Origin of the sequence: Roseovarius sp. (assembly GCF_040219995.1) — a bacterium.
In the GTDB taxonomy this organism is placed as follows: Bacteria; Pseudomonadota; Alphaproteobacteria; order Rhodobacterales; family Rhodobacteraceae; genus Roseovarius.
Genome location: NZ_JAVJUC010000006.1, coordinates 1 through 85,693 on the forward strand (window position 1 = coordinate 1; position 85,693 = coordinate 85,693).

An 85,693-nucleotide genomic window follows, 5' to 3' on the forward strand; every position below is an offset into this window, starting at 1 on the left:
GGCTCGTCGAGCAGCAGCGCGTCCGGCTCGCCCGCGAGCGCCATGGCAATCGCCACCCGCTGTTGCTGCCCGCCCGACAACTCGTGCGGGTAGCGGCGCAGGATCGCCTCGGGGTCCGGCAGGCGCACCTGCGCCAGCAGATCGCGCGCGCGGGTTGCATGCTCGGCCTCGGGCAGGGCGCAATCCAGGTGCAGCGCTTCGCGGATCTGCGTGCCGACCCGCATCGTAGGGGTCAGCGCCTGCCCGGAATTCTGCGGGATCAGCCCCAACTGGCCGCCCCTGATCCGCGCCAGATCCGCCGGGCTGCGCCCGAACATCTCGGCCCCGTCATAGATCACCTCGCCCGATATCTTTTGCAGCCCATGCTTGAGATAGCCCATGGCCGCGAGCGCCAGCGTGCTCTTGCCCGATCCGCTCTCGCCGACAATGCCGATGCTCTCGCCCCGGCAGACCGTCAGATCGACCTCGTGCAGGACCGGCAGCATCGCGCCCGCGCGCCCGCGAAACCCCACGCAGAGCTTGCGGATGTCGATCAGGGCTGTCGTATCTGCCATTTCAGATCACCGCCTTGCGGCTGTGGTCGAGACCGAGGCTCTTGGCCAGCGCATCGGCGCTGAGATTTATCCCGATGATCAGCGTCGACAGGGCGACGACCGGCGCGATCACCCCCAGAGGGGCCAGCGACATGTAGACCCGCGCGTCCGAGATCATCAGCCCCCAGTCGGGTTTCGGCGGCGAGACGCCAAAGCCGAGGAAGGACAGCGCCGAGAACCCAAGGAGCATCCACGACCACCGCATCGCGCCCTCGACCAGCAAGGTGTCGGTCACGTTGGGCAACAGCTCGCGCCGCACGATGTCGAGCGGGCGGTGCCCGCGTGCCCTTGCCGCCGAGACAAAATCGCGCGCGACCACCTCATGCGCCGCGGCCCGCGCCACGCGGATCACCGGGATGCCGAAGAAAAACGCCAGCGTCGGCATCAGCACCTCGCCGCCGCTGCCGAAGACGGTGATCAGCACCAAGAGCGGCAGAATGCCCGGCAGTGCCAGAAACGCATCCACCAGACGCATCGCAACCTCGTCGCGCCAGCCGCCCTTGAGGCCGAGGTAAACCCCCAACAGCCCGCCCCAGATCAGCGCGACAGGTGTCGCCGTGCCGGTGACCAGCAGCGCCTCGCGCCCGCCCAGCATCACCCGCGTCAGCACGTCTCGCCCCAGATGATCGGTGCCCAGCCAATGCGCGGGCGACGGGCCCGCCAGGGTGAGCGTTGCATCCATCGCCTTGTAGTCGAACGGTACGATCCACGGGCTAAGGACCGCCATCAGAAGGTGAAACGCCACCAGCGTCAGCCCGATCGCGCCCGAGGGCCGCGCCATCATGGCGCGCAGCACCTCGACGCTGCGCAGGCCGCGCGCGGCAGGGCTTGTGGAACTCATGCGCCCCTCTCCTGATGGCTGCGCAGACGCGGGTTGAGCGCAAGGCTGAGGATGTCGGCCACAAGGTTCACCCCCACATAGGTGATCGCCACGATCATCGTGATCGCCTGCACCACTGGCAGATCGCGGTCGGAAATGGCATCGACCAACAGCCGCCCGAGGCCGGGATAGTTGAACACCACCTCCACCACCACCACGCCGCCCAGGAGCCACGCGACGGTGAGTGCTATCACGTTGATCGCGGGCAGCAGGGCATTGGGCAGCGCATGGCGAAAGACGATGCGCCAGTAGGGCACGCCCTTGAGCGTGGCCATCTGAACGTAATCGCCCGCCATAACCTCGATCATCGAGGCGCGTACCATGCGCATGACATGTGCGATCATCAGCATGGTCAGCACGGTCGAAGCGAGGATGAACTCGGGAAAGAAATCCAGTGGTGGGGCATCGGCAGGGGTCAGCACAATGGCGGGCACCCAGCCGAGCCAGATGGCGAAGATCAGGATCAGGATCGTGGCGGCGACGAATTCGGGGATGGTCATGGCAAAGATTGCCCCGGTCGAGAACAGGATGTCCGGCCAGCGGTCCCGCCACAGACCGGCGATCACCCCCAGGAAGATGGCAAGCGGTATGCCCACGCCGAGGGCCCCCGCCGCCAGCAGCAGCGAGTTTCGCAGCCGGTAGCCTACCAGTTCGGCGATCCGTTCCTGGCCATTTGCCGACAGTCCGAAATCGCCGGTGAGAATGCCGCCCGACCAGTCCAGATAGCGGGTGAGTGCGGGCGTGTTCAGCCCCATAACCTCGCGGCATTTTGCAAGCGCTTCGCCATGTGCGTCGCGCTCCAGAATGGCGGTGCAGGCATCCCCCGGCAGCGCCTCGACGCCCAGAAAGATGATCACGGAGACAAGCCAGACCGTGACCAGCCCAAGGGCCAGGCGCCTGATGATCAAGGCCAGCATTTATACGTGTCTCCCCAGGAACGCGCCGCGAGTGTCTGCGCAAGCCTAGACCAGCCCGCGCGCCTGCGTCGAGAGTTTCCTGCATGGGGCGCGGGGACGTGAACAGGCGTGTGCGCACGGGTTCGGCATGTTTGGGCGAAATGGACGAAACCTGGTTCGGCGCATCGATTGTCCATGACCATGCATTGAGCCAGTGGGCGTGCTGGCCTGGCGCTGCCGTTGGATCAAAGCACCCTGCGCGATACGCGGTCGAAGACCGCTGCGCATCGTCATGCCAGAGGCATGCCTTCGGCATGACGCCGCCCCGACGGCACGGCGATTTGGCTGCAAACTGCGCATCGCTGGATGTTTTCCCGACTTGGCAGAGATAAAATTCTTCCGAACAAGCGTAGCATCGCCGTACCGCGGCCCGTCGATGCGCGGCTCACGGCAACGGAAGCTTCAGGACATCCCAACCCTCAAGTTTATTCAGACAATCGGTTGCAAGGCCGGGATCACGGGCCGACAAACCCTGGTCGAGGCGATCAACGGGCGGGATGCCGATCGGGCTCTTGGCCCAGGTGGCGAAGACTAGGCGCGCATGCGCCACGCGCGCCATGCCAGACCCGGCAGGATCAGCGCGCAGCGTGTATAGCGCAGGAGCAGGCGGCGCGGATCGCTCAGCATGCGCCAGAGCCATTCCATCGCGATGCGCTGCATCCGCATCGGCGCCCGCCGCTGTTGCCCGGCGATGAAATCGAGCCCGGCACCGATGCTGGCAAAGCCCATATGTGGCAGGGCCGCATGGGCGCGGGCGGCGAAGATTTCCTGTTTCGGTGCGCCAAGGGCGACAAGGCACAGCCCCGCGCCCGACGTCGCAAGCGCCTTGATCACTTCCGCGCCCTGATCGCCAAGCGGCGCGAATCCCATAGGCGGCGCGATCCGCACGGCGATCTCCAGACCCGGTACGCGCGCACGCAGACTGTCCTCCGCCCCCTGCAGGGCGGTCTCGGTACTGCCGACGAGGGCCAGCGGCGTGCCGGTCTCGGCGGCGATGCGGGCCAGCGGTTCGATCAGGTCGGAGCCGGTCACAAGTTCCACCGGGGTTCTGGCCAGCCGCGACAGCCAGACCACGGGATTGCCATCGGCCACCACGAGATCATGCCGGGCATAGGCGTCGAGAAATTCCCGATCCCGGGGCAGTTTTACCAGATGATCGAGATTGATCGTCGCGAGTGCGAAACCGCGCCCGGCGCGCAGCCGGTCGGACAGGTCGGCCAGCAGCCCCGCGCGGGTGAGTGGTGCGACGCAGAGCGTGCGGTCGTGAATGCGAAAGTTCAAATCCGGCGTCCCGATAGCTGTCTGACCCATATGCTATAGCAGGGCTGGGTTCAGACTGCGGCGAAATCGCGGGATTTTCAGGGTTTTCCCGAGCGTGCCTGTGCCCTTGCTGCATCATCGCTACTTAAAGGCTTGTTATTGGAAGGCAAAGGTCTGAATCTTGTCACGATCTTATGGTTAGCGGGGGCGCATGAACGAGCGGAACGGTGCAGATCGGGCGGCCCATAAGGCAAAAGGCGGGCGCGTGGCGCTCGTGGGTTGCGGATTCGTGGCCGATCTCTACCTGCGCTCCCTTGCCGTGCATCCCGAGGTGACCGTCGTTGCGGTGCATGACCGTGATTCGGCCCGGCAGTCGGCGTTCGCGGCGCATTGGGGGGTGGAGACCGAAGACAGCCTCGCGGCCCTTTTGGCGCGGCTTGCCCCTAATGATGTGGTTCTGAACCTCACCAATCCGGATGCGCATTACGAGATCAACCGCGCCTGTCTGGAGGCTGGCCATCACGTCTATTGCGAAAAGCCGCTGGCGATGGAGATGGCGCAGGCGCAGGCGCTGCATGATCTGGCGGACGTGCGGGGTCTGATGCTGGTCTCGGCCCCCTGTTCGGTTTTGGGCGAGGCGGCGCAGGTTTTGCTTGCGGCGGTGCGGCGCGGCGTGGCGGGGGTGCCGCGCCTTGTCTATGCAGAGCTTGACGACGGGTTCATCCCGCAAGCGCCCTTTGCCAAATGGCAGAGCGAGAGCGGTGCGCCCTGGCCGCACGCGGACGAATTCGCCGTCGGCTGCACGCTGGAGCATGCGGGCTATTACCTCAGCTGGCTCATCGCCATGTTCGGCCCGGTGGAGCGGGTGGTTGCCGCCTCGGCCGAGGTGCTGCCCGACAAGCCCGGCGCGTCAGGCACGCCGGATTTCTCGGTGGCGACGCTGTTTTTTGCGCAGGGCCCGGTGGCGCGGTTGACCTGTTCCATCACGGCACCGCATGATCACCGCATTCGGGTGATCGGCGATGCGGGCGTCTTGCAGGTGAAAGAGGCGTGGAACAATGCCGCGCCGGTGCGGTTTCATAGGCGGTTCGTCCTTCGGCGGCGGCTTTTGGAGCACCCGTTGGGCCGTCGCTTGCGCGCGCGCGGGTCGTCGCATCCCAAGGTCGGCCGTTGGGGGGCCGCGTCGATGAATTTCGCGCTTGGCCCGGTGGAGATGCTGGAGGCGCTCGCCGAATGTCGGGCCTGTCGGCTGACGAATGCCATGGCGCTGCATCTGACCGAGGTGACACTGGCCATTCAGAACGCAGGCTGCGATGCAGGCGCGCACGTCATGCAAAGCACATGCGAACCGATGGAGGCAGCATCATGGGCCTGACACTGATGATCACCGGGGCGGGCGGCTTTCTGGGCCGCGCTGTCGTGGACGAGGCGCAAGCGCGCGAGCACGAGGTACGCGCGCTGACCCGGGACGATCTCGACCTTGCATCGGGGGAATTGCCCACGCTCGACGGCGTGGATTGCGTGATCCATCTGGCTGCGTCGCTCTCGGGCGACGAGGCGGTGCAGGCGCGCGACACCGTTGAGGCGACGCGCGGGGTGATCGAGGCGATGCAGGCGCAGCCCCTGCCGCCGCGACTGGTGCTGGCAAGTTCCATCGCGGTCTATAGCGCGGATGCCAAGGGTGTCGTGACCGAGGCCACCCCGCTGGAAGATCGCCCCAATCGCCGCGACGCCTATGCGCGCGCCAAGCTTGCACAGGAGGACATGCTGCGCGAGAGTGGGTTGCGTCACACCATCCTGCGCCCCGGTGCGATCCTTGGCCCCGATCGGGTGACGACCGCGCATCTTGGCCCCGCAGCGGGTGGCACGCTGATCCTGATGGAGCGTGGCGGCGAAGTGCCGGTCGTCTCTTTGGCGGATTGTGCGCGGGCCTTCGTGCTGGCCGCCGAGATGCCGGGCGAGGGCCGGGCGCTCAATATCCTCGGGCCGGACCGGCCCACGCGGGCGCGCTATCTGGCGGCGCTGCGGCGCACCGGCTGGCCGCGCCGAGTGCTGCCGCTCAACTGGCGGCTGGTGATGCCGCTGGCTTGGCTGCTCTCGCCGCTTGGCGGTCGCCTGCCCGGGCTGTTGCGCCCCGCCATCCTGCGCGCCCGGATGCGGCCCCTGCGCTATGACATCGCGGCGGCGGAGGCGGCGCTGGACTGGACACCGCAGGACGATTTCGAGACGGCCTTTTCCCGTGCTGTGGAGGGCGGGGGATGAGCCTGCGGATCGCCTATCTGACGGGCGAATATCCGCGCGCGACCGATACGTTCATCCAACGCGAGGTGGCGGCGTTGCGGGCGCGCGGGCTGACGGTCGAGTCCTGTTCAATGCGCCGCACCGGGGCGGAGCATCACACCGGCCCCGAGCAACGCGAGGAGGCGGCAGGCACGTTTCATGTGCTGGAGGCGACCCTCTCGCCGCGCTGCCTGATCGCCGCGCATCTGGCAGCCTGGCGCAGGCCGGGGGCGTGGCTGCGGACGCTGCGGCTCGCGTGGCGGACAAGCCCCGGCGGGGTGGCCGCGACGCTCTATCAGTTCATCTATCTGGCCGAGGCCGCCGTGCTGGCGCAGCACTTGCGCGCGCGGGGCCTCACGCATCTGCACAACCATATCGCCAAGTCGAGTTGCACCGTGGCGATGCTCGCCTCGGAAATGTCGGGCATCCCCTACAGTTTCACCCTGCACGGGCCGGATATCTTCTATGAGCCGTACCGCTGGCGGCTGGATGAAAAGATTGCGCGGGCGCGGTTCGTGGCCTGTATCAGCCATTTTGCCCGTTCGCAGGCGATGGCGTTTTCAAGTCCTGAGCATTGGAGCAAGCTGCATATCGTGCATTGCGGGGTTGACCCTGCGCGCTATGACGGGCCCGCACCTGACGCGCCCGCGCATCTGCTGTTCGTCGGACGACTGGCGGCGGTCAAGGGGGTGCCGGTGCTGCTGGAGGTCCTGCAGGGGCTGATTGCGGATCATCCCGATCTGCGTCTGACGCTGGTCGGTGAAGGGCCGGAGCGTGAAGACTTGGAGAGGCTGGCAGCGCCCCTTGGGGATCATGTGGATTTCGTCGGTTACAAGTCGCAAGACGAGGTGGCGGCACTGCTGCGCGAGGCGACGGCGCTGGTCCTGCCAAGCTTTGCCGAAGGATTGCCCGTGGTGCTGATGGAGGCATTGGCTGCCCGCGTGCCGGTGGTGACGACGCGCATTGCGGGCGTGGCGGAACTGGTCGAGGACGGGGCAAGCGGACTCTTGGTGCCGCCCGGTGACGTGGTGGCGCTGCGCGCGGCGCTGGCGCGGGTGCTGGCAGACCCGGAGGCGCGCCGTCGTATGGGCGAGGCCGGGCGCGTGCGAGTGGTGGAGGAGTTTGCCTCGGAGAGCGAGGCGGCATGGCTCGCCGCACTGTTCGAGGGCTATGCGACCGACACCCCGCCTAAAACTCTAAGACCGGAGAGCTGCGCATGAGCCTCGCCGTAGTGCTGATCGGGCGCAATGAGGGCGCGCGGCTCGTGGCGGCGCTCGCCTCGCTGGAGGGGCGGCGCGTCGTCTATGTCGATAGCGGCTCCACCGATGGCAGCGTTTCGGCTGCGCGGGCGGCGGGCGCGGAGGTGGTGGAACTCGACCCCGCCACGCCCTTTACCGCCGCGCGGGCGCGGCATGCAGGGTTCGGTGCGCTTGGGGAGGTGCCGCCGGACATCGTGCAATTCATCGACGGCGATTGCACGGTGGTGCCGGGCTGGATCGAGGCGGGGCTGGCTGCCTTGGAGGATGACTCAACCCTCGGGCTCGTCACCGGATGGCGGGCGGAAATCGCCCCCGAAGCTTCGGTCTACAATGCGCTTTGCGATCACGAATGGCACCGTCCCGCGGGCGAGATCACGGCCTGTGGCGGTGATATGATGGTGCGCGCCCGCGCCTATATCGAGGCCGGGGGCTTTGACGCGCAGGTGATCGCCGCCGAGGATGACGAGTTTTGCCAAAGGCTGCGCAAGGCGGGGTGGGGGCTGCGCCGCTTGCCCCTGCCGATGACCCGGCACGATGCCGCGATGACGCGGTTTGGCCAGTGGTGGCGGCGCGCGGTGCGCTCGGGCCACGGCTTTGCGCAGGTGGGCGATCTGCATCCGGGCTATTTCGCGCGCGAGCGGGCGCGGGTCTGGGTCTATGGCCTCGGGCTGCCGGTGCTGGCGCTTGCGGGGCTGGTCTTGTGGTGGCCGCTGCTGGTGCTCGTCCTCTCGGCCTATCTGCTCTCTTACCTCAAGACGGTGCAGGGGCTGCGCGGCGAGGGTATGGCCACTGGCACCGCGCTGCATCACGGGGTCTTTCTGACCCTGTCGAAATTTCCCAACCTGATCGGTATGCTGACCTACGCCTTGCGCAAGCGGCGCGGGGCGGCGATGCGGATCATCGAATACAAGTGAGCGGTGTGCATGACGGATAGGACGATCAATGTGGGGCTTGTCGGCGCGGGCTATATCGCGGGCTGGCATGCGGCGGCACTTAAGCTGACACCGGGGGCGCGGTTGGCGGCGGTCTGTGATCTGTCGGCCTCGGCGGCTGAGGGGCTTGCCTCGGCGTATGGAGCGCGGGCCTTCACCGATCTGGACGAGATGATCGCAAGCGGCGAGGTCGAGGCGGTGCATATCCTGACGCCGCCCGACAGCCACGCAGCCCTGGCGCGCAAATGCCTGGCCGCCGGATTGCATGTGCTGGTGGAAAAGCCGGTGGCGCTGTCGGGCGAGGAGGTGGCAAGCGTGGCCGAGACGGCGCGCGCTGCCGGGTGCCACTTTGCCGCCGGGCATAATTTCCTCGGGCTGCCCGCCTATCAGCGTCTCAAGGGGTTGGTCGCGGCGGGGGAATTGGGCCGGGTTTCAAGCGCCGAGATCACCTGGGCCTTTCCGCTGGGACCGCTGCGCTCTGGGCCCTTTGGCCTTTGGATGCTTCGTGAGCCTGGCAACCTTCTGCGTGAGCTTGGCCCGCATCTTTTCGCCTTCGCGCACGATCTGTTCGGCCCGGTCACTGTGACGGGGCTGCATCTGTCGAAACCCGTGCAACTGCCCGGCGCAGGGGAGCGCCCGCAAAGCTGGCGGATCACGGCAGAGGCGGGAGAGGTCGATCTGGCGATCAACCTGCAACTGGTCGAGAGCATTGACGACCGCTCGCTGACATTGCGCGGCTCATCGGGGCTGGCGCGGCTGGATTATGCCGCCGATGTGCTGACCGTGACCCGCGAGAATACCGCTGATCTGGTTCTCAACCCGTTCCTGCGAGAGATGGGCGGGGTTTGGGAGCACCTGCGCGAAGGCGTGGGCAATGCCGCGAAGCAGATCGGGTCGCTGAACCGCAAGTCACCCTATGCGCTTGGGTTTTTTGGTATGTTTGACGCGTTTTACGGCACTATCCGTGACGGAAAGCCGCTTGATCCGCGTTTTGACGGCGCGGCGGCCGAAGGCGTGATGCGCGCGATAGACGCGACGATTGCGCTGATGCCGGATCAGGGGCGCGAGACCGTACGCCGCCCCAAACCCCGCCGCACACCGAAACCGACGGCGCTGGTGATCGGCGGCACTGGGTTTCTGGGCCGCGACCTGACGCGCGCGCTGGTGGCGCAGGGCCATGACGTGCGGGTGCTGTCGCGGGGCGCGCATGGGCCGTTCGACGATCTGCCCGAGACTGTCGAGACCTGCGCCGTCAGCCTGCGCGACGAGGCGGGGCTCACGCGCGCGATGGAGGGGATCGACGTTGTGTATAACCTCGCGCGCGCGCTTGGCACCTCGTGGGAGGACTGTCTTGAGAACGATATCGGCGTCTCGGACCGGATCGCGCTGGCGGCGCTGGCGGCTGGCGTCAAACGCTTTGTCTATACCGGCACGATAGCCTCTTATGACATGTCGAACCCCCAAACGGTGATCACCGAATCCACGCCCTTTGCGCAGGATATGAGTGACCGCAATCTCTATGCCCGGTCCAAGGCGGAATGCGAGCGGCGGCTGTGGGAGATGCAGCGCGAGCATGGCCTGCCCCTGACCATCGCGCGACCCGGGATCGTGGTGGGGCATGGCGGCCCGCTGCAGCACTGGGGGATCGGGCGCTGGCACGGCGCGGGGGCGGTGCGGCTCTGGGGTGAGGGGGACAATCCACTGCCCTTCGTGCTGATCGGCGATGTCTCGGATGCGCTGATACGGATGGGCACACAGGAGGCGGCGCTCGGGCAGTCGTTCAACCTCGTGGGTGATGTGCAGCCCTCGGCGCGCAGTTATTTCAACGCCATCCACATGCGGCTTGGCGCGCGTCTGCGGGTGAGTTCGGGAAACCTGACGATGCTATGGGCCTCGGATGCGGTGAAATCCGTGCTCAAGACCTATGCGCTGCGCCGGCCCGGCGTGATCCGCGCGTCGCTGCGTGACTGGCAATCGCGGGCGCATTACGCGCGCTTCGACAATGCCAAGCCCAAGGCTTTGCTGGGATGGACCCCGGTCGCAGATCGCGAGGCGTTCTTGCAGGCGGCGGTGGACCGGGCCAACCTCATCGGGTTCTGAGGCTCGGGGCATATAATCAGTGATTTTCCGTCGCATTGTTGCCGGATTTGCCCGGCATACCGGGCGCAACAGGCAGGAGTTCCCGGATATGGCAGCATCGGCTCGCCTCTTCATGACGCACGGCACGCGCCCCGGCGCGTCGCGGGTTGTGGAACTGTGCCAATGAACCTCCCGCGCCACGAGGCCTATATGCGCCGCCGAGAGGCACGCCGCGCCACTGAGCAAGCCGAAGACACGCATGATCCGGTGATCGAGGAGAGCGAAGACTCGGCTGTCTTTTCGCTCGACCAAGGGATGCGCGCCGAGCCGGAGGAAGCGTTTGCCGTAACTCCCGAATCGCTGGACAGTCCTGAGCCTGAGCCTGAGCCTGAGCCTGTCGCGTCGACACAGCATCTGCTTTGGGATGCTCTGCGGGCCGTGCCGCTCGATACCCGTCACCTGATCCGAAATCGCATGATTTCTGCCACCCGCGAGGATCCGGCGCATGTGGCCTTTGACGTGCTGCGCACCAAGCTGGTGGCGACGCTGAGGGCGCGCGGCTGGCACCGGGTGGCGATCACCTCGGCGACGCCGGATTGCGGTAAGTCCTTTGTCGCGGCCAATCTGGCGATCAGCCTGTCGCGGCAATCGGGCCTGCACACCGTCCTGATGGACATGGACCTCCGCCGCCCGTCGCTGGCAAAGATGCTTGGCATCTCGGAGCCGGGCAGCATGTCCCGTTTCCTGACTGGCGAGTTGACCGCCGACCGGCATTTCCTGCGGCCCGACAAGAATGCGATGCATATCGGGCCACAGCTTGCGCTAGGTCTCAATGATCGGGCGGAAGCCTATGCCGCGGAGCTCCTGCAGGCGCCGGGCACAGCGGCGGTGCTGGCCGATGTTTGTGCGCGGCTGGCGCCGGATGTGGTGATCTTCGACATGCCGCCCGCGCTCTACTATGATGATGTGCTGGGGTTCAGGCCGCAATTCGATGGCGTTCTGCTGGTCGTCGGCGGCGGGCGCAGCACCGCAAAAGAGGTGCGCGACCTCAAGGCCCGCTTTGGCGACGAGGTGCCGCTACTGGGCGTGGTGATGAACCGGGCCGAGGGCGAGAACATCACCAAATACGGCTATTGACCCGGCTCAGTTGCCGCCAAGTGCGCGTAACGGCAAGAGCCTTTCCTGTATCACCCGAAACAGGATCGGCAAAACCAACAGCGCGAGGGTCAACGTGCCGAGGCGTTTGAACAGGCGCGCACGCCGCTCGCCGCGCAGGCGCACAACCGGGATCGAGACCACCGGGGTGATGCCCAACTCGTCCTCAAGCTGGGACGGGGTGCGCAGCACCGGGTTCAGGATCTCCAGCACGAGGGCGAGGGCCAGCCCGAGTGCAAGGCTGGCCAGCCCGCCCGCGAGCGCCAGCTTCTTGCGGCTGGTCGAGACCGGATACTGCGGCGGGATCGAGGTTTCGAGGATTTCGAACCGCTCCTGCTGTTGCCGGGTTTCCAGCACGCTGGCCATTTCCGCCTCGACCCGGTTGCGGGTGATTGTGGTCAGCTGTTCCTGAAGCTGGGTCAGGTCGCGATTGAGCGCGCCGAGTTCGCGCTCCACCCGTGGTGCGGCGGCAAGTGCGGCCTCGATGGCGGCGATGCGGCTGGATACGAGCGCGCGCTGATCGTTCAATTGTCCGACCTGACGGGCGAACACCTCTTCGCGCTGACGCGAGCTTTCGGTCTCCAGCGCGATGATCTGCTGATCGATCTCCAGGAGTGTTTCCTGCAAGGTCCCAAGCTGATCGCGCATCGACCCGATGCTGGTCGGCAAGGCGTCGGCATTGGCGCGCTTGAAGTCGGCGATCTGTTCTTCGAGCGTCACGATGCGCGCATCCACGCGGGCCTCTTCGTCGCTGTAGAAATCGAGCGTTTCCCGCACCGACTCCATGCGGCGCTGACGGTTCTGACTGATCACCGCATCAACGAAATCATTGGCGACCTCGGCGGCCTTGTCCGGGTTGCCAAGGCTCACCGTGACGCTCAGCCCCGAGGGCGTGGTTGCCGGTCCCGCGCCGGGCATGCCGACGGTGATCTGCTCGATCCGGGCTGAAATCCGCAGTTGATAGATCTTTTGCGACAGCGGCATGTCGTGGGCATCGGCAAAGAGCCCGTGCTTGTCGATCATCTTGATCAGATGATCGCGCGCCATCAGCCGCTGTTCGATGAGTTGCAGACGGTGGCGCGCATCGCTGCCGATGATCTGCCCACGGCTGTCGCGCTCGACCTGCGGCGTCTCGATCTGGATGACCGCCGTCGCCTGATAGACCTTGGGCTGGTTGAGCGCGACCATGACCGACACGACCGATCCGATCAGTGCAACAAGCACGATCACCCACAGTCTGCGTCGCAGCATCCGCATCACGTCGGGCAAGGATTTGATCGAACTCATGGTCTACCTATCAGCGTCGTATCGCAGTGCATCGACGAAATGACGATCAGGGGCCAAACCATGCCGACAGGTCAGGCGGGAGACCCCGCGCGCCCCGCCGACCGAATGCCCCCAAACGGTCCTGACAGAATTACGTCTTGATTTCGCCCCAATTTAACGATCCGGCCATATTTGCGCCACAGTTTATTGCCCGCGATCCGGAAACACTGTGTTGCTCTAGCCGGGCAGGGTGACAAGCGCGGCGATGATCCCGTCCGCAATGACGAGATGCCCGGAAAATGTCGTGCCCTCGGCAAACGGTGGGCAGGGGCGCATTAGCGTGGCGGTGAACCCGGTCGCGTGGGCGGTGAACGTGACCGCCAGATCGTGAAATTCGAGCAAAGTACCGCTCCGGGCATATTGTGCCTTGTAGGTGGCTTCCTTGGCGCAGAAGATCAGCCGGGCGGCGAGGGGCGAGGCATGGCGCGCGTGTTCCTGCGGGGTGCAGACCGTGTCTGTCAGATTCTCGGGCAATGGGGTGGCCGGTTCGAGATCGAGGCCGACCCCGGCAAGATCGCCCGTGCGCGTGACGACGGCAAGACATACGCCCGCGCCGTGGCTGATCGTGCCGGTTAGGCCCAGGGGCCAGAGCGGGGCGCGGTCGACACCCTGCGGGATCGGGGCAGGGGGCAGGTCAAGCGAGGTCATGGCCGCGCGCGCGGCGCGGCGTCCGGCGGCGAATTCGCGCATCCGGGCTGGGATGGCGCGCGTCATCGCCGCCGCTTCTTCGGGCATGAGGCCGGTCTCGGGGGCGGTCGGGTCGGCCTGCCCAAGCGCCACTCCCGGCGGCAGGAGCGCGCGCAGGGCGGCAGTAAGCGCTTTGGTCATCCCCGGCGCGCGGCGCGCATCGCGCGGCGCTTGGCCATCGCATCGGTGCGTGCAGAGGCGCGGGTTTCGGCGGCCGCGGCCGGGGCCGCTCCGGGATCGTTGGCCGGTTTGGGCCCGTCACCGCGCAACTCGGCCACCCGCGCGGCAAGCGTGGCCAGTTTCGGGCAGCGGAAGATGTCGGTGATGCCGAGGCGCTCGACGCCCAGTTCGGTCCGTATCTCGCGATGCGCCTGTACCGCCAGCAGGGAATGCCCGCCAAGATCGAAGAAGCTGTCCTGGGCGCCGATTTCCGCCACGCCGAGGATGCGCGCCCAGATCGCCGCGATCTCGCGTTCTAGGCTGTTCGCGGGTGTGACGGGCGCCGTGGCCTTGACTGGGCGTGGCGCGGTGATTTGCGCAGGCGCGGGCAGCGCCTTGCGGTCCACCTTGCGGTTGGGGGTGAGCGGAAAGGCGTCGAGCGGGACGATATGGGCGGGCATCATGTGGGCAGGCAGGTGCTGCGCCAGATGCGCCTTGACCATGGCCTCGGGGGCCGTGCCGCGCAGATAGGCCACGAGACGCGGATCATTGGGGGTGTCCTCGCGCAGGATCACCACGGCCTCATCGACGCCCGCGCAGGTCTCCAACGCCGCCTCGATCTCGCCCAGCTCGATCCGGTAGCCGCGCAGCTTGACCTGTGTATCAGCCCGCCCGATGAAGTCGAGCCGCCCATCGGCGCGCCAGCGCACCAGATCGCCGGTGCCGTAGATGCGCCCGCCCGCGCGGAACGGATCGAGGCGGAAGCGGTCGGCGGTGAGATCCTCGCGCCCCAGATAGCCGCGCGTGACGCCATCGCCGCCGATCCACAATTCGCCCGGCTGGCCGACCGGCACGGGCTGCATGTCGGTATCCAGAACATACGTTTGCGTATTGGCGATTGGCGTGCCGATGGGGCAGGGGCCTGGGGTCTCCTCGGCCGGGCCGGTGGTGGACCAGATCGTGGTCTCGGTCGGCCCGTACATGTTGGTGATCAGCGCGTCGGTGAGGCCGCGAAGCTCCTGCACCAGACTGCCGGGCAGCGCCTCACCGCCGAGCATCAGGTGCCTGATCCGCCCGAGGGCATGCCGCGCCTCGTCATTCATCGCGATCATCCGCGCCATCGACGGGGTGCATTGCAGATGCGTGACCTTGTGGCGCAGGATTTGCGCGGCAATGGAGAAATCATCCTCGGGGATGCCGCCCACCTTATTCGACCGCTCCAGCACGCGCGCCAGGGGCCGCAGCCCGTCGAGCACCTGCCGCACCGGGATGCCGTAGTCGATCAGGCAGGCGACCTCGTCGACACCGATGCGCTTGAGCTCTTCCACCCGGGCGACGCAATCCTCGACCGTGCCGAAGAGCCCCGAGTCGTTGAAATACCGCTCGAAGGCGAAATCGAGGATGCCTTCGAGTTCCTCGTCCTCCAGCGATCCGAGATCGAGTTGAAAGGCGTTGTCCACGCCTTTCGGTTTTTTGAAGGCCGGAAAGGCCCAGGCATATTGCTTGATGAGCCCGGCGGCGGAGCGCAGGTAATCCTTCATCGGCTCGCGCGCGACGCGGGCGGCCTCTTCGCGGGTCTCGGCCACATAGGTGTGCAGCATCAGCGTGACGGTGAAATCGGCCGGATCATGCCCCGCCTCGCGCAGGGCGGCGTGGTAGAGGGTGATCTTGTCGCCCACTTCGGCGATGGATTGGCCGAGCAGGTGGGTCAGCACATTGGCCCCGTTGGCCCCGGCCTCGCGCCATGTCTCGGGGTTGCCCGCCGTCGTCACCCAGACCGGCAGGTCGGATGACACCGGGCGCGGTTGTGTGACCACCTCGTGCAGCGTGCCGTCGGCGCGGGGGAAGCCCACCGACTCACCCTTCCACAGCTTGCGCAGATCGCGGATCGCTTGATACATCGCGGGCTTGTTGTTGGGCGGCGCGTTCTCTGGGCGCAGGACAAAATCGTCGGGCTGCCAGCCCGATGCGATGGCAAGGCCCGCGCGACCATTGGTGAGGTTGTCGATCACCGCCCATTCCTCGGCAATGCGGGCGGTGTGATGCAGGGGCGCGACGCAACTGCCCGCGCGGACCGCGAGGTTCTGCGTCACGGCGGCCACGGCGGCACCGGTGACGGAAGGGTTGGGATAGGGGCCGCCGAAGGCGTGGAAATGCCGTTCGGGCGTCCAGACGGCGCAGAAGCCATGCGTGTCGGCGAATTGTGCGCCTTCGAGCAGGGATTTGTACTTGTCGCGCCCGGTGCCGTCATCGTTGCCCCAGTAATAGAGGCTGAATTCCATGCCGCGATCCGAGGTGGCGATCTGCCCCGAGGAGACCAGCGCGCGGCTTTCCTCGCCGCTGAGCACGAGGGTATAGCCGCGCGCAAGGCTGTAGAAGAGTTCCAGCACCGAGATGTCGAAACTGAGGCTGGTGACGGCGAGCCAGACGGCATTTGGCGCGGTCGGGATACGGTCGTCCATCCCGGCGAAGAAATTGGCGAGGTTGCGATGCGTGACCATCACGCCTTTGGGCTGTCCGGTGGAGCCGGAGGTGTAGATCACATAGGCCAGATCGTCAGGCCGCGCGCCACCGTCGGGTGCCGTGTCGGGCGCAGTGGCAAGGCGTGGGTCACTGTCGATGAGCAATCGTTGCGCGGTGCCCTGCGGCAGGGTGTCGGCTACGTCAGAGCGGGTAATCACCACCCGCGCGCCGCTGTCGGTCAGGTAATGCGCCAGCCGGTCGGCGGGATAGGCCGGGTCCATCGGCACATAGGCCCCGCCTGCCTTCCAGATCGCCAGCGCGGCCACGACCATATCCGCCGAGCGCGGCAGGCAGAGCCCGACCAGCACGCCGGGGCCCACCCCCATCTGCCGCAGCACATGGGCAAGGCGGTTGGCACGCCCATCTAGCGCGGCATGGCTCAGGGTCTGGGCCTCGAAGACCAGCGCACGGGCCTCTGGGGCCTCGTGCGCTTGCGCTTCGATCAGCCGGTGAATGGGGCGGGCGTCATAGGGGGTATCGGTGCGGTTCCATGCCTCGATGACCAGTTGGCGTTCGGCCTCGGGCATCGCGGCGCTCTCCCCGCGCCCGAGCGCCTCGAGCCGTTTGGCCAGCAGATCGGCCATCGCGGGCGAGAGGCGGGCGGGATCGTAAAGGAGCGTCGGCGCATCGGTCAGATCGACAGTCAGCGCGGTGCCGGGAATGAGGCCCACGCCCGCCTGGCGCAGCCCCAGATGCGGGCGATGTGTGGCATCGAGTGCTGGGTCGCGGGCAAAGAGATCGAGCGCAAAGGGGCCGCGCGCATCGGCTTGCTCCAGATCGTGGGCCAAGCGATCCGCCTCGACCGGCACCCATGTGCAGGCGAGATCCAGGGCCTCGGCCTGCGCGGGGCCGGTATAGGCCAGATGCCCACCCTCGGTGCCGCCAATCCGCGTGGCCCATGTTGCGACGGCAGCAAGGGCCGTCTCGGGCGCAAGATCAAGCGCTCGGCGCTCGGGGGGTGCGGTTTCGCCTGCGGCAAAGGGAAGGGTGATCGGACGCATGCCGGTCACGATCCTGCGCCAATAGCCGTCTTGCGGGGCGAGATCGGCGAGCGCCTGCCGGTCTGCGTCAGAGGCGGGCGTAACCACGCAATCCACCGGCGCGCAGGCGGCGAGATCGACCCCCGCGCCCTCGGGGCCTGTGATCCTGCTCAGGCGCAGTGCGCCCTCGCCGGTGGCGACGGTCAGCCGGGTGCCGTCATTCTCCAGCACCGTGCCAGGCGCGCTGTCTCCGGCCACGGGTTCTGCCCGCCCGGCGAGCAACAAAAGGTCGCCGATGCGCAGCCGTGCCATGCAGAGCGGGTTGAAATAGCCGCCATGATCAAGCGCGCGCGCCACCCGCGCAAGATCGGCGGCGGGACGATTGAAATCGAGCCAGGCGCTCCCGGGGCGATCGTCGCGCGCGTGATAGCTGCGCGGCACGCTCTGCTGTGCGACCAGCCCCGGCACGCCGTGTTCCAGCGCGCGGATCACCTCGTCAAAGCTGTCGAGCGCCGCCGCATAGCACTTGGCGTTGAGGGTAAAGGCGGTCTCATCCGGTGCGATGTCAAACAGACGCTGCACCACGATGCGGCCTTCATCAATGCCGCCCTCGATCAGGTGCCAGGTGATGCCATGCTGCGCGTCACCCTCCAGAATGGCCCAGACCGGTGCGTTCAGCCCGGCATGACGGGGCAGGGGGCCATCGTGGAAATTGACCGCGCCGCGCGTGGCGCGGGCAAGAACGTCTTGTGGCAGAAGGTCGAGATTGGCGATGGAAAGCAGCCAGTCGCAGCTCAGATCGCCCAGGCGTTCGGCCAGCCCCGCGCCGGGGGTCTCGACGCGCAGGCCCTTTTCGCCTGCCCATGCGGCAACATCGGCACGGCGTGTCACCACAGCCGCGATGCCATGCCCGCGCGCCAGCCACGCCTCGCCGCATTGCAGGGCGAGGGATTCGTTGCCGATGAGTAGCGCCTGCATCATGCGTCCGCCTTTCGTTTGTTCGTGCCCCGCAGGGCCGAGCCCAGATCGCCCAGCACCAGATCGCGCAGGAAATGCGGCGGGCGCGGCGCGCCCTTGCGCCGGATCAGCCGCCACAGGCTGCCGAGGGTCGCAGCGGTCAGATGTGCCAGCGTGACCAGCGCGAGATAGCCGCGCCCGTGGTTCTTGATGAAATAATGCCGCCGAGAGGCGAACCAGTAGTCCGGCACCCGCCCCCAGCCCTTCATGCCCGTCGAGACCGAACCGAGATGTTCAACGCGGGAGGTGGCCACGTAATGCGTCTGCCAGCCCGCCCGCGCGGCCCTCAGGCAGAGGTCGGTTTCCTCGAAATAGAGAAAGAATGTCTCGTCAAAGCTGCCAATGGTATCGAGCACCTCTTGCCGGATCATCAGGCTTGCCCCGGCCAGCCAGTCAACGGGCTTTGTGGTCTCGGGCAGGGGAAGGGGCACGGCGTGATGGCGCAACAGGCGGCTGACGGGGCCAATGCGCGCGGCCCCTTCGAACTCGCCAAGGATGGACGGGAAGCGAAAGCAGGTCACATGCGGCGTGCCGTCGGGGCCGTGGATTTGGCTGCCCGCCAGACCGGCCTTGGGCGTTGCTTCCAGATGGGCCAGCAGGGCCGCGATGGCACCCTCAGCGGGGAAAGCATCGGAGTTGAGGATATAAACGTAATCCGGACGCGTGCCGTCCGACAGCCCGGCGCGCATGCCCGCGTTATTGCCCGCGCCAAAGCCGCCGTTATGGCCGGATTGGATGACGCGCACCCGCTTCCAATCCGCTGTTTCGGTCTGCATCTTCTCGAACGAGCCGTCGCCCGATGCGTTGTCCACGATCACGATCTCACCTGCGATCCCTGCCATCGCGCGCTGTGCGGCAGTGGCAGCCTTGAGGCTCATCTCGGGCGTGCGCCAGTTGAGCACGATGGTGAGGACACGGGGGGCGGTCATTCCGCGGCCTCCCGGTGGTTTGGTGGGGCATCCCGCGTGTCCTCTGCCGCCTCGAGGACGCGGCGCATGCGGGCGGCGAGGACGCGAACATTGGGCTCCAGCACCATGGAATCGTGATCGCCCGGCACCTCGGTCACCGAGAGGTTGGGGGCGTGCCCGGACCAGTCATTGTCGGGCAGCACATAGGCGCGCTCGGAACTCACCCATTGGCCGTTCGAGACCTGCCACTTGCCCGATTGCGGTGGGCGGAAGAGGTGCAGCGCGCCGTCCCAGGGCCGGACATTATAGCGGGCGATGGCGCGGTAGAAGGCGGCCTCGATCTCATGATCGTGGAAATGGTGTTCGGAGGTTTCCGCGTGATCCTGCGGGCGGCGTTTGGCGATCTCCCATGCGACGCGCCGCGCGGCCCATTTGAGCGGGTAGAACGGGCCATTCGATTTGATTTCCTGCCATTGAATCACGGCCCTGTCGCGACCTGACAGCGGGCGGCGTTGCGGCAGCGGCGTGTCGAGCAGGATCACCACCGCCACCGTTTCGCCCGCCGCCTCAAGCTGTTGCGCCATCTCGTATGCGGTGATGCCGCCGCCCGAGAACCCGCCCAGCAGGTAGGGGCCATGCGGCTGCACCTGACGGATCTCGGCGATCATGTCGCGGGCGGCCTCGGTCAGGTCGTCATGCGGCGCGTCATCGCCGTAGAGGCCCCGCGCCTGAAGTCCGAAGAACGGCCGGTCATCGCCCAGAAGATGCGCCAGATGGCGCAGGTTCAACACGTTGCCGAACATGCCCGCGACGAGGAAGAAGGGCGTTTTGGGCCCGCCCTCGCCGCGATGCATGGGCACCAGATGGGTGAAGCGGCGGGCGGGTTCCGTCCTGGCCGGTGCGCTCTCGCTTGCCTCCTGCGGGCCGATGCGCGCCTCAATCAGGCGCGCGCAGGCGCGGATGGTGGGGGCCTCGAACAGGATCGAGATCGGGAAATCGACGCGGTAGGCCTTGCGGATCATGCCGAAGAGCCGCACGGCAATGAGCGAATGCCCGCCAAGATCGAAGAAGCTGTCCTCGACGCCGACCGGGTCTAGGCCGAGAAGGTCCGACCAGAAGCCCGCGAGTCGGGTCTCGATCTCGCCCTCGGGGGCGACGTAATCGCCGTCGAGATCGGGCCGCTCGAACCGTTGGCCGGTCTCGTCGGGGGTTTGCGCGCCCGCCTCAGCCTGACGGATGAGGGCGGGCAGGTCGAGCGAGGAGACCAGCACTTGTGGCTGACCGAGGGCGAGCGCGCGTCGGAAGGCCTCGGCCCCTTCGGCGGTCCGGATGCCTTCGCGCAGGTTGTGGCGCAGGCGGTCCTCGGCGGGGCTTGATGGTGTGCTTTCAGCGCCAGCGTCAAAGCGGATCTCACCGGCGCGGGGCGGGGTGATCGCCAGCCCGTCCGCCTGTTTGCGGATGGCGAAATCCTCGATCTCGACCAGCACGCGGCCATCAGGATCGGTGAGCGTGATGTCAAAGCGGGCGACGCCGGTTTCCTGCGCCTGATCGGTCGTGAGGCGGGCGATGCTCCAGACCTCCGGCCCGAGCGGCGCATGCACCCGCAGCGCGCCATAGGACATCGGCACCCAGAGATCGCTGCCGTCATAGCCGTCGATCAGCCCCATGGCCCAGCCGGTGGCGATATCCATCAGCGCGGGGTGCAAGAGGTGGCCATTGGCCAGATCGCCCTGCGCCTCGGCGGGCAGGCGCAGATGGGCGAGGCCCTCGCCCGAACCGAGGCCACGCGCATGGAGCACGCGCCAGCGGGGGCCAAAATCGAGATGCGCCTCTTGGGGGGAGGGGAGTGGATCGCCTGTCGCCTTCTGCCAATTCTCCATACGCTCGCGCATGGTGTCGATATCGCGCGGGGCGGGGGGCGTGAGCGGCAGCAGGCGCAGATCGGCCTCGGCCAGCGTGACCCAACCTTGACGGCCCGCCTGTTGGTGGGCGGCCTCGATCCGGGCAGCGTAACCCTGATCGCTGCGGGTGAGAGTGAGGCGCATGTCGCGCGTGGACCCTTGGGCCAGGTCGAAGGGGCGAAGGAACATCAGATCGCGGATTTCGAACGCGCCCTCCTCGCCCTGCGCGCGCAGCGCCTGCGCCAGCAGGTCGAGATAGCCAGTGCCGGGCAGAAGCGCCTGACCGTCACGCGTGCGGTGCTGATCGAAAACCCAATGGGTGGCGGCACTGTAGCTTGCGTGAAAGACCCGGTTGCCCTCGGCGTCAAAGCTTGCCTCGTTGATGAGCGGGTGATCGACCGGCAGGCGCGGGGCGGCAGGAGCGGTGCCGCTTGCCTGAGCCACGGCCTCGGCGGCCATGCCGACCTCGGCCCAGATGCCCCAGTCGAGCGCAAGGACGCGGGTGCGCCCGCCCGCCCGCGACCGGGCGTAGGCGTTGAGATATTCGTTGGCGGCGACGTAATCGACCTGTCCGGCGGGGGCGGTCGCGGTGGAGCTTGACGAGAACAGCACCAGCCAGTCGAGCGTGCCGTCGGGAAAGACCTGTTCCAGCACCTGCGTGCCATGGATCTTGGGGGTGAAGACATCCTCGATCGTGTCCGGCCCCTTGGCCAGCAGCGGCGCGTCGGCGATCACACCGGCGGCGTGGATCACGCCGTTGAGATGGCCAAAGCGCGTCTCGATCTGCGTTTGCGCGGCCTGCATGTCCTCGATATTGCTGACATCGCCCGCGATCACCATGACCTCGCCGCCAAGCGCCTCTAGGCGGCTAACAGCGGCGATGCGGCGGGCGAGCGGATCGGCTGCGCCGCGTGTCGCGGTGATCCGGGGCCAGTCGGCGCGGGGCGGCAGGGCGTGACGCGCCATGAGCATGATATTGGCGTTGTTTTGCGTGATGAGATCTTCGGCCAGCGTAAGGCCAATGCCGCCGAAACCGCCGGTGATGAGCACGGTGTCGCCCTTGGCAATCGGGGCGGTGCCGGGGGCTAGTTCTGTGGCGCGCCATTCCATCTCGTAGCGGCGGGTGCCGCGCAGGGCGGCCTCGTGGCAGCGGGGGTCTTGCAGCAGGTCTTCGAGCACGCAAGCGACAAGGCCCGCATCGGGCGCGCCGCGTGCAGGCAGGGTCAGATCGAGGCTGGCGGTGGTCACATGCGGCATCTCGCGCGGGATCACGCGGAGCGGGCCTGCGAGCGTGGATTTGGCGGGGTAGGGCAGTGCCTCGTCGCGGAGTTGTGCCGCGCCGGTGGTGAGGGCGGTGATGTGCAAGGGCGCGCTCAGTCCCCCGTCGCCCATGGCCTGCGCCAGAAAGAGCAGGCTGTAAAAGCCCTGTTCCTGCACACGGTGAAAGAAGCTGGAGCCGGGGCGGTGGTGTTCGTCGCGGGTGACCAGCCAGAAATGCGCGATGCGGCTGGGCGCGCGGCTGTCTGTGACAAGCGCACGTATCAGCTGGTCACAGCCCTCGCGCCCGCGTTCTGGCGAGAGGGTGTAGCGCCTTTTATCCAATCGCGCGAAGCTGTCGCCGGGGGTGACGGTGGTGACGATATGGCCCGCGGCGCTGAGGCGCTCGGCCACGGCGTAGGCCAGGCCGGTGTCGTCCTCGAAAATCAGCCATGTTTCCTTTGGGAGCAGAGCAAGATCTGCGTCGGACGTGATCTCGACCTCCGCCAGCCGGGGCCGCCAATGCGGGGTGTAGCCCCAGTCGGTAAGGTCGTCGCGATGGGTGGGCCAATCGTCCTCTGCCGCCGCGCGGGGCGCGCCGGGGGCGATGAAATAGGGTTTGTGCTGAAAGGCATAGCTGGGCAGCGGCACGCGGCTGCGCTGTGCCTCGCCCCAGATCTGTGGCCAATCGATCTCGATCCCCACGGCCCAGAGACGGGCCAGCATGGCCATGAAATATTCGTCATCGGCGATGCTGTCTTCGGGGTGGCGCAGGGTGCCGATGACCTGATTGGCGCTGATCGCGCCATGTGCCTGTGCGAGCGACGAGAGCGCCTTGCCGGGGCCCACCTCGAGGAAGACGCGGGCAGGGGTTTCCGCAAGCCGGGTGAGGCCGTCGGCGAACTGCACGGTGTGGCGCAGGTGGGCGACCCAATAGGCGGGGTCGGTGGCCTCTTCTGCCGTGAGATAATCGCCGGTGCGGTTGGACAGGATGGGGATTTGTGGTGCGCTCAATTGGATGGAGCGCAGATACTCCTCAAAGCGGTCGAGGATCGGCTCAAGCATCCGGCTATGCGCTGCGATGTCGATGGCTATGCGCTGCGGTTCGATCCCGTCGGCGCGCAGGCGGGTGTCGAGATCAATGAGGGCGGCTTGCGGCCCCGAGACGGCGGTGAGGTCGGGGGCGTTGAGCGCGGCGATGTCGAGTGTATCGCCGAGATAGGGTTTCACGGCTTCGGCAGAGAGCGGCACGCTGAGCATCCCGCCCTTCTCGACGGTATCGAAGAGTTGCCCGCGCAGGTGGACGAGGCCGATGCAATCCTCAAGGCTCAGGATGCCGGCCAGACATGCGGCGGTGTTCTCGCCCATGGAATGGCCGATCAGGGCGGCGGGGGTGACGCCCCAGCTTTGCCAGAGTTGGGCCAGCGCATATTCGGTGATCATGATCAGCGGCAGTTGCACAGAGGGGCGTTTCAGCCGCTCCTCCGCCGCCGCCACTTGATCGCGCTCCGGCAGCCAGAGGGCGCGGATGTCGTAATCGAGCTTGGGCGCGAGGATATCGAGGCCGCGATCCATCCATTCGGCAAAGACCGGCTCGGTCTCGTAGAGGTCGCGCGCCATGCCCGCATATTGCGCGCCGCCGCCGGGAAACATGAAGACAACATCGGGATCGTCGAGCGCCTGATGGGTGAAAACGCGGCGGGTGTCGCCCTTGTCCAGCCGGTCGGCACCCTCGGCATGGCTGCGGGCGACGGTGACGCGGCGATGCTCAAACGCACGGCGGCCCTCTTTGAGCGTGTAGGCGACATCGGCCAGCGGCTGTTCGGGGTGCTCGCGCAGATGCGCGGCGAGGCGGGTGGTGGCGTCGTCCAGCGCGGATTTCGAGCGCGCGGAGATCACCAGCGGCTGAAACGGCCAGTCGCTCGCCTCAGGCGCGGCACGGGCGGGCGGCTCTTCCAGAACCACATGCGCGTTGGTGCCGCCGACGCCCAATGAGTTCACCCCGGCGCGGCGCGGGTGGTCGCGCTTGGGCCAGGGGGTGAGGCGGTCATTGACCGAGAACGGGCTGCCGTCGAAGGCGATGGCGGGATTGGGGGCCTCATAACCCAGAGAGGGCGGCATTTCCCCGTGATAGAGCGCCAGCGTGGCCTTGATCAGGCTCGCCACGCCCGCCGCCGTGTCGAGATGGCCGATATTGGTTTTCACGCTGCCGATGCGGCAGAAATCAGCGGCTTGGGTGGTTTCGCGGAACGCTTGGCTGAGCGCCGCGACCTCAATGGGATCGCCGAGATAGGTGCCGGTGCCGTGGCATTCGACATAGTCTACGCTATCCGCCGTAACGCCTGCCACCGCCTGCGCCTCGGCCACCGCCGCCGCCTGACCGTCGACCGAAGGTGCGAGATAGCCCGCCTTGGCCGCGCCGTCGTTATTGACCGCAGAGCCCTTGATCACGCCCCAGATATGATCGCTGTCGGCCAGCGCATCCTCCAGCCGCCGCAGCACAACCATGCCCGCGCCAGAGCCAAACACGGTGCCCTGCGCGCGATGGTCAAAGGCGTGGCATTCGCCGTCGGGCGACAGGATCTCGCCCTCGTTGTAGATATAGCCGCGGTTTTGCGGCAACTCGATGGTGACACCACCGGCGAGCGCCATGTCGCATTCGCCATTCAACAGCGATTGCGCGGCGTAATGCACTGCGACAAGCGAGGTGGAGCAGGCGGTTTGCAGGCCGAGGCTTGGCCCCTTGAGATCGAGGATATGGCTGAGCCGCGTGGTCAGGAAATCCTTGTCATTGCCGGTATGGCGCAGAAGGAACATGCCGACATCGTCCACCAGATCGCGGTTGGAGCAGAGGTTGAAGTAAAAATAACTCCCCATGCCGCAGCCCGCGAAGACGCCGATGGGGCCGGGGAAGGTCTCCGGCATGTGGACCGCATCTTCCAACGCCTCCCACGCGACCGCCAGAAAGCGGCGGTGCTGCGGGTCGAGGATCGCGGCCTCCTTGGGGCCGAAGCCGAAGAACTCGGCATCGAACATCTCGAACCCGTCGAGCGGCGCTGCATATGGCACGTAGTCGGGGCGGCGGATGGTTTGGGGGGTCTCCCCTGCTGCCAGCAGTTCGGCCTCGCTCAGCCGCCTGATGGCGCGTTTGCCGTCCCGCAGGTTCGCCCAATACTCGGCCACGGTCCGCGCACCGGGCAGATGCGCAGCCATTCCGACAATGGCAATCTCTGTGCCGTTGAGGTCGGTCGCGTTCATGTCACAGGCCATCAATGAACAATGCGGAAATCATAAGGCGTCCGGTATCTTTCCACAATGCGACGGTTTTGCGGCATGGCCTTGGCAATACCCGATTTTTCCGCCCTGACCGGCACCTTACCACCCCGAAAGCGCCGCGAGATCCGCGATCGCCCCCCCGTTGAGCCAGACCGCCAGAGCCGCCACACCGAAACCCAGACCAGCCATCACGGCGTCATGCACAGGGTCCCATGCCTGCATGCGTCGTGCCAGCCACACGACCACCGGATAGGCCACCACCATCGCCGCCCCGTAACTGACCAATGCCCCCAGCAACCCACCCCATTCGAGGCCAAGTATCAGGGCGGTGATCATCACCACTGCCTTGGCCAGCGTCAGCACGAAAAAGCGTTTGGAATCGCCCGCCGCAAGCGACGCCTGATCATAGGTCATCACGATAATCTGCGGGATCTGCATGGCGGCCATTACCACCACGACCGCCCCCGCCATCGCGTAGCGGTCGTCATACATGATCCCGATCAGCCAGACGCCGCTGACAGCGAACCCGGCGCTGAGCGTTATGAGGCCCGATGTGACGGCAAAGCGCATGCGCCGCAGCTTGGCGAAATTCGCGGCACTCTCGCCGGGGGGCAGTTCGCGGTAGATCGGGATCAGCAGCCGCCAGGTGAAGAGGTTGCCCAGAAGCATCGGGAAGGAGGCGAGGAAAAAGCCGATATTGTAGACGCCGAACACCTCAAAGCTGAGATACTTGCCCAGAATCAGCTTGTCGGCCTGATTGAACAGAAAGCCGCAGATCGTGCTGAGAAAGATCCACTGCCCGAACGTCACCAACTCGCGCAGGGCCGGGCGCTCCCAGCCAAAGCGGTTGCGCGCGCCGGGCAGGGCAAGCCAGTGCAGCGCAAGCGCGATGCCGGTGCTGATGACATTGGCGATGACCAGTGCCCAGACCGATTGCAGCCACCACGCCAGCGCCACGCCCGTGACGATCCCGGTGATCTGCACGGTGAATTCGATCGAGGTCAACCGCCCCCACCTGAGATGCCGCTTGGCGGTGTCGAGGGCCGTGGGATTGAACCCCGCGATCAGCAGTGCGACCCCTGCAACCGGCAGCAATTGCCGGAGCAGCGGTTCCTCGTAAAACCACGCCAGCGGCCAGGCGAGGGCGCAGGCGATGAGAAACAGTGCCACGCCGCGCAGCACCTGAATGGTCCAGGCGGTATTGAGAAAGGCCGGGTCGTCGCCCCGCTTGCTCTGCATGATGGCGGGGCTGACACCCACGTCGGAGAATTGCATCAGCCCCTGAATGACCACGTTGACGATGGCCATGACGCCGAAGGCCTCGGGAAAGAGCAGCCGGGCGAGGATCAGGTTGGAGGCCAGTCGCAGGATCTGCGAGCCGCCGAATCCGGCCACGGTCAGCGCAGAAGAGCGCAGCGCCCGGGCCAGAAGCCCCTCGCCTGAAAAAGCCTTTGTTGCGGCGCGCATCGATCCTCTTTCGCGGTTTGTGGACGCTTGTCGCATCATGGCGGCGATTTCATGGCGCTTCCATTGAAATCGTGTGGTTTTCTGGGTGGCGGGAGATCCTCGGGCCAAACCCGAGGATGACGGGGAGGGCAGGGGGGTCAGCGACCACGCGCCCAGCCATTGCCCCGACGCAGGCGGGTGGCAAGGGCGACGGCGACGTAGGCGACAAAGCCGAGAGGCGCGCGCAGGGTCGCGCGCATCACCCATTCGGGCCCTGAGGGGCGCGGGTCGTCATTGGCAAGGAGCGCCGGGTAGAGTCGCCCGATCTCGGCCACCCCTGCATCCTGTCTGCGGCGGACACGCACCAGCGCGCCGAAGCCTTCGACGATGGGCCAGTCATAGGGGGCTGGCACGGCGATGCGCTCGGCGGGCGCGAAATGCAGCCGGGCGAACGTGTCGTCCGAGATGATCGCGGGCCATTGCCCCCACCGGGCGCGCCCGGCGCGGTTCATCGCGAATAGCCCGCAGCCCGGCACGCCGTGGTGAAAGAACGGCACCTGGCGGTAGAATCGCGCATAGGCCCGGCTGAAGGCGGTTTCGGGTGTGGGGAGCACCACGCGCCCGCTGGCATAGACGGCGGCGTCGCCGTCAAGCGCCTGCACGAGTTCGGCACAAAGCGCGGGCGAGACGATCACATCGGCGTCGAGATAGGCCAGCACCCGCCCGCGCGCCATCGCCTCACCCGCGCTGAGCGCACCGGGTTTGCCGCCTTGCGCGCGCTCCAGCACGGTGAGGTGCCAGCCACGGGTCGTGGCCGCCTCTGTGCAGGCCCGCGCCTCGGCGGCAGTTGCATCGGTGCAGCCATTGGCCACCACGATCACCTCGGCGCCACCGGTCATGGACTGCGAGGCAAAAAGCGCGCGCAGGCAGGCACCGACCAGCCCCGCCTCGTTATGGGCAGGGACGATCACGCTGAGCGTCGGTTTTTGCGCGTCGGTCAACACAGGGTTTCCAGTTCGGAACATGGCCGCCCTACCGGTGGGGCGCGGCCTTGTGGTAAGCCTTAGCCGAAAACCCAACCCGCGCGGAACCCGAAATGCCCCAGGACATGCCCCAGACCTTGCCGCTTGGCTATCTCGTGCCGCAGTTCCCGGGGCAGACGCATATCTTTTTCTGGCGCGAACTGGCGGAGCTGGAGCGCTTGGGCGTTGCCCCGCATATCCTGAGCACGCGGCCGCCCCCCGAAGGTCTGATCTCGCATGAGTGGTCCGAGGCGGCGATGGCGCGGACGACCTATCTCGGCAAGGTGGATGTCGTGGCGGCACTGGCGGGGGCGCTGCGCGCGCCCTGGGGCGAGATCCTGCGCGAGGGCGAGGGGCGGGCCTTTCTGCGCGATGTGGTGATCTGCCTGCCTGCCGCGCGGGCGCTGATCGCCACCTGCCGTGTGCGCGACATTGCCCATGTGCATGCCCATAGCTGCGGGCGCGCCGCGCTCATCTGCGCGCTGGCGCGACGCATGGGCGGGCCGCGCTACAGTTTGACGCTGCACGGGCCGATGTCGGATTACGGGCCCGGTCAGCGGTTCAAATGGCGGCATGCGGCGTTTGCCACCATTATCACACGCAAGCTGCACAGCGAGGCCCGCGCGGTGCTGGGCGCAGATATGCCAGCCGATGTGGTGGTGCGCCCGATGGGCGTCGATACCGAGGATTTTCAGCGCGAGACGCCCTATGTGCCGCCTGAGCCGGGCGCGCCGCTGCGGCTCTTTGCCTGTGGGCGGCTCAATGTGGTGAAAGGGCATCAGGATCTGTTGTCGGCGCTGCGGCTGTTGCTCGACCGGGGCATCGAGGTGCAGCTTGATATCGCGGGCGAGGATGACGCCGGTGGCGGGGGCTATCACCTGGAGTTGCAGCGCCATCTGGAGGCTCTGGGGCTTGAACGACACGCGCGCCTTTTGGGGGCGATCAGCGCGGCGGAGGTGCGGCGGCACCTGCTGGCGGCGGATGTCTTCGTGCTGGCCAGCTGGCACGAACCGCTGGGCGTGGCCTATATGGAGGCGATGGCCTGCGAGGTGCCCACCATCGGCACCGATGCGGGCGGCGTGCGCGAATTGATCACCGATGGCGAGACGGGGATGCTGGTGCCGCCGCAATCCCCCGAGGCATTGGCCGATGCGATCACTGCGCTGGCGGCTGACCCGGCGCTGTGCGCGCGGCTCTCGCACGCGGGTCGAGCGCATGTGGTATCCGGGTTCCGTGCGTCGCTTGGCGCAGAGGCGCTGATCGCAGGGATGCAACGGCTGGTGGACTGAGGGCAAGCTGTTTGCAAACAGCTTGTCACGCGGTTTTGAAACCGCGTCCAAGGGTTTTGCAAAACCCTTGGGGTCAAGGTCACATCAGCTCGCCCAGGGGAATTTTCTGGCCGGGTGTCGCCGCGAATTCCACTGCCTCGATCTCGACCAGGTAGACCGGGCCGGAGGCGCCCTGAAGCACGAGGCGCGGGCCGTCGCGGGCGGTGTCATAGTCGGCGCGTGCGCCGGGCAGCACCGCCAGATCGCGGCCCGGCCCGCCATGCAGGCGATCCGCGCCGCCCTCGCTGATAAGAACGTCGTCGCCCGCGCCGCCCAGCAGGATATCGGCCTTGGCCGTGCCGGTGAGGGTCGTGTCCGCGTCGCCTGCCTGTTGGGTGATGCCGTGAAGGAACGCCCCCGGTGCCCGCGGCTCGGCCCGGTCGGGCGGGGTAGCGTTGGCGGCCATCAGAACCCGCCAGCGGGGGGTGTCGTCGTTGAGATGGCGCAGCGCCCCCCAGCTGCCCCATTTCGAGGCAGTGGCCACATCGACAAAGGCGTTGAAAGCGGTGCCGCCTGCGGCGTGCCAACCGGCGATCAGTTCTTCGTAAATGCGCCCCATCTGCGGGCTGTAGTTGAACCCGTTGAAAAAGCCGGTCAGCGTCTCGTTCTCGACCGTGGCCCCGTGGCCGACCACATGCGTGCCGCCTTCATACATCATCAGTTGCAGGTCGTGCCGGGCTGCCAGATCGGCGTGATAGGGAAAGATGTCGCGGAGCAATTCGCCAAGCGAGCCTTGTCGCAACGCCTCGGCGGCGAGATCATAGGCGAGGTCGAATTCATGCGCTGCGAGGTAGGTGTCGGGATCGGCCCCGGTCTCGGCAGCCTTGGCGCGGGCCACCGCCCGGCTGGCGGTGATCCAGCCCAGCAGGGTTTCGGCCATGTCCTCTCCGCCCAGATCAAAGCCGAAATAGCCGGTGACCGCATAGCCGTCGAACTGCTCGACCGGGGGCGTGGACAGTTGGCCGTTGTCCAGAGCGAGCGGGGCTTGCAGCATCGGCTCTTCCAGACCGGGCCAGCCGGTATGGGTGGCCACGACAACCGACAGCCGGTCATGCTGTCCCTCGTAGACCTCGCGCCAGAGCATTGCCATCTGTGCCGCGCGCAGCCCGGCATATTGCATCCAGGCGTCATCGCCTGCGGCGTCCTCCCAGAGCGCCTCGGCGGCCTCGCGGGCCCAGACGGCCTGGGGAAAGATGAAATTCCAGACTTCGTTGGAATATTCCACATGCGCGTTGAGTCCGGGATCGAGGTGATCGCGCATATACTCGGCAAATGCGCGCATATAGGCGTCATCTGCGGCATGGGGCATGTTGACCCAAGGGTCGGCCCCGATCCGGTTGGCGAGGGCGACCATCACCTCGACCGGCGCGCCACGCCAGACATAGGTGGCATCGTCGGGCACCGGGCGGCCCTTCCAGGTGGTCTGGGTGGAGCCGTTGGTGAATTGCCAGTCCATGAAGCGCACCATCCGCAGATCGGCGATTTTCTCGATCCAGAGCGGATTGAACAGCGCGCCCACCTCGTGCAGCGCGACCTGGTCTTCGCGGATGATCGTGATATCGCGGATCGGGTTGTCGCGGTCTGTCTCGAGCAGGCGCAGGACCGCCGGGCCGTCGCCCGACTTAAAGTCGAAGCGGATTTCCCGGGTGTCGTAATTATAGCGCACATTGTCCGCGCGTCCCGTGACGCGGATCACCCCCTCGCCCTCATAGCGCAGGAGGTAGCGGCCGTTCAGGTGCGTGGCCCCCGCGGGCTGATCGGTGAGGAAGAACGACTCAAGCGATTTCGCGCCATCGGGCAGGGCCACCGGATAGCCGGTCTCGCTCAGATAGCCGCCCGCGCGCAGCGCCTCGGTCGAGAACGCCCCCCACTCATCAGCGCTGTGGCCGATCCAGGGCCGTGCGGTTTTCATCACGTTGATGAAAGGATGCTGGCTCGACCAGTCGGCGATGCCGTTGAGGCCCATGGCAAGGCTCGGATTGGCGATACCGATGCCTGCGCGCGCCTCTTGCGTTGCCTGCGCGGTCGGGGTTGCCGCACGGTCATCCTGCAGCCCGAGGGCCTGGGCGATCTCGTCGGTGAGGCGGTCATACCGGTCACGCACGCCCGGATGGATGCCGTCTGGCACCGCGAAATCCGCCGGGGCGGGGGCCTCGAAGAGGGCGGTGTAAGTCACGAGCGCCGCGAGGAAATATTGCGTCGGTGTGCCATGCGGCGCGCTGTCGGAATAGAGCGCCTCGACGGGGATCTCCTCCAACAGGCCGGTTTGCAGCCCCGACAGCACCGAGGAGACCGGCGCGAGGGTGATATCGGTGTCGGGGCGGGCATCCTGCACCTGTGCGACATAGGTGCGGTACCAGTCGTGATAATCGCTCAGCGCGTAGCCGTGCCAGCGGCGCAGGTTGCGGTCAGACGGGGGGAAGCTGCGGCCATAGCCGCCCATGTCGGGCCAGCCCTCGTAGATCACGATGCGCGCGCCGGGCCATTTCTCTTGGGCGCGGTCGATGATCGCGAGCGTGGCCGAGAGCGGGCTGGAGCCATCGGGATTGTCGCCCTCATAGGGGGCATCAGGGGGCTGATACTGGATGAAATTGGCGGGGTTGATCATCACCGTGTCGATGCGCCCGCGCGGCGAGGCCACGCCCTTGAAGGACCAGTTCGGTGCCGCCCCGTCGCGCACGAAATCGCGCAGGAAGCCCCATTGCCCGGAGAGCGCGAAGTCACGTCCAGAGGCCCGGGTCAGTTGGCCAAGCCAATAGGGCACGGTGGTGGTGTCGCCATCCGCCTCGCTGAGGTGGTTGATCAGGCTGTTGCCAAAGACATGCACCCGCGCGCTGTCGCGGTCCGCGAGTGCAGGGGTGGCGGCAAACGCCGAGAAAATGGCCAGCCAAACCAACCCGATCCGTTCCCACATGGCGCTGTCTCCCCTCGCGGCCTCATTGCCCCGTGAATATAGGGGGCTGGCCTTTGCATGGCTATGAGAAGGTGCCGGGGAACGTGCCGTGGCCAGCCGTTTTTGTGGGTCTGGGCAGGGGGGACTTGCCAAAAATGCCACATTCGCCCTGTCAAGCCCTTGGTTTTGCTGGACCTGACGCAAGTGCTTGGGTAGATTCGCACCAAACGGGGCGTGAATGATCCCGAACCTTGAGGCAGTATCAGATGTTTCCCGAGCGGTTTTCGAACCTTCCGGCCTATGCGTTTCCGCGCCTGCGGAGCCTGCTTGACGCCCATAAACCGGGCGGCGAGGTCGTGCATATGACGATCGGCGAGCCGAAGCACGAGTTTCCGCGCTGGATTGTTGATATCATTGCGCAAAATGCCGATGGATTTGGCAATTACCCGGTCAATGAAGGCATGCCCGCGCTGCTGGAGGCGATCACCGACTGGGTCGCGCGGCGCTATGGCGTGACGCTTGATCCCGCGACCCGGGTGATGGCGCTCAACGGCACGCGTGAGGGGCTTTACAATGCGATGATGGCGCTTTGCCCAGAGACAAAGCGCGGCAGCAAACCCATCGTGCTGGTGCCGAACCCGTTTTATCAGGTCTACATGGTGGCAGCCCTCAGCGTCGGGGCGGAGCCGATGTTCCTCAACGCCACGCAGGCGACCGGTCATTTGCCGGATTTCGACGCGGTTGCGCCGGAGGTTCTGGACCGGGTCGGCGTGGTCTATCTGTGCTCGCCCTCGAACCCGCAGGGCGCAGTCGCGACGCGGGACTATTGGGCGCGCCTGATCCGGCTGGCCGAAAAACACGATTTCCGCATTTTTGCCGATGAATGCTATTCCGAGATCTACCGCGATACCCCGCCCGTGGGTGTGTTGCAGGTGGCGCAAGAACTGGGTGCCGACCCCGAGCGGATCGTCGCCTTTCACAGCCTGTCGAAGCGGTCGAACCTGCCGGGGTTGCGCTCGGGCTTCGTCGCCGCTGGCCTAGAAAGCATCAAGGCGATGAAGCAGTTGCGCAATTACGCGGGCTCCCCGCTGCCGATGCCATTGCAGCACGCGGCGGCGGCGGTCTGGGCCGATGAGGGCCACGTGATCGAAAACCGCCGTCTCTACGGTGAAAAATACGAGATTGCAGACGAGATTTTCGGCAATCTGCCCGGCTATCACAGCCCCGAGGCGGGTTTTTTCCTGTGGTTGCCGGTCGCGGATGGCGAGGCGGCGACGCTGCGGCTCTGGCAGGAGACCGGCGTTCGGGTGCTGCCCGGGGCCTATCTTGGGCAGGAGGCCGGGGGCGAGAACCCCGGCAAAGGTTATATTCGGGCCGCGATGGTGGCCCCGAAGGACGAGATGGCGCACGGGCTGACCCGCCTGCGCGACTGTCTCTACGGATGATCGAGGACGAGGGACGAGATGGCATATCAGACACGTGGACGCGACCCATTGCTGGATAGCACGACGGCCGAGGCGATCGAAAAGCGCGGCAAGGAATTGCTGGGCCTCGTGCTGGTGGTCATCGCGCTGATGACGGCGGCGATGGTGGCCTCTTACAGCCCCGACGATCCCAGCTGGGTGAGTGCCACGGATGAACCGGTGCAGAACTGGATGGGGCGCGTCGGCGCGGCCATCGCCTCGCCGCTCTTCATGATCATCGGTTGGGGGGCCTGGGGTCTCGCGATCGTGCTGGGCGCATGGGGCGTGCGGTTCACACTGCATCTGGGCGAGGACCGCGCGACCGGACGGCTTATTTTCGCGCCGATCTGGCTGGCGGTGCTGTCGCTTTATGCCGCGACGCTGGCCCCGGGCGCGGCCTGGGCGGCGACGCATAGTTTCGGGCTGGGCGGTCTTTTCGGCGATACGATCCTTGGCACTTTCCTTGGTGTGTTGCCGGTGGCCCCGAGCCTCGGGCTGAAACTGTTGTCGGCTGTCATGGGCCTTGGCGTGCTTGTCTTTGGGGCCTTCGTTCTGGGCTTCACGCGGCCTGAACTGGGGCGGATTGCGCGCTTTCTGCTGGTCGGCGTGATCGTGAGTTATGCTGGGATGATGCGTCTATTGGGTCATGGGGCCGGTGGCATGGCGCTGGCCGGGCAGGCGGTGCAGGCCCGCATGGCCGAGCGCCGCGCGCGCCGCGCCGAGGCGGTGATCTATGAGGATGATGCGCCGGTCGCCGAGGCCCCGCGGGTGCGCCGCGCGGAACCGGTTCTGGGTGCCGTCCCGCAAGCGGCCGGGACCGAAAAAACCGGCGGGTTGCTGGCGCGCATGCCGATGCTGATGCGCCGTCCCGATCCGATGCCGGAGCCGGAACTTGTTGAATCTGAAAGCTATCATGGCGAGGCGGAGCAGCCCGCCGATGACAGGATCAAGGCGCGTATCTCGGACGTGATCCGCGCCCGTGTGCGACAGAACCCGGCGGTGCAGGCCGCCTCGGTTGCCCCGCTGACCAAGGGTCGGGGCAGGGGCCCCGATCCGCTGATCCTCAACACCGCGCCGCGCGGCGGCCTGCCCCCCGAGCCGCCGCTGACCGCGCGTCACGCCGAGACCGTAGCGCCTGCGCCCATGGAGCATGAGCCGGTGATCGAACGCGATGACCTTTATGCGCCCGAGCCCGAGATGGACGATGAGATGGCGGCTTATCTGGCCGAGTCCGAGCCGCAGCCGCAGGCCGCCCCGCGCATTCCCGTGCCGGAACCGCGCAAGGTCGTGCAGCATACGCCCCGCAAGGCACCGCAGCCCTCGACCCGCGCCATCGCCGAAGCACAACCCGCGCTGCAATTCGAAGAGCCCGCGCTGCCGGAATACGAATTGCCCCCGCTGAGCCTGCTATCCGATCCGACGCGCATCGAGCGCCATCACCTGAGCGACGAGGCGCTGGAGGAAAATGCGCGCATGCTGGAGAACGTGCTTGATGACTACGGCGTCAAGGGCGAGATCGTCAGTGTCCGCCCCGGCCCCGTGGTGACGATGTACGAGCTGGAGCCTGCGCCGGGCCTGAAGGCGAGCCGCGTGATCGGCCTCGCCGACGATATCGCGCGCTCGATGTCGGCGCTCTCGGCGCGGGTCTCGACCGTGCCGGGGCGCAGCGTGATCGGGATCGAACTGCCCAATGACAACCGCGAGATGGTGGGCTTTCGCGAAATCCTGTCGAGCCGCGCCTATGGCGACGGCAATCAGCGCCTGCCGCTGGCCCTGGGCAAGGATATCGGCGGCGATCCGATGGTTGCCAACCTCGCCAAGATGCCGCACCTGCTGATCGCGGGCACCACCGGGTCGGGCAAATCGGTGGCGATCAACACGATGATCCTGAGCCTCTTGTACAAGCTGACGCCGGATGAGTGCCGCCTGATCATGATCGACCCCAAGATGCTGGAACTGAGCGTCTATGACGGCATCCCGCATCTGCTCTCGCCCGTTGTGACCGACCCCAAGAAAGCCGTGGTTGCGCTCAAATGGGTGGTGGCCGAGATGGAGGACCGCTATCGCAAGATGTCCAAGATGGGCGTGCGCAATATCGACGGCTATAACGGCCGCGTCGAGGAGGCGCTGAAGAAGGGCGAGATGTTCAGCCGCACGGTGCAGACCGGCTTTGATGACGAAACCGGCGAGCCGGTGTTCGAGACCGAGGAATTCGCGCCAGAGAAGATGCCGTATATCGTGGTCATCGTCGACGAGATGGCCGACCTGATGATGGTCGCGGGCAAGGAGATCGAGGCCTGCATCCAGCGTCTGGCGCAAATGGCGCGGGCGTCGGGCATTCACCTCATCATGGCCACGCAGCGTCCCTCGGTCGATGTGATCACCGGCACGATCAAGGCCAACTTCCCGACCCGGATCAGCTTTCAGGTGACCTCCAAGATCGACAGCCGCACCATTCTGGGTGAGATGGGCGCCGAGCAGCTTCTGGGGATGGGCGACATGCTCTATATGGCGGGGGGCGGCAAGATCACCCGCTGTCACGGGCCGTTTGTGAGCGATGAAGAGGTCGAGGAGGTGGTGAGCCATCTCAAGGCCTACGGCCCGCCGGAATATGTGGGCAGCGTGTTGCAAGGCCCCGACGAGGACAAGGCCGATGGCATCGACGCGGTTCTGGGGCTCTCGACCGGGGGCAACACCGATGGCGAGGATGCGCTCTATGATCAGGCGGTGGCGATTGTGGTCAAGGACCGCAAATGCTCCACCTCCTATATCCAGCGGAAACTGGCGATCGGCTATAACAAGGCCGCGCGCCTCGTGGAGCAGATGGAAGACGAGGGCGTGGTGAGTGCCGCCAACCATGTCGGCAAGCGCGAGGTGCTGGTGCCGGAGCCGCAATAGGCATCGGCGGGGCATCGCCAAGCCACGCAAATTTTCCGCCCCGCGCAGGTGCAATCCCGCGCGGGGCGGCTTATGTGAGGGACATGAATAAGTTGCGTATCCTGATGATCCCCGTCCTCTGGGCGGCGATGACCCTCCCGGCGGCGGCGGAAAAGCTGTCGCTCGGGGAAATCTCATCCTATCTCAACCGGCTCAAGACCGCGCAGGGCGAGTTCACGCAGGTGAACGAGGATGGCTCGATCAGCACCGGGCAGATATTGCTCAAACGGCCGGGGCGGGTTCGTTTCGAATATGCCCCCCCCGAAGAGGCGCTGGTGGTGGCTGATGGCGACACGGTGGGAATCATCGATCCGCGCTCTAATGACGGGCCGGTGGGCTATCCGCTGCACCGCACGCCGCTCAAGATCATCCTTGCGAATAACGTCGATTTGACGCGCGAGCGGATGGTCGTGGGCCACGCCAGCGACGGCACCTCGACCACGGTGCGCGCGCAGGACCCGGAACATCCCGAATATGGCAGCATCGATCTGGTCTTTACCGGAGATCCGGTCGAGTTGCGCCAATGGGTCATCCATGACGGGAGCGGCAGTCAGACCACGGTCATTCTGGGGGATTTGCAGACCGGGGTGCGGTTGCGCAACGAGCAGTTCGAGATTCCCGGCAAACGGCGGATGCGCGTAGACCCGTGATCCTCAGGCCCGCTCAAAAGTCGATGGCGAGGCCTTTTTTCTCCCAATCTCCGTAGCGGACCGGCTCCAGCCCCTCGCGCCGCCCCCCGAGTTCGGTCGGCAGGTCCGCGTCCTGTGCCGCCTTGCGGCGGGCCTCGGCCTCGGCCAGTGCGCGTTGCGCGGCAGGGGGCAAGTCGCGGGTCTCAGAGGTGTCTTCGGTGCTCATGGTCGGGCTTTCCTTGTGCTTGTCCCGCTGATATATCGCGCGCCTGCCGTCTCGCCAAGGATTTGCCCGTGAAAAAGCCCGCCCCCTCCGCCCGTTCTGCCGCCGTTTACCTGCTCGATCAGGTGCTGGGCGAGGGGCGGCTGATGTCCGAACTGATCGCGGGCGGCGCGCTCGAGGCGTTGGCCCCGGCGGATCGGGCGCGGGCGCAGAGACTGGCAGGGGATACGCTGCGCGGGCTGGCGCGGGCGGATCGACTGTTGTCGAAACATCTGCGCAAACCACCGCCCTTGCCGGTCTTCAACGTGCTGCGGGCGGGCACGGTGGAACTGGCGCAGGGCGGTGATGCGCATGGCGTGGTCAACGAGGCGGTGGCGATCATCGGTCGGCACCCCCGGCACAACCGTCTCAAGGGGCTTATCAACGCGGTGCTGCGTAAGATGGCCGAGGAGGCCCCGGCGAAATGGAACGACCTGCGCCAGCCGGGGTTGCCCGACTGGCTGCGCGCGCCTTTGGTGGAGGCGTGGGGCAAGGGTGCGGTCGCGGCGATGGAGCGTGCGCATTTTGACGGCGCGCCGCTTGATCTGACGGTCAAGAGCGATGCCGAAGCGTGGGCCGCGCAGCTTGGGGGCACGGTGCTGCCCACCGGGTCCGTCCGTCTGCGCGAGGCGGGGCAGGTCTCAGCCCTGCCCGGCTATGAGAGCGGCGCGTGGTGGGTGCAGGATGCCGCCGCCGCGCTGCCGGTTCAGGTGCTCGACCCCAAGCCGGGTGAGCGGGTGCTCGATCTCTGCGCCGCGCCGGGTGGCAAGACGCTGCAACTGGCGGCACGCGGCGCGGCTGTGACTGCGCTCGATATCTCGGAACGGCGCATGGCACGGGTGGCGGAGAACCTCGCGCGCACCGGGCTGACGGCAACGTGTGTGGTGGGCGACGCGCTGGAGCATGAGGGGGTCTATGACGCCGTGCTGCTTGATGCGCCCTGTTCGGCCACCGGCACGATCCGCCGCCATCCCGATCTGCCCCATGCCAAGGACGGGTCCGATTTTGGCGCGCTGATCGAGCTTCAGGCGGCGATGATCGACCATGCCCTCGGTCTGTTGGCCCCCGGCGGGCGGCTGGTCTTCTGCACCTGTTCGCTGTTGCCCGACGAGGGGGAATGTCAGGTCGAGGAGGCACTGCTGCGGCATCCGGGGCTGACGGTGGATCGGTCGGCGCTCGACCGGTCCGGCATTGCGGATGACTGGATCACCGAGGAGGGCGGATTGCGCCTGCGGCCTGATTACTGGCCTGAGCTTGGCGGCATGGACGGGTTTTATGTCGCGTGCCTGCGGCAGGGGTGAGGGACGGGGCGGATTGGGTCTCGATTGGCCTGGAGCTGCCGTTGACATCTAGGACCAATGCGCGGAATCGAGGTGCCGCAGGCACCGCCGCGCAGCGCCCGACCGCCCCCTCGGGCGGGCGCTTTTGCAACGTTTCAAGCCATTGAAAACGCGGGAGTGTTTGGCTGGCATAAAGTGCGGTCCACCGAGGTTGCTGCGCCCACTCGGCGGTCGGGCACCGCGCGGCTCATGTCGTTAACACCAAAGGTCCACTTCAGGCCCGTAACCCCCATATTCCGCAGGTCGCGCGTTGTGACGCAATCAGGCGGTGACTTGACTGGACGGGCTGGCTATAGTGCACCCATCAACGCCGCAAGAAGCGTGTCGAGGCACATGTTCCACCTGCACCCCCTGTCAGAGCGCTGGTCGCGCGCGATGAACCTTATGGCCGCCCGGCGGGCGGCGATGAGTCGTCCGGCAACGGCGTTCATTTCGCAGCCAGAGCCGCGCAGCATCGGCTATCTGGCGCGCGGGCGGCAGCTCTGCGCCGGAAATTTCGTCTTTGCAGGCAGCCTCGTGCATTCCCCCGGGACATCGATCTGGGATATCGAGCCGTCAGACGCCGCCTTCGCCGCCGAATTGCATGGCTTTGGCTGGCTCGATGATCTGGCTGCCGCAGGGGACGCGGCGGCGCGCGAGCGGGCGCAGGCCTGGCTTTGGGAATGGATCGCACGCTATGGCAAGGGCACCGGGCCGGGATGGACGCCCGATCTGACCGGTCGGCGGCTGATCCGTTGGATATCACAGGCGCTGTTCCTGTTGCGTGGGCAACCGTCGGAGGCGTCTGCACCGTTCTTTCGTTCCCTGGCACAGCAGACGGCGTTCCTGTCGCGGCGCTGGCAGGCGGCAGCCCCGGGCCTGCCCCGCTTCGAGGCGCTGACCGGGCTCATTTATGCGGGCGTGTCGCTGGAGGGGATGCAGGACCTGACGGGCTCGGCGCGCGCCGCGCTTTCGCGGGAATGCGAACGCCAGATCGACGCGGCGGGTGGCATCCCCACGCGCAACCCCGAGGAATTGCTCGAGGTCTTCACGCTGCTGACCTGGGCCGCTCTGGGGCTGAGCGATTCGGGGCAGTCAGCGGCGGAGGCGCATTGGCGCGCGGTAGAGCGGATCGCCCCCACACTGCGCACCCTGCGCCATGCCGACGGGGCGCTGGCACGATTTCATGGCGGGGGCAGGGGGCTTGACGGGCGGCTCGATGGTGCGCTGGCCGCAAGTGGCGTCAAGACGCGCATGCCCGATGGTCTCGCCATGGGCTTTGCCCGGCTGAGTGCCGGGCGCACCAGCGTGATCGTGGATGCCGCGCCGCCGCCCAAGGGGGCGGCATCGGCGGGCGCGCACGCCTCGACGCTTGCCTTAGAGGTGACCTCCGGGCGGCGTCCGGTGATCGTCAACTGCGGCTCGGGCGCGAGCTTTGGGGCCGAGTGGCGGCGCGCGGGGCGCGCGACACCGTCGCATTCGGCGCTGGTGCTGGCCTCTGGATCGAGCGCGCGGCTCAGCAATGACGCGCGGCATATGGACTGGCTCAGCGAGGCACCGGACAATGTGCCCGCACACCTCTCGAAACTGTCTGACGGGCTGCGGTTCGAGGGGGCGCATGATGGGTATGTGCGCGGCCATGGCCTGACCCATGTTCGCAATCTCGACCTCTCGGCGGATGGTCGGGGTCTTGCGGGCGAGGATATGCTGCTCGCGGTGGCAGAGGCCGACAAGCGCCGTTTCGACCGCGCACTCGACGGCACGCGGCTGCATGGCGTGCCCTATGATATCCGCTTTCACCTGCATCCCGAGGTCGACGCCTCGGTCGATATGGGGGGCGCTGCGGTGTCGATCGCGCTGCGCAGTGGTGAAATCTGGATATTCCGGGCCGATGGCGAGGCCGCTTTGTCCTTGCAACCGAGCGTTTATCTTGAAAAAACGCGGCTCAAACCGCGTGCGACCAAACAGATTGTTCTCTCTGGCCGTGCGTTGGGATATGCGACCCGCATGAGATGGTCCCTGGCCAAGGCGCAGGATACCCCCGTCGGCATCAGGGATGTCCACGAGGAGGTGCTCGAACCCGAGGCCGAGGACTGAACCCGAGACCGCCCAAGGCAGGACAGACACCCGATGACCGATTTCGCGCCCGTGACCCGCGCCCTCCTCTCCGTATCCGACAAGACCGGCCTGATCGAGCTGGGCCGTGCCCTGGCAGAGCGGGGGGTTGAACTGCTCTCGACGGGGGGCACCGCGCGCAGCCTGCGCGAGGCGGGGCTGGTGGTGCGCGACGTGGCCGAGGTGACGGGCTTTCCCGAGATGATGGATGGCCGCGTCAAGACACTGCATCCGATGGTGCATGGCGGTCTGCTGGCGCTGCGCGACAACGCCGACCACGTGGCGGCAATGGAGGCGCATGGCATTGGCCCCATCGACCTGCTGGTGGTCAATCTCTACCCGTTCGAGGAAACCGTGGCGCGCGGTGGCGACTATGACGCCTGCGTCGAGAATATAGACATCGGCGGCCCGGCGATGATCCGGGCGGCGGCCAAGAACCATGCCTTTGTCAATGTGGTGGTCGATGTCGAGGATTATCCGGCCCTGCTGGCGGAACTTGACGCGCAGGACGGGCAGACGCGTTATGCGTTCCGGCAACGGCTGGCGCAGGTGGCCTATGCGCGCACGGCGGCCTATGACGCGGCGGTCAGCACCTGGATGGCGGATGCGATCAATGAGCCTGCCCCGCGTCGCCGGGCCGTGGCGGGCAGCCTCGCCCAGACCCTGCGCTATGGCGAGAACCCGCATCAGGCGGCGGCCTTTTACACCGATGGCTCGAACCGGCCCGGCGTCGCCACGGCGCGGCAGGTGCAGGGCAAGGAGCTGAGCTACAACAACATCAATGACACCGACGCGGCGTTTGAGTTGGTCAGCGAATTCGCGCCCGGCGACGGCCCGGCCTGCGCGATCATCAAGCACGCCAACCCCTGCGGCGTGGCACGCGGCGCGACGCTGCTGGAGGCCTATAAATCCGCCTTCGATTGCGACCGGACCAGCGCCTTTGGCGGGATCATCGCGCTGAACCAGCCGCTTGATGGTGCCACGGCGGAAGAGATCGCCGGCATCTTCACCGAAGTGGTGATCGCGCCCGGGGCCGATGACGAGGCCGTGAGTATTTTCGCCAAGAAGAAGAACCTGCGCCTTCTGCTGACCGAAGGCCTTGCTGATCCGGCGACTGCGGGGCGCATGATCAAACAAGTGGCGGGCGGCTATCTGGTGCAGGACAAGGATACCGGACGAATCAGCGCGGATGACCTGCGCGTCGTGACCAAACGCGCGCCGACGGATCGTGAGATGTCGGACATGCTGTTCGCTTGGAAAGTGGCGAAACACGTGAAATCCAACGCGATCGTCTACGTCAAGGACGGGGCCACGGTGGGTGTGGGCGCAGGCCAGATGAGCCGCGTCGACAGTTGTCGGATCGCCGCGCGCAAATCGCAGGACATGGCAGAGGCGCTGGGCCTTCCGGCCCCGCTCACGCAGGGCAGCGTCGTCGCGTCGGACGCGTTCTTTCCCTTTGCCGACGGGCTGCTGACGGCGGCAGAGGCGGGGGCCACTGCGGTCATTCATCCCGGCGGCTCGATGCGCGACGACGAGGTGATCGCGGCGGCAGATGAGGCGGGGCTTGCGATGGTGCTCACCGGCATGCGCCATTTCCGGCACTGAGCGTGCGCATGCGGCTTCTCTACTGGACGGCGTTTTGGGTGTTTTTGCTCGATCAGGCCACGAAGTACCTCGTGGTTCACGCGATGGACCTGCGGGTGCTGGGGCGGATCGACGTTTTGCCACCCTATCTCAACCTGCGCATGGCGTGGAACTACGGGATCAATTTCGGGCTCATGGCCGGTGACAGCCCGGTGACCCGCTGGGTGCTGATCGCGGTGGCACTGGTGATCTCGGGGGCCGTTTTGTGGTGGGTGCATCACGAACCGGCAGGCCGCTGGCAGAAAATCGCCGCCGGTTTGCTGGTGGGTGGTGCGATCGGGAACGTGATCGACCGGCTGATCTATGGCGCGGTGGCCGATTTCCTCAACATGTCATGCTGCGGGATCAACAACCCCTATGCGTTCAACGTGGCCGATATCGCGGTCTTTGTCGGGGCCTTCGGGCTGGTTCTGCTGCCTGCAGGGAAAAAGCCCTCGTGACCTTGGCTTTGGAATGCGATAAAGAGCGGGAAAATTGCAGGGGAGTGGCGATGAAGATGCCGCGCAAGACCGTTTTGATCTTTCTGGCCGCGACCATCGTTGCAGGCTGCGGAGCGCGCGACGATGACGTGACGCTGACGCGCATTCGCAACACCGGAAACGGGCCCGACGAATTCTCGATCATCCCGGGCAAGCCGCTGCAAGCGCCCGAGGATATGTCGGCGCTGCCGGTGCCGACGCCCGGCGGCAGCAATCGCACCGATCAGAACCCGCTGGCCGATGGGGTCGCTGCACTGGGCGGCAATCCGGCGGCGGTGAATGCGCAGGCCCCCGCCGCGAGCAACGGCGCGCTGGTCAATCATGCCAATCGCTATGGCGGCACGCCCGGCATCCGGCAAACGCTGGCGCAGGAAGATCGCGAGATCCGCCGCTCTTATGGCCGGGTCAACGTGCTGCGCATCCTGCCCGGCGATGACTACGTGCAGGCCTATCGCCGTGACTGGCTCGATGCCTATGCCGAAGAGCGCCGTCTGCGCCGTCGCGGAATCGTGACCCCCGCAAGCCCGCCGCCGCCTGAAGGCTGACGGTTGAAACCGGACGGGCAAGGCGTATCTATATCGAAACAAAATCCTGACCGACCGGAGACCCCCGTCATGCGAATTCTGACCGTCTGGCTCTTTGCCGCGCTGACCACCATATTGCCCCTGAGCGCAATGGCGCAGACATCTGAGCAGGTCACATCCTTCACCCTCGACAATGACATGCAGGTGGTGGTGATCGAGGATCATCGCGCGCCGGTGGTCACGCACATGGTCTGGTATCGCGCCGGATCGGCGGATGAACGGCCTGGCGTCTCGGGGGTGGCGCATTTTCTGGAGCACCTTCTGTTCAAGGGCACCAAGACGATGGACCCGGGCGAGTTTTCGTCGACCGTGGCGCGCAACGGCGGTTCGGACAATGCCTTTACCAGCTATGATTACACCGCCTATTTCCAGCGCATCGCCGCGGATCGCCTTGATCTGGTAATGGGAATGGAGGCCGACCGTATGGTCAACCTGCAACTGGACGAGGCCGATATCGCAACCGAGCGCGATGTCATCATCGAAGAGCGCAATCAGCGGGTCGAGAACAATCCAAGCGCCCTCTTCCGCGAACAAAAGAGCGCGACGCAATATCTCAACCACCGTTACGGCGTGCCGATCATCGGCTGGCGGCATGAGATGGAGGCGCTTGATCTCGATGCCGCACTGGAATTCTACGAGATGTATTACGCGCCCAACAATGCGATCCTCGTCGTGGCGGGTGATGTGACCCCGGATCAGGTGCGCGGTTTGGCCGAAAAGCATTATGGTGCCATTCCAGCCAATCCCGACCTGCCAGAGCGCACCCGTCCGCAGGAACCGCCGCAACTGGCAGAGCGGCGGATGACGATGCGCGATGCGCGCGTCTCGGAGCCTTATGTCACGCGGTCCTATCTTGCGCCCGAGCGCGACAGCGGTGCGCAGCAAGAGGCTGCGGCGTTGATGCTTCTGGCCGAGTTGCTGGGCGGCGGGCAGACCTCGTTCCTGAACGAGAGGCTGCAATTCGATGAGAAGATCGCCGTTCAGGTGGGGGCGTGGTATTCGGCGACCTCGCTCGATGACACGACGTTTGACCTGGCAGTGGTGCCGGCTGCCGGAGTGAGCCTGCAACAGGCTGAAGATGCGCTCGACGAGGCGCTGACCGCGTTTCTCGAGACCGGGCCCGACGCAGAGGCGCTGGAGCGCATCAAGATGCAGGTGCGGGCCGAGGAAGTCTATGACCGCGACGATGCCGGTGGCTTGGCGCGGCGCTATGGCCGTGCGCTGACCCAAGGGCTGACGGTCGAGGATGTGCAGGCCTGGCCCGGCATCCTGCAAGACACGACGCCAGAGCAAATCATGCAGGCCGCGCGCCGGGTGCTGGACCGTAGCCAATCGGTCACCGGCTGGCTGATGGCCCCGGAGGTGACCCAATGATCCGTATTCTGCTGAGCCTGTTCCTGCTGATCGCGGCGCTGCCCGCGCGCGCCGAGGTCGATATCAAGGAAGTGACGACGCCCGACGGTCTGACCGCCTGGCTGGTCGAGGATCATGCGATCCCTTTCGTGGCGCTGGAATTGCGGTTTCGCGGCGGGGCGTCGCTTGATGTCGAAAGTGCGCGCGGGGCCACCAACCTGATGGTGGGGCTGCTGGAAGAGGGCGCGGCTGACATGGACGCGCAGGGCTTTGCCCGGGCGCGCGACGCGCTGGCGGCAAAGTTCAGCTATGACGTGAGCGATGATGCGGTGGCCGTTTCCGCGCAGTTCCTGAGCGAGAACCGCGAGGCGGCGCTAGACCTGCTGCGCGCGAGCCTTGTGGAGCCGAGTTTTTCACCCGATGCGCTGGAGCGGGTACGCCAGCAGGTGCTGTCCGGCCTGCGTTCGGCACAGACCGATCCGCGCGACCTGATGAGCAAGGCGTTTGACGGGCTGGTCTTTGGCGATCACCCCTATGGCAGCCAGCTGGAAGGCACCGTCGACAGTGTCGAGGCGTTGACCCGTGAGGATATTGTCTCCGCCCATGCGCGTGCGCTGACGCGCGAGCAGGTCTATATCAGCGCCGTCGGAGACATCACCGAAGCGGATCTGGCGACATTGCTCGACGATCTGCTGGGTGATCTGCCGCAAGAGGGTGCGCCCCTGCCCGCCGAGGCCGATCTGAACCTGCCCGGCGGCGTCGAGGTGGTGCCGTTCGAGACCCCGCAATCGGTTGCGGCCTTTGCACAGCGGGGCGTTGACCGCGACGATCCGGATTTCTTTGCCGCCTTCGTGCTGAACCATATCCTTGGGGGCGGCGGGTTCGAAAGCCGCCTGATGACGGAAGTGCGCGAAAAACGCGGCCTGACCTACGGGGTCTATTCCTACCTCGCGGACAAGGATGCCGCGCAGCTTTGGATGGGGTCGGTTGCGTCGGCCAATGACCGTGTCGCCGAGGCGATTTCCGTCATTCGCGATCAATGGGCGCGCATCCGCGATAAGGGCGTGACGGCAGAGGAACTGCAGGACGCCAAAACCTACCTGACTGGCGCGTTTCCGCTGCGGTTCGAGGGCAATGGCCCGATTGCGTCGATTGCCGTGGGGATGCAGATGGACGGGCTGCCGCTCGATTATATCGCCAATCGCAATGACATGGTGAATGCCGTGACGCTGGAACAGATCAACCGCGTGGCGCGCGAGCGGCTTGACCCCGAGGCGCTGACCTTTGTGGTTGTTGGCCAGCCCGAGGGGCTCGACGAGCAGGTGAACTGACCTTGCAATCGCCGGGCGCCCCTTGCGTGGCCCGGCGATATGCCTCTGGACAGTGCCGGGCCGTGGTGGCAGGATTTGATCAAATTCCCCGAGTCTGCCCGGAGGCCCCCCATGAAAGACGACAACTTCCTGCGAGAGATGAACGCCCGCCACCTGTGGCACCCGATGGGCCATCCCGGCGAGCAGCAGGCCAACGCACCCAAGATCATCAAAGGCGCTGAGGGCGTGCGGATCACCGATATCGACGGGCATGATCCGGTGGATGCCGTGGGCGGGCTATGGTGCGTCAACCTTGGCTATTCCAACGACGCGGTGAAACAGGCGATCTCCGATCAGCTTTGGCAGTTGCCCTATTATTCGGCCTTTGCCGGCACCACCAACCCCGCGGCGATCGAGGCGTCCTACGCGGTGCAGGAATTCTTTGCCGAGGATGGGATGACCCGCGTCTTCTTTACCTCGGGCGGGTCCGATAGCGTGGACACGGCGTTGCGCATGGCGCGGCAGTATCACCGCCTGCGCGGCGCGCCGACGCGCACCAAGTTCCTCAGCCTCAAGAAGGGCTATCATGGCACCCATTGGGGCGGCGCGTCGGTCAATGGCAACAACCGGTTCCGGATCACCTATGAGCCGCTCTTGCCGGGCTGTTTCCACCTGCCCAGCCCCTATACCTACCGCAATCCGTTCGATGAGACGGACCCCGCCAGGCTGGCCGAAAAGATCGCCGCCGCGATGGTGGACGAGATCGAATTCCAGGATCCCAGCACCATCGCTGCCTTCATCATGGAGCCGATTCAGGGCGCGGGCGGGGTGATCGTGCCGGATGCCTCCTTCATGCGCCACATGCGCGACATCTGCGACCGCTACGGCATCCTGATGATCTCGGACGAGGTAATCACCGGCTTTGGTCGCACCGGCGACTGGACCGGCGCGCGGCATTGGGGTGTGCAGCCCGACATGATGACCATCGCCAAGGGCATCACCTCGGGCTATTTTCCGGTGGGTGGCGTGTTGCTGGGCGACAAGGTGGCGGATGTGTTCGAGAGCGCGGGGCCCGAGGGCAGCATCTGGACCGGCTACACCTATTCGGCGCATCCCGTGGGGGCGGCGGCAGTGGTGGCCTGCCTGTCAGAGACACTGCGGCTCGATACCAAGACCAACGCGGCGGCGCGCGGCACGCAGCTTTACGAGGGTGTCTGCAAGCTGGCCGAGAAATACGACATCATCGGCGATGTGCGGGGCGGGCATGGCCTCATGACCGGGATAGAACTTGTCAGCGACCGGTCGAAGAAGACGCCGATGGATGCCGAGACCATGAAACGGGTGCATCAGGCGACCTATGAGGCGGGGACCATGGTACGGCTTGGCGCGCATAACGTGCTGATGTCGCCGCCCTTGGTGATCTCCGAGGCAGAGGTCGATGTGATCTTGGCCTCGCTTGATGCAGGGTTCGCCGCTGCATGAGGCAAGCCAAGCGCCGGCAGCGGCGCTTGGCTCGTGGTCTGGCGGGCTTTAGCCGAACCGGCTCCACGCCGATTTCATCGCGTTCGACATGTTGTCCCATGCCTGATCGGCCCCGGTCTTGAAATCCTTCCAAGCCTCGGTGCTGGCGGCCTGTATCTTGTCATACTGGGCCTCCATCTCGCCGCGCCGTTCGCGTAACTCCTTGATCTGCTCCTGATACTTGGCCTGCATGTCGGCGGACGCCTCGCGCGATTGCGCCTGCAACTTGTCGATCTCGGCCTTCCACTGATCAAGCTGGGCCTGAAGCTTCTGCTGATATGTTTCCTTGTCCATCTCGAGGTCTCCTTTGATCTGTTGATCGTGTTTCCAGTGTAGCAGGTATGCACGCTGTGCCGAAATGAAAGGGGCCAGCGATTGCGCGCTGGCCCCCGGTGTTCGACGCCGTGGCGTCAGCTTCACTCGAACTTCTTGATTTCACCTGATTTCAGGCGGCTCATATAGCTGTTGAGTTCGCGCTTGACGATCGGCATCAGGAAGTAGAGGCCGATGATGTTGACCACCGCCATGGCAAAGATCGCCGCATCCGAGAAGTCGATCACCGGGCCGAGATTTGCGGCGGCGCCGATCACCACGAAGATGCAGAAGATGATCTTGAATACCAGTTCCTTGGTCTCACCCTCGCCGAAGAGGTAGGTCCAGGCCTTGAGGCCGTAATAGGACCAGCTGATCATCGTCGAGAAGGCGAAGAGCACGACGGCGATGGCCAGCACGTAAGGAAACCAGCTGATCGCGCTGCCGAAGGCCGCAGAGGTGAGGCCGACGCCCGAGGTGCCGCCGACGGTCTGCACGGCCGTGCCCGCCTCGTTCAGGAGGTAGTTGCCATCCGGCCCGGCCACAAGCTGCCCGGTGATGATGATCACCAGCGCCGTCATGGTGCAGACCACGACGGTGTCGATGAACGGCTCCAGCAGCGACACAAAGCCTTCGGTGATCGGCTCCTTGGTGCGCACCGCCGAGTGGGCAATCGCCGCAGAACCGACACCGGCTTCGTTGGAAAACGCCGCCCGCTTGAAGCCCTGGATCAGCGCACCGACCATGCCGCCCGCGACGCCAAGCCCGGTAAAGGCGCCTTCGAAGATCTGGCCAAAGGCCCAGCCGATCTGATCGGCATTCATCGCGATGATGATCAGCGCCGTGCCGACATAGAGGATCCCCATGAAGGGCACGACTTTCTCGGTCACCTTGGCGATGGATTTGAGGCCGCCCACGATCACCGCAAAGACCACACCGGCAAAGATCACGCCGGTGATCCAGCCCGGATAGGCCCCGACGATGCCCGAGATCTGCTGATGCGCCTGATTGGCCTGGAACATGTTGCCACCGCCAAGCGCGCCAAGGATGCAGAAGATCGAGAACATCACGGCGAGGATCTTGCCGCCGGGCAGGCCGCGTTCGGCAAAGCCCTTGGTCAGGTAATACATCGGGCCGCCCGAGACGCGCCCGTCGGGATACTCATTCCGGTATTTCACGCCCAATGTGCATTCGGTGAATTTCGACGCCATGCCCATCAGACCCGCCAGGATCATCCAGAACGTCGCCCCCGGCCCGCCGATGCTGACCGCCACCGCGACACCGGCGATATTGCCGAGGCCCACCGTGCCCGACAGCGCCGTGGCGAGTGCCTGAAAGTGGCTGACCTCACCGGCGTCGTTGGGATCGGAATAGTCGCCCTTCACCAGTGCGATGGAATGGCCCACGGCACGGAACTGGATAAAGCCGAAATAGAGCGTGAAGACCGTGGCCCCGACCACCAGCCAAGCCACGATCCAGGGGAAATTCGTACCCGGAAAGTTGGAGAATATCAGGTTGACGAACCAGCCCGTGGAACTGGAAAAGATCTGGTTGACCTTGTCGTCAAGCGAGGCTGCCTGCTCTTGCGCGAAGGCAGGTGCGCTCATCAGCGCGAGCCCCGCCGCGGCGAGGGCCGCGGAAAATGCGTTGCGATTCATGTGTTTCATCCCTGTTCTTGTTTTAGCATCACGGCACGATGGTGCAGGGCACCGGCGCGGTCTGAACGAGCGCCCCCGCGACCGAGCCGAAAACCCGCGCACCAAGGGCGGATTGCCCGTCACGTCCGATGACGATCTGCACGGCGTTGTGCTCCTTGGCGACGCGGCCGAGGATTTCGGCGGTGTTGCCGTAGCGGATCACAACCTCGTTGGGGATCCCGGCATCGTCGAGCTCCGCCTTGACCGTGGTCATGATCGCCTTTTCCGCGCGGGTCATTTCCTCCTTGCGGCGGGCGTGGCGCTCTTCCAGTTCCTGCGGCGTGAGGAAGGAATAGGGCGACCATTCCAGCACATGGGTCAGCACGATCGTGCCGCCTTGCGTGCGGGCGCGGTCCACCGCGAATTCCAATGCGCGCCGCGCGGACACGCTGCCGTCGTAGCCGACGACGAATTTTCCAGACATGATAGTGTTCCCTCGTTGGTTGGCTCTCCGGGTGCGGTTCAATCGACCCGGTGAGTAACTCTACCAGAGGTTAGGATCTCAATTTTCCCGATATTTGCCTTTTCGCACGCCATTTGCGCCAAATTTCGACGTTTGGTGACCCGAGATGCAAAAATATCCCGGTTTCGCTAGACCGCGTGGGTCTGCGGCGCTGTGACGCGGGCGGTCGTGCTGCGCCGGATCAGTAGCTGAACTCGGCGTAGATGCGGTTCAGGTCGCCCTGCCAGTCGCCGTGATATTGCTCCAGCAACTCGTCGGCGGGGGTCTTGCCCGTCTCGACGCTTTCGCGCAGCGTGTTGAGGAAATGCGTCTCGTCGGGGATCATGCCGCCGCCACCCGCGCAGCCGCGCGCCTTGAGGCCGGATTCGGAGATGTCGAGCACCTCGCGGGCCAATGCATGCATGTCGACCCCGTTCACCTTCGCCTGTAGCCCGTCAACGCTGGCAGCAATGCGCAGCCCCTCGCGGGTCTCTGCGTCCCAGCCCTTGGCAAGATCCCAAGCGGCGTCGAGTGCGGATTGGTCATACATCAGCCCCACCCAGAACGCGGGCAGCGCGCAGAGCCTGCGCCACGGCCCGCCATCGGCACCGCGCATCTCCATGAATTTCTTGATCCGCGCCTCGGGGAAGATGGTAGTCAGGTGGTCGGCCCAATCCGACAGGGTGGGTTTCTCGCCGGGCAGGGCGGGCAGTTCGCCGCGCAGGAAATCGCGGAAGCTCTGGCCCAAAGCGTCGATATACTGCCCGTCGCGATAGACGAAATACATCGGCACATCGAGCGCGTAATCAGCGTATTGCTCGAAGCCAAACCCCTCCTCGAACACGAAGGGCAACATGCCGGTGCGGTCGGCATCGAGATCGCGCCAGACCCGCGCGCGCCATGACTTGTGGCCGTTGGGCTTGCCCTCCAGAAACGGAGAATTGGCGAAAAGCGCGGTGGCCACCGGTTGCAGGGCGAGCGCCACGCGGAATTTCTGCACCATGTCCGCCTCGGAGGCGAAGTCGAGATTGACCTGAACGGTGCAGGTGCGGCGCATCATGGTCTGGCCCATGGTGCCGACCTTTTGCATGTAGCTGTCCATCAGCTTGTAGCGGCCCTTGGGCATCATCGGCATCTGGTCATGCGTCCAGACCGGTGCGGCCCCCAGCCCGATAAAGCCGACGCCGACCTTGTCGGCGATGTCCTTCACATCTGCCAGATGTTCATTCACCTCGTCGCAGGTCTGGTGGATGTTCTCCAGCGGCGCGCCGGAAAGCTCCAGCTGCCCGCCCGGCTCCAGCGACACGTTGGCCCCGTCTTTTTCCAGCCCGATCAGCTTGCCACCCTCTTCCAGAGGGGCCCAGCCGTGCAGATCGCGCAGCCCTTCGAGCACGGCCAGCACGCTGCGTTCCCCCTCGTAGGGAATCGGCAGCAGGGTATCCTTGCAATAGCCGAATTTCTCGTGCTCGGTGCCGATGCGCCAATCTGCCTTGGGCTTGCAGCCGCTTGCCAGATAGTCGGCGAGCTGGTCATGGCTTTCAATCGGCCCGCCGCCGGATTGAGGGATGGACATGGTCGGGCCTCCTGAAGCGCTGCGCATCTGTTATCGGGGGTCACAGTTGGCGGCAATCGCGGGCGGTGTCAATGCAGCCGGAAGGATGAAGTGACGGGCGCGCGCCGTTGCCAGATCACCGTCGGGTGATCGGGCAGGCGGTGCATCTGGGTCAGCATGTGCTCGGTGCGCAGGCCCGGAAGGGTGGCGAAGGCATCAAACAGCGCCTCGGCCCCTTCGGCATTCACGGGGATGTGCAGATCGGGGGCCTGTGGCTGGCTGAGCACCCAATGGGCGGGCTGGCCCGAGGGGTCGAGCGTGAGCCGGTCGAGATCGCGGATCGCGACGACGCCGCCCGTCAGGGGCCCGAAATAGGCGACTTGTCCTTCGTCCACACGCACCACGCCGGGACCGCCCGCACCGCCCCGAAAACGCGCGCGCTGCACGCCCATCATCAGCATCGCACCCGCGCCGATCAGCAGGACATAACCCAGCCAGTGCAGCAGCCCCCCGGTGCCGAGGGTCCACCACAGGCCAAGTGCGGCCAGCCCCGCGCCGGTCAGCGCCTCGCGCCAGCGCCAGAGGGCGGCGCGCGCCTGCGGCCGAATGAAACTCATGCCCAGTCCCCAAGCGCCTGTTGCCAGACCGTGAGGGCGGCGACGGCGGCGGTATCGGCGCGCAGGATGCGCGGTCCGAGGCTGACGGGATGCGCGAAGGGCAGGGCCGAGAGCCGCCCGCGCTCGGTCTCGGAAAAGCCGCCCTCGGGGCCGATCAGGATCGCCCATGCACCGCCCCCCGCCGCGCGCAGCGTGGCCCCCGCCCCGGCAAGCGCCTCGTCGCAGAACATCAATTGGCGGTCTTCGGGCCAGTCGGAGAGCAGCGTGTCGAGCTTTTGCAGGCCGGTCACCTCGGGCACATACGTGCCGCCGCATTGCTCGGCCGCCTCGACGGCATGGGCCTGAAGCCGGTCCTGCCGGATACGTTCGGAATTGGTGAAATCGGTCTGCACGGGGATGATCCGCGCCGCGCCCATCTCGGCGGCTTTCTCGACGATGAAATCGGTGCGCGCCTTCTTGATCGGGGCAAACAGCAGCCACAGGTCGGGCGGGTCGCGTTGCGGGGCGGTCTGCGCCTCGCACACGAGCGAGCCGCCGCGCTTGCCCGCCTCGGCCACCTCGGCGCGCCATTCGCCGTCGCGCCCGTTGAAGAGCAGCACCAAATCCCCCATCCCCTGACGCATCACCCCGAAGAGGTAATGCGCCTGATCGCGGTTCAGAGGAATGGTTTGCCCTTGCCCCAGGGGGTGCTCTACATAAAGCCTGATCTTTGCCGTTTTCATGGGGCCAGCATATGACCGGAGACAACCAGACGCCAGAGGCCGAAGGCACGGTTGCCGACGCCTATCGCGGCAATTGGGTGGACCGCTTGGCACCGCCCGCGACGCGGCCCTATCTGCGGCTGAGCCGGGCCGACCGGCCCATCGGCACGTGGTTGTTGCTGTTGCCCTGCTGGTGGGGCCTGACATTGGCGATGCTGTCGGATGGGCAGGCAGGCTGGCACGATCTTTGGATCTTCACCGGCTGCGGCATCGGCGCATTCCTGATGCGCGGGGCGGGCTGCACCTGGAACGACATCACCGACCGCGAAATCGACGGCTCGGTCGCGCGTACCGCGTCGCGGCCTATCCCGTCGGGGCAGGTGACGGTCCGGGGCGCGGTGATGTGGATGTGCGCGCAGGCGCTCATCGCCTTAGGGATTCTCCTGACCTTCAACTGGGCGGCCATCGCGCTCGGGGTTCTTTCGCTTTTGCCGGTCGCGATCTATCCCTTTGCCAAGCGGTTCACCTGGTGGCCGCAGATATTCCTTGGCCTCGCCTTCAACTGGGGCGCATTGCTGGCCTGGACGGCGCATACCGGTCGGCTGGAGGCCCCGGCAGTGGTGCTCTACCTCGCCGGTATCGCGTGGACGCTCTTTTATGACACGATCTATGCGCATCAGGATGCCGAGGATGATGCGCTCATTGGCGTGAAATCGACGGCGCGGCTCTTTGGCCATAATTCCCCGCGCTGGCTGCGCTGGTTTCTGGTGGGCACCGTGTCGCTGATGGCGGTGGCAGTGATCATGGCAGCACCCACGGGTCTGGTCGCGTTGCTGGCGGCGCTGTGCGGGCCATGGGCGATGGGCTGGCATATGCAGGGGCAGATGCGCAAACTGGACCTTGAGGACAACGATCGGCTGTTGACGCTGTTCCGCTCGAACCGCGATGCCGGGCTCTTGCCTGTGCCGTTTTTCGCCGTCGCGTTCCTGCTGTGATTGATCTTGCCCCGGCACGCGCCTAAACACGCGGCAGGTGCAACAAAACGGCAACGGTCACATGCGGTTATCCACGGTCTTTACCATCGGGTCGACTTTCCTCGGGGCCATCGTGCTCAGCACTGTCGCCGCCGGATTCGCGGTAAGCGCGATCGAGGATGGATCGCGGCAAGGCGTGCGCGAGGCGCTGGATCAGCGTGGCATGGTCTGGACCGAGGTGGATACGGACGGTTTGCAGGTCTTTCTGGCGGGCACCGCGCCGACCGAGGCGGATCGCTTCAAGGCGCTGTCGGTTGCCGGTACGGTGGTCGATGCCGCGCGGGTGATCGACCAGATGCTGGTCGAGGAGGCAGGGGATATCGCGCCGCCGCGCTTTGCCATCGAGATCCTGCGCAACGAAAGCGGAATTTCCCTCATCGGTCTCGTGCCTGCGAGCCTTGATCGGCCGAAATTCCTCGCCGAGGTCAAGGATGTGACCGATGGTGCCCCGGTGGCCGATCTTCTGGATGCCGCCGATTACCCCGCACCGGATACTTGGGAAGATGCGCTGCGTTATGCGGTGCGCTCGCTTGGTGACCTGTCCCGCACCAAGATTTCGGTCAGTGCCGAGCGGGTGGAAATCACGGCCATGGCCGAGAGCGTCGCCGATCAACGGCGGCTGGAGACAGCCCTGGCGCGCCGGGTTCCCGAAGATGTGCGTCTCGCGCTCGATATTTCGGCGCCGCGCCCGGTAATCACGCCCTTCACCTTGCGCTTTTTGATCGACGAAGGCGGCGCGCGGTTCGATGCCTGTTCCGCCGATACGGTCGAGGCGCGCGACCGCATTCTGCGGGCGGCGGGCAATGCCGGCTTGCAGGGCAAGGCCGAATGTACGGTCGGCATGGGTGTGCCCTCGCCCCGCTGGGCGAAGGCGGCGGAATTGGCAATCGCCGCAGTGGATGATCTGGATGGCGGCAGCGTGACGTTTTCGGATGCCGATATCGCGCTCTGGGCACCGCAGGGCACCGAACAGGCCAAATTCGATGATGTGGTCGGGCGGCTGGAGTCCGATCTGCCGGAGGTGTTCGCCCTCGATGCGACGCTGCCCGCGCCCGAAGGCGACGGTGAAAAGACCGTGCCCGAGTTCATCGCCACCCTGTCGCCCGAGGGGCAGGTGCTCTTGCGCGGGCGCGTCGGCAGCGCGCAATTGCGCGAGACGGTCACAAGTTTCGCCAAGGCGCGCTTTGCCTCGGACGCGGTGCATGTAACGGCCCGTGTGGCCGAGGACATGCCGCGCGACTGGTCGATGCGCGTGCTTCTGGGGCTCGAGGCGCTATCTTATCTGTCGAATGGTGCCGTGACGGTCACCCCCGACGGCCTTGATGTTCAGGGCAATACCGGGCGCAAGAGTGCGGGCACCGAGCTGTCGCAACTGCTGTCGGACAAGCTGGGAAGCGGTGGCCAGTTCTCGATGGACGTCACCTATCAGGAGAAGCTTGATCCGGTGGCGCAATTGCCGACACCCGATGAGTGCGAGGCGCGCATTGCCGAGGTGCAGGCCGACCGCAAGATCGGGTTCGAGCCGGGCTCGGCGCGGATCGATTCGCAAGGGGCCGCGATCATGGACGAGATCGCCGAGATTCTGAAGCAATGCGGCGAGCTGAAAATGGAGATCGGCGGCCATACCGACAGCCAGGGCCGCGAGGAGATGAACCGGCAACTGAGCCTTGAGCGGGCGCGCGCGGTGCTCAACGAATTGCGGCTGCGCCGGGTGCTGACCTCGACCATCGAGGCCAAGGGTTATGGCGAGACCGCGCCGATTGCCGACAATGACACCGAGGAAGGCCGCGAGATCAATCGCCGGATCGAATTCAGGATTATCCGTCCCAAGCCGCTGGTCGAGGAGCAAACAGCGCTTGAAAGCCTCGAGGATACGGGGGAAGAAGGGCAAGAGACAGAAGAGCCCAATCAGGACCAGACCACGGATGAACAGAACTGAGTTTATCATCGCCACCGCCATTGTGCTGTTCGTGGCGTTCTGCATGGGCTGGTTCGCCAATTGGCTGGTGCATCGCTTCATCCGGGTGGGGGCGTCTGATGTGGGCGAGCTGGAGCGCATGGCGCAGGAGTTGCACGAGGCCGAGGAGACCCGCGATCAGGCGATCACCTACCTCCAACAGCGCGAGGCGGAACTGACCAACCAACTGAGCCAGACCGAGGCGGAGCTTGCCGCCACGATGGAAGGCCTGCGCGAGGCGCGCTACGAGGCCGAGCAGATGCGCGCCCATCTCGACAAGCTGAGCCGGGCTGCGGGCTGAGCCGCACCAAAACTGTTTTATCTGAGGTCGGGCGTATAAGCCTCGCCCCACTGCCGCAATGCGCCCATCACAGGGCCGAGGGCCTTTCCAGACTCTGTCAGCACGTATTCCGAACGCGGCGGGTTCGCTGAATACGCTTGCCGCGTCAAAATTCCCGCGCCCTCCAGTTTCTTGAGACGGTTCGAGAGCGTATTCGGCGACAGTCCGAGCACGTCTTGCAGATCCTGAAAACGGCGTGGGCCCTCAAGGAAGAACTCGCGCAGAATAAGGATCGACCATTGGTCGCCCATGGCATTGGTGGCCCTTAGAATCGGGCAGTTTTCACGTCCGGGGGGTGTCATGATCCAAAGTATAGCAAGAGATTTCAGAATGAGAATTGACTACGAAAAAGATAGTCACTATGAAATACATACAAAACATGGAGATTCCAATGCTGTCCGATGTCTTTCTTGCCTATGTGCATGTCTTCTTCATCCTGCTCCCGGCGTTGGCCGTGGCGGTCGTGGTCCTTGGTGCGTCGCGCGCCGGGCTTGGCGGTGCTGCGCTGGCTCGGGCCGTGCTGTGGCCGGTCGGTATCTTGTCGCTGTGGGGTGCCATTGCGATGGCGCTATCGCGCTCGGGCGCGTTCATGGTGCCCGCGACGCTGGCCGAACCGCCGATCGTTCTCTTTTCGATGTTCGCGGGTGCGCTGACGCTGTGGCTACTGGCGACGCGCACGCAGACCGGGCAGGCCATCCTGGCGCAGACCGATCCGGGGCTGCTCATCGCCTTTCAGATCCCGCGCGTGATGGGGGCAATCTTTCTCGTCGGTTGGGCGGCGGGTGTCATCCCGTGGCAATTCGCGCTGCTGGCGGGTCTGGGCGACATCTGGGCCGGGATTGAGGGGTATCGGGCGTGGCAGGCCTGCGCCAAGGGCGCGCCGGATGCGCGCGCCAAGGTGATGCGCGCCAATATCGTGGGGTTAGGCGATTTCGTCGTCGCGGTCCTGATCGGCATCACGACATCGGAAGGCTTTGCCCATCTAATGGCGCATGAGACGCCCAACATCATCAACCTGCATCCGCTGGCGATGTTTCCGGGCTATTTCGTGGCGATCTTTCTCGCCTTTCATTTCGTTTCTCTGAGCAAGCTGCGGTCCCCCTCCAGGTTTCCGGCAGCCGCCTGAGATACGAAACCGCGCAGGGTGGCGCCGTGCCGCCTTGCGCGCGACGTTCTTCCGCGCCTCTCAGGCCTTGGCAAAATCCACAATGGCACCGGTCAGGCAATCAAGGCTGTCCGTATGAGGCACGCTTTCAGGCAGGGCCGTGGTCATCAGCGACAGTTCCGTGCAGGCCACGAGCAGATGATCGGCCCCTTGTGCGACAAGCGCCCCGGCCTCTGCCGTAAGGCGGTGGCCGAGCGTGGCGATGCCCTGACCGGCCTTGACCGCGCGGATGATGTCCAGAAGGTCGGCGTCATCGGTCAGGAAGACCGGCGTCAGGCCGTGCGTCGCGAAGGGCGCGTCGAACACGCCCGCAAGCCGCGTCGCAGGCGAGGCGAGCATCCCCACCCGCCGCGCGCCCTGTTGCGCAAGCGAGGCCGCCGTCAGGTCGAGCATGTCGAGAAATGGCAGCGGCGTCGCGTCGGTCACGGCGGGTGCATAATGATGCGCGGTGTTGCAGGGCATGGCCAGCGCCTGCGCGCCCGCCGCCTGCAGATCACGCGCCATGCGCGCCAGCGTCGGGCCGGGGTCTTCGCCGGTGCCCTCGATCAGCGCCTTGATCCGGCTCGGGACCTGCGGGTTCTGATGCACGATCAGCGGCACGTGATCGGCGTCGTCGCGCGCAGGCACGGCCGCCATGACCTTTTGCATCAGCAGGATGGTGGCCTCGGGGCCCATGCCCCCCAGAATACCCACGGTTTTCATGCGGTTGTCTTACCCCGTCGATTGCGCGGCACCGGGAACGGGGCCGAGGCGGATATCTGCGCTGCGGGCATGCCCCTCCATGCGTTCCGCGCGGCTGAGGCTGGCTGTGACGCGCGCGAGATCGGGCAGCGCGCAAGCGTCCACCTCTTGCCAGGTGACGGTCTTGAGGAACTTGTGCACCGACAGCCCCCCTGTGTAGCGCGCGGCCCCCGAGGTGGGCAAGACATGGTTGGGGCCCGCCGCCTTGTCGCCGAAGGCGACGGTGGTGTTTTCACCCAGGAACAGCGAGCCATAGGCGCGCAGCCGGTTGCGCCACCACGGCAGGTCGCGGGCCTGTACATGCAGATGTTCGGGGGCCTTGGCATCGGCATAGCGCGCCATCTCTTCTGCCCTGTCGCAGAGCACCACCTCGGCCAGATCGCGCCATGCGGTGTCGGCGGCGGTGCGGTTGGGATCGGGTAGCGCCGCGATCAGCGCGGGTACGCGGGCGATCACCGCCTCGGCCAGCGGGCGATGCGTCGTGGCCAGCCAAACCGGCGAATTGGCACCATGTTCGGCCTGCCCCACCAGATCGGCAGCGACGGTGTCGGCATCGGCGGTGTCATCGGCGAGGATCAGGCTGTCGGTCGGCCCTGCGAACATGTCGATGCCGATGGGGCCGAAAAGCTGCCGCTTGGCCTCGGCCACATAGGCATTGCCGGGGCCGACGAGTATATCGGCGGGCGGCGCGCCAAAGAGGCCGAGGGCCATCGCCGCGATGCCCTGCACCCCGCCGATGGTCAGGATGCGCGTGGCCCCGGCCAGATCCATGGCAAAGAGCATCGCGTCGGGAATAGGGCCGCTGCCGCAGGGCGGCGAGCAGGCGGTGATGTCGGGCACGCCTGCCTCGCGCGCGGTGGCGATCGACATCAGCGCAGAGGCGATATGGCTGTAGCGCCCGCCCGGCACGTAGCAGCCTGCCGCCTGAAGCGGAATTTGACGTTGCCCCGCGCGCAGCCCGGGGCGCAACTCGATCTCCATGTCCTGCGCCGTGGCGCGTTGAGCGGCGGCAAAGCGCGAGATGTTGTCATGCGCCCAGGCGATATCGTTCTTGAGGGTCTGTGGCACGCGGGCAGAAGCCGCGGCGATCTCTGCCCGGGTGACCACGATCTCGCCCTGCCAGCCGTCCAGTTGCCGTGCATATTCCAGCGCCACCTGCGCGCCGCCCGCGCGCAGCCGGGCCAGCATAATCTGCACCGTGTCGGTCACGTCATGGGCGGTCTGGGGTGGCTCTCCGGGGGCGGGCTTGATCTGTGTGAAGGGCATGGGGCGGGTCTCCTTTGCCCCTAGTGATTGGGGCGTCGTGACCCATTGGGCAAGGGAATAGCCGGTCCGGTGGCGGGGTTTTTCCAGCTGCCGAAAGCGGGTTTCGGAATATCCGAAGACGCGGTGGCCTCTGGCATCGAAGGAGCTAGAGGCTTGCGGCCAGGGCCTTTGCGCAGGTCTCGATCAGGTCGAGCGTGCCGTCGAAATCACGGGTGTAATATGGGTCAGGTACATGATCCGCGCCCTGGTCGGGCGCATAATCGGTGAGCAGGCGCACGGGCGTGGCATTGCCCGCAGGTCGCAGCGCGTCGACGGCCGCGAGGTTCTTTGCGTCCATCGAGATGATAAGGTCGAAGCGGGTGAAATCCGTCGCCTCGAACTGACGCGCGCGCAGGTCGGATATGTCGATCCCACGGGCGCGGGCGGCGTCCTGCATCGGGCCGTAGGGCGGATCGCCGATATGCCAGCCGCTGGTGCCCGCGCTGTCGATGTCCAGTTGCGGGGCGAGGCTGTGAAACACCCCTTCGGCAGCGGGCGAGCGGCAGATATTGCCGAGGCAGACAAAGAGGATTCGGGTGGTCATGACGCGTCCTTTCCGGCAGAGATTAGGCTAGGAGGGCGCGATGCAAAAGATCGTCATACTGACCGGCGCGGGAATTTCGGCGGAAAGCGGGCTGGGCACGTTTCGCGACGTCGGCGGAATCTGGCAACGCTACCGGATTGAGGATGTAGCCACGCCCGAGGCTTTTGCCCGCGATGCGGATCTGGTGCACGGGTTCTATAATGCGCGTCGTGTGCAGGCGGCCGAGGCGCGGCCCAATGCGGCGCATCGCGCGCTGGCGCGGTTGCAGGCCGAACATCCGGGCGAGGTGGTGATCGTGACGCAGAACGTGGACGGGCTGCATGAGGCAGGTGGCGCGCGGGATGTGATCCACATGCATGGTGAACTGGCCCGCGCGCACTGTGCTGCCTGTGGTGTGAGGTGGCAGGCGGCCCCGCAGATGAGCGTGCAGGATGCCTGCCCGGATTGCGGCGCGTGTGCCTGCCGTCCAGACGTGGTCTGGTTCGGCGAGATGCCCTACCGGATGGAGGAAATCCTGGCGCATCTGGCGGGGGCGGATGTCTTCGCGGCGATCGGCACGTCGGGGCAGGTTTATCCGGCGGCGGGATTTGCACAGGAGGCGGCACTGGCGGGGGCGCGGTGCCTGGAGATCAATCTTGAGCCGTCGGCGGTGGCGGGCGATTTTGACGATGTCCGACAGGGGCGTGCGTCGGAGGTGGTACCGCTTTGGGTCGCAGAGATTTTGGGCGGGTAGGTGAGTTTTGGCCTTGAACTGCCTTTGCCGTTATGCCCCTGCGCGGAATCAAGGGCGAAGCCCGCCGCACATCGCTGGGCCGCCCCCCGGCACGGCGATTTGGCTGCAACCTGCTCTGCGCTCTGATGTTTTTCGGATTTGGCTGATATAAAGCGCTAAACAACTGAGGTAGGATCGCCGTACCGCGGCCCGTCGATGCGCGGCTCAGTCCAACGGCGGCTCCAGGCCAAGCCAACCCCGCTGTCGGGGCACCCCACCAAGGTGCCCCGACCGCTCCCCGGATATCAGTTTCCGTGACCGTGACCCTCTTTCGGCATGCGCTCCAGATCGACCGGAATGTCGAGCGTGATCTCGCCGGATGTCTCGAAGACGAGGGTGAGGGGAATGGTCTTGCCCTGCTCGAACGGCTCGGTCAGCCCCATGAACATCACGTGGCGACCGCCGCGCTGGAGAAACAGCGTCTCGCCCGCTCCGAGTTCGAAGCCCTCCTCGACATGCACCATCTTCATCACGCCGCCTTCTTCGCGGTGGGTGTGCAGTTCCACCTTCTTGGCGGCGGGGGATTTGACGGCGACCAGGCGGTCCGGCGCATCGCCGATATTCTCGATCAGCATGAATGCCGCACCGGTCTTGGCCATCGGGCTGGCACTGCGGGCATAGGTGTCGAGGACGTGAATTTCCTGCGCCATGGCCGGGGCAGCAAGGGTGAGGCCCGCGAGGGCGGCGAAAAGCGTGGATTTGAGGGACATGATGTCGCTCCTTCTGGTCTGAATGTAAGGGATTTGCAGGGTCAGACCGACAGCGGCGGTGCCCGCGCCAGCGGGGCAGGGCGCGCAAGGCTCGTCTCATGACGGGCATCAGCGAAGGGCTGACAGGCCGTTGCAGCCACATCGCGTGGCAGGGGCAATGGCGGGCGCGGTGCATCCGCATAGAACGCGAGCAGGCACTCCGGGCAGATATGCGGCGGTGTCGCGGGCTGGCCCCTGGCGTCCACCAGCACGGTGCGCGTGCCCTCGCCGGTGCAGAGCACCATCTGACCCACCGGCTGCGCCGCGCCGCGCGCCACGGCAAGGTCGACGCTGGTCAGCGCCAGAAAGAGGCAAAGCCCGAGGGCGGTTATGCTGCGCAGGATCGTCATTGCCCGAAGGTATAGGCGCGCGGGCGCGCACAGGACAAGCGACAAAACGTACCGGGGACGTCAAACGCAAACAGCCCCGCCAAAGGGGCAGGGCCGTGCGCGATCATCGCAATCCCGGTGTCAGGCGCTGGCGGCCTGTGCCTTGGCGATCTCTTTTTTCACCTTGAGAGCCGACGGCGACAGCTCGTCATCCTTGGCCTTGGCGAGAAAGGCGTCGAGCCCGCCCCGGTGATCGACGCTGCGCAGCGCGTGCGCCGAGATCCGGAGCTTGATGCCACGGTTCAGGGTTTCCGACTGCAACGTCACATCATTGAGGTTCGGCAGATACCGACGCTTGGTCTTGTTGTTGGCATGGCTGGAGTTATTGCCAACCATGGGGCCTTTTCCGGTCAGTTCGCAGCGGCGCGACATGGGGTCATCCTCGTTCTTGTTGAGGGCGCGGTCTGGCCCTGCTTAACACAAACGGGCACCGCCACCGGCAGCGCCCCGAATTCCGTTTGGGGTCTTTAGGCCCAATGCGCAGGGGCGTCAAGGGATTCGAGCGGGAAAAAGGCGGGTTGGTTTGCGAGAGGGCTGTGGCAGGGCTTGGCGCTGGTGGTCGGGGATGCGACTGGCCTGATGGTGTCGTTTGCGTGAGCCGCGCATCGACGGGCCGCGGTACGGCGATTCAACGATAGTTTGGTAGCGCTTTATATCAGCCAAGCCCGAAGAACATCCGAACGTAGAGCAGGTTGCAGCCAAATCGCCGTGCCGGGGGGCGGCCCGGCGATGTGCGGCGGCCTTCGGCCTTGTTCCGCGCGTGAGTGTAGCGGTCAACGGCAGCTCAAGACCCCCCGCAGACCGTCATTTCAATTCCTCCGAAGGCTGCTAGGATCGCGACCAGTCGAAAGGGAGAGCATGATGCAGATCGTCCGAACGCAAGACGTCACGAGCAAGCAGGCCGATGCCGCCTATTTCACCGGCCGCGTCTGGCAGGAGCCCGTGGTCGAGACCCCGGAGCCTGCGCGCGTGCGGGCCCTGCGTGTCACTTTTGAGCCCGGAGCGCGCACCGCGTGGCATACCCATCCCCTCGGCCAGACGCTGCATGTGCTGTCGGGCGTGGGCCTGATCGGCACGCGGGACGGCACGGTGGAGGAGATCCATGCCGGGGACACGGTCTGGATTCCGCCGGGAGAGGAGCACTGGCACGGGGCCACGCCCGACCGGATGATGTGCCATATGGCAATCCAGGAAGCGCAGGACGGGCGCGTGGCGGACTGGCTCGAACAGGTGAGTGATGCGGATTATGCCCGCAGCTAAAGGCTGCCTCAGCCGCGCGCGACCTCCAGAAACCGCGCGATCTCCGCATCGGTGATCGACCAGTCGCAGACAAAGCGCGCCAGCAGCGGTTCATCCGCAGGGCCTTGATCGAGCGGACCGTCGCAGAGCGCATAACTTGCGCCTGCCGCTTTCAGCCGCTGATGGCTGGCGCGCGGCAGGCGGGCGAAGATCATGTTGACCTGCGGTTCAAATGCGATCTCGGCCTCGGGCAGGCCGCGCAACCCCTGAACCAGCTTGGCAGCCTGTGCATTGGCCGTCTGCGCCGTGCTCAGCCACAGGTCGTCGGCCAGATAGCCCAGCATCTGTGCCGAGAGATAGCGATGCTTGGAAAAGAGATGCGCCGAGCGTTTGCGACGCAACTCGAATTCCCACGCGTTTTCCGGGTTGAAGAAGATCACCGCCTCGACCCCGAGACAGCCATTCTTGGTACCGCCCATCGACACTGCGTCGATGCCTGCCTGCCAAGTCATCTCGGCGGGGGTGCAGCCCAAAGCCGCCACCGCATTGGCAAAGCGCGCGCCGTCGAGATAGCAGGGCAGGCCGTGATCGCGCGCGACCTGGCTCAGCGCGGTGATTTCCGCGCAGCTATAGATGCGCCCGCGCTCGGTCGCCTGTGTCAGCGCCAGCGGCCCGTGCTGCGGGTTGTGGACATCGCCCGCGGGCCAGGCGCTGATCGCGGTCTGCAATTCATCCGGCGTCATCTTGTCGGCCTCGCCCACAAGGCTGAGCTTCGCGCCACCGGTAAAGAACTCGGGCGCGTTGCACTCATCGGTGTGGATATGCGCAAGCGGCGTGCAGAACACCGTCTGCCACGGCTGCGACAGGGTGGCGAGGGCCAGCGCATTGGCCGCCGTGCCGGTGGCCACCAGATAGACGCTGGCCTGCGGCGCCTCGAACAGCGCGCGCAGGTGGTCGCGAACCTGCTCCATCAGCGCCTCGTCGCCATAGGACGGCATGTGCCCGGCATTGGCCTCGCTCATCGCCTGCATGACGGCGGGGAGCGCCGGGCCGGAATTGTCGGAGGCGAATTGCATCAGGTGGGCTCCTCTATGATATGCTCTTCCCAGTCATCCTCGGGCACGTCGAACTCCGGCACGGTGCGATGCTGCATCGACACGCCCGCGTCATGCACGCTCTGCGGATCGCCGGAAATCAGCGGGTGCCAGTCATAGAGCGGCTTGCCCTCGTAGAGCAGTTTATAGGCGCAGGTTTCGGGCAGCCAATAGGCGTGGCGCTCGATCGTGTGGGGTTTGAGCGATATGCATTCCGGCACGAATTGCTGGCGGATGGAATATTGCCCGCAGCGGCAGGTGGTGTCATCGAAGAGCCGACAGGCGACGCGGGTCAGCGCCACCTCGCCGGTCTCGTCATCCTCCAGCTTGTTGAGGCAGCATTTGCCGCAGCCATCGCAGAGCGCCTCCCATTCCTTTTGCGTCATCCGGTCGAGGCGGGTGGTTTCCCAGAAACGCGGGCGCAAGCCGCTGCGGTCGATGGGATCGCTCATAGCGCGGCCAGTATGCTGCGCGCGCGGGCGCAATCGGCATCCATCTGCGCGATGAAGGCGTCGAGACTGTCAAATGTCTCCTCGGGGCGCAGGTAATCGACCAGCGCGACCGAAAGCGGCGCGTCGTAGAGATCGCCGGAGAAATCAAAAATGAAAGTTTCCAGATTGGGCACCTCGCCGTGGAACATCGGACGCAGCCCGAGCGAGGCGGCGCCGTGATACTGCCCCTCATGCGGCCCGTCGAGCACATCGACGAGCACGGCATAGACGCCGAATTTCGGTGGGTGCAGCCCTTCGATGGACATGTTCGCGGTCGGATAGCCAAGCGTGCGGCCCCGCTGTTCGCCGCCCACCACCGGCCCGTCGATGCGGTGCCAATGGCCCAGCATGGCGGCAGCGGTGCGCGGGTCACCGTCCGAGAGCGCGCGGCGGATGGCGGTGGAAGAGACTTGACCGGCATCGCCTTCGAGCAATTGCGCGATGGTCACGCCAAAGCCCATCTCCGCGCCGAACGCCTGCAAATCGGCGGCATTGCCCGCGCGCCCCTTGCCAAAGCAGAAATCCGCGCCAACCACGACATGCGCAAGGCCCAGCCCGTCCCGGATCACGTTCCGCGCAAAGTCGCGGGGGGTGAGCGAGGCGAGCGCCGCGTTGAAATTTATCTCATAAAGCCGCTCGACCCCCAGTTTTTCCAGCCGATGCGCGCGCGCATCTCGGCCCATCAGGCGGAACGGGGGCGCGTCGGGCGCGAAATATTCACGCGGATGCGGCTCGAATGTCAGGATGCCCAAGGGCGCACCGCTGCGTGCGCCTGCTGCGCGCGCCTGATCTATCACCGACAGATGGCCGATATGGACGCCATCGAAATTGCCGATGGCGACAGAGGCCCCGCGATCGGCCTCGGTGACATAGGTGTAATCCCGGATGATACGCATGGGGCATGGCCTAGCGCCGCGCGGCGGCGTGCGCAAGGGTGATCAGGCGGGACGGCGGGCAAGGGCCGCTGTCACATAGACCAGCATCAGAAGCACCGCCGCGCCGGTCACGAAAAGTGCGAGTGCCGCCATCAGCGGGGCCAGCGGCAGGAGCGAGGCGACGGGGCCGGGCAGGGCACCCGTGGCCAGCGTCCAGCCCAGTGTCGCCGTGAACCAGACGAGGATCATCACCGCCGCCGTGCCAAGCGTCGTGCGCAGCCCCGCGCGGCGCACCCGCAGGCCCCGGCGCAGGGCGGTGACGGGCTGCGCAAGGTCGCGCCCGATGGCCAGCAGGGCAGGCACCACCAGCAGCACCAAGAGCATGCCAAAGCCCAGGCCGTAAACCAGCGTGATCACCGTGGGCTTGAGGAATTGCGCCTGCGTGGAGCGCTCGAACAGCAGCGGTGCCAGCCCCAGCACGGTGGTCAGTGTCGTCAGCAGCACCGGGCGCAGGCGGTCGCAGGTGCCCTCGATGATTGCGGGGATCAGCCCGCGCGTCTCGGCGTGCTCATCAATCGAGGTCACCAGAACGATGGAATCGTTGATGATGATCCCGGTCATGCCCAAGAGGCCCACCACCGTGAACATCGACAGCGGCACATCCCATTGCGCATGGCCCCAGATCGTGCCGACAAGGCCAAACGGGATGATCGCCATCACCACCATGGGCCGGGTCCAACTGGCAAAGACCAGCGACAGCACGAGGTAGATGCCCAGAAGCGTCATGATCAGCCCCATGCGGGCGTCGGCCATGAACTCATCCTCTTGTTCACTCAGCCCCGCGAGGCGGTATTCGACCTGATGGGTGGCGGCGATCTCGGGCAGGATCTCGGTCTCCAATGCGCGGCTGATCTCGGCGGCGCGGGCCGGGTCGTCCTCGGAGATATCGCCGGTCACGTTGATCAGGCGCAGCCCGTTCTCGCGCCGCACGGTGGCAAAGCCGGTGCGCTCGGTCACGCTGACCACGTCCCCGAGCGGCACGTATTGGCCTGAGGGCGCGCGCAATTGCATGGTATCTAGGAAATCGGCGGTCAGTTCACCCCGTGGCAGTTCGACCCGCACCTCGGCCGAGCGCGGACCGTCGGGATAGGTGGCAGCTTCGATGCCGTTCACCCGGTGGCGCAGGATGCGGCCCAGATCGTCGATGGTAAAGCCCATGGCGGCGCCCTGCGGCGTCAGATCGAGGATCAGTTCGGACTTGTCATAGGCAAGGTTGTCTTCGAGCGCCGAGACCTCCGGATAGCGCGCGAGGGCGGATTTGAGCGCCTCGGCGGCCTGCTTGAGCTCCTCTGCCGTGGCACCATGCAGTTCCACGTCGAGCGCGTCGCCGCCCGGCCCCGAACGGCTGCCGCGAAAGCTGAGCGTCTCGGTGAGCGGCAGTTGCGTGACCTTCTCCTGAAGGTCGGCGACAAACGCAAAGCTGGAATAGGGGCGCAGGTCGGGGTCGATTAATTCGATGGAAATGCCGCCCAGCAGGTCCGCATCCTTGGTGTCCGCGCCCGACAGACCCCGCCCCGAAGTGCCGCCCGCCTGGGCGATCACATAGCTGAGCGGATTGGCCCCGTAGCGGTCCTCATATTCCGCACCGAGCGCCTCGGTCGCGCGCTGCATTTCGCGCATCTGCGCCAGTGTGTCGGCGCGGCTCGCCCCCGGGGCCATCGCGAAATTGCCCGAGACGCTGCCGCGTTCGGGGGCGTTGAAGAACCGCCACGTCACGTCGCCCTGCAAAAAGCTGCCGATCTGCGTGGCCAGCAAGAGCACCGCGCCTGCAAGCACCGCATAGCGCGCCCGGATCAGCAGCCCGAGAAGCGGGCGGAAACCCCGCTCGCGCACCCATGTAAAGCCCCGGTTCACAACCCGGCTGGGCATATCGTACCAATGCGCCTTGGCGGAATGGGCAAGCGCGTGGGCCATGTGATTGGGCAGGATCAGAAAGCATTCCACCAGGCTCGCGGCCAGCACGGCGATCACGGTGACCGGAATGTCATAGATCAGGTCGCCGAACCGCCCGCCGATCACCGCGAGGCCGAAAAAGGCAATCAGCGTGGTCAGCGTGGCCGAAAAGACCGGCAGCGCCATGCGTCCGGCGGCGCGTTCGGCGGCGACCATCGGCGGCTCGCCATAGCGGCGGTGGCGCGCGTCGGCATGTTCGCCCACCACGATGGCGTCATCCACCACGATGCCGAGGGTGATGATGATCGCGAAAAGCGAGATCATGTTGAGCGTGAGACCGGCGGCATACATGATCGCCACCGCCGCCAGCATCGCCACCGGAATACCCGCCGCCACCCAAAACGCGGTGCGCGCGTTGAGAAAGAGAAAGAGCAGCCCGACCACAAGCGCAAGCCCGGTCAGCGCATTGTCGAGCAGCATATCGAGCCGGCCCGATATGGCCTCGGACCGGGTGCGGATAAGGTCGATCGAGACGCCCTCGGGCAGGGTTTGCAGCATGGTGCCCGCCACGTCGCGCACCTGTGCCTCGATATCGAGCGCGTCGCCCTTGGCCGAGCGGGCGACGCTGACCGAGATGGCGGGGCGGTCACCCACGAAATAGGCCACGTCGCGCGCCGCCCCGGCCACCCGGATATGCGCCACATCGCCGATGGTGAGGGCGGTGCCATCGCGCTCCATCCGCAGCGGGATGTCGGCGATCTCGGCGGGGCTGCGTTTGGCCGTACCGGTGCGCACGCGGGTATTCGCGCCCTCCATGTCGCCCGCCGGATCGGTGGTGATCTCGGCGGCGATGGCCGTCGCGATCTCTTCCATCGTGATGCGATGCGCGATGAGGTTGGAGCCGGGCACCTCGACCACCGTTTCGGGCGCGGCGACACCTTCGATCGTGGTCCGGGTGACGCCCGTATCGAACAGGCGCGCGACGAATTCATCGGCGATGCGGGCCAGTTGCTCGGTGCCCACCGGGCCGGTGATCACAACGTCCGTCACGCTGTCGCGCCATGCGCCGCGTCGCACCACCGGTTCGTCGGCCTCGTCGGGCAGGGTGGTGATCTGGTCAAGTGCTGCCTGCACCTCGTCGGCGGCGCGGCCCATGTCCCAGTCGGGTTCGAACTCCAGCGTGATCGCGGCGCTGTTCTCGCGGCTCGATGCGCGCGAGCTTTCGACGCCTTCGACCGCCAGCAGCGCCGGTTCGATGATCTGGACGATGGCATTGTCCACATCCTCGGCGCTGGCCCCTTCCCATGTGACCGAGACGGAAACGTTGTCGATGATGATGTCGGGAAAGAACTGCGCGCGCATGCGCGGCATGGCCATCAGGCCAAGCGCGATCAGCAGCACCAATAGCAGGTTCGCTGCCGTGCGGTGCCGGGTGAACCATGAGATGACGCCGGTCATCGGCCTCAGCCCCCCATCCGGCGTTCGAGTCGTTCGACGGTCTGCGCGGGCACTTCCGGGCGCTCAAGCTCTGCCAGCAGGCGGGCGCGCATCGGGGCGGGCATGGCGCGGTCGCCCTCGACATAGGCGCGCAGGCGTGCGCGGCGGTCGGGGTCGAGCGTGAGGGTCGCCCCGGCATTGGCCTCGGGGCTCAGTCGGCGCACCTTGATGCCGGGGCCGAGGACCGGGCTGCGTTCGCTCACCACCTCGCGCCCGGCAAGCCCTGCGCCGCGCACGAGGATGTCGTTGTCCTGACGGCGCAGCAGGGTGACGGGCAGGCGTTCAAGCCGCTCATCTGCCCCGAGCACCAGCACCGTGCCCTCTGGCCCGAGCGCCGTGGCGGGCAGGCGGATCACCGCGTTAATCGCGGGTTCCTCGACGCTGACGGAAACGAAATCGCCCGGTTTCATGGCGGGGGCATCGCTGAGCGTGGCAAAGAGCATGCGGCCGCTTTCGCCTTCGGCGAGGCTCGCTGATTGCCGGGTGATCTGTCCGGTGGCGGTCAGGTCGAGCCCGCCGGTGTCGAGCGTTACGGTCACGGGGGCGGGCAGCAGCGTGCCGTCCTGACCCAGCAGCCGGGCATATTGCGAGGTCGAGACCCGGAACGCCACCTCGAGGGCTGTGCCATCGACCAGCGTGGCCATTTGTTCATTGGCCGTAATCAGGCGCCCCTCGATCACGCTCACATCGCTGAGCGTGCCGGAAAATCCGGCGGTGATGCGGGTTTCCGCCAGGCGCCTCTCGGCCTCCGACAGGGCAAGTTCGGCGCGGGCGGCGGAGGTCTTGGCCTGATCGACGCGGGCCTCGGCCAAGGCCAGCGCCTGACGACTGGCGAGCACCGCCTGTCGCGCCTGCACGACGTTGTATTCGGCGGTTTCCACGGCCGTCAGGGTGCCGACGCCACGATCCTCAAGGTCGCGCTGACGGGCCAGCGCCCGGTCCTGAATCTCCGACTGATCGCGCCGCGCGGCCAGCTCGTCACGCGCCAGATCAAGGGCGCGCGCCGCCTCGCGCTCTTCGGCGCGGGCATCATCAAGATCGGTCCGCGCGCGGCTGACTGCAGTCTCTGCATCGGCGGGGTCGATCCGGGCAAGAAACTGCCCGGTCCGAACCGTGCCGCCCTCTACGAAATCGGGCGACAGTTCGGTGATCACACCGGTCACCTGCGCGCGGATTTCCAGCGTGCGGCGGCTCTCGATCTGGCCAAAGGCCGACAGGACGGGTGTGATCCGCGCCTCCTCTGCGGTCACCGTGCGCACCGCAAAGACCCGCTCGCGGCGCTCTGGTGCGCGCGGCTCCTGTGCCATGCGCTCCTGCACGGCGCTGACCACGATCTGACCGGCATAGGCCAGCAGACCCAGGGTCAGTGACAGAAGGAAGAGGCCGAAAAGCCCCTGACGCAGAAACCGCATGGCGTGCCACTCTCATAGTACCGGCCCGGCTGGCTGGCGGATGGACTACATTTAACCGCGACAGGGCAAAAACCAAGTCACGCCGAGGTTATACGCGGGCCGCTTTCATTTCCGGCGCTGATGCTCGTCGAGCCGTGGCATGATCTCGACAAAGTTGCAGGGGCGGTGGCGGTAATCAAGTTGAAAGGCAAGGATCTCGTCCCATGCGTCCTTGCACGCACCGGGGCTGCCGGGCAGGGCAAAGAGATATGTGACGCCCGCAACACCGCCGGTGGCGCGGCTCTGGATCGCCGAGGTGCCGATCTTCTGCATCGAGACCATGGTGAAGACCGTGCCAAACGCGTCGATCTCTTTCTCGTAGACATCGCGATGCGCCTCGACCGTGACATCGCGCCCCGTTAGGCCGGTGCCGCCGGTGGAGATCACCACGTCCACCTCCGGGTTCGCCACCCATTCGCGCAGTTGATCGGCGATCTGGTCGCGCTCGTCGCGCACGATCATCCGGTCGGCAAGGATATGGCCCGCCGCCTCGAGCCGCTTGACCAGCGTGTCGCCGGAGCGGTCATCGGCCATGTCGCGGGTGTCCGAGACGGTGAGCACGGCAATGCGGACGGGGATGAAATCCTTGGTCTCATCAATGCGGGACATGATTGGTCAACTCCGGGACATGAGGGCGAGACGGGCGGCCAGCGCTGTGAAGATTGCGGCCGAGGCATAGCCCAGCCCGCGATTGAAGCGCGCAGAGGTGGCAAGGCGGCGGCCAACACCGCCGGCAAAGACCCCGACCGCACCGTTGATGAAAAACCCGCCCACGGCCAGCACGAGGCCGTAGACCAGGAATTGCGGCAGGATCGCGCGGACAGGATCGATGAATTGCGGAACAAAAGCCAGAACGAAGAGGATCACCTTGGGGTTCAGCAGGTTCACCAGCATGCCCTCGCGAAAGGCGCGCGCGGGGCTGAGGCGTGGCGCGTCGGGGCGCATCGGGCCTTGGCTTAGCGCACCCCAGGCCAGCCACAGCAGATAGCCCACGCCAAGCCAGCGGATCACGTCGAGCGCCAGCGGCAGGGCGGCGATCACGGCGGCCAGACCCAGACCCGCCAGCGTGACATGCACAATACCGCCCGCCGAGATGCCCGCGCTCGCGGCGATAGCGGGGCGCGGGCCCGCCCGCAACCCAAGGCCGAGGCAGAACATCATGTCCGCCCCCGGTGTCAGGTTGAGCGCGAGGGCCGCGGGGATAAAGGCCAGCAGGGTCAGCGGATCGACGATCATGCCCGCCCCGCAAGCCGCGCCTTGAGCGCCAGAAGATCGGCCCAAGCCTCGCGCTTGGCCGCCGGGTTGCGCAAGAGGTAGGCCGGATGGAACATTGGCAGGGCGGGTTTGCCATAGGCCTCAGACCACTGCCCGCGCAGCCGGGTTATCCCGCGCTTACCCAGCCCCGCCTCGCAGCTGATATTCCCCATCAGGACAACCACATCGGGGTTGGCCAGTTCCACATGCCGCGCCATGAAGGGGCGCATCATGGCGATCTCATCGGCGTTGGGGTCGCGGTTCTGCGGCGGCCGCCAGGGCAGGATATTGGAGATATAAAGCGCGGTCTCGGGCGTGTCGGCCCCGCGCGACAGGCCGATGGCGTCGAACATCCGGTCCAGCAACTGCCCGGCACGGCCCACAAAGGGTTTGCCCTGCATATCCTCGTCGCGGCCCGGCGCCTCGCCGATGATCATCAGCCGCGCAGCGGCACTGCCGTCGCAGAACACCAGATTGCGCGCACCGCGCCGCAGATCGCAATGCGGATAGGCGGCAAGCGCCGCGCGCAGCGCGTCGAGCGTGGGGGCGGCTGCAGCGGCTCTTTCCGCGTCTGCCAGCGGGTCGGTCTTGGCCTGTGGCGCGGGGATCACGGGCGTGGCCGTTGCGGTGTCCGGCTTGGCGGCAGGTTTCGCGGCTTTCTCGGGTAACTCATAGCGATTGACCGGCGCATCGCCGATCGCCTCGGTCGCGCCAAGCTCGATCTGCCAGGCAAGGCTGGCAAGGACTGTCTCGGGGGTGAGGGGCGATTCCATGCACGCGAGGCTATCCCGCGCGGGCGCTGCGGAAAAGGGGCGATGATCGTTGCGGTTCCCACACTGCGGAATTCGAGTATTTCTGGAAAGATGAAGCGGCAGCAGCCGTCAATCCCCGCCTTGCCCCGAACGGGCCGGGGTCTTACAAGGCAGGAAACCGGTCGGAGGACAGCATGACATTTCCGCACGCGCATCTCTTGGGGATCGAGCCGCTGTCGCAAGGGGACATCACGGCGATCCTCGATCTGGCCGAAGAGTACGTCACGCTCAACCGCAGCGATGCCAAGCATGGCGACGCGCTGGCGGGGCTCACGCAGATCAACATGTTCTTTGAAAACTCAACCCGCACGCAGGCCAGTTTCGAGCTGGCGGGCAAGCGGCTGGGCGCGGATGTGATGAACATGGCGATGCAGGCCAGCTCCATCAAGAAGGGCGAGACGCTCATTGACACGGCGATGACGCTCAACGCGATGCATCCCGATCTGTTGGTGGTGCGGCATCCGCAATCTGGTGCTGTGGATCTCTTGGCGCAGAAGGTGCGTTGCGCGGTCTTGAACGCGGGTGACGGGCGGCACGAGCACCCCACGCAGGCGCTGCTCGATGCGCTGACGATCCGCCGGGCCAAGGGGCGGCTGCACCGGCTGAGCATCGCGATTTGCGGCGATATTGCGCATAGCCGCGTGGCGCGCTCGAACATCATCCTGTTGGGCAAGATGGAAAACCGGGTGCGCCTCATTGGCCCGCCGACGCTGATGCCAACGGGGATCGCGGAATTCGGGGTCGAGGTGTTTGACGACATGCGCGCCGGGCTCGACGGTGTCGATGTGGTGATGATGCTGCGGCTTCAGCGCGAGCGGATGGATGGCGGGTTCATCCCGTCGGAGCGCGAATATTACCACCGCTACGGCCTCGATGCCGAAAAACTGGCCTATGCCAGGGAAGATGCCATCGTGATGCATCCCGGCCCGATGAACCGGGGCGTCGAGATCGATGGCGAGATTGCCGACGATATCAACCGCTCGGTCATTCAGGATCAGGTGGAGATGGGCGTCGCGGTACGCATGGCGGCGATGGATCTGCTGGCGCAGGGCCTGCGGGCGCGGCGCGCGGCATGAGCACGGTGCTCGATATCCCGGCGCAGGAGGCGCATGTGGTGCGGGTCTTTTCCGTGGTCGAGGAGATGGGCGCGCCGCTGGAGGATGCCGCGGTGCTGGAGGCTCTGGGGGCCGAGGGCAAGCTGCGCTCAGAGGATATCGAGCTCTTCGATCTGACCGATCTGCAGGACATGCCGCTGTCGGCCTATCTGACCGAGGGGCATGGCATTGCCGAGGCTGACCTCAAGGATATGCGCGGGCAGCTCGACGGGCTGACAGGCCGCGTGCTGATCCTGCCGTCGCGGGCCTTTCAAGGTCAGGCGATGAAGATGCGCGTGGGCGGCGCGCTGCGGCTCGTGGGCCGGTTCGAGGAAGACGTGACCCCGGTCAGTTTCGATCCGCTGCCTGCGGGCGGCGCGCATGGTACTGTGGCGGGCACGGGCGCGCCACCCGAGACCCCGCGCGGCATGCGCCGGGCGGCGCTGGCGCTGGTGGCGCTGCTCATCGGCGTGGCGGTGCTGGTGCTCGTGCTGATGGGGCGATCATGAGCGAGGGGCTCATTCATTCGATGACGCCGACCGCCCCGCTGGCCGAGGGCGAGCGGGTGCTGCACAGCTTTCATCCCGACCGGGCGACCTATTGGCGCGATCATGCCTGGCTGGCGGCGGGCGCGATGGCGCTTGGCATGATCGTCCTTTGGGTCATGGGCAACCCGCATGCCTGGACCGGCGCGGTCGGCGGGCTGGCCGCGATCGCCGTGCGCGCGGGTTACGTCGCCTCGGACGAGCTCAAGGCGCGGTGGGATCTGACAGATCATCGCCTCCTTGGCCCGCAGACGCGCGCCATGCGGCTGGCCGAGATCAAGACCGTTCGGGGGCTGGGCAGCGCCGTGCAGGTGGTGACCGCCGCCGGGGACAAGCACCTGATCAAGTATCAGGCCGACCGCGCGGGCACCGAGGCGCGCCTTCGTGCCGCCGCTGGTCTGAAGGAGGGTTGAGCGATGCAGGAACCAAAAGACCCGCGCATGTCCGGCAAGATCGCGATGCTGGCGCTGCTGTTGATCGCGGCGCTGACGGTGGTGATGGTATGGGTGGCGGGATGAGTTGGGAAGACTGGCAAGGTCAGCTGGACGACAAGGATGTCATCGTATTCGGAAGTTCTACTGCATCGCCGCCATCGGTTGCGCATATCATGGCATTCGCGGCTTTCGCAGGTGTCATACTTTTCGCCATAGTGGGCTTCATTGCCATGTGGATCACGGGAAATCGGCCTGCGGCTAATGGCTTTGGCTTTTTTATATTAGGCGTGCATTTTTTCTTGTACTTTGTTTTACCTCGCGGCCCGTTCAAGCCATATCGCTTCGCTGACAGTCGGGAATGGGCGCTGACCAAGGATGGTCTGTATTTCGAGAATCGCGCGTTCATTCCGGCTGCGGCGCTGACGCGTGTCGGAGGTTTCGGGGGGTTTTTTGTTTTGCACTTCAAGGAAAACGGCACCGACGCCTGTCATTGGCTGCACGGCGGGATAAAGAACCGCCGCCTGCGCGCGGCCCTGCGCGAGATGATCCGGGAGCGGAAGGACGTAACCGTATGAGCCCTATCCTTTTCACCAATGCCCGCCTGATCGACCCCGAGGCGGGGACGGATGCGCCGAGCTGGCTGTTCATCGCGGCGCTGACGGTGGTGATGGTATGGGTGGCGGTATGAGTTGGAAAGAGCAGAGTAGCGCAGCCGGGAACAAGGACTTTCCATTTTCAGGAAGGTCCTATTCGCCGCCGCCATCGACTGTTCATATATTGGCGTATTCAGGCTTCTGGGTGTTCTTGATCTGGAGCTTGATGATCAAGTGGTCCGAGGGAGACTGGATGGCAGGTGGTGGCACCACAATGCTGGCAGGCGTGCTTATGCTCTTTGCGATGCAAGGACCTTTCTTTGCCTTCTTTCCTTTCCGCTCCAAGGGCACAGACTGGATGCTGACGAGGGACGCTCTTCATTTTCAGAATCGTGCGTCCATTCCGGCGGCGGCGTTGACGCGTGTCGAAGGTTTCGGGGGGCTCGTTGTTTTGCACTTCAAGGAAAACGGCACCGACGCCTGTCTTTGGCTGAACGGCGTGATAGAGAACCGCCGCCTGCGCGCGGCCCTGCGCGAGATGATCCGAGAGCGGAAGGACGTAACCGTATGAGCCCTATCCTTTTCACCAATGCCCGCCTGATCGACCCCGAGACGGGGACGGATGCGCCGGGCTGGCTCTTGACCCAAAAGGGTGTGATCGCCGCGCGCGGCACCGGGGGCGAGGTGCCGCAGGCCGAGACCGTGATCGACTGCGGCGGTCAGTGCCTCGCGCCCGGCATCGTCGATATCGGGGTCAAGGTCTGCGAGCCGGGCGAGCGGCACAAGGAAAGCTATCGCTCTGCCGGTCTGGCGGCGGCGGGGGGGGGCGTCACCACCATGGCCACGCGGCCCGACACGCTGCCTGCCATCGACACGCCCGAAGTGCTCGAATTCGTGGAGCGCCGCGCCAACGAGGCGGCCCCGGTGAATGTCCTGCCGATGGCCGCGCTGACCAAGGGGCGCGAGGGGCGCGAGATGGTCGAGATCGGCTTCCTGATGGATGCAGGCGCCGTGGCCTTTACCGATTGCGACCACGTGGTGCGCGACACCAAAGTGCTGAGCCGCGCGCTGAGCTATGCGCGCAGCCTCGGGGCATTGGTGATCGGGCACCCGCAGGATCCGGGGCTGAGCGCGGGGGCGTCCGCGACCTCCGGCAAATTCGCGAGCCTTCGCGGCCTGCCCGCCGTCTCACCCATGGCCGAGCGGATGGGGCTCGACCGCGATATCGCGCTCTTGGAGATGACTGGCGCGCGTTATCATGCCGATCAGATCACCACGGCGCGCGCGCTGCCCGCCCTGCAACGGGCCAAGCGCAACGGGCTGGATATCACCGCCGGCACCTCGATCCATCACCTGACGCTGAATGAGCTTGACGTGTCGGACTACCGCACCTTCTTCAAGGTCAAGCCGCCGCTGCGCTCCGAGGAGGACCGGCAGGAGGTGATCGAGGCGCTGCGCGAGGGGCTGATTGATATCATTTCCTCGATGCACACCCCGCAGGACGAGGAAAGCAAGCGCCTGCCCTTCGAGGCGGCGGCGAGCGGGGCGGTGGCGCTGGAGACGCTGTTGCCGGCAGCACTCCGGCTTTATCATGCAGAGGCGCTCGATCTGCCGACGCTGTGGCGGGCGATGTCGCTCAACCCTGCCAAGCGGCTCGGGCTTGACTGTGGCAGGCTGAGCAAGGGCGCGCCCGCAGATCTGGTGCTGTTCGATCCCGGCAAGCCCTTCGTGCTGGACCGGTTCGCGCTGAAGTCGAAATCCAAGAACACCCCCTTTGACGGGGCACGGCTACAGGGTAGGGTCACCGCGACCTATGTGGCCGGAACCCGCGTATACGAGGCCGAGTGATGCCCCCTTTTGACAGCGATTTGAGTATGCTTCTGCTCTGGGCCGTGATCGGCTACGGTCTCGGTTCGATTCCCTTTGGCATGGTTCTGGCGCGCCTCATGGGGCTGGGCAACCTGCGCGAGATTGGCTCGGGCAATATCGGTGCCACGAATGTCCTGCGCACCGGCAACAAGACGGCGGCGGCGCTGACGCTACTGCTCGACGGGGGCAAGGGCGCGGTCGCGGTGCTGCTGGCGCGGGCCTATGCGGGGGGCGACGCGGTGCAACTGGCCGCGCTCATGGCATTTGTCGGCCATTGCTATCCGGTCTGGCTGGGCTTTCGCGGCGGCAAGGGGGTGGCGACATTCCTCGGGCTCATGCTGGCATTGGCCTGGCCGGTGGGGGTCGCCTGTTGCGTGACGTGGCTGGCGGCGGCGAAACTGTCGCGGATTTCGTCGATGGGGGCGCTGGTGGCGGCGGCCTCCTCGGTGATCTGGGTGCTGCTGATGGGCTATGGCGGGGCACTGGTGCTGGTGCTCCTGCTGACGGGTCTGATCTTCTGGCGGCACCGCGACAACATCGCGCGGATCAATGCCGGGACCGAACCGAAGATCGGTCAGAAGGGGTGAGACGGATACGGTTTGGTGAACTTGGCCTGAAACTGCCGTTGCCGCATCCCGCGCGAAACGCACCGAAGGTGCCGCGCGATCGCCGGGCCGTCCCGCGGCCTGGCGATTTGAGGGGTTGCAAAACGTGTCTATTTTACAATGACTTGGCTGGCATAAAGTACCCGCCACACCCGTCGCATCGCCAGTCCCCGGCCCTGCGATCACGCGGCACCTTCTAGCGGGGTGCTATGTCCGCTCAAGGCCAAAACCGATGCCGCGCCCCGCTTGGTCCCCTTCAGGCAAAACCCGTGATCAGTTGCCGCAACCCGAGCGCCGCGCCGGCGAAGATCGCCGCAAACGTCACCGGCGCGCTGAGCGACAGCACCGAGAAAGCCGAGATGCCCTGACCCACCGTGCAGCCAAAGGCCAGCACCGCGCCGAAGCCCATGCAGACTGCGCCGAGGATCTGACGCTTGAGTTCACGCGGGTCCTCGCAGGCCTCCCACCGGAAATGCCCCTTGATCAGGCTGCCGCAGAACGCGCCTGCCAGCACGCCGAAGACCGAGGCCACGCCAAAGCTGAGCCCGCCGCCGCTTGCGGTCATCAGGAACAGAATGGATTCGCCGAGTGGCGCGGAAAACGTGTGGCTCTGGACCGATTGCAGCATGAAGCCATGCGTCGCCACCCACGATGTGCCGACCCAGCCCGAGGTGATGGCAAGGCCCACCAGCGCCCCCCAGAGCATCGACCGGCGATCGCGCAGGAACCCGCGCGAGCCAAGTGCCAGAAGCGCGATACCGGCTGATATGAGCAGCCCAGCCCCGATCATCGGCAGACCGGTCAGGCGCTCGACGATCTGGGCATAGCTTTGGGTATCGAGCGCCGGGGTGGTGGCCTCGGTCGCCATGATCCGCAGCCGCGCCAGCGGGCCCGACATCATCGCATAAGCGGCAATGCCCATCACCAGCACGATCACGAAAGACCGCAGATCACCGCCGCCGAAGCGCGCCAGCGCGCCAAAGCCGCAATTCCCGGCCAGCGACATGCCATACCCGAACAGCAGCCCGCCCAGAATCGACGCAAAGGGCGACCACGGCGTGATCCAATAGGCGTTCATCGCGATATCGAAGCCCCCAAGCGCCACCGCGGCAAAGGCCGAAAGCCCCGCCACGCCGATCGCCAGCCCCCACATCCGCAGGCGGGTGTCGCTGTGCTGATAGAGATAATCCTCGATCGCACCAAGGGTGCAGAACCGCCCCAACCGCGCCGCAAGGCCAAGGATCAGCCCGCCGCCGAACCCGATGAGCGCTATGAGCATAGGTTCCGGAATGCCGCCGGGCATGTGTCTCCTCCATTTGTCGCTGGCAAGGCCCCGGCTCCTCCGTCAAGGCTGCTTGCAAAAGAGATCGTAGACCACTTCAAGCATCGTGATCGCGCGCCGGTCTGTCAAACGGTAATAGATCGCCTTGCCTTCACGTCGTGGTGTAACGAGCCGCTCTGTCCGCAGCCGCGAGAGCTGTTGCGAGACCGCCGCCTGACGCGCCGAGAGCAGGTCTTCGAGCTCGGTCACGGTCTTTTCGCCGGTCGCGAGATGGCACAGGATCATCAGCCGCCCCTCGTGGCTGATCGCCTTGAGAAACTCGGCCGCGTCATGGGCGTGGCCCAGCATCGTGTCGAGGCTCTCTGATGTGATGTCCATGTTTGGCGGAGGGGCTTTGCGCAGCATGGCCGGTTACCGCAGGGCCGTGGCGTCGGGATGCGCGTCAAGCAACTGCCCCAGCAGGAACCAGAAAAACTCGTCGCCAGCGTAGCCCTCCATCCGGCCCAGTTCGCGGCCCTCGTGGACCAGCACGAAAGTTGGGGTGAAGACCGGGCGCGAGGTAAACGCCACATCCTCGGGCAGATCACTGATCAGCACCCGGCGCAGCGGCGCGCGCGCGCCTTCCTCGGTGTTGGGGTAGGCCGGGGCGATCTCGGCGTTCCATTGCTCGCACCAGTGACAGCCGTGTTGTTCGACCATGATCAACTCTGCCGCCCGAAGCGGGCCGGTGAGGCCAAGCGTCAGCCCGAGGCTGACCAGAACGGCGGCGCATATACGCATTCTTTTGTTCCGATTGACGGAGGCAATAAAACATATAATAGTTTGAATGTGTTTCAGGATCAACCCATGTAAGGCTGCGTGATGTTCGATGTCTCCCTGCTCAGCGCGTTCATCGGCGGGCTGATCGTCTTTTTCTCACCCTGCGTGCTGCCGATCGTGCCGTTCTATCTCAGCTACATGGCTGGGGCCTCGATGTCGGAAATCAGCGCCGAGGGGCGGCTGGCCCCCGGCGTGCGGCGCCGCGCCTTTGCCGCGTCGGTGATGTTCTCGGCGGGGATCATCACGGTCTTCGTGCTGCTGGGCGCGGCGGCCTTCGGGCTCAGCCAGGCGTTTCGCGGCTTTCAGACCGAGTTTCGCCTGTTCGCGGCGCTGGTGGTGCTGATCCTCGGGTTACATTTCTTGGGCGTGCTGCGCATCGGGTTTCTCAACCGCGTTTTCCAGATGGAGGCGGGGGACACCAAGAACATGTCGGTTCTGGGGGCCTATGTGGTGGGCTTTGCCTTTGCCGCCGGGTGGACGCCCTGCGTGGGCGGCGTGCTGACCGCTGTCGTCTTTACTGCGAGCACCGAATCCACGGCAATGGAGGGGCTGGGGCTGCTGCTGGTCTTTGGTTTCGCGATGACCACGCCGTTCATGGTGGCGTCGCTCTTTATCGGGCCGTTCCTGCGGTTCGCCTCGAAATTCCGCCGCCACCTGCCCAAGGTGGAAAAGGCGATGGGGCTGCTGCTGATCGTGTTTGCCGCGCTGATCGCCACCGATAGCGTCAATCATATCGCGCAATGGATGCTGGAGACGTTTCCGGTGTTCCAGAATATCTAGGAGAGGAGGAGATCATGACACGTTTTCTGAGCCTGCTGGCGGCCTGTCTGCTGGCGCTGCCGGTTGCCGCCGCCGAGTTGGGCGATGACGGGCTGCACAAGACCGACTGGATGCGAGACACGTTCAAGGACCTGCGCGAGGATCTGGATGAGGCGAATGACGAGGGCAAGCGGCTGATGATCATGGTTGAGCAGCGCGGCTGCATCTACTGCACGCGGATGCACGAGCACGTGTTCCCGCGCCCCGAGATCGCCGATTATATCCGCGAGAACTTCTTTGTCGTGCAGCTCAACCTGCATGGCGATATCGAGGTGACGGATTTCGACGGGGAATCACTGAGCGAAAAGGCCGCGACCCGCAAATGGGGGCTGCTGTTCACGCCGTCGATTCTGTTCCTGCCCGAAGAGGTACCCGAGGGGCAGAGCGCGGCGCAGGCGGCGGTGGCGCTGATGCCCGGCGCGTTCGAGGCGGGGACGACCCTTGATATGCTGACATGGGTGAACGAGAAGCGATATGCGCTTGATACGGATGAAGATTTCCAGCGCTATCACGCACGGCGCATTCAGGAACGCGCAGCAGAGTGAAACGGGATAAGGCGAGTGTCGGATTACATTAAATTCAAAAATCAGAATTTATTGTTGTGTGATCTCGTCATTGTGTCCTATGATATACAAAAATGTGAATGTGTTAGGGAGGACGCATGAAACGAACACTGATGACGATCGCGCTGATCGGTGCCGCAACAGGTGCCACAGCTGCCGAGATTGCCCCGGGCGAGGTTCCTTTCGAGGATGGTGCCGTGGCCGTATCGCTGACCGGGGCGCCCGGTGATCCTGCCCGTGGCCGCGAGGTGGTGGGCAACAAGTCGCTCGGTAATTGCGTGGCCTGCCATGCCAATTCCGACATGAGCGACATTCCGTTTCATGGTGAGATCGGTCCGATGCTCGACGGCGCGGGCGAACGCTGGAGCGAGGCAGAGTTGCGGGGAATCGTGGCCAATGCCAAGATGATGTTCCCGGATTCGATGATGCCGTCCTTCTACAAGGTCGATGGCTTCACCCGCCCCGGCAACGCCTATACCGGCGAGGCGGCGGATGACAGCTTTGGCCCGCTTCTCACCGCGCAACAGATCGAGGACGTGGTGGCCTATCTCGCCACCCTCAAGTACTGACCGCCGCCCCTGCAAAGGACGGCCTCGAACAGGAGTTCAGCAAGATGACAATGACGAGACGTAGCGTGATGGTGATGGGCGCGGGCGCATTGGTGGCCTTTGGCCTGCCGATGCGGGCAAGCGCCACAGGCGAGGACGCCATCGCCGCATTCACTGGTGGGGCAGACATGGGCAGCGAAGGCCTGACTCTGACCGCGCCCGAGATTGCCGAGAATGGCAACACCGTGCCGATCGAGGTCGACGCACCCGGTGCCGAGGCGATCCTCGTGCTGGCCATGGGCAACCCGACACCCGGCGTGGCCGAGTTCAAGTTTGGCCCGCTGGCTGGTTCGCACAGCGCCTCGACCCGCATCCGCCTGGCCGGAACGCAGGACGTGGTCGCGATCGCCAAGATGAAGGATGGCTCTTTCGTCAAGGCATCGAGCAACGTCAAGGTCACCATCGGCGGCTGCGGCGGCTGAGGCAGGAATTTAGGAGAATCCGACAATGGCAGACAATGTGAAACCCCGCGTGAAAGCGCCGCGCAAGGCAAGTGCCGGCGAGACGGTCACGATCAAGACCCTGATCAGCCACCCGATGGAATCCGGTCAGCGCAAGGACGCCGATGGCAACACCATCCCGCGGTCGATCATCAACCGCTTCACCTGCGAATTCAACGGCGAGACGGTGGTCGACGTGACCATGGAGCCCGCGATCTCGACCAACCCGTATTTCGAGTTCGAGGCGGTCATTCCCGACGCCGGTGACATGAAGTTCACCTGGTACGACGACGATGGCTCTGTCTACGAAGAGACCAAGAGCATCGCGCTGGCCTGAGAAAGGCATCACCGTCAGGGAGGGACGACAATGAAAAAAACAGCACTGATAACGGCGCTTCTGGGAGCGGGTGCACTCACGGCGGGGGCGGCATGGGCCGAACCCGTCGAGGATACGCTGATCATCAACGAAGAGACCGAACTCACCACCTGGACCGAGGCCCCGGCGTCGGTCGAGGGGGCGTTGCCCGAAGTGATCTCGGGCTGGCATTTCCGCGGCACCGAGACCCGCGCCATGCAGGCCGATGATTTCGACAATCCCGGCATGATCTTTGTCGAGCAGGCGATGGATGCCTGGGACACGGTCGAGGGCGAGGCGGGCAACTCCTGCGCAAGCTGCCATGGCGATGCCGAGGAGAGCATGAAGGGCGTTCGCGCGGTTTATCCCAAGTGGAACGAAGACGCGGGCGAGGTGCGCACGCTCGAGATGCAGGTCAATGCCTGCCGCACCGAGAACATGAAGGCCGAGCCACTGAAATACACCGGCACCGAGATGACCAGCATGCTGGCGTTGATCTCGTCCGTGTCGCGCGGCATGCCGATCAACGTGGCAACGGACGGTCCCGTGGCCGAGACCTGGGAGCAGGGCAAGGAGCTCTACTACACCCGCACCGGCCAGTTGGAGCTGAGCTGCGCCAATTGTCACGAGGACAATTACGGCCGCATGATCCGCGCCGATCACCTGAGCCAGGGCCAGATCAACGGCTTTCCGGTCTACCGGCTGAAGAACACCAAGCTGAACGCGGTGCATGCCCGCTTCAAGGGCTGCGTGCGCGACACCCGCGCCGAGACGTTCAGCCCCGGCAGCCCCGAATTCGTGGCGCTTGAGCTTTATGTCGCAAGCCGCGGCAACGGCCTGTCGGTCGAAGGGCCGTCGGTCCGCAACTGAGTGAAGACCCCCGCTTGGCCATGGGCCGGGCGGGGTTTTTCTTGACTAAAAACATTCAAAATTCCGCATGTGATCCCTGCGGTAGTGGAAAGGTCAGACATGATCTCGCGTCGCGATTTTCTTCAAACGAGCATGGCGGCTTCGGCCATCCTTGGGGCGTCATCCTTCGGCAACTGGGCCAAGCTGGCCGCGCAGCAGGCGCTGACGCAGGATCAGCTCTTGCAGTTCGACACGTTCGGCAATGTGAGCCTGATCCACATCACCGACATTCACGCGCAGCTCAAGCCGATCTATTTCCGCGAGCCGTCGATCAATATCGGCGTCGGCGACAACAAGGGCGCGGTACCGCATGTCACCGGCGCAGAGTTCCGCAAGCTTTACGGCATCGACGATGGCAGCCCGTCGCATTACGCGCTCTCTTCGGGCGATTTCAGCGCGCTGGCGCAGGCCTATGGCAAGGTCGGCGGACTGGACCGGATGGCGACCGTGATAAATGCGATCCGCGCCGACCGGCCCGATGCGATCCTGCTCGATGGTGGTGACACCTGGCACGGCTCTTACACCTGCTACAAGACCGAAGGTCAGGACATGGTGAATGTTCTGAACGCGATGAAGCCCGACGCGATGACTTTCCATTGGGAGTTCACGCTAGGCTCTGACCGGGTTCAGGAAATCGTCGAGGACCTGCCCTTCGCAGCCCTCGGCCAGAACATTTTTGACGCCGAATGGGACGAGCCCGCAGAGCTGTTCCCGCCTTACAAGTTCTTCGAGCGCGGCGGTGCCAAGATCGCCGTGATCGGTCAGGCCTTCCCCTATATGCCGATTGCCAATCCGGGCTGGATGTTCCCCGAATACTCCTTCGGTATCCGCGACGAGAACATGCAGGCGATGGTTGACGAGGTGCGGGGCCAAGGGGCAGACCTCGTGATCGTGCTCAGCCATAACGGCTTTGACGTGGACAAGAAGATGGCGGGCATCGTCAGCGGCATCGACGTGATCCTGTCGGGCCACACCCATGACGCGCTGCCCGAGCCGGTTCTGGTGGGCGAGACGATCATCGTGGCCTCTGGCTCTAACGGCAAGTTCGTCAGCCGCGTCGATCTCGATGTACGCGATGGCCGGATGATGGGCTTCCGCCACAAACTGATCCCGATCTTCTCGGACGTGATCGAACCTGACAAGGAGGTGGCCGCGCTGATTGATGAGCAACGCGCGCCGTTCAAGTCCGAGTTGGAGGAGGTGATCGGCCAGACCGAGAGCCTGCTTTACCGGCGCGGCAATTTCAACGGTTCGTGGGATGATCTGATCTGCGAGGCGCTCATCGAAGAGCGCGAGGCCGATATCGCCATGTCGCCCGGCGTGCGGTGGGGCCCGTCCCTCATCCCCGGGCAGGACATCACCCGCGAGGATATCTTCAACGTGACCTCGATGACCTATGGCAAAGCTTACCGTTCCGAGATGACCGGCGAGTTCATCAAGGTGATCCTTGAGGACGTCGCCGACAACATCTTCAACCCCGATCCCTATTACCAGCAGGGCGGCGACATGGTGCGGATCGGTGGCATGGGCTACCGGATTGACATCAACCAGCCGCAGGGCAGCCGGATCAGCGACATGACGCTGCTCAAGACCGGCGAGGCGATCGACCCCGAGAAGAATTACGTGGTCGCCGGTTGGGCATCGGTCAACGAGGACACCGAGGGCCCGCAGATATGGGACGTGGTCGAAAACCATATCCGCAAGCAGGGCACCGTGCGTGTCGCACCCAATGACAGCGTCAAGGTGATTGGCGCATGAGATCCAGTCGAGAGGAGGCATTCGAGATGTCTGAGCTTTTCAAGGGCAACCCCACCTCACGCCGTGCGTTTCTGCGCGGCAGCGTGGCCGCGGCGGCCGGGGCCGTCACGGCGGGCGCGGCACAGGCGGGCACGCCCGACCCGCTGATCACGGATGTGCAGCCCTGGGCCACGGGCCTTGGCGACGGGGTCGATGCCTCACCCTACGGCCTGCCGATCGAATACGAATCCGACGTTGTTCGCCGCAATGTCGAATGGCTGACCGCCGATACGATTTCCTCGATC

76 protein-coding genes are annotated in these 85,693 nt (G+C 65.6%); 39 read left to right on the top strand and 37 right to left on the bottom strand.

Annotated features, from left to right (window positions below; all coding sequences use genetic code 11):
• From RID11_RS00525 to RID11_RS00540, 4 genes are all read right to left on the bottom strand, one after another.
• A partial coding sequence (locus RID11_RS00525) for an ATP-binding cassette domain-containing protein (RefSeq protein ID WP_350134865.1) occupies positions 1 to 554 on the bottom strand: 554 nt, incomplete at its 3' end.
• Position 555: 1 nt separating this feature from the next.
• Positions 556 to 1,434 carry an ABC transporter permease gene (locus RID11_RS00530; RefSeq protein ID WP_350134868.1) on the bottom strand — a complete coding sequence of 293 codons (879 nt, stop codon included), beginning with the start codon at positions 1,432 to 1,434 and terminating at the stop codon, positions 556 to 558.
• Positions 1,431 to 2,390, bottom strand: a complete 960-nt coding sequence (locus tag RID11_RS00535) for an ABC transporter permease (protein ID WP_350134871.1) — start codon at positions 2,388 to 2,390, stop codon at positions 1,431 to 1,433. Before RID11_RS00535 ends, RID11_RS00530 begins: the two co-directional genes overlap by 4 nt.
• 570 nt (positions 2,391 to 2,960) lie before the next feature.
• Positions 2,961 to 3,740 carry a WecB/TagA/CpsF family glycosyltransferase gene (locus RID11_RS00540; RefSeq protein ID WP_350134874.1) on the bottom strand — a complete coding sequence of 260 codons (780 nt, stop codon included), beginning with the start codon at positions 3,738 to 3,740 and terminating at the stop codon, positions 2,961 to 2,963.
• Positions 3,741 to 3,900: 160 nt separating this feature from the next.
• On the opposite strand from RID11_RS00540, the gene RID11_RS00545 reads away from it, so the two are divergent.
• The 6 genes from RID11_RS00545 (at position 3,901) to RID11_RS00570 (ending at position 11,376) form a co-directional block, all read left to right on the top strand.
• Entirely contained in the window at positions 3,901 to 5,064 is a 1,164-nt protein-coding gene (locus RID11_RS00545) for a Gfo/Idh/MocA family protein (protein ID WP_350134877.1), read from the top strand.
• Complete coding sequence (locus RID11_RS00550) at positions 5,055 to 5,951, top strand: NAD-dependent epimerase/dehydratase family protein (RefSeq protein WP_350134880.1); 897 nt, start codon at positions 5,055 to 5,057, stop codon at positions 5,949 to 5,951. Before RID11_RS00545 ends, RID11_RS00550 begins: the two co-directional genes overlap by 10 nt.
• Positions 5,948 to 7,189, top strand: a complete 1,242-nt coding sequence (locus RID11_RS00555; RefSeq protein ID WP_350134883.1) for a glycosyltransferase family 4 protein — start codon at positions 5,948 to 5,950, stop codon at positions 7,187 to 7,189. The genes RID11_RS00550 and RID11_RS00555 overlap by 4 nt, the downstream gene beginning before the upstream one ends.
• Entirely contained in the window at positions 7,186 to 8,142 is a 957-nt protein-coding gene (locus RID11_RS00560; RefSeq protein ID WP_350134885.1) for a glycosyltransferase family 2 protein, read from the top strand. The genes RID11_RS00555 and RID11_RS00560 overlap by 4 nt, the downstream gene beginning before the upstream one ends.
• Positions 8,143 to 8,151: 9 nt before the next feature.
• The gene (locus RID11_RS00565) at positions 8,152 to 10,260 is read left to right on the top strand and encodes an NAD-dependent epimerase/dehydratase family protein (protein WP_350134887.1); all 2,109 of its coding nucleotides are present in this window, start codon (positions 8,152 to 8,154) and stop codon (positions 10,258 to 10,260) included.
• A gap of 162 nt (positions 10,261 to 10,422) precedes the next feature.
• Complete coding sequence (locus RID11_RS00570; protein WP_350134890.1) at positions 10,423 to 11,376, top strand: CpsD/CapB family tyrosine-protein kinase; 954 nt, start codon at positions 10,423 to 10,425, stop codon at positions 11,374 to 11,376.
• 6 nt (positions 11,377 to 11,382) lie between these two features.
• Here the strand turns inward: RID11_RS00570 and RID11_RS00575 are convergent, their stop codons facing one another.
• From RID11_RS00575 to RID11_RS00605, 7 genes are all read right to left on the bottom strand, one after another.
• Positions 11,383 to 12,681 carry a Wzz/FepE/Etk N-terminal domain-containing protein gene (locus tag RID11_RS00575; protein ID WP_350134893.1) on the bottom strand — a complete coding sequence of 433 codons (1,299 nt, stop codon included), beginning with the start codon at positions 12,679 to 12,681 and terminating at the stop codon, positions 11,383 to 11,385.
• Between the two features lie 216 nt (positions 12,682 to 12,897).
• Positions 12,898 to 13,548 carry a 4'-phosphopantetheinyl transferase family protein gene (locus RID11_RS00580; RefSeq protein ID WP_350134896.1) on the bottom strand — a complete coding sequence of 217 codons (651 nt, stop codon included), beginning with the start codon at positions 13,546 to 13,548 and terminating at the stop codon, positions 12,898 to 12,900.
• Positions 13,545 to 18,050, bottom strand: a complete 4,506-nt coding sequence (locus tag RID11_RS00585; RefSeq protein WP_350134900.1) for a MupA/Atu3671 family FMN-dependent luciferase-like monooxygenase — start codon at positions 18,048 to 18,050, stop codon at positions 13,545 to 13,547. The genes RID11_RS00580 and RID11_RS00585 overlap by 4 nt, the downstream gene beginning before the upstream one ends.
• On the bottom strand, positions 18,047 to 19,015 hold the full coding sequence (locus RID11_RS00590; RefSeq protein ID WP_350134902.1) for a glycosyltransferase: 969 nt from the start codon (positions 19,013 to 19,015) through the stop codon (positions 18,047 to 18,049). The genes RID11_RS00585 and RID11_RS00590 overlap by 4 nt, the downstream gene beginning before the upstream one ends.
• Positions 19,012 to 25,410 carry a type I polyketide synthase gene (locus RID11_RS00595; RefSeq protein ID WP_350134905.1) on the bottom strand — a complete coding sequence of 2,133 codons (6,399 nt, stop codon included), beginning with the start codon at positions 25,408 to 25,410 and terminating at the stop codon, positions 19,012 to 19,014. Before RID11_RS00595 ends, RID11_RS00590 begins: the two co-directional genes overlap by 4 nt.
• A 117-nt stretch (positions 25,411 to 25,527) precedes the next feature.
• Positions 25,528 to 26,895, bottom strand: a complete 1,368-nt coding sequence (locus RID11_RS00600; protein ID WP_350134908.1) for an oligosaccharide flippase family protein — start codon at positions 26,893 to 26,895, stop codon at positions 25,528 to 25,530.
• Positions 26,896 to 27,032: 137 nt separating this feature from the next.
• Positions 27,033 to 27,899 carry a glycosyltransferase family 2 protein gene (locus RID11_RS00605; protein WP_350134910.1) on the bottom strand — a complete coding sequence of 289 codons (867 nt, stop codon included), beginning with the start codon at positions 27,897 to 27,899 and terminating at the stop codon, positions 27,033 to 27,035.
• 83 nt (positions 27,900 to 27,982) lie between these two features.
• Between RID11_RS00605 and epsE the strand changes: the two genes are divergently transcribed.
• Positions 27,983 to 29,185, top strand: coding sequence for an exopolysaccharide biosynthesis GT4 family glycosyltransferase EpsE (epsE, locus tag RID11_RS00610; RefSeq protein ID WP_350134913.1), 1,203 nt, complete (start codon positions 27,983 to 27,985; stop codon positions 29,183 to 29,185).
• 79 nt (positions 29,186 to 29,264) lie between these two features.
• On the opposite strand, the gene RID11_RS00615 is transcribed toward epsE, so the two are convergent.
• Positions 29,265 to 32,138, bottom strand: coding sequence for a calcium-binding protein (locus tag RID11_RS00615; RefSeq protein ID WP_350134916.1), 2,874 nt, complete (start codon positions 32,136 to 32,138; stop codon positions 29,265 to 29,267).
• A 245-nt stretch (positions 32,139 to 32,383) separates the two neighbouring features.
• On the opposite strand from RID11_RS00615, the gene RID11_RS00620 reads away from it, so the two are divergent.
• The 3 genes from RID11_RS00620 to RID11_RS00630 all read left to right on the top strand — a co-directional run bounded on the left by RID11_RS00620 (position 32,384) and on the right by RID11_RS00630 (position 37,167).
• Positions 32,384 to 33,562 carry an aminotransferase class I/II-fold pyridoxal phosphate-dependent enzyme gene (locus RID11_RS00620; RefSeq protein ID WP_350135074.1) on the top strand — a complete coding sequence of 393 codons (1,179 nt, stop codon included), beginning with the start codon at positions 32,384 to 32,386 and terminating at the stop codon, positions 33,560 to 33,562.
• A gap of 18 nt (positions 33,563 to 33,580) precedes the next feature.
• Entirely contained in the window at positions 33,581 to 36,478 is a 2,898-nt protein-coding gene (locus RID11_RS00625) for a DNA translocase FtsK (RefSeq protein ID WP_350134919.1), read from the top strand.
• 83 nt (positions 36,479 to 36,561) lie between these two features.
• On the top strand, positions 36,562 to 37,167 hold the full coding sequence (locus RID11_RS00630) for a LolA family protein (RefSeq protein WP_350134922.1): 606 nt from the start codon (positions 36,562 to 36,564) through the stop codon (positions 37,165 to 37,167).
• A 13-nt stretch (positions 37,168 to 37,180) separates the two neighbouring features.
• On the opposite strand, the gene RID11_RS00635 is transcribed toward RID11_RS00630, so the two are convergent.
• Positions 37,181 to 37,372 carry a DUF1674 domain-containing protein gene (locus tag RID11_RS00635; RefSeq protein WP_350134925.1) on the bottom strand — a complete coding sequence of 64 codons (192 nt, stop codon included), beginning with the start codon at positions 37,370 to 37,372 and terminating at the stop codon, positions 37,181 to 37,183.
• 68 nt (positions 37,373 to 37,440) lie between these two features.
• Between RID11_RS00635 and RID11_RS00640 the strand changes: the two genes are divergently transcribed.
• The 8 genes from RID11_RS00640 to RID11_RS00675 all read left to right on the top strand — a co-directional run bounded on the left by RID11_RS00640 (position 37,441) and on the right by RID11_RS00675 (position 47,694).
• Positions 37,441 to 38,709 carry an RsmB/NOP family class I SAM-dependent RNA methyltransferase gene (locus RID11_RS00640; protein ID WP_350134928.1) on the top strand — a complete coding sequence of 423 codons (1,269 nt, stop codon included), beginning with the start codon at positions 37,441 to 37,443 and terminating at the stop codon, positions 38,707 to 38,709.
• A gap of 372 nt (positions 38,710 to 39,081) precedes the next feature.
• Positions 39,082 to 40,824 (top strand): heparinase II/III family protein, encoded by a 1,743-nt coding sequence (locus RID11_RS00645; RefSeq protein ID WP_502949325.1) that lies wholly within the window; start codon positions 39,082 to 39,084, stop codon positions 40,822 to 40,824.
• 33 nt (positions 40,825 to 40,857) lie between these two features.
• The gene (gene purH / locus RID11_RS00650; protein WP_350134931.1) at positions 40,858 to 42,447 is read left to right on the top strand and encodes a bifunctional phosphoribosylaminoimidazolecarboxamide formyltransferase/IMP cyclohydrolase; all 1,590 of its coding nucleotides are present in this window, start codon (positions 40,858 to 40,860) and stop codon (positions 42,445 to 42,447) included.
• A gap of 8 nt (positions 42,448 to 42,455) precedes the next feature.
• Complete coding sequence (gene lspA, locus RID11_RS00655; RefSeq protein WP_350134934.1) at positions 42,456 to 42,926, top strand: signal peptidase II; 471 nt, start codon at positions 42,456 to 42,458, stop codon at positions 42,924 to 42,926.
• Between the two features lie 50 nt (positions 42,927 to 42,976).
• Positions 42,977 to 43,510 carry a DUF3035 domain-containing protein gene (locus tag RID11_RS00660; protein ID WP_350134937.1) on the top strand — a complete coding sequence of 178 codons (534 nt, stop codon included), beginning with the start codon at positions 42,977 to 42,979 and terminating at the stop codon, positions 43,508 to 43,510.
• Between the two features lie 69 nt (positions 43,511 to 43,579).
• Positions 43,580 to 44,923 (top strand): M16 family metallopeptidase, encoded by a 1,344-nt coding sequence (locus tag RID11_RS00665; protein ID WP_502949326.1) that lies wholly within the window; start codon positions 43,580 to 43,582, stop codon positions 44,921 to 44,923.
• Positions 44,920 to 46,233, top strand: coding sequence for a M16 family metallopeptidase (locus tag RID11_RS00670; protein ID WP_350134940.1), 1,314 nt, complete (start codon positions 44,920 to 44,922; stop codon positions 46,231 to 46,233). Before RID11_RS00665 ends, RID11_RS00670 begins: the two co-directional genes overlap by 4 nt.
• 111 nt (positions 46,234 to 46,344) lie before the next feature.
• Complete coding sequence (locus tag RID11_RS00675; RefSeq protein ID WP_350134943.1) at positions 46,345 to 47,694, top strand: aminotransferase class III-fold pyridoxal phosphate-dependent enzyme; 1,350 nt, start codon at positions 46,345 to 46,347, stop codon at positions 47,692 to 47,694.
• A gap of 48 nt (positions 47,695 to 47,742) precedes the next feature.
• Here RID11_RS00675 and RID11_RS00680 read toward each other — a convergent pair whose 3' ends face one another.
• The 6 genes from RID11_RS00680 to RID11_RS00705 all read right to left on the bottom strand — a co-directional run bounded on the left by RID11_RS00680 (position 47,743) and on the right by RID11_RS00705 (position 53,075).
• A complete protein-coding gene (locus RID11_RS00680) occupies positions 47,743 to 48,027 on the bottom strand; it encodes a sll1863 family stress response protein (protein WP_350134946.1) in 285 nt (94 codons plus the stop codon).
• A 122-nt stretch (positions 48,028 to 48,149) separates the two neighbouring features.
• Positions 48,150 to 49,703, bottom strand: coding sequence for an alanine/glycine:cation symporter family protein (locus RID11_RS00685; protein WP_350134949.1), 1,554 nt, complete (start codon positions 49,701 to 49,703; stop codon positions 48,150 to 48,152).
• Between the two features lie 28 nt (positions 49,704 to 49,731).
• Positions 49,732 to 50,166 carry a universal stress protein gene (locus RID11_RS00690; RefSeq protein WP_350134953.1) on the bottom strand — a complete coding sequence of 145 codons (435 nt, stop codon included), beginning with the start codon at positions 50,164 to 50,166 and terminating at the stop codon, positions 49,732 to 49,734.
• Between the two features lie 220 nt (positions 50,167 to 50,386).
• Positions 50,387 to 51,757, bottom strand: a complete 1,371-nt coding sequence (locus tag RID11_RS00695; RefSeq protein WP_350134956.1) for a glutamate--cysteine ligase — start codon at positions 51,755 to 51,757, stop codon at positions 50,387 to 50,389.
• Positions 51,758 to 51,825: 68 nt separating this feature from the next.
• Positions 51,826 to 52,353, bottom strand: a complete 528-nt coding sequence (locus tag RID11_RS00700; RefSeq protein WP_350134959.1) for a hypothetical protein — start codon at positions 52,351 to 52,353, stop codon at positions 51,826 to 51,828.
• The gene (locus RID11_RS00705) at positions 52,350 to 53,075 is read right to left on the bottom strand and encodes a 16S rRNA (uracil(1498)-N(3))-methyltransferase (RefSeq protein ID WP_350134962.1); all 726 of its coding nucleotides are present in this window, start codon (positions 53,073 to 53,075) and stop codon (positions 52,350 to 52,352) included. Before RID11_RS00705 ends, RID11_RS00700 begins: the two co-directional genes overlap by 4 nt.
• An 11-nt stretch (positions 53,076 to 53,086) precedes the next feature.
• Between RID11_RS00705 and ubiA the strand changes: the two genes are divergently transcribed.
• From ubiA to RID11_RS00720, 3 genes are all read left to right on the top strand, one after another.
• The gene (gene ubiA, locus RID11_RS00710; RefSeq protein ID WP_350134965.1) at positions 53,087 to 54,049 is read left to right on the top strand and encodes a 4-hydroxybenzoate octaprenyltransferase; all 963 of its coding nucleotides are present in this window, start codon (positions 53,087 to 53,089) and stop codon (positions 54,047 to 54,049) included.
• 61 nt (positions 54,050 to 54,110) lie between these two features.
• A complete protein-coding gene (locus RID11_RS00715) occupies positions 54,111 to 56,027 on the top strand; it encodes an OmpA family protein (protein ID WP_350134968.1) in 1,917 nt (638 codons plus the stop codon).
• On the top strand, positions 56,014 to 56,346 hold the full coding sequence (locus tag RID11_RS00720) for a hypothetical protein (RefSeq protein ID WP_350134971.1): 333 nt from the start codon (positions 56,014 to 56,016) through the stop codon (positions 56,344 to 56,346). The genes RID11_RS00715 and RID11_RS00720 overlap by 14 nt, the downstream gene beginning before the upstream one ends.
• Before the next feature lie 17 nt (positions 56,347 to 56,363).
• Here RID11_RS00720 and RID11_RS00725 read toward each other — a convergent pair whose 3' ends face one another.
• On the bottom strand, positions 56,364 to 56,687 hold the full coding sequence (locus RID11_RS00725; RefSeq protein ID WP_350134973.1) for a winged helix-turn-helix transcriptional regulator: 324 nt from the start codon (positions 56,685 to 56,687) through the stop codon (positions 56,364 to 56,366).
• Positions 56,688 to 56,776: 89 nt separating this feature from the next.
• Here RID11_RS00725 and RID11_RS00730 point away from each other — a divergent pair, with 89 nt between their 5' ends.
• On the top strand, positions 56,777 to 57,511 hold the full coding sequence (locus tag RID11_RS00730) for a DUF8737 domain-containing protein (protein ID WP_350134976.1): 735 nt from the start codon (positions 56,777 to 56,779) through the stop codon (positions 57,509 to 57,511).
• A gap of 60 nt (positions 57,512 to 57,571) precedes the next feature.
• Here the strand turns inward: RID11_RS00730 and cuyB are convergent, their stop codons facing one another.
• From cuyB to RID11_RS00745, 3 genes are all read right to left on the bottom strand, one after another.
• Positions 57,572 to 58,252: a cysteate racemase gene (cuyB, locus tag RID11_RS00735; protein WP_350134978.1), complete on the bottom strand. Its 681-nt coding sequence runs from the start codon at positions 58,250 to 58,252 to the stop codon at positions 57,572 to 57,574.
• Positions 58,253 to 58,261: 9 nt separating this feature from the next.
• On the bottom strand, positions 58,262 to 59,557 hold the full coding sequence (gene hisD / locus RID11_RS00740; protein WP_350134981.1) for a histidinol dehydrogenase: 1,296 nt from the start codon (positions 59,555 to 59,557) through the stop codon (positions 58,262 to 58,264).
• Positions 59,558 to 59,702: 145 nt separating this feature from the next.
• Positions 59,703 to 60,140 carry a low molecular weight protein-tyrosine-phosphatase gene (locus RID11_RS00745; RefSeq protein ID WP_350134984.1) on the bottom strand — a complete coding sequence of 146 codons (438 nt, stop codon included), beginning with the start codon at positions 60,138 to 60,140 and terminating at the stop codon, positions 59,703 to 59,705.
• A 40-nt stretch (positions 60,141 to 60,180) separates the two neighbouring features.
• Between RID11_RS00745 and RID11_RS00750 the strand changes: the two genes are divergently transcribed.
• Positions 60,181 to 60,873 (top strand): NAD-dependent deacylase, encoded by a 693-nt coding sequence (locus RID11_RS00750; protein ID WP_350134987.1) that lies wholly within the window; start codon positions 60,181 to 60,183, stop codon positions 60,871 to 60,873.
• 284 nt (positions 60,874 to 61,157) lie between these two features.
• Here the strand turns inward: RID11_RS00750 and RID11_RS00755 are convergent, their stop codons facing one another.
• The 3 genes from RID11_RS00755 to rpmB form a co-directional block, all read right to left on the bottom strand.
• A complete protein-coding gene (locus RID11_RS00755; RefSeq protein WP_350134991.1) occupies positions 61,158 to 61,622 on the bottom strand; it encodes a copper chaperone PCu(A)C in 465 nt (154 codons plus the stop codon).
• Between the two features lie 41 nt (positions 61,623 to 61,663).
• Positions 61,664 to 62,011, bottom strand: coding sequence for a hypothetical protein (locus RID11_RS00760; protein ID WP_350134994.1), 348 nt, complete (start codon positions 62,009 to 62,011; stop codon positions 61,664 to 61,666).
• A 120-nt stretch (positions 62,012 to 62,131) separates the two neighbouring features.
• On the bottom strand, positions 62,132 to 62,422 hold the full coding sequence (rpmB, locus tag RID11_RS00765; RefSeq protein WP_050662501.1) for a 50S ribosomal protein L28: 291 nt from the start codon (positions 62,420 to 62,422) through the stop codon (positions 62,132 to 62,134).
• A 489-nt stretch (positions 62,423 to 62,911) separates the two neighbouring features.
• On the opposite strand from rpmB, the gene RID11_RS00770 reads away from it, so the two are divergent.
• Positions 62,912 to 63,310 (top strand): (R)-mandelonitrile lyase, encoded by a 399-nt coding sequence (locus tag RID11_RS00770; protein ID WP_350134999.1) that lies wholly within the window; start codon positions 62,912 to 62,914, stop codon positions 63,308 to 63,310.
• Positions 63,311 to 63,318: 8 nt separating this feature from the next.
• On the opposite strand, the gene RID11_RS00775 is transcribed toward RID11_RS00770, so the two are convergent.
• The 8 genes from RID11_RS00775 to RID11_RS00810 form a co-directional block, all read right to left on the bottom strand.
• Positions 63,319 to 64,365, bottom strand: a complete 1,047-nt coding sequence (locus tag RID11_RS00775; protein ID WP_350135002.1) for a threonine aldolase family protein — start codon at positions 64,363 to 64,365, stop codon at positions 63,319 to 63,321.
• Complete coding sequence (locus RID11_RS00780; protein ID WP_297774616.1) at positions 64,365 to 64,835, bottom strand: YcgN family cysteine cluster protein; 471 nt, start codon at positions 64,833 to 64,835, stop codon at positions 64,365 to 64,367. The genes RID11_RS00775 and RID11_RS00780 overlap by 1 nt, the downstream gene beginning before the upstream one ends.
• Positions 64,832 to 65,770 (bottom strand): bifunctional riboflavin kinase/FAD synthetase, encoded by a 939-nt coding sequence (locus RID11_RS00785; RefSeq protein WP_350135005.1) that lies wholly within the window; start codon positions 65,768 to 65,770, stop codon positions 64,832 to 64,834. Before RID11_RS00785 ends, RID11_RS00780 begins: the two co-directional genes overlap by 4 nt.
• A gap of 42 nt (positions 65,771 to 65,812) precedes the next feature.
• Positions 65,813 to 69,160, bottom strand: a complete 3,348-nt coding sequence (locus RID11_RS00790; protein WP_350135008.1) for an efflux RND transporter permease subunit — start codon at positions 69,158 to 69,160, stop codon at positions 65,813 to 65,815.
• Positions 69,161 to 69,165: 5 nt separating this feature from the next.
• On the bottom strand, positions 69,166 to 70,611 hold the full coding sequence (locus tag RID11_RS00795) for an efflux RND transporter periplasmic adaptor subunit (protein ID WP_350135011.1): 1,446 nt from the start codon (positions 70,609 to 70,611) through the stop codon (positions 69,166 to 69,168).
• Between the two features lie 105 nt (positions 70,612 to 70,716).
• Positions 70,717 to 71,259 (bottom strand): molybdenum cofactor biosynthesis protein B, encoded by a 543-nt coding sequence (moaB, locus tag RID11_RS00800; protein ID WP_350135014.1) that lies wholly within the window; start codon positions 71,257 to 71,259, stop codon positions 70,717 to 70,719.
• 6 nt (positions 71,260 to 71,265) lie between these two features.
• Positions 71,266 to 71,886 carry a LysE family translocator gene (locus RID11_RS00805; protein ID WP_350135017.1) on the bottom strand — a complete coding sequence of 207 codons (621 nt, stop codon included), beginning with the start codon at positions 71,884 to 71,886 and terminating at the stop codon, positions 71,266 to 71,268.
• Positions 71,883 to 72,677: a uracil-DNA glycosylase gene (locus tag RID11_RS00810; protein ID WP_350135020.1), complete on the bottom strand. Its 795-nt coding sequence runs from the start codon at positions 72,675 to 72,677 to the stop codon at positions 71,883 to 71,885. Before RID11_RS00810 ends, RID11_RS00805 begins: the two co-directional genes overlap by 4 nt.
• A 173-nt stretch (positions 72,678 to 72,850) precedes the next feature.
• Here RID11_RS00810 and RID11_RS00815 point away from each other — a divergent pair, with 173 nt between their 5' ends.
• From RID11_RS00815 to plsY, 7 genes are all read left to right on the top strand, one after another.
• Positions 72,851 to 73,792, top strand: coding sequence for an aspartate carbamoyltransferase catalytic subunit (locus tag RID11_RS00815; RefSeq protein WP_350135024.1), 942 nt, complete (start codon positions 72,851 to 72,853; stop codon positions 73,790 to 73,792).
• The gene (locus tag RID11_RS00820; RefSeq protein ID WP_350135027.1) at positions 73,789 to 74,319 is read left to right on the top strand and encodes a hypothetical protein; all 531 of its coding nucleotides are present in this window, start codon (positions 73,789 to 73,791) and stop codon (positions 74,317 to 74,319) included. The genes RID11_RS00815 and RID11_RS00820 overlap by 4 nt, the downstream gene beginning before the upstream one ends.
• A complete protein-coding gene (locus tag RID11_RS00825; protein ID WP_350135030.1) occupies positions 74,316 to 74,768 on the top strand; it encodes a hypothetical protein in 453 nt (150 codons plus the stop codon). Before RID11_RS00820 ends, RID11_RS00825 begins: the two co-directional genes overlap by 4 nt.
• Positions 74,769 to 74,869: 101 nt before the next feature.
• Positions 74,870 to 75,364, top strand: coding sequence for a hypothetical protein (locus RID11_RS00830; protein WP_350135033.1), 495 nt, complete (start codon positions 74,870 to 74,872; stop codon positions 75,362 to 75,364).
• Positions 75,365 to 75,473: 109 nt separating this feature from the next.
• Positions 75,474 to 75,953 (top strand): hypothetical protein, encoded by a 480-nt coding sequence (locus RID11_RS00835; RefSeq protein WP_350135036.1) that lies wholly within the window; start codon positions 75,474 to 75,476, stop codon positions 75,951 to 75,953.
• A complete protein-coding gene (gene pyrC, locus RID11_RS00840; protein ID WP_350135039.1) occupies positions 75,950 to 77,230 on the top strand; it encodes a dihydroorotase in 1,281 nt (426 codons plus the stop codon). Before RID11_RS00835 ends, pyrC begins: the two co-directional genes overlap by 4 nt.
• Complete coding sequence (gene plsY / locus RID11_RS00845; RefSeq protein ID WP_350135042.1) at positions 77,230 to 77,838, top strand: glycerol-3-phosphate 1-O-acyltransferase PlsY; 609 nt, start codon at positions 77,230 to 77,232, stop codon at positions 77,836 to 77,838. Before pyrC ends, plsY begins: the two co-directional genes overlap by 1 nt.
• 274 nt (positions 77,839 to 78,112) lie before the next feature.
• On the opposite strand, the gene RID11_RS00850 is transcribed toward plsY, so the two are convergent.
• Genes RID11_RS00850 through RID11_RS00860 form a run of 3 tightly spaced genes read right to left on the bottom strand, consistent with a single transcriptional unit; the run spans position 78,113 to position 79,918 of the window.
• Positions 78,113 to 79,159, bottom strand: coding sequence for a YeeE/YedE family protein (locus RID11_RS00850; RefSeq protein ID WP_350135045.1), 1,047 nt, complete (start codon positions 79,157 to 79,159; stop codon positions 78,113 to 78,115).
• A 42-nt stretch (positions 79,160 to 79,201) separates the two neighbouring features.
• The gene (locus RID11_RS00855) at positions 79,202 to 79,516 is read right to left on the bottom strand and encodes an ArsR/SmtB family transcription factor (protein ID WP_350135048.1); all 315 of its coding nucleotides are present in this window, start codon (positions 79,514 to 79,516) and stop codon (positions 79,202 to 79,204) included.
• Positions 79,517 to 79,549: 33 nt separating this feature from the next.
• On the bottom strand, positions 79,550 to 79,918 hold the full coding sequence (locus tag RID11_RS00860; protein ID WP_350135051.1) for a thioredoxin domain-containing protein: 369 nt from the start codon (positions 79,916 to 79,918) through the stop codon (positions 79,550 to 79,552).
• 81 nt (positions 79,919 to 79,999) lie between these two features.
• Here RID11_RS00860 and RID11_RS00865 point away from each other — a divergent pair, with 81 nt between their 5' ends.
• From RID11_RS00865 to RID11_RS00900, 8 genes are all read left to right on the top strand, one after another.
• Positions 80,000 to 80,737, top strand: coding sequence for a cytochrome c biogenesis CcdA family protein (locus RID11_RS00865; protein WP_350135054.1), 738 nt, complete (start codon positions 80,000 to 80,002; stop codon positions 80,735 to 80,737).
• A 14-nt stretch (positions 80,738 to 80,751) separates the two neighbouring features.
• Positions 80,752 to 81,321, top strand: a complete 570-nt coding sequence (locus RID11_RS00870) for a thioredoxin family protein (RefSeq protein WP_350135057.1) — start codon at positions 80,752 to 80,754, stop codon at positions 81,319 to 81,321.
• A gap of 116 nt (positions 81,322 to 81,437) precedes the next feature.
• The gene (soxX, locus tag RID11_RS00875) at positions 81,438 to 81,908 is read left to right on the top strand and encodes a sulfur oxidation c-type cytochrome SoxX (protein ID WP_350135060.1); all 471 of its coding nucleotides are present in this window, start codon (positions 81,438 to 81,440) and stop codon (positions 81,906 to 81,908) included.
• A 44-nt stretch (positions 81,909 to 81,952) separates the two neighbouring features.
• On the top strand, positions 81,953 to 82,369 hold the full coding sequence (gene soxY / locus RID11_RS00880; RefSeq protein WP_350135063.1) for a thiosulfate oxidation carrier protein SoxY: 417 nt from the start codon (positions 81,953 to 81,955) through the stop codon (positions 82,367 to 82,369).
• 25 nt (positions 82,370 to 82,394) lie between these two features.
• Complete coding sequence (soxZ, locus tag RID11_RS00885; protein WP_350135066.1) at positions 82,395 to 82,724, top strand: thiosulfate oxidation carrier complex protein SoxZ; 330 nt, start codon at positions 82,395 to 82,397, stop codon at positions 82,722 to 82,724.
• Positions 82,725 to 82,754: 30 nt separating this feature from the next.
• Positions 82,755 to 83,612 carry a sulfur oxidation c-type cytochrome SoxA gene (soxA, locus tag RID11_RS00890; protein WP_350135068.1) on the top strand — a complete coding sequence of 286 codons (858 nt, stop codon included), beginning with the start codon at positions 82,755 to 82,757 and terminating at the stop codon, positions 83,610 to 83,612.
• A 99-nt stretch (positions 83,613 to 83,711) separates the two neighbouring features.
• Positions 83,712 to 85,409, top strand: a complete 1,698-nt coding sequence (soxB, locus tag RID11_RS00895; RefSeq protein ID WP_350135071.1) for a thiosulfohydrolase SoxB — start codon at positions 83,712 to 83,714, stop codon at positions 85,407 to 85,409.
• Positions 85,410 to 85,435: 26 nt separating this feature from the next.
• On the top strand, positions 85,436 to 85,693 hold a 258-nt coding region (locus RID11_RS00900), incomplete at its 3' end, for a twin-arginine translocation signal domain-containing protein (RefSeq protein WP_350135083.1).

What these genes read in the sequence shown, in the direction of transcription:
- RID11_RS00850 (WP_350135045.1), bottom strand. Translation starts at nt 79,159, where the DNA reads ATGCCCGGCGGCATTCCGGAACCTATGCTCATAGCGCTCATCGGGTTC.
- epsE (WP_350134913.1), top strand. Translation starts at nt 27,983, where the DNA reads ATGCCCCAGACCTTGCCGCTTGGCTATCTCGTGCCGCAGTTCCCGGGG.
- RID11_RS00565 (WP_350134887.1), top strand. Translation starts at nt 8,152, where the DNA reads ATGACGGATAGGACGATCAATGTGGGGCTTGTCGGCGCGGGCTATATC.
- RID11_RS00865 (WP_350135054.1), top strand. Translation starts at nt 80,000, where the DNA reads ATGTTCGATGTCTCCCTGCTCAGCGCGTTCATCGGCGGGCTGATCGTC.
- RID11_RS00730 (WP_350134976.1), top strand. Translation starts at nt 56,777, where the DNA reads ATGCTGTCCGATGTCTTTCTTGCCTATGTGCATGTCTTCTTCATCCTG.
- RID11_RS00605 (WP_350134910.1), bottom strand. Translation starts at nt 27,899, where the DNA reads ATGTTCCGAACTGGAAACCCTGTGTTGACCGACGCGCAAAAACCGACG.
- RID11_RS00580 (WP_350134896.1), bottom strand. Translation starts at nt 13,548, where the DNA reads ATGACCAAAGCGCTTACTGCCGCCCTGCGCGCGCTCCTGCCGCCGGGA.
- RID11_RS00720 (WP_350134971.1), top strand. Translation starts at nt 56,014, where the DNA reads ATGAACAGAACTGAGTTTATCATCGCCACCGCCATTGTGCTGTTCGTG.
- RID11_RS00530 (WP_350134868.1), bottom strand. Translation starts at nt 1,434, where the DNA reads ATGAGTTCCACAAGCCCTGCCGCGCGCGGCCTGCGCAGCGTCGAGGTG.
- soxY (WP_350135063.1), top strand. Translation starts at nt 81,953, where the DNA reads ATGACAATGACGAGACGTAGCGTGATGGTGATGGGCGCGGGCGCATTG.
- RID11_RS00825 (WP_350135030.1), top strand. Translation starts at nt 74,316, where the DNA reads ATGAGCGAGGGGCTCATTCATTCGATGACGCCGACCGCCCCGCTGGCC.
- RID11_RS00745 (WP_350134984.1), bottom strand. Translation starts at nt 60,140, where the DNA reads ATGACCACCCGAATCCTCTTTGTCTGCCTCGGCAATATCTGCCGCTCG.
- RID11_RS00700 (WP_350134959.1), bottom strand. Translation starts at nt 52,353, where the DNA reads ATGAGTTTCATTCGGCCGCAGGCGCGCGCCGCCCTCTGGCGCTGGCGC.
- RID11_RS00670 (WP_350134940.1), top strand. Translation starts at nt 44,920, where the DNA reads ATGATCCGTATTCTGCTGAGCCTGTTCCTGCTGATCGCGGCGCTGCCC.
- soxX (WP_350135060.1), top strand. Translation starts at nt 81,438, where the DNA reads ATGAAACGAACACTGATGACGATCGCGCTGATCGGTGCCGCAACAGGT.
- RID11_RS00690 (WP_350134953.1), bottom strand. Translation starts at nt 50,166, where the DNA reads ATGTCTGGAAAATTCGTCGTCGGCTACGACGGCAGCGTGTCCGCGCGG.
- RID11_RS00665 (WP_502949326.1), top strand. Translation starts at nt 43,580, where the DNA reads ATGCGAATTCTGACCGTCTGGCTCTTTGCCGCGCTGACCACCATATTG.
- RID11_RS00620 (WP_350135074.1), top strand. Translation starts at nt 32,384, where the DNA reads ATGTTTCCCGAGCGGTTTTCGAACCTTCCGGCCTATGCGTTTCCGCGC.
- RID11_RS00755 (WP_350134991.1), bottom strand. Translation starts at nt 61,622, where the DNA reads ATGTCCCTCAAATCCACGCTTTTCGCCGCCCTCGCGGGCCTCACCCTT.
- RID11_RS00855 (WP_350135048.1), bottom strand. Translation starts at nt 79,516, where the DNA reads ATGGACATCACATCAGAGAGCCTCGACACGATGCTGGGCCACGCCCAT.
- rpmB (WP_050662501.1), bottom strand. Translation starts at nt 62,422, where the DNA reads ATGTCGCGCCGCTGCGAACTGACCGGAAAAGGCCCCATGGTTGGCAAT.
- RID11_RS00680 (WP_350134946.1), bottom strand. Translation starts at nt 48,027, where the DNA reads ATGGACAAGGAAACATATCAGCAGAAGCTTCAGGCCCAGCTTGATCAG.
- RID11_RS00625 (WP_350134919.1), top strand. Translation starts at nt 33,581, where the DNA reads ATGGCATATCAGACACGTGGACGCGACCCATTGCTGGATAGCACGACG.
- RID11_RS00575 (WP_350134893.1), bottom strand. Translation starts at nt 12,681, where the DNA reads ATGAGTTCGATCAAATCCTTGCCCGACGTGATGCGGATGCTGCGACGC.
- RID11_RS00790 (WP_350135008.1), bottom strand. Translation starts at nt 69,160, where the DNA reads ATGACCGGCGTCATCTCATGGTTCACCCGGCACCGCACGGCAGCGAAC.
- RID11_RS00570 (WP_350134890.1), top strand. Translation starts at nt 10,423, where the DNA reads ATGAACCTCCCGCGCCACGAGGCCTATATGCGCCGCCGAGAGGCACGC.
- RID11_RS00675 (WP_350134943.1), top strand. Translation starts at nt 46,345, where the DNA reads ATGAAAGACGACAACTTCCTGCGAGAGATGAACGCCCGCCACCTGTGG.
- RID11_RS00815 (WP_350135024.1), top strand. Translation starts at nt 72,851, where the DNA reads ATGACATTTCCGCACGCGCATCTCTTGGGGATCGAGCCGCTGTCGCAA.
- RID11_RS00545 (WP_350134877.1), top strand. Translation starts at nt 3,901, where the DNA reads ATGAACGAGCGGAACGGTGCAGATCGGGCGGCCCATAAGGCAAAAGGC.
- RID11_RS00535 (WP_350134871.1), bottom strand. Translation starts at nt 2,390, where the DNA reads ATGCTGGCCTTGATCATCAGGCGCCTGGCCCTTGGGCTGGTCACGGTC.
- RID11_RS00805 (WP_350135017.1), bottom strand. Translation starts at nt 71,886, where the DNA reads ATGATCGTCGATCCGCTGACCCTGCTGGCCTTTATCCCCGCGGCCCTC.
- RID11_RS00615 (WP_350134916.1), bottom strand. Translation starts at nt 32,138, where the DNA reads ATGTGGGAACGGATCGGGTTGGTTTGGCTGGCCATTTTCTCGGCGTTT.
- soxB (WP_350135071.1), top strand. Translation starts at nt 83,712, where the DNA reads ATGATCTCGCGTCGCGATTTTCTTCAAACGAGCATGGCGGCTTCGGCC.
- ubiA (WP_350134965.1), top strand. Translation starts at nt 53,087, where the DNA reads ATGACCGGAGACAACCAGACGCCAGAGGCCGAAGGCACGGTTGCCGAC.
- RID11_RS00795 (WP_350135011.1), bottom strand. Translation starts at nt 70,611, where the DNA reads ATGCGGTTTCTGCGTCAGGGGCTTTTCGGCCTCTTCCTTCTGTCACTG.
- RID11_RS00870 (WP_350135057.1), top strand. Translation starts at nt 80,752, where the DNA reads ATGACACGTTTTCTGAGCCTGCTGGCGGCCTGTCTGCTGGCGCTGCCG.
- RID11_RS00775 (WP_350135002.1), bottom strand. Translation starts at nt 64,365, where the DNA reads ATGCAATTCGCCTCCGACAATTCCGGCCCGGCGCTCCCCGCCGTCATG.
- pyrC (WP_350135039.1), top strand. Translation starts at nt 75,950, where the DNA reads ATGAGCCCTATCCTTTTCACCAATGCCCGCCTGATCGACCCCGAGACG.
- RID11_RS00630 (WP_350134922.1), top strand. Translation starts at nt 36,562, where the DNA reads ATGAATAAGTTGCGTATCCTGATGATCCCCGTCCTCTGGGCGGCGATG.
- RID11_RS00595 (WP_350134905.1), bottom strand. Translation starts at nt 25,410, where the DNA reads ATGAACGCGACCGACCTCAACGGCACAGAGATTGCCATTGTCGGAATG.
- RID11_RS00660 (WP_350134937.1), top strand. Translation starts at nt 42,977, where the DNA reads ATGAAGATGCCGCGCAAGACCGTTTTGATCTTTCTGGCCGCGACCATC.
- RID11_RS00860 (WP_350135051.1), bottom strand. Translation starts at nt 79,918, where the DNA reads ATGCGTATATGCGCCGCCGTTCTGGTCAGCCTCGGGCTGACGCTTGGC.
- RID11_RS00785 (WP_350135005.1), bottom strand. Translation starts at nt 65,770, where the DNA reads ATGCGTATCATCCGGGATTACACCTATGTCACCGAGGCCGATCGCGGG.
- plsY (WP_350135042.1), top strand. Translation starts at nt 77,230, where the DNA reads ATGCCCCCTTTTGACAGCGATTTGAGTATGCTTCTGCTCTGGGCCGTG.
- RID11_RS00695 (WP_350134956.1), bottom strand. Translation starts at nt 51,757, where the DNA reads ATGTCCATCCCTCAATCCGGCGGCGGGCCGATTGAAAGCCATGACCAG.
- RID11_RS00550 (WP_350134880.1), top strand. Translation starts at nt 5,055, where the DNA reads ATGGGCCTGACACTGATGATCACCGGGGCGGGCGGCTTTCTGGGCCGC.
- lspA (WP_350134934.1), top strand. Translation starts at nt 42,456, where the DNA reads ATGCGGCTTCTCTACTGGACGGCGTTTTGGGTGTTTTTGCTCGATCAG.
- RID11_RS00830 (WP_350135033.1), top strand. Translation starts at nt 74,870, where the DNA reads ATGAGTTGGGAAGACTGGCAAGGTCAGCTGGACGACAAGGATGTCATC.
- purH (WP_350134931.1), top strand. Translation starts at nt 40,858, where the DNA reads ATGACCGATTTCGCGCCCGTGACCCGCGCCCTCCTCTCCGTATCCGAC.
- RID11_RS00770 (WP_350134999.1), top strand. Translation starts at nt 62,912, where the DNA reads ATGCAGATCGTCCGAACGCAAGACGTCACGAGCAAGCAGGCCGATGCC.
- moaB (WP_350135014.1), bottom strand. Translation starts at nt 71,259, where the DNA reads ATGTCCCGCATTGATGAGACCAAGGATTTCATCCCCGTCCGCATTGCC.
- RID11_RS00725 (WP_350134973.1), bottom strand. Translation starts at nt 56,687, where the DNA reads ATGACACCCCCCGGACGTGAAAACTGCCCGATTCTAAGGGCCACCAAT.
- RID11_RS00645 (WP_502949325.1), top strand. Translation starts at nt 39,082, where the DNA reads ATGTTCCACCTGCACCCCCTGTCAGAGCGCTGGTCGCGCGCGATGAAC.
- RID11_RS00560 (WP_350134885.1), top strand. Translation starts at nt 7,186, where the DNA reads ATGAGCCTCGCCGTAGTGCTGATCGGGCGCAATGAGGGCGCGCGGCTC.
- soxZ (WP_350135066.1), top strand. Translation starts at nt 82,395, where the DNA reads ATGGCAGACAATGTGAAACCCCGCGTGAAAGCGCCGCGCAAGGCAAGT.
- RID11_RS00685 (WP_350134949.1), bottom strand. Translation starts at nt 49,703, where the DNA reads ATGAATCGCAACGCATTTTCCGCGGCCCTCGCCGCGGCGGGGCTCGCG.
- RID11_RS00635 (WP_350134925.1), bottom strand. Translation starts at nt 37,372, where the DNA reads ATGAGCACCGAAGACACCTCTGAGACCCGCGACTTGCCCCCTGCCGCG.
- RID11_RS00705 (WP_350134962.1), bottom strand. Translation starts at nt 53,075, where the DNA reads ATGAAAACGGCAAAGATCAGGCTTTATGTAGAGCACCCCCTGGGGCAA.
- RID11_RS00820 (WP_350135027.1), top strand. Translation starts at nt 73,789, where the DNA reads ATGAGCACGGTGCTCGATATCCCGGCGCAGGAGGCGCATGTGGTGCGG.
- hisD (WP_350134981.1), bottom strand. Translation starts at nt 59,557, where the DNA reads ATGCCCTTCACACAGATCAAGCCCGCCCCCGGAGAGCCACCCCAGACC.
- RID11_RS00715 (WP_350134968.1), top strand. Translation starts at nt 54,111, where the DNA reads ATGCGGTTATCCACGGTCTTTACCATCGGGTCGACTTTCCTCGGGGCC.
- RID11_RS00540 (WP_350134874.1), bottom strand. Translation starts at nt 3,740, where the DNA reads ATGGGTCAGACAGCTATCGGGACGCCGGATTTGAACTTTCGCATTCAC.
- RID11_RS00585 (WP_350134900.1), bottom strand. Translation starts at nt 18,050, where the DNA reads ATGATGCAGGCGCTACTCATCGGCAACGAATCCCTCGCCCTGCAATGC.
- soxA (WP_350135068.1), top strand. Translation starts at nt 82,755, where the DNA reads ATGAAAAAAACAGCACTGATAACGGCGCTTCTGGGAGCGGGTGCACTC.
- RID11_RS00780 (WP_297774616.1), bottom strand. Translation starts at nt 64,835, where the DNA reads ATGAGCGATCCCATCGACCGCAGCGGCTTGCGCCCGCGTTTCTGGGAA.
- RID11_RS00555 (WP_350134883.1), top strand. Translation starts at nt 5,948, where the DNA reads ATGAGCCTGCGGATCGCCTATCTGACGGGCGAATATCCGCGCGCGACC.
- RID11_RS00750 (WP_350134987.1), top strand. Translation starts at nt 60,181, where the DNA reads ATGCAAAAGATCGTCATACTGACCGGCGCGGGAATTTCGGCGGAAAGC.
- RID11_RS00760 (WP_350134994.1), bottom strand. Translation starts at nt 62,011, where the DNA reads ATGACGATCCTGCGCAGCATAACCGCCCTCGGGCTTTGCCTCTTTCTG.
- RID11_RS00835 (WP_350135036.1), top strand. Translation starts at nt 75,474, where the DNA reads ATGAGTTGGAAAGAGCAGAGTAGCGCAGCCGGGAACAAGGACTTTCCA.
- RID11_RS00600 (WP_350134908.1), bottom strand. Translation starts at nt 26,895, where the DNA reads ATGCGCGCCGCAACAAAGGCTTTTTCAGGCGAGGGGCTTCTGGCCCGG.
- RID11_RS00590 (WP_350134902.1), bottom strand. Translation starts at nt 19,015, where the DNA reads ATGACCGCCCCCCGTGTCCTCACCATCGTGCTCAACTGGCGCACGCCC.
- RID11_RS00810 (WP_350135020.1), bottom strand. Translation starts at nt 72,677, where the DNA reads ATGGAATCGCCCCTCACCCCCGAGACAGTCCTTGCCAGCCTTGCCTGG.
- cuyB (WP_350134978.1), bottom strand. Translation starts at nt 58,252, where the DNA reads ATGAAAACCGTGGGTATTCTGGGGGGCATGGGCCCCGAGGCCACCATC.